Below are 115,343 nucleotides of genomic sequence, written 5' to 3'. Positions count from 1 at the left end.
CTTCGTCAGGAAGGACTGCGGCGCCGATTATTGTTTCGATCAGCGAGGACAGTGGCCGTTTTACTCTCACAGCGCGCGATCTCACTGGCAAGGTGCAGGGTAGTACGACAGAGGATAGCTATGGTCTGTACGATCGCGCGATGGCCGAATATCCCGGCTGCGCAAGCGCCGGATATGAATTGCTGCGCCTGGGTCGCGTACTTGGACCCGATGCACTCGCGGCCAGCGATCAGTATCGCGGGCATGTTCCGCACATGCGCAAGGTGCGGATTAACGGCAAGGATGTGTTTATCGATTTGAACGTGCCGGGGGTGAAGGTTTGCAGCGACGCTGACTTTCCGGACTGGCAGGGCTGGACATTTATCGATGACGATACGGACGGCAATAGCCGATGCGATTCCGGAAAATTGATCGAGTTGATCCTTTCACAGATGCCGCAGCAAGCGGCGCCGACCGCGACGCCTCAAAGCGCGGATGCCGTAGCGCGTCAGCGTCTGCAACAGGCGGTGCTGGGGACGCATAGCGAAGCTGTTCGTGAGCGTTTGAAGCGCTGCGTTGTAAAGATGCCCACCGAATGGGCCCGTGATGATTTCGATCAGCGCTGGGGTTGGGTAATGAACAACCCGGAGGATTTGCCCGCTAATGTGCTGTTAGCAATGTGCATGAGTCCCGATGCATACGCAAGATTCAAACGTCATCACGCGGCACTGGCGTTCTGGGAGGATGCGCGGGCGGCTGGCTTGCAGCTTGACAAGGTGCACTATCACGTTCATCCGCGAGTTTTTGTGGAGACGTTCAGGAAGTGTCGGTGGTTAAGTGAAGGGGAGCTAACGCAGATGTTGCCGATGCATACACTACGAAAAACGGGAGTTAATACTTTTGTCCATGAAATTGTTAGTCTCAATCAGTTCCGTCTCGATACTATTCGCGCCAATAGAACTGAACTGAACAAAGCGCTGAGGAAATATGGAATTTCTTCCAGTCCGTTAAGAATGGCCGCATTCTTCGGCAACGCTGCGCAGGAGACGCAATGGTTCCAGAAGTTGCGTGAGAACGATACCGCGAGATATTACTGGCCGTGGGACGGGCGTGGTTTTTTACAACTCACTAATCCGGAAAATTACATTAAATACTGGAGGTTTCGGGGGAGAGTTATTTCTGATGACTTTAAGAATCAAATGCGCGATGCCACCAAAGCGGCAAAGATCAGTCAATCTAATTTAGGTATGCAAGACGTTCACTATCCTGGTCTGACGGAACAGATGCGCAAGTGGCGAGAGGATGTATCAGACAATAAAATTGATGCTGCAGATAGCGCTTGCGCATATTGGGCTTGGTCTGGCACGGCAACGTTTGCCGATCAAACTCCCAGCTTTGTACGACACATGCTGACCGCAGGCGGTCAGCCACGCAACTACTACAGCAGCGAATGCTTTGGTCAAGTAGCGGCGACGGTCAACTTTGGAAGTCCTACAACCAATCCGGCTTCCATCTCGCTCGTTTATGGAATTCTTGCGCGTTATCAAAGTTATGTGAACGCGCTGTTTGTATTGGACGACTATCGTCTATTTCCAAATACGCAAGGGTTGGGAGAGGTTCCCGATGATTTTGAGAGGAGAACGCTATGATAAGTAGGTTTTTTATCGTAAGTATATTTACTATTGTGACCACGATTTTGTGGGCGAAGACCCCGGAAAATATTAAAGCAATCGAGAAAGAAATTACGGTTGCTGGATGTCGTTTCAAGATGATTGATCGATACAATGGAACTTTGACGGTGTATGAGGAGCAAAATAATGCCAATTATCATGCTGTTGTAAACCCCACCGCACGGCGGACATTCGATACTTGGATACAGTTTAGTTGTGAGAGCGCCGCAGACGCCAAGACTATTTCCCTGCTCAGTGGTATGAGGATGACGCCTAAGGGCTGGGCCATCGATCCGCAATCTGGATATCCTGCTATCAAAGGCGCACACACGAAATTCCATGCGTTGCACGGCAAAGGTTGGCATGGTGGCGGTGTTTCAATGGATGATACAGACGGCGACGAAACTCGACGTGTCCGGGGATACGGCTTTTGCATCATTCATGAGCAGGTGGCACTATGCGGGACTGTACGGCACGTTGGGTATCTGCAGCATCTGAATGAATCGGTTCTGCCCCAGGTAATAAAAATGCTCAATTCGATCGAGTTTGTCGATGATCCGAGCGCGACACCAGCACGGCCTGTTTCGTCGCCTTGACGTTGAACCGTCAGTCCAGCTATGCACGTTATCGATGTTATGTGAACGCGCTATTTGCGCTCGACGAATACCGTTTAATTCCTAAATCTCAAGGACAAGACGAGATTCCTGACGATTTCAAAAAAAAGGGCGCTATGATCAAGCAGATTCTGTCTGGTTGTGCAATTTGCATTCTAGCAATGATTTCGTGGGCGAATTCATCTGTAAAGAATGAAGCGGTGAAACGAGAAGTCTCCTTTGAGGCATGCCATTTCAGAATGAACGATCCATATGGTGGAACGCTAACGGCGATGGATGGTGATAAGGTTGCCAATTACTATGCGACCATCAACCCGAAAGCTTCGCATTTGTTTGATACGTGGATACAGTTCAGTTGTCGAAGCGCAACAGACACTAAGGCATTTTCCGAACTTGCGGGGATAAGGATGACGTCAAGAGGATGGGCAATTGATCCACAGTCTGGCTACCCCGATATCAAGGGGACGCACACAACATTCCATTCGCTGCACGGTAAAGGGTGGAATGGTGGGGGAGTTACCATGGATGATACGAACGGTGATGAAGTGCGACGAATCCGTACTTATGGATTTTGTATCTCTCATGAGCAGATTGCACTGTGCGGGATGGTGCAGCACGTCGGCTATCTGCAGCATCTGAACGAATCGGTTTTGCCCCAGGTAATAAAAATGCTCAATTCGATCGAGTTCGTTGATGATCCGAGTATGGAATCAGCAAATTCTCTATCGTCGCTTTGATGCTCAATCATCAGCCCTGTTTCAGCGGGTCTCTTCATTTGCACGCAATCAAAGTTATGTGAGTGTCCCGTTCGCTCTGGATGAATATTGTCTATTTCCGGATACGCAAAAGCAGGGCGAAATTCCTGACGATTTTGAAAAGAGGACGCTGTGATCAAGAAAATTCTGGCTGGGATGGCTGCTTTTGGCATATCAACGGTTTTGTGTGCAAAATCTCCTGAAAATATTAAATATTTTACAAAGGAAGCAAAATTTTCAGAGTGCCATTTCAAAATTACTGATCCCTACAGCGGAACTTTGACGGTTTATGAAGATCAAGGTACCGCCTATTATAATGTCGATATTAATAAGAAAGTACGGCGACCTTTTGAGACGCGAATGCAGTTTAGTTGTGAAAGCGCGACGGACGAAAAGACCATTTCTCAGCTTGCTGGAATGAAGAAAACAAATAGAGGTTGGGCCATTGATCAACAATCTGGCTACACCAAAATCAAGGGCGCGCACACGACATTCTATTCCCTAAAAGGAAAAGGTTGGAGAGGCGGTGGTGTTTCGATGGATGATATAAATGGTGACGAGGGGCAGCGAAATCGTGTATATACATTTTGCATTATTCATCAACAGGTCGCGCTTTGCGGAGCCGTGTCGCGTGTAGCCTATCTAAAGCATTTGAATGAATCTGTTCTTCCGCAAGTGATAAAAATTCTTAATTCCATCGAATTTATTGACGATCTGAGTGTGACAACGGTAAGCCCTGTTGCATCACTGTAATGTATAACCGTCCTCCCCGTCTCTGCGGAGAAGACAGTAGAACATTGTCAAAGTTATGTGGACGCGCTGCCCGTATCAGATGACTATCGTCTATTTTCCCATGCGCAGAGCAGGGAGAAATTCCTGATGATTTCGAGAAGAGGGCGCTATGATCAAGCAGATTTTGGTTGGTTGTGCAATTTGCAATCTGGCGATGCCTTCGTGGGCTAATTCAATTGTTCATACTGAAACAGTAAAGAGGGAAGTGTCCGTCAAAGCATGCCATTTCAGAATGAGTGATCCATATGGCGGGACGTTGACGGAAAACGCGGATGAAAAACTTGCCAACTACAATGCGATCATTAACCCGAAAGCACGGCGTCCCTTCGAAACGTGGATATCGTTCAGTTGTTGGGGTGCCACCGACACTAGCGTGATTTCTCGGCTCGCCGGTATGAGGATGACAGATAAGGGCTGGGCCATTGATCCACAATCGGGCTACATGTCTTTCAAGAAAGCGCACACGACGTTCCATTCGCTGCACGGCGAAGATTGGATGGGGGGTGGTGTTTCGATGGATGATATAAACGGCGACGAAGTGCGGCGAACCCGTGCTTATACCTTTTGCATCATTCACGATCAGATTTCTCTGTGCGGGGCGGTGCGCTATGTTGCTTATCTGCAGCATTTGAATGAATCGGTCTTGCCGCAGGTAATAAAAATGCTCAATTCGATCGAGTTTGTCGATGATCCGAGTGCGGCATCAGCACATTCTGTATCGTCGCCTTGATCTTCGGTCGTCAGTCCGGCTTCGGCAGGGCTCCTCATGCGTTCAGTTAGACCCACCTGATTCACACGAATCGCACGATTGTCTATCGCCCAGATTCCAGCGCTATCATACGAATCCACACGGAGGCCCCAATGAACGCCAAATGCCAATGCGGTCAACTCTCTGCTGCCTTAACAGGTGCGAGCACAACGGTTATCGCTTGCCATTGCAGCGCTTGCCAGCGGCGTACCGGATCGCCGTTTGGCGTATTGGCCTATTACCCGAGCGAGTCCGTCGAGATCACCGGCACCGCAACGCGCTATGAGCGGTCAACGCTCACCGGCGGAATATTCGAAACGTTTTTCTGCCCTGTCTGCGGATCGACCGTTTATGCACGCGCGTGGAAAAATCCCGCATTGATTGGGATCGCGGTTGGGGCAATCTGCGATCCTTCCTACCCGGCGCCCATGTGGTCGGTTTGGGAAGAAGGCAAGCACGATTGGGTTGAAATTCCCGCGCCAGGCGGGCACTTTCCACAGGGCCGCACCTAACCCGCTCCCGGCGAACCGGGAGGGCATTTAGAAATTAAAATCGTCGTATCAATAAACCGGAAGCGAGCGAAGCGGATATCTATTGATCCGGCGTTGCCGAACTAACGTCGACTGTGGGCGCTATGGCAACCGTACTCTGCACCGGAGCAACAGGACTGTCCTGACTTTGATGAGTCGCTGTGCCGGGGCTAACAGCGTGTTGAATGGCCGGCGTGGCCACATACGGGACGAAAGCGGCAACGGCCACCATGATCACGAAGGCAAACATGAGTTTCACCTGTCGGTCGGATTGAGGGGCCTCCCCGGGCGCAGTGACATGTCGTTTATTCGCTCCATATTTGGCCTGATCGTCAGTATTCTCGACGATTGCGGTATGGAATTAAATTGAGTTTTATTTGAAAGTAAAGTATAGCGAGCAAGATAATTAAAACAAGATTAAATATTCGGACAATGCTCATATGTTTTTAATTTAATAATCAGTCATTTCTGTATTTGTCGGAGTAAAGAAACTTCGCGAGCGCACGGTATCCGTGTTTCTGGTCGGTTATGCTGATCGCTCCCTAAAGTGACCAGCGACCCACGACCCACCCTCGCTCAGCCCATGCGCAAGCCCGCCCATCCCGACGCACTCGCCTCGCATATCCACGCGCGCTCGCTGCGCTACTTCGATGCCATCCGTCGATATCGTTCGATTCGCGAAGCCGCGCGGCAACTCCATGTCGCTTCTTCCGCGGTCAATCGCCAGCTGTTGAAGCTCGAAGCCGAAGTCGGCACGCCGCTGTTCGAGCGCTTGCCGGGCGGCCTTGCGCTCACCGCCGCCGGCGAAGCGTTCGCGCGTCACGTCATTACCGTGCTGCAGGACGCGCGCCGCTTCGACAGCGAGATGGACGCCTTGCGCGGCATCCGGCGCGGCGAAATCTCGGTCGTGACCGTCGAAGGCCTGAACACCAGTCTGCTGCCCGACGTGGTGGAGCGCATGCTCACGCGCTATCCGGGCATCCGCTTTCACGTGCACACGGCCGGTTCGGCGGCCATCCGGCGCATGATTCTCGATGGCGATGCCGATCTGGGCCTGGCGTTCTCGCTGCCGCACACCGGCGACCTGCAGCAACTCGCCGTCGGCCGCTTCCAGTTGGGCGCGATCGTCGCGCCCGGTCACGCGCTTGCCGCCGAATCGAGCGTGACGTTCGCGCAATGCGCGCGCTTTCCGCTGCTGCTCGGCAACGCGCGGCTGTCGATCGGCGGGCTGCTCGAACCGCTGATCCGCCGCTACGCCAAGCCGCTCGACACCGTGCTCGAAAGCGATTCGATCGAGTTGATGCGGCGCCTCGCCGCGCGCGGGCACGGCGTGGGTTTCCAGACACGCTTGGGCCTCGAAAACGATTTCGCCGATGGCTTGCTGCTGCACATTCCGCTGCGCTCGCCGCGTCCGCTGGTCTCCGAACTCGGCGCCTACGCGCGCGCCGGCCGCACCATGACACCGGCGCTGGACGCATTCGTGCGCCTGCTCGCCGAAGCGATCGCACAACGCGAGCAGGACGAGCCCATCGTTTAACGTCTTGAAGTCGATCACAGACGCGGCTGTTTCCAGCCGCCACCTGCGCACGCACGGGCCGATGCCGAAACGGCATCACCATGCGCGCTTTTCTGTGCTTTTTTGAGCACCCCGGCGCCGCTAGACTTGGCTGAAATCCTTCTGCAAGGAATGCGCATGTCAGCCAGCTTGCCCAACCACGCGTCCTTCGATGCGCTCGATGTCCCCACGGCCACGCTGCCCGTCATCGACATCGGCGGGCTGTTTTCGGCGCACGCTGAAGATCGCGCGCGCGTTGGCGCGGCGCTGCACGCGGCCTGTGCCGACAAAGGCTTCTTCTACATCGCGAATCATGGCGTGCCGCCAACGCTGATCGAGGCCGCGCGCCGCGAGTCCGAACGCTTCTTCGCGCTCGGCGATGCCGAGAAACGCCGCATCGACAAGGCGCTTTCGCCATGCAATCGCGGCTACGAGCCGCTGCGCGCTCAGGTGCTGGAAGCGGGCACGCCGCCGGACCTGAAAGAAGGCTTCTATATCGGCAACGAACTGGCCGCCGATCATCCGCTTGTGCTCGCGCGCGCCTTCAATTGCGGGCCGAACCAGTGGCCCACGCATTCGGCGGCGTTTCGCCCCGCGATGCAGGCGTATTTCGACGCGCTCTACGCGCTTTCGAAGCGTCTCACGCGCGGCCTTGCGCTGGCGCTCGATCTTGCCGAAGACTATTTCGACGGCTTTTGCGCCGACGCCATGGCCACGTTGCGTCTGCTGCACTATCCGCCGCAACCGGCCGGCGCGTTGCCGGGCCAGAAAGGCTGCGGCGCGCACACCGATTTCGGCTGTCTCACGCTGCTCTGGCAGGACGGGCACGGCGGCCTGCAAGTCGAAGACGGCGAGACCTGGATTCACGTGCCGCCGCTGCCGGGCACGTTCGTCGTCAATCTCGGCGATCTGATCGCGCGCTGGACCAACGACCGCTACCGCTCGACGCTGCATCGCGTCGTCAATATCTCGGGGCAGGAGCGCTATTCGATGCCGTTTTTCTTCACCGGTCGCCCGGACTATCTCGTCACCTGCATCACGGCGACGCCGGGCGAGGCGGGCAAGTACGCGCCGATCACCGTCGGCGATCATCTGCAGGCCTGCTACCGGAGGACCTACGGATGACGCGCGCGGCCGGCATGCTGCTGATCCACGGCGCGTGGCAGGGCGCGTGGGCGTGGGACGCGTGGCTCGCGCCGATGCGTGCGCGCGGCTGGCATCCGCACGCCATCGATCTGCCCGGCAACGGCGCCGATCTTGCACAAGACGGTGCACACGCCGCCGCGCCTGGCGATATCACGCTCGACACTTATGTCGATGCCGTGCGCGCGGAACTCGATGCGTTCGACGGCCCGTGCGTGATCGTCGCGCATAGCGGCGCGGGCGTGATCGCCTCGCAGGTCGCGGAAATCATGCCCGGGCGCGTGGCGGCCATTGTCTACGTGGCCGGCATGATGCTGCCTTCCGGCATGGGCTACGGCGATCTTGTCGAAGCCGCGCGCGCGGAGGTCGAGAACGCGAGCGGTATCGCGCCGTATCTCGTCTGGAGCGACGACGCCCGCGTGTCGAGCGTGCCCGCCGAGGCCGCGCTCGACATCTTCCTGCACGATTGCCCGCCCGAAGCCGCCCGCCGCGCCGCCAGTCTGCTGACGCCGCAGGCCGAAGGCGGTCGCGCGCTCGTCGCGACCTTGAGCGCGGCGCGTTTTGGCAGCGTGCCGCGCGTCTATGTGGAGGCGCGGCGCGACCGCTCGGTGCTGCTGCCCTTGCAGCGGCGCATGCAGGCGCTCGTGCCCGGCGCCCTGGTGCGCTCGATCGACTGCGGGCACGTTCCGCAACTGGCCCAGCCTGAAGCACTCGCGCAGATCGTCTGCGAAGCGCTCGACGGGCTGGGCATCACGCATGACAAGTTCTCTGCTGCACGATCCGGTCTCTAACCTCGCGCCCTGAATGGAACGCTCACATGACGACGCCCGCTATTTCCGCCGCTTCCCGTTTTAGCGCAATGCCTACGTTTGCCCGCTTCGTTCGACGCGCCTCGATTGCGTCGATGGTTGCTGTCGCGCTGGCGGGCGCGATCGACGCACACGCCGCGCAAACCGCCCAGGCCGCAGCCACCGCGCCGCTTGACGTCTCCATCGTCTATCTCGGCAATCCCGGCGACGCGGGCTGGACGTACGCGCACGAACGCGGCATTAGCGCCGCGCAGAAGGTGCTGGGCGACGAAATGAAGCTCAAGCGCATCGAGAACGTGCCTGAAAACGCCGATGCCGAACGCGTGTTCCGCGACCGCGCCGCGAAGGGCGACAAGGTGGTGATCGGCACGTCGTTCGGCTATATGGACGCGATGATGAAGGTCGCGCGCGATTACCCGGACACCGTGTTCCTGCATTGCTCGGGCTACAAGAGCGCGCGCAATTTCGGCAACTTCAACGGCAAGGTCTACGAGTCTGCGTATCTGGCCGGCGTGGTCGCGGGCTATACGTCGAAGACGCATGTGCTGGGCTTTGTCGGTTCGGTGCCGATCCCGGAAGTGATCCGCAATATCGATGCGTTTGCGCTCGGCGCGCGTTCGGTCGCGCCGCAGACGGTCGTGAAGGTCGTGTGGGTCAGCAGCTGGTTCGATCCGGGCAAGGAGCGCCAGGCCGCGGAAACGCTGATCGGCCTGAACGCCGACGTGCTGATGCAGAACACCGATTCCACCGCGACGATGAGCGTGGCCGAAGCGCATCATGTGCACGCGTTCGGCTGGGATTCGGATATGAGCCAGTGGGGGCCGCACGCGCATCTGGGCTCGGTGGCGTATGACTGGAGCAAGTATTACGTGAAGGCGATCGAAGCGGTGCGCCAGGGCACGTGGACGAATCAGCCCGTGTATTGGGGCGTGAAAGAAGGCATCACCGATCTCGTGCACGTCAACACGCAGGCCGTGCCGCCCGAAGCAATGCGCGCGCTGGCGCAACGTCGCGCGGCGCTGGTCGCGGGGACGCTCGATCCGTTCGCGGGGCCGATCAAGGATCAGAAGGGGCAGACGCGCGTGGCGGCGGGCACGACGCTTTCGGCGAATGACGCCAACCGGCTCGACTGGTTTGTCGACGGCGTGCAGGGCAGCCTCGCGCAATGAGGTTGCGCGCGCAACGAGGAGAGTGACAGATGCAGACGAATGAAGACGCGTCGCGCGACGTGCAGGTCTGGAACGACTGGCATCCCGTGGCGGCGCTCGACGGCGCGCGTGCGGGGCGCACGCGCCTGCTCGGTGTAGATCTGGATTTCGATCTGGATGCCGACCCGCGTGACGGTATCGTGCGCGCAGTGCGTGTTACGCGCCGCGATACCGGCGCGCGCTGTCACGCCCACGCGCAGCATGGCGTGCTGTGGGCGTGCCTGGGCGAGCCGCGTGCGGCGATTGTGGAGATTCCCGAAACGGCCGAACCGGATCGCCGTCTGCTGCATGCGGGCGCGTTTCGCGTGCATGTGAGCGGGCTGCGCGCGGTCGAGAATTTTCTCGACATGGGGCATTTTCCGTTCGTGCACACGGGTTATCTGGGCGTCGAACCGCATACCGAAGTCGCGCCGTATCGCATCGAGCACGACGAGGCGAACGACGAACTCTACGCGCGCGATTGCCGTTTCTATCAGCCGCGCGCGGCGATGACGGCGGATGCGGGGCTCGACGTGCAGTACGTGTATCGCGTGGCGCGGCCTTTTATCGCCGTGCTTTACAAGACCTGCCCGCCGCAGCCGTCGCGCTTCGATGTGATCGCGCTGTTCGTGCAGCCGCTCGATGAAGCGTGGTGTGTCGCGCACACGGTCATGAGCTATCTCGACGATGCGAGCCGCGACGAAGAATTGCGCGGCTTTCAGCAAACCATCTTCGCGCAGGACATCAAGATTCTCGTGAACCAGGTGCCCAAACGTCTGCCGCTCGACGCGGGCAGCGAGCATCCGGTGCTGGCCGATGCGATGTCGGTGGCGTACCGGCGCTGGCTGCGTGCGCGCGGCGTGATCTATGGAACGACATCGGCACAAGGAGCGCAACATGAATGAGGCGAAGCAGGAGCCGTTGCGCTGGTATGCGCTGTGTACGGCGGGCGCGCTCGATAACGCGGCGATTCATCGGACCGAACTGGCAGGCGTCGGGCTCGTGGTCTGGCGTGCCGACGATGGGCGCGTCAACGTCTGGGAAGACCGTTGCCCGCATCGCGGCGTGCGTTTGTCGCTCGGCCATCATCGCGGCGACACGCTGCAATGCCAGTATCACGGCTGGCAGTTCGCAAGCGGCGAGGGCGCGTGCCGCATGGTGCCCGCGCATCCGCAGGCGAGCGCGCCGCCGATCCGCGTGAGCACCTGGCCGGCGATCGAGCGCCACGGCTTCGTGTGGACTTGCCGGACTGCGCACGGCGAAACACCGGCGTTGCCGGAAATCGATTCATTCGAAGGCGTCACGGCAAACGCATGCGCGCCGCTGCGCAGCACGACCATCGACGCCGATCTCGCCAGCGTGCAGCGTGCGTTGCTGGCCTACGTATTGCCGAACGCCGATGCCGCCGAATGCGCAGCCTTCGAAGGCGAGTGCGAGACCTTGACGGTCGAATCGCTCGATGGCGCGGCAGCGTCGGCGATCTTCGTGCTGCAGCCTGTGCATGCGGGCAAGACGCGCGTGCACGGCATCGTGCCCGGCGACTTCGACGCGGCGCAACGGCTGGCGCTGCAACGCGCGCATCAGACACGGCTCAACGCGCTGCGCGATGCGCTGGAAGCGATGGCGGTAGTGGCGACCGAAACATCGGCAGAAAGTGAGGCCGTATTCAGATTTGCCGAAGCGCCTGCATCAGCGCGCATCGCGCCAATCGCACAACCTCTCGTGCGTATGGATATCGCGCCGCGCACACCTGTGCAAAGCGCGCCGCAGACGACACAACCAGGCGACGACGAAGAGCGCGCCTTCACCGTGCATCTCGCCCGTAGCGGCGGCAGCGTCGAGGTGCCCGCGCACACGAGCCTGCTCGACGCGCTGCGCGCACAGGGCGTCGATGTGCCGACCTCCTGCGAGCAAGGCGTTTGCGGCACCTGCCTGACGCCCGTGCTCGACGGCGAGCCGCTGCATCGCGACGCATGGCTCGACAATCGCGAACGCGCCGCCAACGACTGCATGCTGGTGTGCGTTTCGCGCGCACGCACGCCCACGCTGACGCTCGACCTGTGAGGCCGCCCATGCTCAAACTCTACGATGACGAACTGTGCGGCGACAGCTACAAGGCGCGCCTGCTGATGGGCCTGCTCGGGCTGGAAGCCGAACGCATACGCGTCGAGCGTTATCCGTCGCGCCAGCACGATACGCCTGCGTTTCGCGCACTCAGCCCGCTCGGCGCGCTGCCCGTGTTGCAGGACGACACGACCACGCTCGCCGATGCGCACGCGATCCTCGTGTGGCTCGCCCAGCGCTACGACGCAGGCGGCACATGGTTGCCTGCGAACGACGCTCGCATCAGCGCGCAAGTGCAGCGTTGGCTGGGCGTGGCGACGTCGCTGTCGCAAAGCGTGTTCGCGCGCCGCGAGCAGGTGCTGCACGACATCGGCGCGCCGTTGCCGCCAGCGGATCGCGAAGCGCGGCCCTTGCTGCGTCTGCTCGACGAAACCTGCTGGTTCAACGAGGCGATGGGCACGCCGTTCCTGTGCGCCACCCGCATGCCGACTATCGCCGATATCGCCTGCTTTGTGCCGGTCGCGTTGCTCGACGAAGCGCAGATCGATACGATCGACTATCCGTCGCTGGCCACATGGTGCGCGCGCATCAAACGTCTGCAAGGCTTTGTGACGATGGCGGGCGTTTATGCGGCGTATTCGTGATTCGAGGTGAGCGCTTCAGGTCAGCACCGCCGTATCGCGCCGCGTGGCGGAAGAAGGCATCAGCACGGCGGCCAATGCAACGGCAATCAGGCAACCGAGCACCACTTCCTCGATGCGCAGAACCGCGAGCGCGACGATGGCGAACCCAAGCTCGCCATACACCAGACCCACGAGCAGCGTGATAAAGAAAACGCCGCGCGCGTAGGCGTGCAGGATGAAGTAGGCCCAGCCGAACACGGACAGGACCATCAGCGCCACCAGCATGCCCGGCGTGCCTTTGAAGAGCGACACCAGCAGCACGCTGGCGGCCGCGCCCAGCATCGTGCCCACCAGCCGCTTGCCGACGCGCGCCAGCGTGCCTTCGCGCGAATGCGTGCCGAGGAACACGACGAACGTGCTGATGACCGCCCACATCGAACGCTCGGTGGACATTTCGTCGCCGGCCAGCAGCGCCAATAGCGCCGCGATCGTAGCCAGCGCGGCAGGCCGCCACGCAAGATGATGGCGATGCCGCGCAAGCATTGCGAGATCGGTTTGCAGAAGGGCGCGTATCGAAACCGGTGCCGATAGAGGTTGTGCTGCGCCCTTCGGCGGCAACAACACGCGCCCGACGCAGACAATCACGGGCAGCGCGAGCAGAGAGAGCGCAAGCATCGCATCGAGCGCATGCGGCGCAGGATGAAGATAAAGCCCCAGATAGAACGCCACGAGCGCGAGCAGGGCGCAACCGGTGGCGCGCGGTCCCAGCGCATGGCAGAGCATGCCGAGGAACACCATCGACAATAACAACGCGCCGCTCAGGAAGGGATGGGACGCGCTAAGCGCGGAAAGCGTAAAGCACGCGCAGGTGCAGACAAACAGCAGCGCCAGCGACACCAGCCAGTCCGACATGCGCCGCTCCCGCAGGAAAAGCGGCGCGATCATCGCGAACAAGGTGGCGAGCGCGGCCAGTGTGATGGCCGAATCTCGCGCCATCAGCCACGTCATGCACAAGGTTGCCGTCAACAGGCAAGCGAGCGTCGAGCGCGTCGCCATATGAAGACGCGAGAATTCCGGGTCGCTTGTTCGCGCCCATTCGCGTACGCGCGCATACACGGCAATCATGTTCGATGATCTCCGGTGTTACCGGCGATGCAGCTTGTGACTGCAAACCGGTGTGCCGCCAGGATGGCCGGCGTTGAGAGAGCGCCCGGTCCCGTTACGCGGTTTCGCGGGGATCTCCCACGAAAGCCGGCAGGACGGACAGTGGCCCGCTGCGGCGGCTCGATCGAAGGGTAGCGATGCGAAGCCGCCGGTTCAGCGGATTGGCGCATGATAACCGGCCAAAATTCGCGCGAGGCGACTGGCGACTGCGCGCCCGATGCACGCTGGGTATGCATATCACCGTCCTGCGGTCAAGGATGCCTTCGGCGAATCGCCAACAGTCGGCATGCCGTTCATCGCCGGAAAAACAACGCGAAATGGCCATACGCGCCCATACACGCGCGCTGCGCCGCTGCGAGCGCGTCAGTTTCGATTTCTTGAATTGAGAATTTCAGCCCCTGATTTCTAGCGACTTTTGATTAAACCTAGACTGCCCTCTCTGCTTCGGCGTGAACGGCCGGCAGAACCGTGCAAGGCCGCGACGACGGCGCAGCGGTGAAACGCTCTAATTAATCCAGAACGTATCTGAAGGGTATCGATGAAGATCAAAAAGACCGCAATGTCGGTAGCGGCCATGACGCCGCTTTTCCTCCTCTCCGTCGCCGCACACGCGCAAAGCAGCGTCACGCTGTATGGCTTGATCGATGAAGGCCTGAATTTCACCAGCAATGCCGGCGGCCATTCGGCGTGGACGATGGCCAGCGGCGACACGGCGGGCAGCCGTTGGGGCCTCAAGGGCAGCGAAGATCTGGGTGGCGGCTACAAGGCGATCTTCAAACTGGAAAACGGCTTCAATATCAACACCGGCAAGCTCGGCCAGGACTCCAGCATGTTCGGGCGCCAGGCATATGTGGGTCTGTCGTCGGACCGCTACGGCACGATCACGCTGGGCCGCCAGTACGACACGAGCGTCGACGATTACGGCTTCGCGAGCCTGACCGCAGCCGGCAACTGGGCCGGCGATATCGCCACGCACCCGTTCGACAGCGATAACGCGGACTGGGATTTCCGCGTCAACAACGCGATCAAATACGTCACGCCGACGTATCGCGGCCTCACCGGCGAAGCCATGTACGGCTTCAGCAACGAGGCGGGCGGCTTCGCCAACAACCGCATGTGGGGCGCGACGCTGAACTACCAGAACGGCAACTTCGCGGCGGCGGCTTCGTACCTGAAGATGAACAACCCGGGCCTGACGACGAGCGGCGCGATCACCTCCGGCGATCTGTTCGACGGCGCTTCGCAGCAGACCATCGGTCTTTCCGCGAGCTATCGCTTCCCGAAGGTGGCGGTGGCCGCCGCGTGGTCGCATGTCGATGTCTACGATCCGACCAGCAACGTGTGGCTCGAAAACACCAGCCTCGCGAACGGCGCAAGCTGGAACTCGTGGAAGTTCGACAACTTCGAAGTGAACGCGCAGTACTTCTTCACGCCGACGCTCTGGCTGGGATCGACCTACACCTTCACGATGGCGCACCTTTCGTCGACGGCGGGCAGCTACGTGCCCAAGTGGCACCAGATCAGCATGATGCTCGACTACGATCTGAGCAAGCGCACTTCGCTCTATGTTCAGGGCGCATGGCAGCATGTCGTCAGCGCGCACACGGGCACGGACTTCGACGAAGCGCAGATCGTCGATGCTTCGGCAGGGGCGTCGTCGGGCGTGAACCAGATGGTGTATCGCGTCGGCATCATGCATCGCTTCTGATGGCGTAACGCTAGGCTTCAGGCAAAAAAAGGCCCTGGCGGGTTCCAGCGCCAGGGCCATCCAACGAGGCATGTGCCTCGGCCATCACACCTGGGGGTGTGAAACTGTGAAAGCGATCATGCGGCGTTAACCCACGACGGACCAGCCGCCGCCCAGCGCCTTGTAGAGCGCAACCAGCTGCTGGCGCAGCGCCATATCGGCCTGGACCAGATGGTCTTCGCCCGTGAGCAGCGCACTCTGCGCGCTATCCACTTCCAGATAACTCGAACTGCCTTGCTGATAACGCTGCGTGGCAGCGGCGAGCGCCGTGCGATCGTGATCGACCGCCTGCGCGAGGTCGCTGCGACGGCGCTGCGTATTGCCGTAAGCGGTCATCGCGTTATCGACATCGCGCCATGCCTGCAACACCGTCTTCTGATACGCGATAGCGGCCTCGCGCTGCTGCGCGCGGCGCAGCTTCAGCATGCCGCGCAGGCGGCCGCCCTCGAAGATGGGGATATCGATGGAAGGCCCGATCGAAAACGCGCGGCTCGGCAGGCCGAACAGATTGCCGAACTGCAGACCCTCGGTGCCGACGCTGCCGGTCAGGCTCACATCCGGATAAAACGACGCCACGGCCACGCCGGTCTGCGCAGTGGCTTCGTGCAGACGCGCTTCGGCTTCGCGGATGTCCGGGCGACGGCGCAGCAGTGCGGAAGGCAAGCCTGCGGGCACGCTCGGCGGCAAGAGCGGCAGATTCTTGACGGGCGCAAGCTCGCCTTGCAGTGCGCGAGGTGGTTGCGCGAGCAACAAACCGATTGCGTTGATGCTCTGCTGCTGCGTGGTCTGCAGATCGGGCAGCAGCGCGGCGATCGATTCGCGCGTCGCTTTCGCGCGCGCCACGTCGAGCGTATTGCCGATGCCGTTGGCGTACTGGTTTTCGACCAGCGTGAGCGAATGCGTGGCCGTGTCGAGATTGCGCTGCACGATCGCTGCGCGCGCCTGAGCGCCGCGCAACGTCATGTAGTCGTCGGCGAGTTCGGCGAGCGCATCGAGCGCCACGCCCCGGCGCGCTTCGTCGGCGGCGGCGCTGCCCGCATCGGCGGCTTCGACGGCGCGGCGCACGCGGCCGAACAGATCGAGTTCCCACGAAGCGGAAAGGCCCGCGCTCCAGTCGTTGTATTCGAGCGGCGCGCCAGGCGGATGCGAAACCAGCGTCGAAGTGCCGGTCGCGCTCACGCGTTCATGCGCTTGCGAAACCGACGCGCCCACATTCGGCATGCCCGCCGACGCGGTGACGCGCCGCGCGGCCTGCGCTTCGATCACGCGCTCGCTGGCGCTGGCCAGATCGAGATTCTGACGCACGAGACGCTGCACGAGGCTGTCGAGTTCGGGGTCCTGGAAGTGCGTCCACCAGGTTTCGTCGATGGCGGCGGTGGTCACATCGCTCGTACCGTCGCCGGGCGTGACGTGCCAGACCGAAGGCGCGGGCGGCGTGGGGCGCTCGAACTGCGGGCCGACCGTGCAGCCCGCGAGCAACGCGCCAACCACGCCGATCAAGCCGATCAAGCCGGCGATCGAAATGCGTTTGCTGCCGCTTCGTTCAGGATTGCGAATGACCATGTTCATGCTCCATCCGCGGCGCGGTGGTACGTGTCGTGGACGTTGCCCACGACATTGGCGTCGTTCGTTTCGACGGTCGTTTCCACCGACATACCCAGACGCAGCAGCGCGGCCTTGGGCTGATCCGCCGCGAACACGATTTTCACGGGCAGACGCTGCACGATCTTCGTGAAGTTGCCGGTGGCGTTGTCCGGCGCGATGGGCGCGAACACGGCGCCCGTTGATGGCGGCACGCTATCGACCACGCCATTCAGGTCGATATCGTAAGCATCGACGTGTACGCGCACGTGCTGGCCGGGCTGCATATGCTTGAGCGCGACTTCGCGATATTGCGCTTCCACGTACATGCCCTTCGCGGGCACGAGCGCCATCAGCGCCGATCCGGGGCTCACGTAGTTGCCGGGTTCGGCGGCGCGCTCGCCCACCACGCCGTCCATCGGCGCGACGATGCGCGTGTAGCTCAGGTTCAGTTGCGCCTGCGCGAGCGCGGCTTCATCGGCGTGCACGGTGGCGATCGCCGCTTCGTGCTGCGCCTTGAGCAGATCCAGTTGATGCTGCGCGGCGCTCACGGCCGCACGCGCCTGCGTGAGTTGCGCGCTTTGTTCGCGCAGGGTGGCATCGGCGGCTTCGGTGTCCTGCTTCGAACCCGAGCCGAACGCCGCGAGGTTGCGATAACGCGTGGCGTTCGATTGCGCGAGCGCGAGGCGCGCTTCGATCTGCTGGACCTGCGCGCTGTTCTGCGCGATCACATCGGGCTGGCGGGCCACGGATGCGCTTGCGTCGTCGACCTGGGCGCGATCGCGATCGAGTTGCGACTGCGCGCGGTCGACGGCAGTGCGGTAATCGTGGTCGTCGAGCGTCGCGAGCAACTGGCCCGCGTGCACGGTCTGGTTGTCTTCTACATCGACGGTGGCGATCTGGCCCGCCACGCGCGGCGCAATCGTCGTGTAGTGCGCGGTGATGCGCGCATCGTCGGTCCAGACATTGGCGCTCGGGCCATAGATCTTCCAGCCGGCGGCACCGGCAAACACCACCACGACGGCGATGCCGGCGACGAGCGGCACACGGCTCTTTTTCGGCGGCGTTGCTTTCGGCAAGGACGGGGGCGTGGCGGGCTGGGCCGCAACGGCGGCGGGTTGGGTCATATCGTTCATGGCAAATCGGTAGCGTTTAACTCTTGCGTTACTTCTTCAGAAGCGCGATGCGCGGCGGCCAGGTGCGTTCGGGCAACACCAGCAGCACGACGAAAATGAGGGTGGCGACGCCCGCGAGCAGCAGATAGTCGTCGCTCACGACCATCACGGCGCGTTGCACGTCGATGGCGTGCGCGAAGCTTGCGAGGCTGCCTGCGCTGCGTTGCGCGCCGTCGGCGAGCAAGGGCGGCAGATGCTGCGGGTCCAGCCCGCCGCTCGCCTGCAAGGTCGAATAGCGCTGCGTGCCCGCGCTTTCCAGCAGACGCGTGGCATGCAACTGGCCGCGAAAACGCGCCATCAGCGTGAGCAGGCAGGCGCCGATCACTTCGCTCAAACCGCGCGGCATGTTCACCAGCGACGAAGCAAACGGACCTTCCTGCGGCACGAGCGCATTAGTCGCCATCATCAGCAGCGAGAGGACCACGCAGGCCTGACCGAAACCGGACACGGCCTGCCAGAGATAGAACTGCTCGCGGCTCCAGCTGGAATCGAGCTGGCTCGAACCGAGGCACGCAGCGATCAGGCACAGCAGGCCGACGCCGTTGATCCAGCGCGCGTCGATCCATTCGATATCGAGCAGATTGACCACGAGCGGCAAAAAGATCAGTTGCAGCGCGGCGACTTCGGCCATCACGGTCCAGATCTGCAAGGGGCGAAAGCCCTGCACATCGGCGAGATATTCGGACGGCACGGTCGAACTCGACATCGCCACGATCACGAAGCAGAACAGCGTGAACACGCCATAGGCGAAGTTGCGGCGCTTGAGCAATTGCGGGCGGAACAGCGGAATGGTCTGGCGGCATTCGTTGATCACCAGCAGCGGCAACGCAATCGCGCTGATGAGCGCCAGCGTGCAGATGAACTTCGATTCGAACCAGTCGAGACGGCTGCCGTGCTGAAGCATCGTTGTGAGCGCACCTAATCCCACCACCACGAGCAGCGTGCCGGGCCAGTCGTACTGGCGCAGGCGTTCATAGTGCGGCGGGTCTTGCGGCATGCCGTACCAGACGCACAGCGCGGCGATCGTGCACAGCGGAATCGCCTCGAAGAACACGAACTGCCAGCCCACCACATCGGTCCACAAGGCGGACACGGCGGCGCTCAGGTTCGGGAAGAAGGTCGCGGTGAGCGCGTAGCACGCCAGCCCCCAGAGGCGGATATTCGGCGTGAGGTACTTGAGCGCCGTCGTCATCAGCAGGGGAATGGTGAGGCCGTGCGCGAAGCCTTCGACCGCGCGCAGCGCGAAGAAACACGTTTCGTTGGGCGCGAGCGGCAGGAGCGCGGTGGCCACGCAGTTCAGCGCGATGGCGAACAGCACCATGCGCTTGAGCGTGACCGCCGCCGACCAGCACGGCGACAGCGCCATGCCGATCACCATGCCCGAGAGGTACAGGCTCTCGATCCAGATCCCCGGATCGTGGCCGATGCCGAGCGCACCGCGCACATCGATCATCGCCGCCGAGCCCACCTGATCATTGAATTCGGCGGACATTGCTGCCACGATGACGCCGCCAAGCCCAATCAAGGGTTTTTTGTCCAAAATCATTTCCTTCTAACAACACGCGTTGGCGCTGCCACGCCTCGCGTCGATAATGCAGATAACCGCAATGCGGTGCAATGTATCACAATATGGTTATTGGGTGCGCTGACATCCCGGTGGAAACATGGTCAAGAAAAACGCAGCGGTAATCCCTCCCGCAGATCCCGCGAACACATCCCACGACGAGCGCGGCGACGACGCGCGCTCGGGCATTCAGGTCATCCGGCGCGCCGTGGGCGTGCTGCGCGTGCTGGCCGAACAGGGCCACAACGGCCTGAGCCTGGGCGCCATCGCCGCACGCGTGGCGTTGCCGCGCTCGACGGTGCAGCGCATCGTCGGCGCGCTCGAAGACGAAGGCATGGTCGCGCCCGCGGCTTCGGGCGGCTTCTGCCTCGGCCCGACAATGGGCGTGCTCGCGCGCGGTCTCGACGCCGATCCGGTCGAAGCGTTCCGCAGCGAAATGAGCCGCCTGCTCGCCGAACTCGACGAATCGGTGGTGCTCACCACGCTCGCCGACGGCCGCGTGATCGTGCTCGAAACGCTCAGTTCGCCGCGCCCGCTGCGCGTCGTGCTGCCGAAAGTGCTCGAAGTCGATCTGTTCACCAGCGCGCCCGGCAAGGCGATGCTCGCGATCCTGGCCGACAGCGCGCGTGACGCGCAGATCGCCGCCGCGTGTGCGTGCGGGGGATCGAATCCGGGCGTCGATCGTGCGGCGCTGGACGCGGAACTCGCGCAGGCGCGCCGCGACGGCTACGCGATCGAAGAGGACGAACCGTTCGACGGGATTTCGGCGCTGGCTATCGCGCTGGAAATGGGCGGCAAGCCGTACTCGATCGTGGTGACGCTGCCATCGGCGCGATTTGCTTCCGAGCGCGCGGCGATCGCGCTTGCGCTGGCGGACAGTGCGCGACTGCTGGCGCGGCGCATTTCGGGCGCGTCAGCCTGAGACCGGAGTGGCGGCGGCGTGCTCCGCGTGGCGCTCCCACGTGGTCTTGCTGCCGAAGGTCGTGCGGTTGTCGGTGAGCTTCAGGCGCAGCAGATGAATGCGCCAGAGCGGCGCGGGCATGCCGGTCGCAAACGGAAAGCGCGCGTGGTAGAGCTTCAGGCCCGCGCGCCGTTCGGCTTCGTCATCGACCACGCGTGCGAGGCCGTAAAACTGCATGCCGGTGATCTCGCTGAGCGTGGACGGCTGGCCCGCGATCGTGCCGGCCACATGGCAATTCGCCAGCAGTATGCGGGCGTGCTGCGTCTCCAGATGACCGAGGATCGCGAGGCTCGCCGTGGCCTTGTCGAAGGCGAAGAAGGCGTTGGCCGCCCACGGCACGTCCTGGCTGCAGACGGCGAGCGAGAGCACGTGATGCGTGTGCAGGAAATCGGCGATATCGGTGGGCAAGGTGTTCATGGATTCAATTCCCGATGCGCTTGAAAGCGCCGATTACCACTGCAATTCTTCTTCAGCCGACAGCGCCGCCACCGTTTCGCCCCAGCGCGGCTGCGCCTGCGATTCGAAGCCGAGCATGCCGACCGCGCGCGCCGCGCTGTGGGTGATGATGGCGTCGACAGTCTGCGGGCCCGCGTAGAGCGCCGGCACCGGCGGAAACACGATCGCGCCGTATTCCGTCACGGCCGCCATATTGCGGATCTGCCCCAGATGCAGCGGTGTTTCGCGCACCATCAGCACGAGACGGCGACGCTCCTTGAGCGTGACGTCGGCGGCGCGCGTGACGAGGTTCTCGGTCACGCCGTTCGCAATGCAGGCGAGCGTATTCATCGAGCAGGGCGCGACGATCATGCCGGCGGTGCGGAACGAACCGCTCGAAATCGCCGCGCCGACGGCGCCGGTGGGATAGAACACATCGGCCATATCGATTACGTCCTGGCGCGCAAGCGTGGTTTCGTGTTCGCGCGTGAGGCCAGCTGCCTTCGACATGACGAGGTGCGATTCCGCGCCCAGTTCGCGCAGAAGCTGCAACACCTTGACGCCGTACATGAATCCCGTGGCGCCGCTGATTCCGACTACGACTCGTGGCTTTTGCATGATGTGTGACTCCAGTGTGCGGTTGAATGTGCGCAGCGCGTTCCGGGCCGCAAGCGAGGCGGGAAGGCGTTCGTCGATAGGGAGAGTATGCGCGTCGGGTTGGAGAAGATCGATACACTTGAACGTGTGATTTTGATAAGTTTTTGCTTATGTGTTGGGGGTGGTTGAGCTGGTGGATGGGGGGGTGTTGGGGAGGGCGGGGAGGTTCCTTGCTTATAGTCGCCGCGCGACCGCGGCCGGTAGTGGGAACTGGTGGTCACATCAGGTGGAGAATGGGCGGATTACGCTCATACAGGTTGGCGGAAAGAAGCGGGCTGATGACTGAGATTGTGGTTGGTGGTTGTCGAGTTGTTTGCGAAATCCAGGGTATTAGGTCGTGTAAAAACGCGCATACCCCCTCTTTCTGAGGGGTAAGTCAATAGTTAAACTCAATAAATTCGTAATCGGTAATTTTTTCTAATTTTAAAAAATTGAGAAAGAAGTACTCAAAGATTTTGCGGGAATTTTATTTTTCTTAGCGTTAGAGGATGAACTAGTTGTTAGCGTGATTGAAAATTATGCAAAACGAATAGATGGGGTTGTTCATTAATGCTCGTCCCTTTAGCATCATGGCACGTCTTACATTGACAGAAAATTCTTGGGGGGAAAATGGGCGCGCAAGACCTCTCGCAGCTGTTGCAATCGACTGCGAGTCAATACAACCGACTTGTCAAGCTTGATACGAGTCTGGGTAGCGATATTCTTCTCCCTCAACGCGTTTCTGGTCACTCACGTATTGGGCGAGACTACCAGTTCACGCTGGATGTCGTATCGCTTAGCGGGGCAATTGAGCTTAAATCACTTATTGCACAGCCTGCTACGCTCTGGTTGCAGCAGTCAGAGAGTGAATCGTATCTGCCATTTAACGGATATATCCACACGGCGCGTCGGCTTGGAGCTGATGGTCAACTGACAAGCTATCAGTTGATATTATCGACTTGGATGTATTTTTTACGTTTCAGAAAAGATGCGAGGATATTTCAGGAAAAATCGACCGATTCGATAATTCAGGAAATCTTCGCAGAACATCCGCAAGCTTCGGGTGCGTTTCGATTTGAAGTTCGCAATCCGGCACCGGTTCGCTCCTTCTGTATGCAGTATGAGAGCGACTACAACTTCGTCCATCGTTTGCTTGAATCGGAGGGTTGGTTCTACACGCTTGAGCAAGCGTCTGATGGCAAGTCGCATACTTTGGTCATCACTGACGACATCTACTCACTGAAGCCATTGACCTCCCAGCAGGTCGAATTCTACCGTTCAGATATCGCCAGCGAATCCGATACGTTGGTCCAGTGGGCTGGGTCGCGTGAGCTCCAGAGCGCTACCTATTCGTTTAGTACGGTTGATTATAAGAACCCGCTTGCGCCTAAATCTCAATCTATTCCAGCAAAGGCGGGCCAGGGCGATTTGCCGAACCAGGCCGAGATATACGAATACGGTGGAGCGTACACGTATAACACCGGTAGTCGAGGCGATGACATCAGCCGGTTCCGTATGGAGGAGTTGGAGTCGCGCGCCAAGCGCTTCTATGGCACCGGCAGCGTGCGGAGGATGGATGCGGGACGCTGGTTTGAGTTGGCGAATCATCCAGATTCTGAGGCTGATTCCGAGCAAAACCGACAATTCGTCGTCATCGAAACACGGTGGTATATCGAGAACAATTTGCCTGTTGGCGATAGTCAGCCATTTCCGTTCAGTTTGCAGAATGAATTGGAGCATGTGCGTCTGGCGCATCAGGGGGCGGACGGGGCCTCTGCCGCCACAAAAGAGTCGAGCAGTGTCGGCTTCTTTCTCGTTGAAATCGAGGCTCAGCGTCGCATCGTTCCGTATCGAAGCCCTTTCGAACATCACAAGCCAGTGCTTTCCACCCAGACCGCCACAGTTGTGGGGCCGTCAGGGGAGGAGGTCTACACGGACAACCTTAACCGGGTCAAGGTCCGGATGAATTGGGACCGGTCTGATGACCAGGAAAGCTCGTCTTGCTGGATGCGGGTCATGTCTACGCATGCCGGGAGTAACTTCGGTGGCGTCTACGTACCGCGCATCGGCCAGGAGGTTGTCGTAACTTTTCTCGACGGCGATTGTGACCGACCGCTAGTGAGCGGGGCTGTATTCAATGGAAACCAGGTTCCGCAGTGGCACACGCAGGGAACGATGTCGGGTTACAAATCCAAAGAGTACAAGGGCGATGGCTTCAATCAGCTGGTCTTTGATGATACGACGGGCCAGAATCGAACTCAGCTTTTCAGTTCGACAGGGTCATCTCTCTTGCATCTCGGTTACCTGATTGACCAGCAGGACAATACGCGTGGCGCCTTTCTGGGCTCGGGCTTCAATCTGAAAACCGATAACAGTGGTGCGGTCCGTGCCGCTCAGGGGCTCTTCCTCACCACATTTGCTCGTACAGGCACTACGGCGCAGCAAATGGATGTCAAGGAAGCCTACGAGCACCTGGTCCAGTCTGGCGGAGTCATCGAAAGTCGCTCGGAAGCCGCGGCCTCTGCGCAGGCCGAAACGCTGACGGATGCTCACACGTCGCTGAACGAATTTGCTCAGGCAACCCAGACCGGAAGTGGAGCAGCGACCAGTGCTGCGGCATCCTCGGCGCTGGCTTCCTCAGCTGCGACCTCATCGGAAAGCAGCAACAGTGGGAAAGGACAGGCGAACAATTTCCAGAAACCGCTGATTCTTCTGGCGGGCTCTGAGGACATTGGTCTGGCGACTCAATCCTCGATACAACTGGCGGCTACCCAGCACATCAATCTGGTTAGCGGGGTAAACACAACGCTTGCGGCTTCCGGGTCGTTTCTGGCGAGCATCAAGCAGAAGCTGAGTATTTTTGTCGAGGGTGCCGGCATGAAACTCTTTGCCGGAAGGGGCAAGATTGAAGTGCAGGCACAGACGGATAACATCGAGTTGACTGCTGACCGGACATTCAAGGTCACCTCAACTTCAGATTCCGTGGAGATTCAGGCGCAGAAAGAAATCTGCTTGAAGGTCGGAGGCGCGACGCTACAGATGAAGGATGGCAGTCTCTACATCCACTGTCCGGGTGCCGTGGAAATCAAGGGCGCATCGCATACGCTGTCAGGTCCACAAGGAGACAGCGCTTCGTCGGCATTGCCCACGGTGGAATCGTGTGCTCAAAAATTTGGCTCGGCCGCACAGAGTGGCGCAGCCCTCGTCAGCTAAAAACATGAATCAATTTCTGATTGTTGAGACCAGCAACGGGGCTGTTGAATTGGACACGGCACCACGGATGTATCACGTGGGCGAGATTGTTCCGGATGCCATGCCGGAACTGAAAGGTGTCATGCCGTCGTTGTTTTCGATAGAGCACGCTGAAGAGCAGCTCCCGGTCATTACCTCTATTGCTGCGCGGGACGCGGAAGAAGGGCTGGCCCCTCGCATTTGCGCGTGTGTGCATACTGAGGCGGCGGGTAGCGACCTGCTGCTTCATCTGGGCAACGTTATCGCATTGCCGACTGAACCGGAGAGTTTCACCGCTTTCAGGTTTTACGACCCTCGAGTATTCCGGCACCTCGAATGGATTTTGCGGCCTGACCAACTGGCACACGTGTTTGGCCCGATTACCCACTGGGACTACTTTTCGGGGCAAGCCTGGACGAGCTTGACTCCACCGGCAGAGCAGGCGGCACGGGCTCTTCTAGTTTCGAAGGAGCAGCGAGCCATGCTCGGCCGCGTTCATCGGATTGAACAGGTGCTCAAGTCGATCAGGGACGCTGGCGAGGCACTGGAAGAGCGTGGACCTCGAAAAATTGATGCTTTGCTCATCAAGGGCGAAAACTACGGCCTATCTGGCGAAGACCTCGTGGTTTTCGCGGTTCAAGGGGCTTTGATTTCCCCCGATTTTGACCAACACCCGGCCGTAGCGGCGGCTTTGCGTCAGGATTCGGTACGGACGTACACCGAGATCACAAGCCGCTGGACTGACGAACACTGGGCTCAGATTATCCACGACCTTGCTCACGCTGCCTGAGTTGAAGAAGACCACAAAGTACAATAGGGAAACCTATGGCCACTAACATTCCTAAAGTACAAGCCGCAACGTCCAACGCCCAGGCGAATGCCTGCACGAAGTCTTGCAATATGTGCGAGAAAGACGGGCTGCTTATCCTCCCCGTGCGTTACGCAGCCGCTGCTGCGACGAACGTTCACGACCTGGGGCCGATTGCTTCGCTGTCGTTGCCTAAAGGCCAATTTGGAGCGGGAGTAACCACCGTTGCGGCGCGCAAGGCTTCCTATTTCTTGCGTTCGATACGAAAAGGGTTCATTCACGTCTACTACCAGTCACAGAACAAGTGGCAGATTTACGGCGTGACAACCGAGGGATATGTCTTCAACTATCCGCTCGATGTGGAATTGCCCGAGACGCAAGAGAAGGCGTTTAACTGTCAGCAGAGCGGGCACAAGGAACTCGCGCGGTGCATCAGCATTGACCATCCCAAAAAAGCCGGTAAGGTCTATATGGCGTTCAGCGATGTTCGCTGGACCGACCCGGTGCGCAAGCGATTCGAGGCCAATGAAAAGGGGTGCCGGGATAAGCGTATGCAGGTACTTGACGCACTTGCGTGGAGTTCCGGTAATCATGCTCAAGCTCATGCCCAGACGATTCAGCATGTTGGTGAATACGTGCTTGAGTACAAGCCCGGTATCACGGACGCCCAGCGCCCAATATCTCCTTTTCGGTTCAAGAGTCTTACCGGCGAAACGGATGGCCTCAAACAGGTCATGGACGCACATGAAAAGGGCAACGGCCTGTTCTTTGCGTTGTGGGACGCTGCGGGCGTAACACAGGAGCTCAATGCAGAGTATGTGGCCGGATTGGGCAAAACAATGCAGCCCTACGAGCGCGGCATCTGGTCGGCTAGTGCTATTGAAGGGTTAGAGAAGGTTTTCGAGGACGCCGCTGCTGAAAAGGAAGAGTCCGCTGCGACGCAGATGGAAGGCCAAGCTTACGAGAACTATGCAATCTATTCGCTCTTTGACGGTGGTAAGCGGGTTCAAGCTGAAGTAGAAGCCATTGAGAAGCAAAAAAAGGCCGAATTGCCTAAGGTAAAGGAGGATGCGTGGAAGGAATTCAAGAACTACTACAGTCCAGGAGCAATCGCTGATTTTCGCAAGAAGATGGCTGACGCAATCCAGTCAGTCGAAAAAAGTACACTCACGCCATTGTCGCTCGACCATAAAGACTGGCTGACAGGCCCGCAGCTAGGGACGGTCTTTGCATGGGACTATCACGAACTTGACCAGGTTGCTGGCATCAAATATAGCGAGCTCTTTCAGGCCTGTATTGAGAACTCTTCGGGCAGGGAAGCTGTCCTTAACGCTGTGGCAGACTGGGCCAATGGCAAGGTCACAGACCGGGACAACCTGTTGCTGCGTTCGCTCATTATTAATCATCAACCTAGCGCAGAAAAGGCTGCGGAAGCTGCAAATTTTCCGCTCGTCGAACTTCGTGAGACGCTCGCAAAACTAATTGAACTTAATCACGCGGCGGACGAAGTGCTTGAGAAGCACGGAAAGGCTTTGGTTGCTCGCGCGGCCAAGGCAGTTGCCAGTGTAGTTCACGAACTGACGGGTCCTATGGCTAGCTACATCGCGAACAAAGGTGATGTGGCAGGGGTTCGGGTTCTGGTCGCTGCGCTGAGCAGCCGCCCACAGCTTCAGGTTATCGTCAAGCCGGTTACGGGCACTGCAAACCAATGGGTCACCTATATGGCGCGGCAGATTTATGACTCGATGCCTGAGAAAAATCGCCCGAGCATGCGCGACCTTAAGTCCAACCTACGTAAGGTATTTATTAAGGACAAAGGCTCACCCCTCGAGGTGCAGCAATTCATCGTCCTTGACAAGGATGAAATGGCCAAGGTGATTGCTGCGGGCAAGGGCAAGTCAGCTGAGGCGATTTTTGCGCCGGGAACCAAGGCTATCTTGACAGAGGAGAATGTCACGGAAGCCTTTCTACCGAAGTTCAACCGGTTTTCGCAAGGTGATGTGGCCTACGGGGTTGTTGGTATGTTGTTCAATGCCGCCAACTGGATGATTGCTTCGAAGGAGCTCAAAAAGGCATCCGCGCAGAATGAGACGGAACTCTGGTGGAAATGGCTCGCATCGGTAGTTGCATTCACTTCAGGAAGCGTACAGACGACAGGATATGCTCTTAAGTCTGTCAGTAAGGTCATCGAAAGAAGCAAGGAGCTTGCAGAAGCTTGTGAACAATTTGGCGATATCTTCGAGGTAGCCGGGCGATGGGCCGGTGCGGCAGCTGGTTTAGTGGGGGCTTGGTTCGACTTCAAGCAGTCGGGTGAAATGCACGAAGCTCATCACGGCATACTGGCGGCGCTGTATACGACATCTGCGCTTGCCAACGTGGCGATGTGTATCGCTGCAGTACTTGAGGCCACATTTGTAGGGATTATTTTGCTCATCGTGGTCCTCGCCATTGGCTTGATTATCCAGTGGCAGAAGACGAGAGAATTGCAGGAGTGGCTGAGCAAGAGCTACTTCGGAACGGAGCCCCGCGAAAAGCAATACTCTCAAAGGGATGAGCGTAAGCAATATGAGCTGTTGACCTCGTAAAACGGAGCAAGTATGTATGACTATCTGACGAAAATCGATGTGAACTGTCCCATCGAGGAGTCGGAACGCAAGCGCAGGCTGAGTATTCACAAGCCCGCCGCAGAGAAAGGTGAGGATAAGCGCGTTGTCTTCAGGATGAACGACGTCTTTCTTGACGTCTGTGATGCTTCTTACCAGCAGTTGGGCTGGGGGATTATGGCGTTCCTGTTTGCCTTTCCCTTCACAATCTACGGGGCAGTGCAATGCGTGGAGTTTACTGACATGGAGGACGTGGCCTGGGCGTTCTGGGCTCTCTTTGTGGGGTTTTGCCTGCTGGGGGGCATCTGCCTGTGGGCTCTATTTCGGGATTGTTTTGGCTACCGGCACAAGACAGTGCGGTTTAACCGTAAGAATCGCATGGTCTACGCCTTCAGACACAACGGCCCAGGTGGCGTTGTGACCGTACCGTGGGACAAGGCGTTTTTCTTTCCGCATCGACAGGCTTCGTACGCAATGATGGGTGGTGCACCCACGGTCATGCGCTGCTATGTTCTGGCAGAGGATGGAAAGACCATCAAAGATACCTTCAGCTTTGGGCTTCGGGTGGTCAACGGCGGTGATGAAGGCGGAGCATGGGGGAAAGAAGTTCTCCATGCGGTTCTTGCCAATTTCGAGTTCATCCGGCAGTTCATGGAAGAGGGTCCCGCAAATCTTAGCGTTGAGCGGTACATGCCCGAAGGCCCCTCGCTTAAGGCCTCGTTCGCTATCTGGTTTGACGGCTTTCGCGAGGTTGGGCTGATTGCGCGGGCTTTGACGATTGTTGCCGCAGTCCCGATGGTCTTTATGTCGATATTCCACTACATCGCGCAGTTGACCAGCAGGGAACCCGTGTGGCCGGAAGACGTTCAGCGTGCCTCGGAAGCCCCCCAAACTTCTGTTGCGCCTGTTGCTCAGTCCTGACAGCGGACTTTCTGACTCAACCACGAGCGGGGCTGGGACGATAAGCCCAATAGGGTGCCGCAAGTGGCCCCGGTCACCGAGCAAAACGCACAGTCAGCTTCGAGAGGCAGTTTTGTAGTGTACGCCTGACCCCGAACGCCTTTGTAACGGCTTATGGCCGACCACCACCTACTGCACTTCGCATAACCGATGGCGCCATCGAAGTAGACACGATCTTCAGCGTGCGTGCGGGAGCTAACGCTTCACACGAATAAAAAAAACGACCGCTTTCAGTTCTCAAATGACTGATCGATCTGCACGGGTTCTACAAGCGCATGCAGTTCAGACAAGCACTACTCCAAAATCTGCCAGCCGTTGCGTAATGCAACTCGCATGACCTAGCCCCAGACCACGGTTGAGTCCACGACTCAATGCCGCCTCCAGCAACGAAGTTGCCCGAAAGGGCAATCGTTTTGCCCCCAATCCCTATAGTGCCCATTCTGCTTTCGGAGAAGACTGGGCGAGTTCCAATGGTTGGTAACGACCGTCATCTTATGTGGCTGAAGGACTGTGGCGCAGCGTTGCCTGACCCGCATCCGACGTCGGCTTAATGCCAGGCCGACGAATCTTTCAGGGGTATCGCATGCCACGATTGCCACGCATTACGCAGCTTGCCTCGCCTGTCATCCGGGCTCCGTTCGTCCTTGCCGCAGCGGGGTTGCTCGCGATGGCCGTGAATGGCCAGGCGCAGACCGACACCCAGTCACAGGCGCATCCGAATATCGTGCTGATCGTGGCTGACGATGTCGGATGGGGCGATCTCGGCGTATACGGTGGCGGCGAAGGGCGTGGCATTCCCACGCCCAATCTCGACCGCATGGCAGACGAAGGCATTACCTTCTTCGACTTCTACGGGCAACCCAGCTGCACGCCGGGCCGCGCGGCCATCCAGACCGGGCGTAACCCGAATCGCAGCGGTATGACGACGGTGGCGTTCCAGGGGCAGGGCGGTGGCTTGCCGCATGCCGAATGGACACTCGCTTCCGTGCTCAAGCTTGCGCACTACAACACCTACTTCACGGGCAAATGGCACCTCGGCGAAGCGGACTATTCGCTGCCCAACCAGCAGGGCTACGACGACATGAAGTACGTCGGCCTCTACCACCTGAACGCGTACACGTACTCCGATCCAAAGTGGTTCCCGGACATGGACGAGCAGACACGTGCGATGTTCGCGAAGGTGACGACCGGCATGCTCTCGGGCAGGGCTGGCGAGAAAGCGCATGAGGAATTCAAGGTGAACGGCGAGTACGTCGATACTCCTCAACAAGGCGTGGTCGGTATTCCGTTTCTCGATCGCTACATCGAGAAAGCCTCGCTCGACGATATTGACGATGCAGCCAGCAAGGGGCAGCCCTTCTTCATCAACATCAACTTCATGAAGGTCCACCAGCCCAACCTGCCGGACCCGGATTTCATCAACAAGTCCTTGTCGAAGACAAAGTACGCCGATTCGCTGATGGAACTCGATGCGCGTGTCGGCCATGTCCTCGACAAGCTGCGTGAGAAGGGTCTCGACAAGAACACCCTGGTGATCTTCACGACCGACAACGGCGCCTGGCAGGACGTCTATCCCGATGCGGGCTACACGCCATTTCGCGGCACCAAGGGCACGGACCGCGAAGGCGGGGCGCGTGTGCCGTGTATCGCCTGGTGGCCCGGCACGATCAAGCCGCGTCAGCGTAACTTCGATATTCTCGGCGGCCTCGATTTCATGGCCACTTTCGCGAAGCTGGGCGGTGTCAATCTGCCGAAAAACGACCGCGAGGGTAAGCCCATCATCTTCGACAGCTACGACATGACACCGGTGCTGTACGGCACGGGTAAGGCCGGACGCAACACGTGGTTTTACTTCACCGAAAACGAACTCACGCCGGGCGCGGTACGTGTGGGCCGTTTCAAGGCGGAATTCAACCTGCGCGGCGACGGTGGCGCGCTGACCGGCGGTCTCGCGGTGGATTCGAACCTTGGCTGGAAGGGACCGGAAAGTTATGTGGCGACCGTGCCGCAAGTGTTCGATCTCTATCAGGACCCGCAGGAGCGCTACGACATCTATATGAACAACTACACGGAGCACACCTGGACCATTCCGGCCTTTGCCGGCGCGATCAAGGATCTGATGAAGACTTATGCCCAGTATCCGCCGCGCAAGGCGCAAAGCGAAGCGTACTCGGGGCCGATCACGCTCAGTCAGTATGAGAAGTTCCAGTACGTCCGCGATCAACTCGGCAAGCAGGGTTTCAATATTCCGATGCCAAGCGGTAATTGAGTTACGCACAGGCATCCAGCGTGTGATGGACAAGTGGCGCTGGCCGTCGAGACGGCTGGCGCCAGTTCTTCGTGCACACCTGTGCAGCGTTATTGACCAAGGAAACGAATCACCATGCAGACCGTCGAGCCTCTTCGATCCTCGCGCAATCCGTTGCGTTACCTGGCGGCTGCCATCGTGCTATGCGCGAGTGTTGCGCTGGCTGGCTGTGCCGGCCACGCGCCGCAACGAGACGGGCAGAGCGCCGCCGCGCCGCTGGCAACGCCCGGCACGCAGATGGCCGATGCATTGCCGTCATGGCAGGATAGCGCGGCGCGTGCGGCCATTCTGAAGTTCGTGGGCGATGTGACCCGCGACGGCTCGCCCAGCTACGTGCGCCCGGAAGCGCGCATAGCGGTCTTCGACAACGACGGTACGTTATGGAGCGAGCGGCCCATGCCGTTCCAGCTTCTTTTCATGATCGACAGGCTCAAGGCAGCCGCGCCGCAACATCCCGAGTGGCAGCGCAATCCGGTATTCAAGGCGCTGATGGCGCACGACGCGGTGACACTCGCCAAAAATGAGAACGCGCTGCTTCAACTCCTCGAAGTCGCCAATAGCGGCATGACGACTGATCAATACGATCAAATGATTCGTGACTGGCTCGCAAGTGCTCGCCATCCGACGCTCGATCGGCCCTACACGTCGCTCGTGTATCAGCCGCAGCTCGAACTGCTCGCACTGTTGCGCGCCAACGGATTCCAGATCTGGATCGTGTCGGGTGGCACGGCTGAATTCATGCGCGTATGGGTCAACGAGGCGTACGGCATTCCGCCCGAGCGCGTCGTCGGCACGCAGGAAAAGCTCAAGTACGGCATGCGCGATGGGAAACCGGTGCTGGTGCGCGAGCCGGGCATCGAATTCAACGATGACGGGCCAGGCAAACCGGTTGGCATTGTCCGCGCAATCGGCCAGCGCCCGATACTGGCGTTCGGCAACTCGGACGGCGATCGCGAAATGCTCGAATACACCACGGCAGGCACGGGCCCATCGCTCGGCCTGCTGCTGCATCATGACGATGCGTCGCGCGAGTTCGCTTACGATCGCCACGCCGGATCGGCGAGTCTGGACAAGGCGTGGGACGAAGCGGCGGGTCGTGGATGGATCGTCGTGAGCATGAAGCAGGACTGGAAGACGGTGTTTCCTGCGAAGCCGGGTTCCGGTACGCAATAGCGCATGGCGTACGCGCGCGCGATCTCATTTGCACCGATCGCGATACCATGATCGACGGCTTTGCAAGCGACCTGTTCCCTACGCCACTAAAACGCGGTTGGAGAGACGGCATGCAAGAGACTCATGAAACGGTGGACACCGTACCCATCACGTTTTTTGCCGAGCGGCCCGCGGCTCTCGAACCCGTTGCGCCTGAGCAAAAAGGGCGCTTTCACGCGATGGCGAAGCCCATCGGTTCGACCTGCAATATCGATTGCACGTATTGCTACTACCTTCACAAAGAGCATTTGCTTGAGCAGCATCGCGGCCGCCGCATGGCGCCAACCATGCTGGAGCGCTACATTCGTCAGTACATCGAAGCGCAGAATGGCGATGAGATTATTTTCTCGTGGCAAGGTGGCGAACCCACCATGCTCGGGCTCGACTTCTTTCGCGATATCGTCGAAATCCAGCAGCGCTTCGCACCGGCAGGGCGCAAGATTTCCAATGACCTCCAGACGAACGGGACGTTGCTCGACGATGCCTGGTGCGAGTTTCTGAACGCGCACAACTTCCTCGTGGGCATCAGCATCGACGGTCCGCGCGAACTGCACGATGCTTTTCGTCTTGACCGCAAGGGGCGGCCGACTTTCGATAACGTCATGCGGGGTGTCAATCTGCTGCGCAAGCATGGTGTGAAGTTCAACACACTCACGGTCGTGAACCGCGTCAACGCGAAGCGGCCACTCGATGTTTATCGTTTCCTGCGCAACGAACTGGGTTCGACGTATATCCAGTTTATTCCCTGCGTCGAGCCGAAAGACTTTCATAGCGTGGCGCCCCAGCATTGGCCGGTAGACGCGATGCCTCTCCTTGGCAGCAGCGCAGCGAAGCCTGGAAATGCGGATTCCGTCGTGACGGACTGGTCGGTCGATCCCGATGACTGGGGATATTTCCTCTCACGGACCTTCGACGAGTGGCACAGAAAAGACGCCGGGCGCGTGCTGGTCAATCTGTTCGAAACGGCCGTGGTGCAGACAAGGGGATTGCCGGCGCAAACCTGCGTGACCGCCGAATTCTGCGGCAAGGCACTGGCGGTCGAGCATGATGGCGAAGTCTATTCCTGCGATCACTATGTCTACCCGTCGTACTCGTTAGGCAACATTCGCGAGACCCATATCGGCGCGATGGCATTTTCGAAACGACAGCAGACATTCGGTTTCGCCAAGCGCGACACGTTGCCTTCGTATTGCCGGCAGTGCAAACATCTGAAACTGTGCTGGGGCGAGTGTCCGAAGAATCGCTTCGTGCGCAGCCCCGATGGCGAGCCTGGATTGAACTATCTTTGTGCAGGCATTCGCCGGTTTCACGATCATGCTGCGCCGGCGTTGCGGCAACTCGCAAAGCGCTCCGTTTAAGTCGGGACCAGGTAGTCGTTTTGCGGATCGATCCCAGATAGCGGTCGATTGAAGGCTTTTTCGAACACCAATTGAGGGAGCCAGGCCAAAATCATGTTCGAAGTCGCGGAGGAATGGACGCGTTACGGGGTTGAATGGCTCCGACTTCTGGTTGAGGGTTTGGGCGCAACCGTCATTTTCATCGGACTTCTGGTCTCGCTGCGCGAGCTTGCCAACCATTGGCATGAAAAGCGACTGGACGATTTCAACGCGGTCCGGCTGATCTTTGCCCGTTACCTGGCCACAGCGCTGGAATTCCAGCTCGCTGCCGATATTCTTTCCACTACCGTGTCGCCAACATGGGACCAATTAGGCAAGCTTGCTGTTGTGGCGGTTATCCGCACTGCGCTCAACTATTTTCTGACGAGAGAAATTCACGAAGGGCGCGCATCCTGATAGAGCAGATAGGTGTGTGTTTAACTGCAGCGCAGTAAAGTAAGCCTTGAGGAACGTTCGCGTTCCTCGGTCTCCGAATCTGCTGCCCGCCACGTGCGGGCTTTTTTCTGCCTACGGGCCGCCGATGCCCCGCAATCGCGCATGTGCCTCTCACTACGCACGCTGTCCTGGCGGCTGATCATGGTCCCGCGCGTCAATTAGCAGGCTCGACTGGCACAAATCGTTTTGCCTGTTCTCTCGCTATTTCCTCCCGCTCCAGCGTGCTTAGCGTTCCATTTCGGCCTGTTTTGCCCCTTGGGGCAACGGGATTGCCCGATATACCTATGGCCCAATGCAGAATAATTACTAAAACTTACGCGGACGCGAAGCACGCCTGTTTTAGCGCGCCGTTAGCGATTCTCTCGCGCCGTCGTTTCCGGTTTATTCGTGTTCCTGACGATGACGGATGATGCCATGAACCATATCTACCGATTGTGCTGGAATCGATCGCTGTCTCAGTGGGTCGTCGTATCGGAGATTGCAGGCCGATGCGCAGGCAGAGGCGCGGCGCGATCGCGGGGCGGCGTGCGAACCGTTATCGCGTTGCTCGTGGCCGGAGCGCTCGCGTTGTGCACGGCTGCGGTGTATGCCGCAGGGGGACCGAGCGGCGGCCAGGTGGTTGCGGGTGTCGGCACGATCACTCAGGCCGGTTCGACAACCACGATCCAGCAGGGCAGTCCGACCCTGCAACTGAGCTGGCAGAGTTTCAATGTCGGCGCTGGGCAGACCGTGAATTTCGTGCAGCCGGGCAGCAGTTCGCTCGCGGTCAACCGCATTCTCGGCAGCACGCCGAGCGCGGTACTCGGCAAGCTCAACGCGAACGGTCAGGTCTGGCTTATCAATCCCAATGGCGTGCTATTTGGTCCGTCGGCGCGGGTGAATGTGGGTGGCATCGTTGCCTCCACACTCGATGTCGATCCCGGTACGCCCGGCAGCCATTCGCGCCGTTTCAGCGGCGACGGGCAAGGCAGCGTCGTCAATCAGGGCACGATTATCGCGGCCGATGGCGGCTATGTGGCGTTGCTCGGCAACCATGTTTCCAACGAGGGTGTTATCAGCGCGCGTCTGGGGACGATCGCGCTGGCGGGCGGTCGCGCAGCGACGCTCACGTTCGACGGTTCGCGTCTGCTGAACGTTCAGGTCGATGCGAGCACGCTCGATAACCTGGCCGAAAACCGCCAATTGCTGGTCGCCGACGGCGGCCAGGTCATCATGACCGCGGGCGCGAAAGACGCATTGCTTGCCAGCGCCGTCAATAACACCGGCAAGATTCGTGCGCAGACCGTTGAGGATCACGAAGGAAAAATCGTTCTGCTGGGCGGCATGGAAGCGGGGCAGGTGAACGTGGGCGGCACGCTGGATGCGAGCGCGCCCCATGGAGGAAACGGGGGATCGATCGAGACCTCGGCGGCCCATTTCAATATCGCGCCGGATACGCATATCACGGCCGCTGCGCCGTTCGGGCGCGCGGGCACGTGGCTCGTCGATCCGACCGATCTGACCATCGACGCCAATGCGGCCACGCAGATTTCGAACACGTTGAACGGCGGCACCAATGTGGTCGAGCAGACCACGGCGTCGGGTACCACGGGCGCGGGCGTGCAGTCGCCGGGCGCGGGCGATATCACTGTCAATTCGGCGATCACCTGGAGCAATTCCGCCGCGAGCCTCACGCTCCAGGCGCTCAACGCCATCTACGTGAATGCGCCGGTGACGGGCGCAGGCGCGGTGACGATGCAGGCGGGCACGGGCAATCTGACGATCGCCTCCGCCGGGTCGATTACGGGCGCGGCGGGCGTGGTGCTCGCGACCAACGCCAATTTCGTGAACAACGCGGGCGGCTCGGCAGTGAGCACGGGCACATCCGCGCCGTGGCTGATCTACTCCACCGATCCGCGCCAGGACACCACGGGCGGCCTCACGCCCTCGTTTATCCAGTACAACGCGCCGTATGCGACGCGACCCGCCACCGCGGGTAACGGCTTCCTCTACAGCCTGGCACCGACCATCACCTTGACCGGTCTCACCGGCAGCGTCAGCAAGGTCTACGACGGCACCACCACGGCGAATCTGACCAACGCCAATCTGCAAACCACCGGGCTCATCAACGGCGATATTGTTGCGAGCGCAACGGGCACCTATGGCTCGTCGAACGCCGGCACGAACATCACCGTCAATTCGCCGACGACCTTCGCGGGCGTGGTGGTCACCACATCGGGCGGCATTCCCGCATACGGGTACAAGGCGACCGGCACGGCTTCGGCGAACATCGGCACGATCACGCCCGCGCCGCTCACGGTCAGCATCGTCAACGATCCGACCAAGGTCTACGACGGCACGACTTCCGCGCCGCTTTCCGCGAGCAATTACAGCTTCACGGGCTTCGTGGCCGGGCAGGGCGCGAGCGTCAATCAGGCCAGCTCGGTCGCGTATTCGAGCGCCGATGCGGGCACGGGTATTCCCATCAACGCGACGTTTACTTCCACCAATTTCGTGGCCAATAGCGGCACGAGTCTGGCGAACTACACGTTGCCGACATCGGCGAGCGGCACCGGCACGATTACGCCAGCGCCGTTGCTGATCAGCGGACTCATCGCCGGCAACAAGGTGTACGACGGCACGCGCGCGGCGGCGCTCGATTCGAGCGGCGCGTCGCTCTTCGGCATCATCAGTTCGGACAGCGGGCAGGTTTCGCTCGTTTCGAGCGGCGCGACTGGCACGTTTCTGACGCCCAATGTCGGCAACAATATTTCCGTGGTGCCTTCGGGCTTCACCTTGACGGGCGCGAAGGCCGGCAACTACACGATTTCGTTGCCCGCGTATCTGAGCGCCAACATCACGCCGAAAACCGTGACGATCACCGGTGTAACGGCCAGCGACAAGGTGTACGACGCCACCACGACGGCCACGCTGAACCTGAGTAACGCCACCATCAGCGGCCTGGTGGCATCGGACAGCGGCAATGTCTCGCTGACGACGAGCGGCGCCACCGGCGCATTCAGCCAGTCCGACGTAGGCAACAACCTTGCGATTTCGGTGAACGGGATGGCGCTCGGTGGATCGGCGGCAGGCAACTACGCCGTGGCGGGCATCACGGGGCTCACGGCCAACATCACGCCCGCACCGCTCACGATCACGTTCCTCGGTTCGCCCACCAAGGTGTACGACGGTAGCGCCAACGCCACGCTGACACAATCGAATTACACGATCTCCGGTTTCGTGGGCGGCCAGAGCGCCACCATCGGCCAGACCTCGGCGACCTACGCGACGGCCAACGCGGGCACCGGCATCACGATCAGCGCGGCGCTGCGGCCGTCGGATTTCGTGCCGGCGAGCGGGACCTCGATGTCGAACTACACGTTCCCGACCATCGTCACTTCGCCGACCGGCATCATCACGCCCGCACCGGTTATCGTCGACATTATCGGCAATCCGACCAAGGTTTTCGACGGCACGGATACGGCTAGTCTTGGTGCGAGCAATTACTCCGTCGTGGGCGCGATTCCCGGCGAGTCGATCCTGCTGAGTCCCTATCCGACGACGGGCAACTACGCCACGCGCAATGTGGGCTATCAGGGCGTGAGCACGTCGCTCTCTTCGGGCAATTTCCAGGCAGGGCCGAACACGCTGCTGTCCAACTATGCATTGCCGACCACCGCGACCGGCATGGGCACGATCGTGCAGCGGCCGATCAGCGGCGGCCTGAGCGCATCGATCACGGATAACCCGTCGAAGACCTACGACGGCAATACGATCGCCACGATTCCGGCGAGCGATTTCACCTTCAGCGGTTTTGTCGGCACAGACAGCGCAACGGTCTCGCACACCATCACCGGGCAATACGCGACAAAGAATGCGGGTTCGCAGAGTGTCAGCGCGAGTCTCGCGGCCAGCGATCTCACAGCCGGAGCAGGCACGGACCTGAACAACTATTCGTTCCCGATTACGGCTTACGGCACCGGCACGATTCTTCCGGCGCAGCTCACTGTGACGATCATTGGCAATCCTACGAAAGTCTATAACGCCGACACGATCGCACGCGTGAGCGGCAGCAATTTCCAGATCAACGGTTTTGTGAGCGGAGAGGGTGCGAGCATCACGCCTTCCGCGCAATTCGCGTATGACCAGGCCAACGCGGGCAGCCGCACCGTTTCCGGCTCGCTGGTGCCGGGCAATTACACGGCCAACAGCGGCACGTTGCTGAGCAACTATCTGTTGCCGACTTCGGCCTCCGGTCCCGGCACGATCACGCCTGCGCCGCTCTACATTCTCAATGCGTACGCCACCAACAAGGTTTACGACACCACGACCGCCGATACGCTCGACGTCAGCACCGCGACGCTGGGCGGCGTCGTTTCGACGGATACGGGCAACGTCACGCTCAATACCTCGACGACCGGCGCGTTCGCGCAGTCCAACGTAGGCAATGGTATTGCGGTGACGGCCAGCGGCTTCAGCATTTCGGGCAGCGCAGCGGGCAACTACACGCTGCAACCGCTCACCGGACTCACCGCAAACATCACGCCCGCGCCATTGACGATGACCGGCGCGGTGGCGAACAACAAGGTGTACGACAGCACCACTGCCGCGACCATCAACACGGGCAGCGCGACGCTTTCAGGCGTGCTCGGCAGCGATAACGTCACGCTCGCTTCGGGCAGCGGCACGGGGCAATTCTCGACGGCCAACGCGGGCACGAACCTGCAGGTCACGGCAAGCGGCTTCACCTTGAGTGGCGCGCAGGCCGGCAACTATTCACTGCAGCAGCCGCAAGGCCTGTTCGCCAATATCACGCCCGCGCCGCTCGTCGTGACGATTACCGGCAATCCGGTCAAACAGTACGACGGCACGACGTCGGTGACGCTTGGCGCGTCGGACTTCAGCATCAGCGGCTTTGTCGGCAACCAGAGCGCCACGGTGACCCAGACCGCGTCGAGCGGCTATCTCTCGCCGAATGTCGGCACGAATGTGGGCTTGAGCGCGACGCTCGAACCCTCCGATTATTCGGCGGCGACCGGCACGAATCTGTCGAATTACAGCTTGCCGACGCAGGCCACCGGCACGCTCGGCGCAATCACGGCAAAGGTCATCAACCTGACCGGCAAGCGCGTGTACGACGCCACGACCGGCGCTGACGCAAGCCTCTTTTCGAGCGCGGGCGTGGTCAACGGCGTGAACGGCGAAACCTTGAGCCTGACCGGTTCCGGCGTGCTCACCACGAAGAACGTGGGTGTCCAGCAGCCGTTCTCGACGCTGGGCACGCTCGCGCTCGGCAACGGCAGCAACGGCGGCCTCGCGAGCAACTACACGCTGCTGGGCGGCACCGACTGGGTCACGATTACGCCGGCGCAACTCACGGTGCTCAATACCGTTGCGGCCAGCAAGGTGTACGACGGCAACACCAACGCGCAGCTATCGGGCGCGATACTCGGCGGCGTGCTGGGCTCGGACCAGGTGACGCTGGGCAACGACGCGATCGGCGAGTTCAACAACAAGAACGTGGGCACCGGCAAGCCGGTCAGCACCAGCATGACGATCTCGGGCACGGATGCGGGCAACTACACGCTCGCCCAGCCGACCGGCATTAGCGCCGATATCACGGCGGCAATCATTCGCGTGACGGCCAGCGGCATCGACAAGCAGTACGACGGCACGACGGCCGCACAGGTCAATCTGTCGAGCGCGGGCGTCGTCTCTGGCGACAGCGTCGGCTATGGCTATTCGGCGAACTTTTCGCAGGCCAATGTGGGCAGCAATCTGCCGGTGACGGTTACCGGCATCACGCTGACGGGCAGCGACGCGGGCAACTACACGCTCTTCAACACGACGGCCAACACGATTGCGAGCATCACGCCGCGCGTCATCAGCCTGCAGGGCACGCGTATCTACGATACGAGCACCGGTGCGGATGCGGGCCTGTTTTCCACGAGCGGCTCGATCGGCGGGGTCAATGGCGAGACGCTCAGCTTGAGCGGTTCCGGCGTGCTGACGACGAAAAACGTCGGCACCCAGGTGCCGTTCTCGAATCTGGGCACGCTGGCGCTCGGCGATGGCGGCAACGGCGGTCTGGCGAGCAACTACACGCTCACGGGCGGCGCGGACTGGGTCACCATCACGCCCGCCAGGCTGACCGTGACCGGCACGCAGGCGCACGACAAACAGTACGACGGCAACACCAGCGCGCAGTTGAGCGGCGCGTCGTTGCAGGGCGTGCTGGGAACGGATAGCGTGACGCTGGGCAACGATACGGTCGGCCAGTTCAACGACAAGAATGTGGGCACCGGCAAGCCGGTCACCACCAGCATGACGGTCTCGGGCACCGATTCGGGCAATTACATCCTCGTGCAGCCAACGGGTCTGACCGCAAGCATCACCGCGCTGCCCATCGTCGTGGTCAGCGCAACGGGCCACGACAAGGTGTACGACGGCAACACCACGGCCACCGTCGATCTGGGCAGCCCGAATGTCGTCGCGGGCGATAGCGTGGTGATCGGCGATACATCGGCGACCTTCGCGACGCCAAACGTCGGGACGGCCATTCCGATCACGGTGCTCGGCATCAATCTGAGCGGCGCGGATGCTGGCAATTACGTCTTGCAGAACACGACCGCATCGACGAGCGCCAACATCACGCCCGTTGTGCTGAGTCTTCAGGGTTCGCGTGTCTACGATTCGACCACGAACGCCAATGCAAGCCTCTTCGGCAGCGGCGGCGTGCTGACCGGCGTGAACGGCGAAACGCTCACGCTGTCCGGCACGGGCACGCTCGCGAGCAAGAACGTCAACACGCAACAGGCGTTCGCCTCGAATGGCCTGGCGGGCTTCACGCTCACGGGCAACGGCAGTGCACTGGCGAGCAATTACACGCTCACGGGCGGCACCGACTGGGTCGCCATCACGCCCGCCACCCTGAGCGTGAACGGCACCACGGTGAACACCAGGGTCTACGACGCGACCACCAACGCGACCTTGAGCGGCGCGACGCTCACAGGCGTGTTCACGGGCGACGCCGTGACCTTGGGCAACGACACGAGCGGCACATTCGACAACAAGAACGTGGGCAGCGGCAAGACCGTGACGGCTTCGACGATGACGCTAGGCGGCGCCGATGCGGGCAACTACGTGCTGACGCAACCCGGCGGCCTCACCGGTACGATCACGCCGCTTGCGATCACCGTGGGCGCGAGCGCGCAGGACAAGACCTATGACGGTAACGCGACGGCCACGGCGTCGGTCGGCACCACGGGTGTGCTGTCCGGCGACACGGTGAGCTTCGGCTTCGGCGGCGCGAGCTTCGACACGGCGAACGCCGGCACCGGCAAGACGGTCACCGTGAACAGCATCGCCGCGAGCGGCGCGGACGCAGGCAACTACACCTACAACACCACGGCGACCACCACGGCCAGCATTCTGCCTTTCGTGCTGAACCTCACCGGACAGCGCGATTACGACGGCACGACGGGCGCGGCCGCGAGCCTGTTCGGCAGCAACGGCGTGCTCACCGGCGCGAACGGCGAAACGCTCACACTCTCGGGCACCGGCACGCTTGCCACGAAGAATGCCGGCACGCAGCAGCCGTTCGCGGCCAACGGCCTCGCGGGCTTTACGCTGACCGGCAACAACGGTGCGCTGGCGGCCAACTACACGTTTGCGGGCGGCAGCGACTGGGTGACGATCAACCCGCTCGCGCTCACGCTCAGCGCAACGGCAGCCAGCCGCTACTACAACGGCTCGACCGGCGCTTCCGCGACGCTCACGCCCAGCGGCGTGCTGGCAGGCGACACCGTGAACTTCACGTTCACGGGCGCGAATTTCGCCACGCCCAATGCGGGCAACGGCATTCAGGTGACGGTCGCGGGCATCGCGGCAAGCGGCGCCGATGCGGGCAACTACACCTTCGCCAACACGGCGACCACCACGGCCGATATCTGGCCGTATGTGCTCACGCTGCAAGGCTCGCGCGTCTACGACGGCACGACGGGCGCGGATTCGAGCCTGTTCGCGAACGGCGGCACGATTGCGGGCGTCAACGGCGAGACTTTGAGCCTGAGCGGCGCGGGCACGCTGTCGAGCAAGAACGTCGGCAGCAAGGTGTCGTTCTCGAGTCTCGGGTCGCTGGCGCTGGGCGACGGTACGGGTCTGGCCAGCAACTACACGCTGGGGACGACCGGGGTTGGCGACTGGGTCAACATCACGCCGAAGGCGCTCACGATCACGGCCACCGGCGAGAACAAGATCTATGACGGCACGACGGCCGCGCAGTTGAGCAACTTCACGGTGACCGGCCTCGTGGCGGGCGACAACGCCTCGGTCGGCTACAACTCGGCGGACTTTGCAACGGCGAATGTCGGCACGAATATTCCGATCACCGTGGGCCTCTACGGCAATGGCACGGATATCAGCAACTATTCGTTCGGCAGCCGCGTGGTCACGACGAGTGCCGACATCACGCCGCGCGCGCTGACGATCACCGCCACGGCGCAGAACAAGTTCTACGACGGCACCACCACGGCGACTTTGAGCGGGCTTTCCGTGAGCGGCCTGGTGTCGGGCGATGCGTCCAGTTTTACGGCGTCGGGCGCGAACTTCAGCACGTCGAATGCGGGCAATAACATTCTGGTGACCGTGACGGGCATCACCGGCACGGGCAGCGCGCTGTCGAACTACACCTTCAACCAGACGGCCGTGACCACCGCGGACATCCTGCCGTACGTGCTCAACCTCACGGGCACGCGCGTCTACGACGGCACCGATCAGGCAAACGCCAGCCTCTTCGGCAACGGCGGCCAGCTTACGGGCGTGGCCGGACAGACGCTCACGCTTTCCGGCACCGGCACGCTGTCGAGCCGCAATGCCGGAACGCGGCAGCCGTTTGCGCCGGGCGGGCTGTCGGGCTATACGCTCGCTGGCAACAACGGGGCGCTATCGAGCAACTACACGCTGGCGGGTGGCATCGACTGGGTCAGCATCACGCCGCTGGCCATCACCGTGAACGCCACGGGCAGCAGCAAGGTCTACGACGGCTCGCGTACGGCTTCGGTGGGGCTGGCCGGCAGCGGCATCCTGAGCGGTGACGTCGTGAGTTTCAGCGCCGGTGCGGCGAATTTCGTGACGCCGAATGCCGGCAACGGCGTTCCGATTCTGGTGACTGGCATCACCGGCAGCGGCGCGGATGCTGGCAATTACAGCTTCAATTCGATCGCGACGACCTCCGCGAATATCACGCCGGTCGTGCTCGACCTCACCGGCAGCCGCGTGTACGACGCCACCACGGGCGCATCGGCGGGCCTGTTCGGCACGAACGGCGTGCTTCAGGGCGTGAATGGCGAAACGCTGACGCTGTCCGGCAGCGGCACGCTCTCGACGAAGAACATCGGCACCCAGCTTGCGTTCGCATCCGGCGGACTCGACGGCTATACGCTGACCGGCAACGGCGCGGCGCTCGCCGGCAATTACACGCTGGCGGGCGGCGTGGACTGGGTGACGGTGACGCCCGCGCCGCTGACGGTGGTGGGCACGCGCACGACCAACCGCACCTACAACGGCACCGTGCTCGATGCGCTTTCCGGCGCGACGCTTTCGGGCGTCCTCGGCGGCGACAGTGTGGCGCTCGGCAACGACACGGTCGGCTATTTCGATAACCCGGCCGTCGGCTTCAACAAGCGGGTGAGCACGGCCATGACCGCAGGCGGCGCGGATTCGGGCAATTACGTGCTGGTGCAGCCCACCGGACTCACCGCCGACATCATCACGCCCGTCGCGCCCGTTCCCGCGGGAGCGCTGGCGAGCGTGCAGGCGCCGCTAGGCGCGGGCGGCGTGGCAACGCCGTATGGCACGGCCTCGGATACCGCGCAGGGCGGTTACGCAGGCAATCAGAAGCAGGAAGACCACCCCAACGAGCGCAACGTGGCGCATGCGGATTTCCATCCGGGACTCGCGCTCACCGTGCTCAACGGCGGGGTCAGGCTACCCGCGCAATGACGCCGATCAGGCCACGGGTGGAGGAGAACCACAACGCTCGCGCATGCGCGCGGCTCACGACAACTTCATACCATGATCGAGACTGGCTCGAAGCGCCTGCGCAAAACACGAATCTGTCTGGCCGTCGCGTTTTGTGCGTCGACGCCTTTTGCGCACGCTCAGGTGCGCGTGCCGACGCCGCCCAATAGCGGCCAACTGCTTCAGCAGGCGCCGCAGCCCTCGCTGCAGGCGCCGCCATCGCATCTCGACCTTACGATCCAGCAGCCCAAAAGCGAGCCGCCGGACAACACGAAGACCTTCCCCGTGCGCACGATCGAGATCACGGGCAACACGGAGCTTCCCACCGATCTGCTGCACTCGGTGGTCGCGCCGAGCGAAGGCAAAAACCTCACGCTGGGCGATCTGAACGCGCTGGCCGACCGCATCAGCGACGTGTATCACCGGCATGGTTATCCGCTCGCGACCGCTTATGTGCCTGCTCAGACGATCGACAACGGCATCGTGCGTATCGATGTCGCCGAGGCCCGTTACGGCGCGGTCACGCTCAATAACCAGAGCCGCGTATCGGATCGCGTGCTGCAGAGAACGCTCGCGGCGCTGCAGGCCGGGCAGCCGGTCAGCGAGTTCGAACTCGAGCGCACGCTGCTGTTGCTGCAGGACACGCCCGGCGCGCTGGTGGATACGACAATCAAGCCGGGGCAGCAAGTGGGCACGTCCGATCTGCTCGTCGACGTGACGCCGCAGCAGCGTGTGACCGGAGATGCTGGCGTCGATAACTTCGGCGACCCGTATAGCGGGCGTGTGCGCGGCAGCGGCACCCTGAATATCAACGGCCTGTTCAATCAGGGCGATCTGCTGGACTTCAGCGCGTTGACCGCCGGTCACGGCATGACCTATGGACGCATGGACTATCGCTATCTGCTCAACGGGCAGGGGACGACGCTTGGCGCCACCGTCTCGGGCCTCAACTATCACCTCGGCAACGACCTGACGGACCTGCAATCGCACGGTTCGGCCTTCGTGGGCGGAGTCGTGCTCGCCCAGCCCTTGATCCGCAACACGCAGGGGAATCTCTATGGCCAGATCGAATACGACTTCCGCCGGCTCAACGACAATATCGACATCATCGGATTGCAAAACGATCGCCACACGAACAGCACGACGACCACTCTCGCAGGCGATCAGCTCGACTCGATGGGCGTGACCAATGCTCGCCTCGCCATGACCTATGGCGTGCTTGCGGCCAACAACTGGCAGACCGATATCGTCGACCAGCTCGGCGCGGATACAGCGGGGCACTACGTCAAGCTGTCGCTGTCACTCTCGCGGCTGCAGCAGTTCACGCGCAGCGACGCGCTGTACTTCGGCTTTTCAGGGCAGACGTCGAGCAAGAACCTCGACACCTCCGAACAGTTCTATCTTGGCGGTCCCGATAGCGTGCGCGGCTATGACGTGGGTGTGCTATCCGGCTCACGTGGCTATCTGGCCACGATCGAATATCGTCATGACGCGGCGTTTCAGTCGATTCCGGGAATCTGGCAGTTTTCTGTCTTCGTCGATACCGGCTGGGTACAGCAATACAAGAACGTATTCGTTCCCGGACCCAACACCGGCCAGTTAAGCAGCGCGGGCTTTGGCGTGCAGTGGAATGGCCCTTACAAGCTGCTGCTTAGCGCCAGCGTTGCGTTCCCGTTCGGCCGTACGCCTGACATTCTCAGCGCCAACGCCAATACGTCCGTCCACTGCTGGGCGCAGTTGCGCAAGGCGTTCTAGCGAGGCGATCGGCGAAGCGTTGCTGGCTATGTGCCACGATGGGACGTACGAACGGATTCAGCAGAAGCGGTGCTCGTCGAGCGCTCGGGCATTGGGATGCCAAAGGTGAATTGCCCCTCGGGGCAAGCTGTTGCCTCAAATCCCTATGGTGCAGTTTCGTCGCAAGCTCTAAAAGAACGGGATATTCACGCCGCAGGCCTCGGGTCTTTTCGCCTTTCGGCGTGGCGTTGCGCGAAGTCTTGTTTCTTGAGCGGAGTTGCGATGGACGAACAACGTGTCACTCAGGTTATCGACCTGCTTCGGCTTGCTGCAGAGCGGGAACGGCTCGTACCTTACAAGCGCTTTCATTTTCTGTTCGACAAGGCGTCTCCTCTTCGAACGCGCTATGACGTGCTCGAAACGGCCGTGAGACGCCTCGCGGAACCGCGCTGGGTTGATTACGGTGCGCTACTGGCATCGGAGAACGGGCTACCCGGCGACGAATTTTTCTCGCGCATCAAGGCGACGCGGCGTTCGGAGTACGACAGAATTATGGGCGTCGGGACTTGCGGCCGCTCTGTCACGAGACGGCGCACGCTCGCAGAAGCCGAACGCGCGCGCGTTTTTGCCTATGCCCAGCAAGTGAGCGTAGCGGGTGCATCGAGGTGAGTGTCTCGAGCACCATTGACCGTTCGCTGAAATATGTGGCGGCCGTCTTTTCAGTTCCGTTGCTCGCGAGACAGATGACGCCGGGTACGAATTCTCACGCTTATTCGAGATCTGAAATCTCGATGAGGAAACCGTAAGTCATTCAGCGTTCGAATCGTCTGAATACGCGCGGACCTTCTGGAAAGGAGGAAGCAATGCCGGAGTCGGAGCAGGAGTGGCGCGGCGTGGCGCTGACGAAAGACGATGAGGAGGCGTTGAATCTCTCGATTGTGCAAGACGATCTAATTTTCAGGGCACAGCGGCGACTTGGGTTGATCGTCGGGCCGAGCATGAATACGCTTCGTCGCGCCATTTTCTTTGCTGCGCTCACGTGGGCGCCGATTGCCGTCTGGGCGATCGTCACCGGACGGGCCACGCCGGGAACAGGTCAGGATTCTCTCGCTTCGCATTTTGGCCTCCATATCCGGTGCCTGGTCGCGATACCGATGATGATCCTGGCTGAAGGGATTGCGCATAGAGCGCTCCCGGAGTTTCTGCGCGGTTTTGTCGCCACCGGTATTGTGAAAGCCGACACGATGAGCGAATTTCGGGCTCGCGTTGCAGAGGTGGCGCGCTTACGCGATCGAGCACTACCATGGGTTTTCATCCTTGGAGCCGTGTTCGCATGGTCCACTGTCGGCAGCTTATTGAGTCATCCGGACGATATAGGTTGGGGAATTGAAAAGATCGAAATCAGCGCGCTTCCTTTTGGCGGCTGGTGGTTTCTCATCGTCGTTCGACCGCTATTCACGATACTGGTTCTGGCATGGCTATGGCGCGGATGCCTGATGTTTGTGCTGCTCTGGAAGATTGCCCATATGCCGCTATCGCTCGTGCCTTCTCACCCGGATCGTGTCGGCGGTTTGGGATTCGTCGAGAGATTGGCATTTGTCTTTAGTCCCGTGGTTTTTGCAGTATCAGCGGCCGGGGCAGCTGCATTTGCACATGACGTCACTTATCACGGCGTGGACCCGATGGCGATCAAGATTCCGCTTCTGGTTAGCGCGGTTCTGGCTTCGGTGATCTTTCTCATACCGTTCGTGCCACTTTTCGTTTCGCTGAGTAAATTGAAAAGCAATGCGATTCTTGAGTATGGCCGTCTTGTGGCATTTCACGACAGACTCGTGCATTTGCGATGGATCGAGGGGCGTGATATCGGCTCGCCAGAGATTCTGGATTCACCGGAACTTGGGCCCGTTGCGGATATCCACGCGATCTACGACGCTGTCGCGAACATCCGGCTTATTCCGGTGAGTAAGGTCGCAATCGCTGCTGTCGCGGTTCCGGCGACCGTACCCATGTTGTACGTTTTCGCCATGCAGATACCGCTGGCGTCGATTCTCGGTAAAGTCGTCAAGACGCTTATCTAATGGTGCTTCGGCGCTGCTTGTCGGCATGGATTGACCGGTTCGGACAGTCCGATTCGATGGCGGTAGCAGATCGCGTAATCCTGAGAGCTGCATTTAACAGCCTAATTAATCAACGTGCGGCCCCTTCGGGCACATCCTCCACACGCGCGGCGCCTACAATCGCACCGTCGCTCGCTTCGAGCAGTACGGCCAGATGCTCACCCGCGACGCTGGTCGCGTTCAACGTCTGCGCCGCGCCTGTCCACTGGCCAATCGATGTGAATTCACGGACGATGTTTGACTCGGTGAGTGTGCGCCCGGCATTTTCTCCGCGTCCGACCGGGGTGACGCGTCGCGTGTCATAACCCACCAGCACGACACGCGCACGTCCGTTGCCCGCTCCGATGGTTACCGAAACGCGTCCGCCCTCACGCTTTGCGTTCACTGCAGCGGATGATTCGACGTTGCGCGTCGCCTGATCAATGGCCGAACTGGCCGCGACGCGATTCGAGCCCACGACCTCGACCTTGCCATCGATGACCATTTCCGGCGTGTATTCAAAGTCACGAAAATGTTGCGATTACCGGGCCTGACGCGCATCCGCATCGCCGAAAGAAAAGGGGTCTTTCCAGCCGAGCTGATTCCAGTAAGTGACATGGAAGGCCAGCGGCAGAACGTCCGGGCGCGTGTCGCTCAGATCCGATAGAAAGAGATCGGCGGGCGGGCACGATGAACAGCCCTGCGATGTGAACAGCTCGACGACAACCGGCCGCGGAGCGGCGGCGAACGCTGGCGATACGAGGACGTTTGCAGCACAGAGCGCAATGAGAAAGCGGGCCAGCATGGCGTGACTCCAGAAAACGTCGGTATAGCTAATTCGCTCGCCCGATTGAAACGGTTACACCCAATGCCCCGCGTTACGCCGAAAAAAATTTCAAAACACTGTAACCCTCGCGCGCTCCACAGCGAACTAGGTTTATCCGATCGTCATGTCGACCAATCACTACCCGGGCGGCGATTGGGTTCATCGGTTCATCAGGGCTAGCACGAATGCCCGTTTCACCCACCAAGGAGATCAGCAATGAAGCGCATCATCACGACCGTACTCGCAGCGGCACTGGCAATGGGCGCATCGGCAGCGTTTGCGCAGGCAAGCGGCGCGATGTCCAACGACACGATGGGCAAGGATGCCATGTCGCACGACACGATGAGCAAGAAGAGCATGTCGCACGATTCGATGAAGAAAAGCAGCAAGATGAAGAAGCACGATGCGATGGGTATGGATCACGCGGCGTCTGGCTCGATGTCGCAATAGTCAGCGCATACGATGCGAGCGCTGATGGCGGGCAAGCTGCCATCCACCAGCGGGGCGAAAAGGGGAGAAAAGGGGCGAAAGAGGGCGAAAGCGACGGAGCCGGCAAAGCATCCGTCGCTTCCTCACGTAGGGCCAGGGACCGCAGAATTCAGCGTGGGCTTTTATTCTGCCGCCCTGGCCGACATGTATTGCTCGCGCACTGCCAGCCCACCGTAGGGCATGTGAGACGCTGTCACCGTCGCCACGTAGTCCGAATAGGCATAGTTCACCCGCGCGACCGCCACGGGTTTTTCCATCAACGACGTCAGGGTTGTGTCGCCAGACGTCGATGTTGGAAAGCCGAGCGCATGCCTGAGGTTTTCCACGGCGATCTTCCAGCTCTGCCGGGCCTCGGTTTCGGTCATGTCACGGCGGTACAGATTGATCGCCATCAGTGTGTGCGCCGGTCCAAAGCTAAACCATATTTCGCTCACGGGCGGCCCGTTCGTGCCGAGGAGTTGCGCAGGCACGCCACGGCATCGCAGGTAGCGCAGCCCACGTGAAAGTTCATCGCAATGGACGTTTTCGTGGGACATCTTGTCGGCTACCTGGGCCTCGGTACTGCGGTCAAGCAGCAATCCAAACGCCGGTCGCTCGGGTGCCGCAGTTGCACCTCGTTCACGCGAGATGGCGTTCTGCTGGATCGCGAGCACAACATGGGGATCGATGCTATTGACCGGACATGCGATACCCAGCTTCGCCAGAACCTCCCGACCCTGTGACGTGTGCATCCAGCCAATGGCTGCGACGCTCATGCAAGTCACTGCCGCGATCCCGGTAATGAGGCGCGTCGTGCGCGCAGCGCCTAGCTGGAACATGACGTTGCAACCGTCGGAGACAGATAGACCGGGCCGCCTGGCGTCGCATTGATGATGGTGCTACGCAGGTTGAACAAGATCGGCACCGCGCTGTACTGGAATTGGGTGCCCACCGCAATGCCGGCCGAATTTTTCTCGGTGAGCGCGTATGTTCCATTGGTCGTCGAGGTCAATGCGGCAAAGTCTGCGGCTGGCAGTTTGCTTTGCAGCGTCGCCACCAGATCCACCATGAACTGATCGAATACGCAGCCAGGCGCGCCGACATCGTTATGAGCGGTCGTCATGTCCTGGCACATCTCGGGTTGGGCGTCGGTATCGCCGGCCACCTTGACCGGGCCGGGATAGGTGTAAGGGCCGCCGAGCAGCGATTCGAACTGCAGCGTCAGACAGGCTTCGAGTCTGGCGGGCGTGTCATGGGCAGCACTGCTGTGAGTGGTGTTGCCGGAGACCGCCGCGAAGTAAGGGGCCTCGACAGGATCGGCCAGAAGCCCGGTGGCCGCGGCGCTGACGATACCAGACACGGCTGCTGGCGCCGCCGAATCCCCGCCAAGCGCGGACCATATCGCCTGATTTTCCGGGTGTTGGACCACTCGCGTCGCCGTCACGTCATTACCGCCGCCACAGGCACTGAGCGAGGCGAGCGTTGCCACAGCAATCGCGATGCCAATAGAACGTTTCATGAACTGTCTCCTGACAAGGCCATCGCAACGCTGTTTCCCGACGCGGGGCGATAAACACCATCAGCGGGATGGCAAACGTTTATACGTAATCCGAACTAAATCGGATGCGGCCATCGCGGGCATTTATTGTCCGTTTTTGGCCGGGGCCGTTTGCATCGTCGACGGATCGGCGGGCATGCCAGTTGTCTGATTTTTCCCTGCAAGCTGCGCTTGCTGCGTCTGGGGCAGCGGGCTCGTTGGACCGGATATCGGGTCGCCGTGCCAGGTCATGCCTGCCGTTGCTGCACTATGGGCGTTGCCTGCGGCGTATCCGGCATGAGGAAGTAAGCCGCCCGTCATGGCTACGAGGGCTGCAACCATCGTCATCAGCGTTTTCATCGACTGGCTCCTGGTGAGGCTCCACCTGAACGGTGGCGCAATACCGGAGTTACGTGGGAGACCGTTTGCCGGATGCATGTTTTTTGAGTGCCAGCGCGAAATGAGCCACTATCGAAACGGATGACGGTGAATGAATGCGGTGATGTCGTCGAGTATCGGTGCGATTGGGATAACAGGCGCGAGTGCCCGCAAGGGCGCGGCGAGCATGCCTATCGTCATTTCGTGCGATAGCGTCGCATATTCGTGCACTTCCACCAGGTCACCCTGTTCGCGTAGTTTTCTGGCCATACGCGCGGTATTCGCGGGATCGACCGAGGTGTCCCGTAAGCCAGCGGCGAGAAAGACAGGCGGCTCGCCGCCCTCGATGAAACTGATCGGCTGACTGGCGGCGCGCACTGTGAGCGGGAAAACGCGCATGAGCGTTGGGTCGGTCAGCGGCAGGAAATCATAGGGGCCAGCCAGCCCGATTGCCCCCGCTAAAGCGCGGGGTGAAACACCTGCTTGCGCGAGCCACGACCGGTCGGTGGCCAGCAGCAGGGCGATTTGCGCACCGGCGGAATGTCCCATCAAGAAAATTCGCGCGGGATCGGCGCCGTACATCGCGGCGTGATCGCTTGCCCAGCGGACAGCCTCGGCGGCGTCGTGCATAAAGCCGGGAAACACGACCTGCGGATAGACCCGGTAATCGGGAATCGCCACCACAAAACCCCGCGATGCAAGGGCTTCGCCGACGAAGCGGTAATCCTTGCGGTTGCCGCCTTGCCAGCTACCGCCATAGAAAAACACAACGATCGCGCGATGGGCGTTTTGAATTGACCCTGATCGATCCGCACGGGGTTGGTAGACGTCGATGCGCTGACGCGCGTCTTGTCCATAGGGCATGCCGATAAATCTGTTGTAGTCGGTGCGCGGCACCATGGCGTTGAGCAGCACGACCGGATGAAGCGCGGCCCACATGACCGACGATGCGGCGACGGCTGCACCGGCAGCCAGACTCGCGAGTCGAATCTTCATACCTGCAACCCCTCGCGTGAAGCTGTTGAAAGTTGTTGAAGTGGATCGTAAGGATCGTGGCTTGCGCCCTATTGGCTCAGACCAAGCAGGTTTTTCCGCAAGCGGGCGGCGCGCGTATCGGGGTCGAGCCAGATGCGAAAAAATGCCAGCGCAAAGGACGGATCGTCCACTTCGGTGGTGAGCAGGCCATTGGCGTAGAAGCGCGCGCCGCGACCAGGCAGGAAGACGCCACATAACTCGTCGCCTGGCGCGACATCCTTGAAGGCGCGCGCCATCTCCTTGCGCCATCCGACGAGTGTGGCCGCAGGCAAAGGCGACGGCGCGAGACGCTCGATCTCGCCCATTCCTGCGTCGACCAGCCTCTGCGCTGTTATCGTCCGACGATAGGTCAAAAGCAGCGCGAAGGGCTCGTCGAATGCCTGCGGCGGGTGCGCCGCCCAGAGTTGCGCGTCATAAAGACAAAAGCCGAAGATGCAGAACGGACCTTGCCCGATCAGATGCGCCTGCGGCACATCTTCGCGACAGCCTGCGCTCGCGGCGGCGGTAATGCAGGCAATCATCGCGGCGAAGGCCGCCCGGGCGAACAGGAGTCGCAGGGTGCCTGCGCGCTGGACGGCAGCGGTACGAGCAGCAAATATCGCGCCGTCCATCGTGGTGATTCGTGGCGCTGCGAGTGCTGAACGGGTTCCGGGGAACATGGCGGCTCATCTCCTCTTGGCCAGGCAGGGGTGTTCGGCTATTTACGTGCGACACGCACAGATGGATGCAGACAAATTCAGCCAGATGCCGCGGCCGTTTGAGCGCGGCCATTCTGCTGGACAAACCGAGGTAGGCTTGATGCGTTCGTCAGTGCCGTACGCCATGCACCTGCGTTTGAAGAGGAGGCTTTGCCGATGCCACCATTGCCGTCGCGGAACCGGTCATCGACGGGACTTGCCATCCGGTATTTCGTGGTGTGTCAGGGCGCATGGTTCGTGACCGTGTTGGCTGGGGCGCGCGCCAATGCCGTACCTGGGCTGATCTGCGCCGCAGCAATCGCGGGTTGGCACCTGCTGCGTGCGATGCGACCGTGGAGCGAAGCTCGGGTCGTTGTCGTAGTGACGTTGGCCGGATGGATGTGGGATAGCCTGCTGGCCAGCACGGGCTGGCTCGTGTATCCTGCCCGCCCGTCGATCCTCGTACATGCGCCTTTATGGATAGCCGCACTGTGGATGTTATTCGCCGTGCAGCTGAACATCGTCTTTATCTGGCTGCGCGAGCGCTGCTGGCTCGCCGCCTTGCTAGGCGCTGCAGGCGGCCCGCTATCGTTTCGTGCCGGGGCGGCGCTCGGCGCTGTGCACTTCGCACAACCCATGGCCGCGTTCTGTGCGCTGGCGTTGGGGTGGTCGATCATATTGCCTGCCTCGCTTTGGCTGGCAGAGCGCTGGGACGGTATGTCGGGTCCGGCCAGCCCATTGGATCGCCAGCAGTAGAACGCGGCTTATCGAGTGAGTGGTTGCAGCCGGCAACCGCTCGATGCGCTTCGATCCCAGGTCGAGCCGACTCTCGATCACTGGCGCATTTCGCGTATAGCCCGGTCAAATTCCTTTCAAATTTCCAGAGTGTCTCCACCAGATGAACTTCTTTTGCATGAAAAACTTAGCGCATAAAATCGCCAGCGCACTAACTACAAAAGAAGAGAGACATATGTTGAAGCGCCACATCTTTGCAGCCACCGCTGCGCTTATTTCAAGCACGTCGACTTTCGCTCAAAGCGCGGGCGATTTCGTCGCGAACGTCGGGTGGTTTCATCTCGCACCCCAGGTTTCGAGTCAGCCGTTTTCCATCAGCGCGCTGGGTACAACATCGACGGCGAGCGGGTCGAGTGCGGATGTTAGCGACGCGGATACCCTCGGCCTCACAGCGACTTACTTTTTCACCGATCACATTGCCGTCGAAGGTGTATTTGGCATTCCCCCGCGCATGAAGTTGACGGGCACCGGTACGCTGTCGGGGATCGGCCAATTGGGCAAGGCATATGAATGGAGCCCGACGCTACTCGCGAAATATTATTTCTTTAATGCGAAGAGTCGTTTCCGACCGTATGTAGGCGCGGGCGGCGCGTACGTCTGGTATAGCGGTGTGAAGCTGAGCGGAGCGATGTCCAGTGGCACTTTCCTCTACTCGTCCGCCTACCAGTCGGCGCTCGAAGGGCCAACGACTGCGAAGCTTAGCAGCTCATTTGCTCCAGTGATTAATGCGGGTCTCGTCTACAACATCAACGAACACTGGTCTTTGAATGCTTCGGTCTCGTACATGTGGCTCTCGACGCGCGCCACACTGACAACGCACTCGAGTGTTGGCACAGTGACCAGCCGATCGAAGATCCATGTCGATCCGTTGATCACGTACCTCTCCGTGGGCTACCACTTCTAAGCCTGATTTAGCGGCGTTTTCAATGCGCGTCTTGATGTCTTTTAATTTAAAACGTAAACGGACAATGCAACACGCGCGCTGCCTGGGCAGCGTGTGTGTTGCATTGACTGATCTACACGAATCACTCAGCGACAGGTCGTACGGCTATTTCACGCGCTGAATGATCTTTGCGATCCAGGATCAAGTCATAGACTCGATCTGGCTCTGGCGATTACGGCTCGATCGCGATGATCTGCGTCACATGCGGTTCGCCCTTGCCCGGAAGCGGTTGATAGATGTGCACGCGCACCACGCGCAGCCCGGCTTCCGGCACGACGGTTTTGGCTTGCGAGAGGAAAGAATAGTTCGTCCCTGCCACCACCTGAGTCGCGAAAGCAAACGGCGTATAGCTCACGCCCACCAGATGCCCGATCGCTTCCTGAAACACTTCTCGTGCGGAAGACGTGATTTCGAAGTTAAAAGCAGACCAGCCGCCAACCAATGACGTCGACATTATTTTTCACCTTTGCGTGTGGCTGCATTGAAATTTCCCCGTCTCTGTCGCAGCCGAATCAGGCGGGGACACCTTCATTATTTTTCGAATATCTAAAGAAGCGTTTCAAGAGAATTCATAACATCAGGACAGCTATAGAACATCGATGTTGAATTATCTTGACGACGCGTCTTGATCCAGACGCGTAGCTAAAGTACTTCCATGGAGAGGACTTTGCATCCTATTCGTATGGATAGGGGCGTGCGCGTGCAAGAACTGCCAAACGTTTTCGTCGATTTTTTGATTCGGATGGCATCGGCTTTTTCATTCGTCTCAATCTCATTCAATTCGTCGCGCGATAAGCAGCGCGGCGCGCAGAGCTAGAGTGCGTTGAAATCGCATCATTTTTTGCAGAGCCGAATATTTGGTAATGATCCGGTCTGCTGAAGCGTCGCGTCCCACGGCCGTTCATGTGGATGACGCAGAAGGTGTGTAGAGCTGGGCCATTGATCCACAAGCGGGCCTGCCCTACGGTATAGCGACCAGGCGCATGCTGGCTTTCCCTCGCGCCGATAAGATTTGCGGCATGGCATGCATTGCCATGCCGCAGCAACGATTACGTCGTTTCGCGCGCCGCGCTGCTCAATTCGACGATTTCTTCGTTGAGGAACACCGGATAGCGATCCGGCCAGGGCTGCGCTGCATGACCGCTCACGTTGATTTTCACGACTTCGAGCCACTCCTGCACGAGCACGCAGTCGGCGAAACCCGTAGCGGCAGTGGCAGGTCGCAGCGCAACGCCATCGTGTTCACGAGCGGCTTCCAGTTCCCAGCACGCATTCATCAAGCGATACACGAGCCGCTGCGTGGCGGCGGCCGTGCGGCCCAAGGTGCGTGCGAGTTGCGGTTGCCGTTGCAGGGCGGGGCCATCGGCTTCGAACACTTGTTGCAGCGTGATGGTCTGATGTTGCAGATCGCGCCGCGCTTCGATGGCATCGGGCGTGGTGGCATCGCCGTGCGAGAGGCAGCGCAGCACGCGCTGCGCGGCGGCCAGCGTGCGCGCCATTTCGCTGCGAAGCTGATGATGCGCCGAGCGGCGCACCGTGAAGAGAAACACGGCCAGCGCGACCGCACAGCCGATCGCCGTATCGAGCGCACGCGCGCTGAACAGATGCGTGATGGCGGGAAAACCGTGTCCGCCTGCAGCGATCGTCAGCGCATTCGAGGTGATGAAGATGGCCGCGATGGCGTATTGCAGCACCACCCAGATCTCGATGGCGAATTGCAGCAGCCCCACCGCTGCGGCGATCCACAAACCCTGCGGATGCAACGCGAGCACCGCCCACGCCAGCCCCAGTCCGGCGAGCGTGCCAAGCACGCGATAACACGCGCGCCGAAACGTGCCCGGCCAGCCATACGCCTGATTGAGCACGACGACCACGGCCGCCATGCCCCAATAGGCGCGGTCGAGCCCGAGCGCCACGCCGATGCCGCCCGCGATCAGCGTGGCGACGCCCACGCGCGCCGCGAGCAGCAGTGGGTTGGACCACGGCACGATATGGTCCTTCAACTCGGCCCACGCGCTGCGATGATGGCGCGGATCGCTCAGGGCGTCGGCGGGCGCGAAGGGTTGCGCCGCGTGACGCGCTTCGCCGCCCAGGTAATGCGCTTCGCTCGCGAGCCGGGCGAATTCATCGCGATGGGTTTGCTGTTGATCGTGCACGGCAGAATCGGTGAGCAGTTGCGAGAAGATCGTGTGCAGGCGGCGAGCCTGGCGCCGCAAAGCATCGAGCACCGGATCGCGGCCCGCCTGCGTGCTGTGCGGAGACTGCCACGTCGCGAGCGTAGTCCACGCATCGTCGAGCGCGCGTGCGGCCCGGTGGCGTGCCGCGATGCGTTGCGGCGCGCCGCTCGCTTCGGCGAAGGCGGCGACCGCATCGGCGGCGGTGGCGGTGGCCGCGCGTTCGGGGCCGCGGCGATCGATCAGCGCGCCCGCCATATGCGCGAGCCACGAAACGATCCCGCCGCACAGCACGTAAAGGCCGCTGCGAACCGGATCGGCGCCGCTCGCGGCCATGCCGGTGCCGCTCGCGCAGGCCAGCGCAAACATATACGCGCCAGGCGGGCCGATGCGCAGCGAATTGCAGACGAAGGTCGCCAGCGCGGCAATCAGCGCGACGACGAACACCGCCAACGCCTTGTGAGGCGCCACGCAGATGCCCAGCGACACCACCGCGGCCAGCGCCACCGCAATGACGGCGAGATGCAGCGCGCGATTGCGATAGGGACGATCGCTGCCGTACAGCGCGGTAAAGGAGCCGATGGTGGCGAGCAGGCCCGCCTGGATGTCGCCGGCGAACCAGCCGATCATCACGGGGATGCCGCAGCACAGACCGGCGCGCACGGCGAAGGGGAAGCGTCGCTTCGCGGCAGGCGAGGCGAGCAGGGAGGCAAGCGCGCAGAGCGCGCGAAAAACGGCAAACGGCTGGCGAAGCAGGGCGGCGATGCCAGACGGCGAGGGAGTATTCATAGGATCGACCTTGTTCAGTCGTGCGCCGGACACGATGATAGCGGCTCGATACAGCAGCCGCTGTTCGATGCGTCGTTCGATCGGATCGTCGCATCCGGTCGCGCCGCCGCTTGGGTGCAAAGGCGGCGGCGATGGTCAGGATACGACAGGGAGAAGCCTGGTGCGGCGGCTTAGCGCGCGTTGAAACCCGGCAGGAAGCGGTTCACATCGACGTCGAGGAACTTCGAGCGCTCGAATTCGTGCTTGAGCTTGAATGGCACGGTGCAGTCGAAGATCGTCTTGCACGAGTTGCCCACTTCGAGAATGCTCGGGCTGTACGCGGGCGTCTGCGACGGATCGAGCGGATGGCAGCGCACGCCCGGAATGAAGATCGTGCTCACGTCGCCTTGATAACGCGTCTGCATGGCCCAGAGCACATCGTCGGTATCGAAGATATCGACGTCTTCATCGACGAGCATCACGTGCTTGAGTTCCGGGAACGCCGCGAACGCGAGCAATGCCGCCTGGCGGTGACGCCCTTCGTCGACCGGCGCGCTCTTCTTGAACTGCATCACCGCCAGCAGCTTGCCGCCGCCCGAGGTGTGCGCGAACACGTTGAGCAGCTTGCCCGGCATGGCGCGCTCGACCATCTGCAGAATGCTGGCTTCGGTGGGAATGCCCGCCATGTTGACGTGCTCTTCGCCCGGGCCCATGGTGGTCTGCAGGATCGGGTTCAGGCGGTGCGTGACGGCCTTCACCTTGATGACCGGCAGTGCTTCCTTCGCTTCGCCGGTATAGCCGGGGAATTCGGGCATGGCCTTGCGCGTGTCGGTGTTCTGGTCTTCGCGAATGCGCACGTTCGGCAGCAATTCGCCTTCGATCACGATCTCAGCATGGGCGATGGCGCGCGCATCGATCGTCAGACACTTCGAGAGTTCGACCGGACGGCCGCGCAAGGCACCGGCGATCTTCAGCTCGTCGAAACCCAGCGGCGTGGTCGGCGGCTCGAAACAGGCGGCCACGTAGATCGCCGGATCGACGCCGATGCTGATCGAGATCGGCAGCGGTTTGCCTGCTGCTTCGGCCTTCATGCGAAAGGCGTCGATATGGCGGCCCGGCGTGAGCCACATCGTCAATTCGTCCTTGCTCTGCACGCACAGACGGTGGATCGTCACGTCGTGTTCGCCGGTTTCCGGATCGGCCGCATAGCACAGCCCCATCGTCAGATACGGGCCCGCATCTTCGGGCGTATTGGTGGGCGCAGGCAGCAGCGTGCGCAGATCGAAGCCGGGATCGTCGGCGCGATGCACGACTTCCTGGCACTGGGCGCGCGAGGCCTCGACGACCACCGGGTCGATCGGGCGTTGCACCGAATCCTGCAGCAGAAAGCCGAGTTTTTCGGGCGCGGCGCCCAGCAGCCGAGCGACGCGCTGGCGCGACCCGAGCATGCCGATCGCAACGCGGAACGCCGGGAAGCCCTTCACGGTGTTGAACACCATCGCCGGGCCGCCTTTCTTCGTGGGGCGCGCGGTGGTGCCACCCGCGCCTACGTAACGATAGACGCCCGACAGTTCCGCTTCGGGATCGACAGGTTCGCTGGTTTCCACGTACTCGCCTTCGTGCTGCTTGAGCAGGGCGATGGCGGAACGCAGATCGGTTACGTCGGCGGCGGTGAGAATCGGTTCGCTCATGGTCGGAATCTCCAGGTTGGCAAGGGGAATCGGACGCCGCGTCAAGCTGCTTGACTGTTGGTCTGCTGGCGATGAGGCGGCGTCGCTGCGTGAGAAAAAGTATGCAATTTGCGTGGCCAAAGATCGATATACATGGACCGGCGATATTGATAAGCTCGCGCTTATGGATTCCTTGCTCACTTCCGCTTCCCTGCGCCGCCTTCAGGTGTTCCTGGCCGTGTGCGAAACGCTGCATATGGCGCGTGCCGCCGATCAACTCGGCGTGGCGCAGCCCGCGCTCAGCCAGCAGATCAAAGGGCTCGAAGAGGCGCTGGGCGTGCGCCTCTTCAACCGCCGCAAACGCGGCATCGACCTCACCACGGCGGGCGAGGCCTTTCGGGCCGAGGCGCAAAAACTTCTCGCGCTGCATGGGCAGGCGATCGATTCGGTGCGACGTACCGCGCGCGGCGAGATGGGGCGGCTTTCGGTCGGCTATGTGCCTTCGGCGATGTTCGAGCGCAGTTTTCCGCTGCAACTGCGCGCCATGCGCGAGCAGCATCCCCACGTCGAACTGACGCTGCGCGACGACAGCCTGGGCGAGCTCTGCAAGGCGCTGGTGGCGGGCGAGATCGACGTGGCGCTGGTGCGCGCGCCGGTGCCGGAAGGGTTGCCGCTCAAACATCGCGTGCATTCGACCCAGGAACTGGTGGTGATCCTGCCGGCCGGGCATGCGCTCGCCTCGCTCGAAAAAATTCCGGTGGCGCGGCTGGTGGCGGAGCCCATGATCGGTTTTCCCGATCCTGAACACGTGGGCATCATGAATGTCGTCGCGAATCTGGCCGCGAAGGCGGGCGTGACGCTGGAGCAGAAGTGGCGTGTTGCCGATGTGGGCAGCATCCTGGGTCTGGTGGCCGCGGGGCTGGGCTATGGCATCGTGCCGCAGAATTTCGCGCAGCTTGCCGGGCCGGAAATCGTCGTGCGTCCGCTGGCGGGGCGGCCCGCGCGTGCGGAACTCTGGCTCGTCTGGCACGAGGAAAAGGAAACGCCCGCGCTCAAGCGTTTTCTGGCGATTAGCGCGCGCAAATGATGCCGCGACGCGTTTGAGGCCGCCGCTTCGGCCATTAATTCGAGATTTCAAATCCTTAAAATTCAATGGGTTAGCGAGAAAACTTTGCACATGCACAGTTTTCTCTCGAACATTCCATAGCGGAGCGATGCCGCCCGCATCATTCCGCTTGCCAGCTAATGCCGCCTTAAACGATAATGATTGTTATTTACAATCGATCCTCCAGCTAGCGCGGCATCCGCCGGACGGCCTGGTCAGGACGCTTTCATACTGATTCAGTGGTCGAACGCTACTACCGCGAACTGTTGCACTTCCTTGGCCGGCTGGTGAAAGACCGCGATACGGCGTCGGATATCGCCCAGGAAAGCTACGTTCGCGTCCTCTCGCTGCGCGATTCCGGCGCGACCATTCTCGATCCGCGCGGCTTGCTTTACCGCACGGCGCGCAATCTGGTCATCGATACGCACCGGCGTGCTACAGTCCGCGCTCAATCGGTCGTCGAAGAACTCGACGATATCGACGAGCCCGCCGCGCATGTGTCGAGCCAGCCCGAGCACGTGTGGGAATCGTCGCAGCGCACGCGTGCGCTCGTGGCCGCGATCGATGCGCTGCCGCCGCGTTGCCGCGAGGCCTTCGTGCTGCACAAGTTCGACGGCCTGAGCCATAACGACGTGGCCGCCCGCATGGGCATCTCGCGCAATATGGTCGAAAAGCACATCATTCGCGGCCTGCTCGCCTGCAAGCAAGGGCTGACGGCGTTCGACGGCGCGACCGATCAGCAGAATCAAACGCGGACCGAAGCGCAAGCCGAAGCGTGCACCGGCAGCGCCGAATAAACCACAATGCAAGTTTCCCCGATGTCAGGTTTTTGCCCTGTCGCGCGTCTTCATGGGTATACGCGCTGACGATATGACGATGGAACGACCTCAACCCGAATCCGAAGTCTCCACGACGACCGATCCCGCTGTGGAAGAGCAGGCCGCCGCGTGGCTCGCGCGTCGCCAGAGCGGCCTGAATGCGCGAGACGAAGCGGCGTTGCAGACATGGCTCGCGCACAGCGCGGCGCACCGGCGCGCGTTCGAGCAACTCGCGGAGATCTGGCAAGCACTCGATGAGATTCCGCAGCACGAGGTTGCGCGCCTGCGCGCCGAAGTCCAGCGCGATGCGAAGCCTAAGCGCGCGCGAACGGCTGCATTGGCCTCACCCGCGCGCCGTGCCTTCATGCCGCGCTTCGCGGTGGCGGGGACGGCATTCGCGGCTGTGGGTGCAGGCGTGATCGGCTGGAAATACTGGCAGAAGGTCCCCACGTTCAGCGCGGTCTACGAGACGCGCCGTGGCGAACTCCAGACCGTTGCGCTACCCGACGGCAGCACCATGGAACTGGACACCGATACGCACGCCGAAGTGCGGCTATACCGCCATCGACGTGAAGTGCGCCTGCTGCGCGGGCAGGCGATGTTCACCGTGCAATCCAATCCCGATTGCCGTTTCGATGTGCTGGCGCGCGCCGTGACCGTGACGGTGGTGGGCACGCGCTTCTCCGTGCGTTGCACGGAAACTGGTCTGGTCCACGGCAACGTGCGCGTCGAAGTCGAAGAAGGACGCGTGCGCGTGGCGTCCGCGCCGCGCATGGTCGAACTGACGGCGGGGCAAAGCGTGGCCACCGACGAAACCGGCGTGCTCGAGCAGATCGCCGCTATTTCGCGGGGCGAAGTCGCCAGTTGGCGCGAGGGCCGCGTGAGTTTCGACAACACGACGCTGTTGCGCGCGCTGCAGGAATTCGCGCGCTACGGCCCGACGAATATCGTCGTCGACGATCCAGCGGTGGCGGCGATGCGCCTCACTGGCAGCTTCGACGTCCATCAGTTGAACCGCTTCGCACACGCATTGCCGCGTGTTTTGCCGGTGCGTTTGCGTGCGCGCGGCGATCTGATCGAAATCGTGCACGCGGCTTAATGCACCCGAATACGCTTTCTAAATTTTTTTAACGGACGATGTCAGGGTTAGCAGCAGTGCTGCGTCTTCATCGGTAATGGTTCTTGATTCGTTACTTGTTGGAGATGTCGTCAATGCTGCATCCTCGCCTTTCGCTGGCCACCATGACGGCCGCCGTCATTTGTGCCGTCATGACGTTCGAAGCGCCCAGCGCGCTGGCACAAACTTCGTCGGCTGTCGTGCCCGGCGCGTCCAGAAGTTATTCGATTGCGGCTCAACCGCTGGGTAGCGCGCTCAATGAATTTGCCCGCCAGGCCAATCTGCAATTGCTCGTGAAGCCTTCGCTGGTTGCGGCCAAAACGGCTCCGGCTGTGGCCGGGCGCATGACAGCGGCACAGGCGCTCGATCGTCTGCTGCAAGGCAGCGGTCTTGCCGCCGATTTCGCAGGCGGCACGGTGACGATTGCGCCCGCACCGGCCGCGCCCGCCACGCAGGCCGATGCAACCTTGCCGGCCGTGAGCGTGACGGCCAATAGCGGCGACGTGCAGCCGCCCACGGAAAAAACGCAGTCCTACACAATTCAGTCGACCACGGCGGGCAGCAAGATTGCGCTTTCGCCGAAGGAAACGCCGCAATCGGTTTCTGTGCTGACGCGTCAGGAAATGGACGATTTCCAGCTCAATAGCGTGAACGACGCGTTGAAACACGTCACGGGCGTGACGGTCGATCAGTACGAATCGTTCGCGACCGACTACACATCGCGCGGTTTCAATATCACGAATTTCCAGTTCGACGGTGTGGGCACGCCGCTGATCTACACCTCGCAATACGGCGATATCGATATGGCCTTATACGACCACGTCGAAGTGTTGCGCGGGGCGGACGGATTGAACGCGGAAACGGGCAATCCATCGGCGACGGTCAATTTTATTCGCAAGCGTCCGACCTATGATTTTCAGGCTTCGGGCAACGTATCGTTTGGATCATGGAACACCAAACGCGTCGATGTCGATATTTCGGGGCCGCTGAATAAAGCGGGAACGGTGGCGGGGCGGCTTGTGGCCGTGCATCAGGATGGCGATTCATATACCGACCGCCTCAAGCCGAGCAAGGATATCGTCTACGGCATCGTCGAAGCCAATCTCACACCCAGCACGCTGGCGACGGTGGGCTTCAGCTACGAACACAATCGCCAGGAGGGCGCGGGCTGGGGCGGTTTGCCATTTTTCGATTCGACGGGCAAGCAGTTGAGCTACAACGTCGGCACCAGCATGGCGCCCAGTTGGGCCTTCTTCAATACCGAAGAACAGCGCGCTTTTGCGGAAGTTTCGCAACAGCTTGGCGAGCGCTGGAACTGGAAAACGACGGTCAATTACAACGATATCTATAGTTACGCGAATATTTTTTATCCGTATGGGACGCTCGAACCGGATGGCTCCGGCGTGAATTCCTATACGTCCTGGTATCAATCGTCGAATCGGCAACTGGTGCTGGATACGAGCGTGACCGGGAAACTCGATCTGTTCGGGCGCACGCACGATATTGTTTTCGGTGCGAACTTCTCGCGATCGGAATTCACGAATCCATCGGCGGAAGGCGATGGCGACGGCGTGCCCGTCAGCTACGCCGATCTGCTTGCGGGTAATTACGCCAAGCCGTCATTCGGCGAAGCGACTTCGCATGTTAACTATCTGGACGTGCGGCGCTCGCTCTACGCATCGTCGCGCTGGACCTTGACGGACCGCGCGCATCTGCTGCTGGGTATCAACTACACGCAGGCTTCGAGTAGCGGCGATTCGAACGGCACGGGATACAACCAGCAATCGGTCGGCACCGCGCCTTATATCGGTCTGACCTATGACCTGACGCGCAACATCACGGCCTATGCGAGCTATACGAAGATCTTCAATCCGCAATATGAGTTGAATCTCGGCAATCAATTGCTGGGACCGGCGCGCGGCAATAACCTGGAAGCAGGGATCAAAGGCGCGTTTCTCGACAATCGCCTGAATGTGGCGCTCAGCGTGTTTCGTGTGCGCCAAACCAATATCGCCACTTATGGCGGCGTGAATCTTTCTACCGATCAGTATTACTACAACCCAGAAAGCGCCACCTCGCAAGGCATCGAAGCCGACATTGCCGGGCAGATCACACACGATTGGAACGTTAGCGCAGGCGCGACGATTCTGCGCGTGACCGGCGACAACGGGCAATCGGCGCAATTATTCGTGCCGCGCAAATCGGTGCATTTGACCACGACGTATCGCGTTCCCTATTTCGATCACAAGCTGACGGTCGGCAGCAGCATTCGCTGGCAAAGCGCGACGAGCTATGTGGAAGAGGGCGTGGGCACGGCCACCCAGGGCGCGTATGCGGATGTCGATTTCATGGCGCGCTTCGACGTGAATAAACACTTCACCATTACCGGCACGTTGAACAATGCGCTCAACAAGAAACACTGGGCGACGATGGAATACGACACCGGCATTTACGCGGCGCCGCTCAATGGCAGCGTGAATCTGACCTGGCGTTATTGATGTGCCGGCGCTTTCGATGGGCAGTGTCGCGGCGGTGCCGCTTTCGGCAAACAACGACCTGCTCGCGCACTGGCTCGCAGGCGTGACGACGGCGCGCGGCGGCGACGCCCTGCAAGCCGTCAACGCTGCGCTCGGACCGCGTTAGCTGCGCGCAGCAGTGGCCGAGATACCGCCTTCGGCATAAACCGTGAAACGCGTTTCAACTGGATCGTGATCGGCGCTCGGCGACATAAGGAAGACATAACGCCGGGCCCGCACACACATCACGTCGACCAGTTGCACTGCGCGGCGCGGCGAAATCTGGAAACTGGCGGCGGCTACGCTCAGGTCAGCGAGCGTATCTGGCGCGTGACCAAAGCGGCTGGCGAATAGCGAAGCGCTCCGGCTTTGCTTCGTGTCGAGTGGCGTGGATTGCCAGAACGGGTCGAAGGCCGGCTTCGCGAGAACGATGCCCATTTTGCGCACAGCGTCGCTGAAATCGTCCGCGCAAAGCTGAACTTCGGTCGTGGTGTTTTGAGACTGTGCATTAGGCGATTGCAGGCAATGCAATAACCAGCCATCGGGTACGGCAAGCGCCTTTTCCCACGCAGAAAAAGACGACGCGTTCGCGAAGCGCGGCATCTTGCCCGCTTCCCAGTTCTGTACGGTTTGCCACGGCGTCCCGAGCGAAGCGGCAATCTGCGCGAAAGACAAGCCAAGGCAACGCCGGCGCGCGGCGGCATGCTCGCCAATCTGGATACGCTGTAAAGGTGTGAGCGCGAAACTATCGGGCGCGCGCTCGGCGGCGTAACGCGGGCTTTTACGCGTTTCCTTTTCGATTACCGTTTCGACGTTTTCCAGAAGATATCCGCACGAGGATTTTAAAACGTCGGCCCAGGCATTGAGTTTGTATTGCCACATTCTGTCCGATATGCCGCCATTCTCCCAACGTCTGAGTGTTTGAGGCGTGACGCCCAGCAAACGCGCCGTTTCGGTGGGCGTTTGATTCAACGCCAGGCGCTTCTCGCGCGCGCGTCTGCCAATGATGGATTTCGCGCTCGAAGGGATAAGAACAACGGAATATCCATCAATGCCACTTTCTTCCTGCATTCCTTTTCCTGAAACTTGCATCGAATGAGTTTGGGCCATTGTGGCACGCGCTAGATGGGGTACCGCTATTCAATACATCGCTGTTTTCATTACGAATTGTTTATAAATGAATGGAAATGAATCGTAAAAATGGCGATACCAGAACGAGGGTAAAGGCGAAAAATCGATCCAACGATCTGGTGGGAAACAAGAAATGAAAATGAAAGCAACGAGTCGCCGCTAGAGGCTTTGTTGTGACCATTCCACAACACTCACATGCACGTCTTACATCGATTTTTACGGCTGTTTACAAAAATCGGTAGCTAACGAATAGCTTGACATCCTGCTACGCAAGGCGCCGAGCCACGCTTCATCTTTGCGTCGCCATCGCAGCCCGCCCCAATCCTTACTGCACGTTACGGTTTCCTCTGAAAATATATTGAATGGTAAAGGGAATCATTCGCATTTACGGATATCATCGCGGCCTTTGATGCACATTGGGTCACAAGACCCGCCACCACGCTGCGGATACCAACAGATGAACCGAACCACACACTCACCCGCACAGGCGTTTCGCCTGGCACCGCTTGCCGCTGCGGCGTTTGCGCTCGCGAGCCTGTCCGTGCAGGCCTTTGCCGCCGATGCGGCAAGTGCCGCAAGTGCCGCAAGTGCCGCGAGCGACGCCAGCACCGCATCCGGCGCGCAGTCGTCGGTGCTGCCCACCGTGAGCGTGAAGGCGGCCCGTGAAACGACGCCCGGCGATCTCGCGCCGGCATACGCAGGCGGGCAGGTGGCGAGCGGTGCGTCGATCGGCGTGCTCGGCAAGCAGAAGATGCTCGACGTGCCGTTCTCGGTCACGAGCTACACGTCGAAGCTGATTCAGGACCAGCAGGCGCAGACCATTGCCGATGTCGTGGCCAACGATCCGGCCGTGCGTACCGCGCTGGGCTACGGCAACTTCTCGCAGACCTTCATCATTCGCGGCTTCCAGGTCTATTCGGACGACATCGGCCTCGATGGCTTCTACGGGCTGACGCCGCGCCAGATGGTCGATACCGGCGCGATCGAACGCGTCGATATCTTCAAGGGCGCCAGCGCGTTCGTGAACGGCGCGTCGCCGGGCGGTTCGGGCGTGGGCGGCACGATCAACGTGCAGACCAAGGTCGCCGACGACAAGCCGCTCACGCGCGTGACGGTGGAAGGCAGCGCCTCGGGCGAACTCGGCACCCATGTCGACGTGGGCCGCCGTTTTGGCGCGAACGACCAGTTCGGTATTCGCGTGAACCAGACCGTGGTGGGCGGCAGCACGGCGGTGCAGAATCAGGACAGTCACTCGCAGCAGACGGCGATTTCGCTCGACTATCGCGGCGACAAACTGCGTCTGTACGCCGATTTTCTTTATCAGAAGAACAACATTACGGGCGGCCGTGCGGGCGTATTCGTGACGGGCGACGAGATGCCCGCGACGCCTTCGGCGAGCTATAACTACGCGCAGCCGTGGACCTATTCCAAGCAGGAAGACACGGTGGGCATGCTGCGCGGCGAATACGATATCGCGCCGAACTGGACCGCGTATGCAGGCGTTGGCTCGCGCCATACGACCGAACTCGGCGAATACTCGACCATCACCTATGACGCGGGTTCGGCGCAGGCCTATCGCATGGGCGACGCGCTCAAGGAAAATGCGGTTTCGGCGCAGGTGGGCGTGCGCGGCAAGTTCGATCTCGGCCCGGTCTCGAACCAGGTCAATGCGGGCTGGCAGATCAATCGCATCGCCGAATACGCCGCGTATGACATGAGCGGCTACTTCGCGACGAGCCTGTACAACACGTCGGCGGTGGCGTTCCCTTCGGCCAACTACAGCGGCGGCAACTTCGCCGATCCTGGCCTGACGACCTCGATCCTGATGCGCAGCTTCGTGGTGTCGGACACGCTCGGCTTCTTCCACGATCGCCTGTTGTTCACGCTGGGCGCGCGCCATCAGAATATCGTCGAGAACTCCTACGCTTACGGCACGGAAGTCGAAGACAACAGCGCGGCGTATAACCAGTCGGCGACCACGCCGATTCTCGGCATCGTCTACAAACTGCAGCCGAATCTGTCGATCTACGCGAACCGCGCGGAAAGCCTCGTGGAAGGCGGCACCGCGCCGAGCGGCTCGGCGAACGTCGGTCAGGCGATCGCACCGTTCAAGGCGAAGCAGTACGAAGCGGGTATCAAGTACGACGCGAATCACTATGGCGCAGCGCTCGCGGTCTATCAGATCAAGCAGCAGGTGGCCTACACCAACAGCGTGACGAATATCTATGGCGCGGACGGCATTCAACGTCACCGTGGCGTGGAGTTCTCGATGTACGGCGAGCCGGTCAAGGGCTTGCGCCTGATTGGCGGCGCGTCGTATATCAACGCGCAATTGCTCGATACGAGCGGTGGCACGGAAGACGGCAATCGTCCGATTGGCGTGCCGACCTGGACGGTCAACGCGAACCTCGAATACGACGTCCCGCAGGTGAACGGTCTCACGCTGATGGGCCGCGCGATCTGGACCAGCTCGCAGTATCTGGATACGGCGAACACGCAGAAAGTGCCTTCGTGGACGCGCTTTGACGTGGGTGCGCGTTACAAGACGCAGATTCTGCGGCACGACACCAGCTTCAACGTGATGGTGACGAACGTGGCGAATCGCTCGTACTGGTCGTCGGCGCTCGGCGGTTATCTGACGCAGGCGGAACCGCGCACGGCATGGTTCTCGGTGACGACGGACTTCTAAGTCAGAGCAAAAAAGCCCTGCGAATATAGGCAATGCCGTTCAGTTAAGCACTGAACGGCATTGTTGTTTTGATAGCGAGAAGTTGATGTAAACAACGCGCTGAGTAGTTGATTTTTCAGTGCGATGCTTTCCAGTCACCTGAGCGTTCTGCTCGAAGTGCAACAGCCAGCCGACCTCGGCCGGCCTACCTTAAAAAAGACCTTAACTGAACGGCATTACCGGCACGGGGTGGGCTTCGCAAATTCGAAAAATATTAAATCGCCCGAATAAATGGCGATATTTAAAGAAATTTGTGGAAAGTCAAATTCAACGCGATCTGTCGAGATTGTTAGCGCAAAGGTAAAGAGGCTGCACCCGTAATTCGGAATTTTCGGATATGTCGCCCGCTTGTTTGCGATCAGTTTAACGAGTGCGGGCGGCACCTCCTGTCGCCCATACTCCAGAGGTGAACAATGCGAGACGCAGACGCGGGGCGAAACGTTGCCTGTCTGGGCGACACCACGGACCACGGCGGCGAGGTGATCGAGGCCGCGCCGGATCTTTCCCACTTGAGGCGACGCGTTGCACTGGATCGGCACCTAGTCCGATGCCCGAAGTGCGACGGAGATTTCCGCATCAAGGCCAGCGGCAGGCGCACACATCAGGGCATAGCAATCGCGTACATCGGCGATGAAACGGAGTGCGGTGCGAAGTTGATGGAGGCCGCATGACGGGTGAGCAATGGCAGATGTTAGGCATGCGCGGCCCCGCGTTGCCAGAGCGAAAAATTCTAGGTTCGCGCGGGCGGCAACTGGACGAACCTGTGCTATGTCCCCGTCGCCTGGCAGGGCATGACGGCATTGGGCAGCTATTCGAATATCGCGTCGAGGCTACCGTACGCGCCAGTCTGTTGCCTGCCATCTTTGACGAAGACGCGCGCACGAAGATTGATCTGGACAGGATTGCGGGCACCGACGTATGGCTAACGATCGATCTCGAACGCGTGGACACGTCAGACGGTTTTGGGCGTATTACGACGTCAAGCAGCGGCGCGGGCCTGCGTCACATCAATGGTGTTATCGCATCGGCGTGTGTTCTGGGCGAAGAGGGTAACGACAACGTTTACGAGTTTGTTGTGCGGCCATCGTTCTGGCTCGCAACGATAAAGGTCAATTCACGGGCCTATAGTGGGCCGATCATCGATATTCTGAATGACGTCATAAGTCCTTATGGCGCGATCGAATGGCGCATTGATTCGCTCACCAATCCACAACGCGACTACGTTCGGCAGGCGTGGGAAAGCGACTGGGATTTCTTCATCCGGCTTTGTGAGGAATGGGGCTTCGTTGTCTGGATCGAACATCACGATAAAGCCCACACGCTTGTTATTGCAGATAACGCGAGTGCTTACCGCAAGCACGAGCGGGCGTATGAAACACTGCGCTATCACGCGCGCGGCGGCCACATCAATGAAGAGCACATCAACGCGCTTACGCTATCCAGCACGGTCACGGCGGGTAGCGTTACGGTGCAGGACCATAGTTATAAAACGCCGCGTCTAGGGCCGTCGGCCATGCCGTTTCGCGAGACATATAGCCAGCCACGCGATACGGCACGCGCACGTCAGGAGGTATTTGCGCGCGCGGATTTCGCGCAGCCCAAAACGCGCCGGGGTTTGTACTATGACGAAACCAACTGGCGGGAAAGTGCGCAATATCTTGCCCGCGTAAAGCTCGAAGCGTTGCGCGCTGCGGGTCTTCGCGCAAAAGCGTGCGGGCCATTGCGCGGCGTTGAAACTGGCAAAAGGCTTGCGATCACTCACTACCCTTATCAGCCAGGCAATTGCGCCTATCTGGTCACAGAAACCGATATCGACATAAGCGCGACCGGTACAACATCTGCTTCACAACGCGAATACGCAATTGAATCGTCGTTCGTCTTGCAGCCGATGCGCGAGCCGTACCGTATGCCCCAAACCACGCCGCGCCCGCATCTGGGCGATGAATACGCGGTGATCGTCGGCCCCGAAAATGCGGAAATCTATGTTGACGAATTTAACCGCGTGCTGGTTCAGTTCGATTGGGATCGCGAGGGGAAATACGATGGCAAATCGTGCATATGGGTGCGTCTAGCCACGTCATGGCAAGGAAACGGTATGGGCACTGTCGCGCATGCGCGGTGCGGGCAACAGGTGTTAATCAGTTACGTGCATGGCGATCCAGATCGGCCCGTCGTATCTACATTCGTTGTCGATGAGAATAATCAACCGCCGTGGAAACTGCCGGAGAATCACGCGCTAACCGGGATTGTGAGCAAGAGTCTGGGCCGTGGTACATCAACGAATCATCTTGCGCTAGATGACACGCAAGACCGGATGCAGGCGCAACTAGCCAGCGATTACGGTAAATCGAGTCTTAGCCTGGGCTACAACACGCGCATTGACGGCAATAAAGGACGGCAGGACGCCAGAGGGCAGGGCGTCGAATTGCGTACTGATCTGGTGGCGGTCATACGCGCGGCTAAGGGTCTGTTGTTTTCGACGTGGGGACGCGTCGGCGCTGCGGGCAAAGCGGCGGATATGGGGGAGACGATTGGCAAATTGACGGCCGCGCGCGATGTCCACGAAAACGCGGCGCAACTCGCGCAGCGCCACGGCGCACAGGATGCGCAAGAAGGGCAGGTAGAAATCGTCGCGGCGATGAAAGATGCCAATGCACGTCTGCGCGGCAAAACCACGAACGAACGTGACGCATTCCCCGAATTTGAAAGTCCATCGATTGCGATATCGAGCGCTGACGATCTGCACACGTCGGCGGCGGGGAGCACGTACATCGCGAGTGAGCGTAATACCGCCTTGACGTCGATCGGGCATACATCAATCGTCTCGGGCAAATCGTTGCTGGCGTCGGCGCTCGAAAAGATTGCGTTCTATGCGCAGAAGGCCATAACGATCATTACGCCGGGCCCGGTGCATATCCAGTCGCGCAATGGATCGATGATGCAATCCGCGCAGGACGCATTCAGCATTACGAGCACGAACGGAATAGTGCAGATCGCGGGGAAACAAGGCGTCGATATCATGTGCGGCGGCACGCTGCTACGCATACGCCCGGAAGGTATAACGGGTTATACAGGCGGCAATTTCATGATGCATGCAGCGGACCATGCAACCGCCAAACCAGAGCCGAAGCCGGTCGATTATCCGGTTACGGCGGAGAACCCCGGCAAGCTCGCTGCGCATCATGTGTTGGTCGAAGATGGTGGGGGTTTTGCTCTACAGAATCAGCCCTACCGCGTCACTATGGATGATGGCCAGATCATTACTGGCGTCACCAATTCTCTCGGAGAATTTCAGCCAGTCACTAGCAACGCAATATCGTTCGGAAGCGTGGAACTGCTTTCACAGAGCGACCCAGATACGGTGATTGGCTTCGTTCAAACGATCGTTTATGAAAACGCCAACAAGGTACTTTCTCCGATTCGTGAACCGGCTATGCCAAAGCGCCAGGCGAAAGTTGGAGGTGAATCAATCACGACACCGAATCCCCTTTCTACGTCGCAAGGGAAACCACCAACCTATATCACTTGTGACCCTTTAAATTTTGGTTTGCGTGCCAGCAGATTTGTAAATGGGGCAAAGCAAGGTGATGTATCGACGGCTCGAGATCGTCGAATGGATATCGAATATCCTGTCGCAAAAAAATACACGGAGGATATGCGGGTAAGGTTAGGTGAAATCGATTGGAAGGGGATGATAGAAAAGTCAACTGACGAAATGGCGGATGTGATTGTGCCAGTCGTTGAATCCTCTATATACACAGCGTTAAAAGCTGGAGCATTCGGTTTCCCGGTAGTTGGAAATGACATTTTTCCGCTACCGAAAATTGTTTTTGTCGGGCCGGAGAATTTTGATAGATATGGCATGAAGGCGAATTATTCGGCATGCTTTAATTCGAATTTATGGATGATGATAATTAATAAATTCGAAGTTTTGCGAATTGCAAAATCAGATGCGCCTGCATCAAAAAATGGACCGATGAGTAATGTTGCTAACACGATCTATCATGAGGCACGCCACTGCCAACAAAAATTCTGGATGATATCTCTGTGGGCAACGAACTCAGATGATTATGCGATGTTCCCGAATCTCGAAACGCATTACCGCTCAACGGTCGCTCAGGAAGCGTTCGCAATCGCCAGAAAGACAGAGTTTCCAAATGACGACGTGGCGAAGATCGGTGTTCATAGAATGTTGGTATTCGATTATTACTGGTCGATGATGAGCGTGCCAGAATCGGCAGTCGATTTTAGGAAGGATTTGCCGATCGCAGAACGACAAGTTTGCGAATTGTTGGGAATTTCTGCGGACGTTGCCAGGAAGAGAGTAGATCAAACCATAGGATACAAGAGCCATTTACATGAGGAAGACGCATATACATGTGGGGACATTGTTGATCGCTATTGGAATCATGAGGCTTATTTGCCCAATCCAGGCGCTTGCAGATCCGAGTATGTCGACACAATCAGAGCAATCGGGGGTATCGGTGGTGCCTGAAACCATTTCGAATGCACAGAAGACAGCGCTTTTCTCAATGATTGATGAGGCGATGAACATCATGGAGGGTGACAAAAAATATTCCCAGGATGACGTGGCTTTGGGGGCTATTCATAACGTGAAATCATGGCCTAGTGACCCCGGGAAGACGTATGTTTATCGTTCGAATTCGATACCGTCGGCGGCGATCGAATTTTCTACTATGTCAGATCCGTCAAATTACTCCGATGATCGCAATTTAGTTCCAATCGTGCCAAAGGCGTTTTCTATTTACTTTCGCGATTCTGTCTCCGGCGTAGATCGAGAAGAGTTAGAGAGGCGTCTTTCCTTGGGAAATTTTTGGATAGACATCGACGGTAACAGGCATGACGGAAACAGTTTGCAACCGTCCCCGCCATCGATTCAACTACGCGTGTATAGATATCGAGTAAAGAGCGAGCGATCGAGTCCAGTCCCTGTTGATGTCGAGTTAAGTTTTTTCGATGCGAAGGAAGGGGACGAGCACACAGCGCCAGTGTTGAATTCGATCGAATTTAGGCGTGCGTATCCCTATCTGACGCCCGCAATGCGCAAACAGAAGCGCGATGAGGCAGCGGCGCGCGCGAACGCGGCATATGGGAAAAGCAGGGGGGGGGAACAATGAGACAGCTTCGCACGCTGCACGCAATACGTTTGTTAAGCCACCATTGTGCTAACCCTGCATACGAGGCTGCAAAGAGGACGAAATTTCCAGAGGACGATCGTATCCGTGTCGGTATTCACGCGATGTTGTTGTTTCACTATTACTGGCAAATGACGGCAATGATGGATAAAGTCGGATACGAATATCTGAAAGAGGATTTTCAGGCAGTCGAGGACGCAGTTTGCAAGGTTCGAAATGTAACACCTGAAGTAGCCAAGAAAATGGCGCCTCACAAACCGGGTTACTACAGTCATCTACATGAAGAAGATGCTTATGCGACAGCCGATGTTGTTTACTCGTATTGGAGCAATCCTGACAGTCTCACTGGCTTTAAACCCGGCGCTTGCACAGACAATTACGTCACAACAATCAAGGCAATTGGCGCATAGCATGGTGGATGAAAAAATGACTAGAGAGCAAACAAATGCGCTAATTTCGGTTCTAGACGACGCAATGCATGTGCTGCGAGACGACGCACCGTTGAATGGTGACGATCTGCGTATTGGAAAGGTTTTAACTGTAGATGTCGATAAAAGTTCTGATCAAATTCTATATAAATTCAAGAACGGTTCTTTGCGGAACGTAAGCATCACTCTGCTTGCCGGACCCGATCCTCTGAATTACGCGGAAAATAGAAGTGATGTTCCCATTGTTCCGGTGACGCTGAGGATTCAGATGCTTGATTCTGCATTTGGTGTTAGTCGACTTGAAATTGAACGAAAACTTGATCTGGCAAAATATTGGATCGATACCGATGGGATAAAGCACGATGGCAATGACATGGGTGCTGGTGCGCCCCCATCGCCACTTTTGCACCGATACCGGTATCGGGCAAATCCGCATGTGAATAGCCACTTTCCTGTTGATGTTGAACTCTTTTATGGAGACCCGCCGCCGGATGACTCATCTAGCGGTCAATCGCTCATCGCGATAACGCTCGAACGTGCTTATTCCTATCTGACACCCGCAATGCGCAAACAGAAACGCGAAGAGGCAGCGGCGCGCGCGAACGCGGCATATGGGAAAAGTAGGGGGGCCGAGCAATGAGACAGCTTTCGCACGTCGCACGCAATCCGTTTGACACGTCTCCAGTGCGCTTACCCATGGTAGAGCGGCGAGGCCGTCCACCACTCTATGAGTGGACGCCCGCAACGATCGCTCTCCTGGGCACGATGACCGACGCGCAGGCAGCAAAAATTATCGGCGCGTCGGTTGCGACCGTGAACGCGAAGCGGCGTCAACTTGGGATTGAATCCGCACGCGAACACGGCAAAACGCGTATTCACTGGACGCAATCAAATTTAGCCTTGCTGGGCCGGTTTTCGGATGCCGCTATTGCCGCGCGTATGGGTGTATCAATTTCAACCGTCGCGCAGAAGCGCCACAGTATCGGTGTGCCTGCACGTTCACGCATACCAGCGTTACCAGATGACGCGTGTTCGCTTCTGGGAACCTTACCAGACGGAGAAATTGCCAAGTGCTTTAACGTCTCCATAGAGCTTGTACGGCGGCGGAGGCACGAATTAGGCATCGATCGATGTCCACGCGCTCGAAAGTGGACAGAAGAAGAGATAGCCTTGTTGGGCACGATGCCGGACGCAGCGGTTGCGGCGCGCCTGGAGTTACCGCACGGTCTCATCCATAAAAAACGCAATCAACTAGGCATCAAGCGATTCGCGCGTGTATGGACGGAAAGCGAAATAGAAATGCTTGGAAAATTCTCAGATCGCGAAGTCGCGCGACGCCTGGCTATTTCGCTTGTTCTCGTAAGGAGGGAGAGGCGGGCGCACGGGATCGAGGCGAAGCGATCGACGCGCTATTTCGCGCAGCGAGCCGAACGGGTGTTTGAAAGCCGGCCATTTCGATCTGCAACGGATGGCCGCAACTGGAGAGAGGCGGCAAGCGATCTATTCGGCGCGGTTCCTGACGCTGCGATTGCTTTGATGTTCGGCGCGACTTATAACGAAGTTCGCGACGAAAGAATCCGGCGCGGTATTCCGCCTTTCCGCTCACAGCAATGGAAGCCCGAAGAGGTTGCATTGCTTGGGACCATGCCCGACCAGAAGGTCGCCGAACGCATGGGGTGTGGAAACTCTACTGTGTTTCGAATGCGCATGAAACTGGGAATTCCGAAATACGTTTATCAATGGACAGATGAGGAGCTAGCGCTTTTGGGCACTGTAGCCGACGAACAGTTAGCCAAACGCACAGGGCTCTCTATAAGGACCATCGGCACTGTCAGGCGTGAACGTGGGATTCCGTCTTTTGGAAACGTAAAGCGTCAACGTTAAATGACAACCTGGAAGACTACAGCCCCGCTTCGACGGGGCTTTTTTCGAGGACTAGCAATTGCCCATGCTCTCCTGCATTGCACTTTTTATCGTCGCGTTCACTACTTTGTCGCGCTCAACGCAGACGACGCTAGCCACGCGCAATGCTCCCAATCCCATTGCTAATAGCGGACTGGTTTATGCCGTCTTTTGAAATTGATTTTCCTACTCTAACGGTTACGCCTGCAGCATCGAGCGCGGAAAGCCTCGATGATCTGATGCGGGGCAAGGCGCGATGTTCGCAGATGTCGCCAAGGCGCGAGCATTGTATAAAGCCGGCTACAGGAGCCATCTGCATGAAGAAGATGCGTATCGATGTGAGGATCTTGTTGTTAATTACTGGCTTGATTACTCATTTCTACCTAACCCCGGTGTTTGCACAGATGAATATATCAAAACCATCAAAAGCATTGGGGGAGCCTGAAGTGAATAGACATCTTTCGGTGAGCGAGGCGAACGCATTCTTCGATATCGTAGAGGCCGCGATGAAATTACTTCGCGATGACAACGCCGATGAAGCTAACGCTGCGTTTGGTGCGCGATATGCATCTGAGGGGGAAGCCGGGGCCCCCGGATACCGATATTTATACAAATCCTTAGCTTTGCCTCAAGCAGACATCGAGTTGTATACAGGCGCTGACCCACTTGACTATTCCGATGATCGGAGTTCTGTAGCGGTAGTGCCTTTGTCATTTCGCTTACGGTTTAAAGCGTCGATATATGGGATTGACAGAAATATTTTGATGCAACGTCTTGCTCTAGAATCTTATTGGGTTGATTCCGATGACATAAGACATCATGGCAATAGTCTTCCGAGCTTTCCTCCCACTCCTCAATTGCATACCTATCGTTACCGCGCACGGGAAATATTAGAAAGTCGGTTCCCCGTGGATGTGGAACTGTATTTCATCGATCCCTTAAATGGTGATTCGAATCAAGATTCGAGATTAGATGAAGTGCTGATTTACCGTGCATATCCTTTCCTCACACCCGCAATGCGCAAACAGAAACGCGATGAGGCAGCGGCGCGCGCGAACGCGGCATATGGGAAAAGCAGGGGGGGCGAGCAATGAGACAGCTTCGCACGCCGCACGCAATACGTTTGTTAAGCCACCAGTGCGCTAACCCCGCATACGAGGCGGCAAAGAGGACGAAGTTTCCAGGAATGTCGATTATGTTCGATGCCGCTGTCCGTCCAGATATAAGGGAGGTGGCAAGGACAACGCCATTTCCTAACGACAGTCTTGTGAGAATTGGGGTCCACCATATGCTAATTTTTGAATATTGGTGGTTCATCGTTTCGGAGCGAGAGAAGCACAGTGATTACGCCCCTTACGCGCAGGTCTTTGCCGATGCGGAAAAGTTCAGTCTGAGATTTGCACATTACGTGGTGTTACTCCTGAGCAAGCACTAGTTATGGGGGAACGTGGTGAGCCCGGCTATCGAACACACTATCACGAGGAAGATGCATATGCGACTGAGGACGTTGTTTTGCAATATTGGAAAAATCCAGATCGTGCTTTTTTTCTCAATCCAGGTGTGTGCGCAAACGAATATGGAAAAGCACTCAAGCAGATTGGAGTCAGTGGAAATGGCTAACCAGAATTCGGAAGGCAAGATTAATGCAATTATGACTGTGCTTCGTAATGCGATGCTGCTGGTTCGTGATAATGCACCACTGAATCTTGAAAGTTCAGATTTCGGAAGCATCCAATCGGTAGAGAAGTCACCGTTCTCCGAATTCGGGAGCGCGTACACGTTCAGAAATAAATTAACTCCAGAGTCAGACATAAAGATTATTACGATGGACGATCCGCTTAACTACTCCGATGATCGTTCTCGCGTTGCAATTGTTCCGTCTAGTTTCGAGCTGAATTTCTATGTAGTGGTGCGGGACATAACGCCGTCGATGCTCAAGGAACAACTCGACTTGGCAGACTATTGGATTGATGCAGATGGTGAAATTCACAACTACAACGATATGGGTCCGGGCATCTCACCGATGCCGAAGCTGCACCTCTATCTCTACCGTGCGAATATGAGAACAACTAGCCAGTTTCCGGTTGATGTTGAATTATCCTACGGCGACGGCACATCAGAGGAATCATCCGGGACAAAGCCTAGCCTATGGACGGTAAATATTAGGCGGGCTTATCCCTATCTCACACCCGCAATGCGCAAACAGAAACGCGAAGAAGCAGCGGCGCGCGCGAACGCGGCATATGGGAAAAGCAAGGGGGGCGAGCAATGAGACAGCTTTCGCACGTCGCACGCGATACGTTTGTCACGTCTCCGGTGCGCTTACCCGTGGTAGAGCGGCGAGGTCGTCCACCACTCTCTGGTTGGACTAAATATATGAATCTCAATTCAAGGCTAGTGCACGCATTAGCCTTGGTAGTCATGGCGACTTTCCGGTGACAACGATCAAGCGTGCAGATACTGGAAGGACGTGACGTACTATTTCGCTTCTACGGGCTGCAAATGCAGGGCCTTCTTACATCCGCAGTAAAAAACCGTTCCCATGCGCCGTCTGCATTAGCAGCGTCTTTATCACGCTATTGGATAAACGTATCGGATTTGCTTCGTTGTCAGCCACGGCGCGCGCACGTAGATTGAGTGCTTTGGCACTCTCAAGGCAATCAGCGTGACTACCTCCGTTTCTCTGGCTGAACCTCGCGCTCAGGACGCGCAGCAGCACTTCGACATTCGCGCGCTCGACGCGCCGCTCGGTGCGGAAGTCATCGGCCTCGATCTCACGCAGCCGCTGGGCGTAGCGGATTTCGCGCGCCTGCATCGCGCTCACCTCGATCATCACGTGCTGGTCTTTCGCGACCAGCGCATCACGCCCGAGCAGCAGATCGCCTTTTCGCGGCGCTTTGGCCCGCTGCAGATTCACGTGCTGCATCAGTTCGCGCTGCCCGGTCATCCCGAAGTGCTGATCGTCTCGAACATCGTCGAGAACGGCAAACCCGTGGGACTGGGCGATGCGGGGCACTTCTGGCACTCGGACCTCTCGTACAAGGAAAAGCCGAGCCTCGGTTCGATGCTGCATGCGCAGGAACTCCCGGCGGAAGGCGGCGATACGCTGTTCGCTAACATGCATCTCGCGTGGGACACGCTGCCCGATCATCTGCGCCGCGCCGTCGAAGGCCGCAGCGCCGAACACACCTATCTCGCGCGCTATGCCGAGCTGCAGGCGCGCAGCCCGTGGCGGCCGAACCTTTCCGCCGCGCAGATTGCGCAGGTCAAGCCGGTCGAGCATCCGGTGGTGCGTACGCACCCCGAAACGGGGCGCAAAGCGCTGTTCGTCAGTGAGCATTTCACCACGCGTATCGTCGGTTTGCCCGAGGACGAAAGCCGCGCACTGCTGGAGGAACTGTTTGCGCATAGCGTGCGCGAGGACTTTCTTTATCGGCACGTCTGGCGCGAGCACGACATGGTGTTCTGGGACAACCGCTCGCTGATGCATCTGGCGGCAGGCACGCCCGACCATCTGCGCCGCAAACTCTATCGCACGACGATCGAAGGTGATGCGCCGTTCTGAGCGCACTTCCGATACGACAACTACGCAACAAAGACGGGGTTCATCCATGCAGCTTTCGTTTCCGCCCGCGCTTCGTAGCGCGCTCGCCCGCGCCATCCAGCCACTGCGCCGCGCCGCTGCGCTTTCTCTTTGCGCTGTGCTGGCCGTGACCACGCTGGCCACCACGCAACCGGCGCAGGCCGAAGGCACGATCCGTGTCGCCGAGCAGTTCGGCGTGGTTTATCTGATGCTCAATGTCGCGCGCGATCAGCATTTTATCGAGCAGGAAGGCCGCAAGGCCGGGCTCGATATCAAGGTGGACTGGGTGCGGCTCTCGGGCGGCGCGGCGGTCAACGATGCGCTGCTTTCGGGCGCGGTGGATATTGCGGGCGCGGGCGTCGGGCCGCTACTGACCGTCTGGGACCGCACGCACGGGCGCCAGAACGTCAAGGGCGTCGCTTCGCTCGGCAACCTGCCGTATTACCTCGTGAGCACCGATCCAAATGTGAAATCAATTGCCGATTTCACGGCGAAGGATCGCATTGCGGTGCCGGCCGTGGGCGTTTCCGTGCAGTCGCGCGTGCTGCAATATGCATCGGCGAAGCAATGGGGCGACAAGCAGTTCGACCGCCTCGACAAATTCACGCAGGCCATTCCGCATCCCGATGCTGCCGCCGCGCTGATCGCCAATAGCAGCGTGATTACGGCGCACTTCGGCAATCCGCCGTTCCAGCAGCAGGAACTGGCTGCCAATCCGAAAGCGCATATCGTGCTGAATTCCTATGATGTGCTGGGCGGCCCGAGTTCGGCGACCGTGCTCTACACGACGGAGAAGTTCCGCAACGACAATCCCAAGACGTACCACGCTTTCGTTGCCGCGCTCGCCGACGCGGCGCAACTGATTTCCACCGATCCCGCGAAAGCGGCCGATATTTATATCCGCGTGAACGATTCGAAGATCGACCGCAATCTGCTGCTGAAGATCCTGCGCGACCCGCAGGTGCAGTTCAAGACGGCGCCGCAGAATACGCTGGGTCTCGCACAATCGATGTATCGCACGGGCGCGATTCGCAACGAGCCCAAATCGTGGCGCGATTATTTCTTCGATGATCCGGCGACGGCGGGCGGTAGCTGAATCTGCCTGCTGGAGCGGCGTAATCGCTGTTTATACGCCGCCGTGTAATGAATATGGCGATTCATTGGTTGGGATGCACGGCGGCTGCCCGTATGTTGACGTTTTCTCTGCTGGATTTCCAATCGTGAATGCCAATACGACCCAATCTTTAGCCTACGCGCCGCTGGCGCGCCGTGCCCTGGGGACGGGCGGGCAATCCGCAAGCCTCGAACGTCAGGCGAGTGCGCCGCTGAAAGACGACGCAGATGCAGAAGCGGCGCCGGGCGAACGTCTGCTCGCCATCGACGGAGTCAGCCTCGAATACCGCAATCGCGAGCGTATCGTTCGGGCGACGCATGAAGTGAGTTTCGACGTCTATGGCGGCGACCGCTTCGTGCTGCTCGGGCCTTCCGGTTGCGGCAAATCCACTTTGCTCAAGGCGATTGGCGGCTTTATCGAGCCGGTGGCCGGCACCATCACGCTCGACGGTCAGACCGTGCGCGGCCCCGGTCCCGATCGCGTCGTGGTGTTTCAGGAATTCGACCAGTTGCCGCCGTGGAAAACCGTGGTGGAGAACATTGCGTTTCCGCTGCGGGTTGCGCGCAAGCTCTCGCGCAGCGAAGCGAAAGCGCGCGCCTTGCATTACCTCGATAAAGTGGGTCTGGCCGCTTTCGCCGATGCCTATCCGCACACGCTTTCGGGCGGCATGAAGCAGCGCGTGGCGATTGCGCGCGCGCTTGCCATGCAGCCGCGCGTGCTGCTGATGGACGAACCGTTCGCGGCACTCGACGCACTGACGCGCCGCAAGATGCAGGAGGAACTGCTGCGCCTGTGGGAAGGCGAGCGTTTCACGCTGCTGTTCGTCACGCATTCGATCGAGGAAGCGCTGGTGGTGGGCAATCGCATTCTCTTGCTTTCGCCGCATCCGGGCCGCGTGCGCGCGGAACTCAACAGCCACGCCTGGTCGCACGCCAGCACCGACGACGACGCCTTTCGCGCAAGCGTCGCCCGCATTCATCATCTGCTGTTCGAGACCGGCACGGACGTGGAGGCACACGCATGAGTACGCCTGTTGATTCATCGGCTATTTCGTCGATTAGTAGCGCGAAACGTCATGGCTTGCCACCGGTGCGCGCCGAATACGAAATCGCCCTGCAACCGGTGCCGCCAGGCGGCGATTCCATCACGCTGCCGCTTGCACGCAGACTCGCCGATGCAAGCTGGCTGCGCCGCAGCTTGATCGCGCTGCTGTTGATTGCCGCGTGGGAGATCACGGCGCGCTTCGTGAACAACGATTTACTGGTGCCCACCTTCGGCGCCACATTCGAGGCCTTCGTACAAGGCATTCTGAGCGGCGAACTGCTCGAAAAGACGGCGATTTCGCTGTCCGTGCTGCTGCGCGGTTATGCGATTGGCGTGGTGCTGGCGTTCGCGTTGACGGCACTCGCCGTGTCCACACGCATTGGCCGCGATCTGCTTTCCATGCTGACCGCGATGTTCAACCCTTTGCCGTCGATTGCACTGCTGCCGATCGCCTTGCTGTGGTTCGGGCTGGGCACCGGCAGTCTGCTGTTCGTGCTCGTGCATGCGGTGCTGTGGCCGCTTGCGCTGAACATGTACACGGGTTTTCTCGGTGTGCCGGCTACGCTCAGAATGGCGGGGCGCAACTATGGTCTCACGGGCCTGCGTCACGTCGCGCTTATTCTGGTGCCGGCGGCGCTGCCGTCGATCATCGCGGGGCTGCGGGTGGGCTGGGCTTTTGCATGGCGCACGCTGATCGCCGCGGAACTGGTGTTCGGCGCGAGCGCGGGGCAGGGCGGCCTCGGCTGGTACATCTTCCAGAATCGCAACGAGCTTTACACCGACCGCGTTTTTGCGGGGCTCGCGGCGGTGATCATCATCGGGTTGCTGGTGGAGCATCTGGTGTTCGATACGCTCGAACGGTTGACCGTGAAGCGTTGGGGCGTGCAGCAGTAAACCCATTGCCGATGCGCTCGATGCCGCTCCTCTTGTGGCTCGCTAAGCCGCACGCTGGCCAAAAGCGTGCGCTTCGATCACCCGCGCAAGCGTAGAAAAAGCCGGCTCGATATTTTCGTGCGGCACGCACGCATAGCCGGTCAGCAGACCTTTGCGCTGCTGCTTTCCCAGGTAGTACGAAGCGAGTGGCCGCACGATCACACCGGCGTCATAGGCGGCGGCCGTGATCTGGCGGTCGTCGCAATGTTCGGGCAGGCCGAGCACGAAATGCAGCCCGGCTTCGTCGCCCATCACCGGCAACGCATCGCCGAAATGCCGCGTGACCGCGTCGATCAGCAATTGGCGCCGCTCGCCATACAGCGTGCGCATGCGGCGCACGTGCGAGGTCAGATAGCCGTCCATGATGAACTCGGCGAGCACGGCCTGCTGCATCAACTGACCTTCGCGATACAACTCCGCCACGGCGGTGCGGAAGGTGGCGGCCAGCCGCTCCGGCACCACCATATAGCCGATCCGCAAGCCCGGAAACAGCATCTTGCCCAGGCTCCCCACATAGATCACGCGATCCGATTCGTCGAGCCCTTGCAGCGAGGCGAGCGGGCGGCTGCCGTAGCGGAATTCGCTGTCGTAATCGTCCTCGATGATCCAGACCTTGTGCTGGCGCGCGTATTCGAGCAAGGTGCGCCGCCGCGCCAGACTCATCACCATCCCGAGCGGATACTGGTGCGAAGGCGTGACAAGCGCCATACGCGGCGGATGGCGCAGATCGGCGTCGCCAGGATTGAGGCCTTCGGCGTCCACCGGTATCAGCGAGAGTTCGATGCCCGAAGCCTGCAACACGCTGCGCGCGCCCCAATAGCACGGTTCTTCCACCCACGCGCGGTCGCCGTGATCGGCGAGCAGGCGCACGGCCAGGTCGATCGACTGATGAATGCCGGTCGTGATGATGATCTGGTCGGGCGAGCAGCGCACCGAGCGCGCCACCCGCAGATAGTCCGACAAGGCGCGCCGCAGCGGACGATAGCCGCCGCCCGGCGCGTAGGTGAGCAGGTCGTGGCTCACGGACTTCCACAGGCGCGATTGCAGGCGGCTCCAGGTGCGCGCGGGAAACTCGGCGACATCCGGCACGCCGGGCATGAAGGCGCCCCATTGCTTCGCCGATACGCCCGCCTGGTCGATCAGACGCTGGCCGCGCACGGACATGTCGCCGCGCGGGCAGGCGGCTTTGGCTTCCTGAGCGGCGGGTTCGTCGCCCGATCCGGCGGACCCTTCGCCGTCGTCCTCCGCGCGCGCCACGGGGCGCGGGCCGACGGCGGCCGTGTCGGGCCGCGTGTCGGCTACATAGGTGCCGCTGCCGGTGGTCGAAAGCACATAGCCTTCGGCGCTCAACTGGTCGTAGACGTGCACGACCGTATTGCGCGCGATACCCAGATCGCCCGCGAGCGTGCGCGAACTGGGCAGCTTGGTGCCGGGCGCCAGTTTGCCGGTCAGAATGGCTTGCTGCATCAGGCGCAGCAACTGGCGATAGACCGGCTCCAAGCCGCTTTTATCGAGCTGCGCGGCCAGCCAGTCGGACAAAATTACCATCGCGTCGCCCCGCCAAAGTGGTTCTATCAAGAATAATGAAATGGCTCCATTGAATGGAACCGGAACCGACTATAGTAATCCGCACGTCAGGTTCGCTTCACACCTGCGACAGCATTTATTTAATCGCGCCGGATCGACAGCGCGCGGCAATACGGGAACAAGGACAGGAGACTGGGCGATGAAGCAATCGGACGTGATCGTCAGCTTTCGCGGTGTGCGCAAGACTTACGACGGCGAAACCCTGGTGGTGAAGCAACTCGATCTGGACATCTATCAGGGCGAGTTCCTGACGCTGCTCGGACCGTCCGGCTCGGGTAAGACCACTTGTCTGATGATGCTGGCGGGTTTCGAATTCCCCACCGGCGGCGAGATCCGCCTCGAAGGCAAGCTGCTCAACAACGTGCCGCCGCACAAGCGCGATATCGGCATGGTGTTCCAGAACTACGCGCTGTTCCCGCATATGACGGTCGAGCAGAACGTGGGCTATCCGCTGGGCGTGCGCAAGGTGCCGGCCGGCGAGCGCGCCGCGCGCGTCAACGATGCGCTCAAGATGGTGCGCATGGAAAGCTTCGCGAAGCGCTATCCGGCGCAGCTTTCGGGCGGCCAGCAGCAACGTATCGCGCTGGCGCGCGCGCTGGTGTTCCAGCCCAAACTCGTGCTGATGGACGAACCGCTGGGCGCGCTCGATAAACAGCTGCGCGAACATATGCAGTACGAACTGAAATCGCTGCACGAGAAGCTGGGCGTTACGTTCGTCTACGTCACGCACGATCAGGGCGAAGCGCTGACGATGTCGGACCGCGTGGCGGTGTTCGACAAGGGCATCGTGCAGCAGCTCGACAGCGTGGACCGTCTGTATGAATCGCCGTGCAATGAGTTCGTCGCGAACTTTATCGGCGACAGTAATCGCCTGCGCGGCAAGATCGCCGCGGTCGAAGGCGAGTTCTGCGAAATCCATCTGGCCGACGGCACGCGCCTCAAAGGCCGCAACGTCGCGGGCGCCCAGGCGGGCGCCGACGCCATCGCGTGTATCCGCCCCGAGCGCATGAAGCTCGCCGCCCAGGGCGCGGTGAACGGCGCCAACGCGATTGCGGGCGAGGCGCGCAGTCTGATCTATTACGGCGACCACGTGCGCATGCGCTGCGGTCTGCCCCAGCAGGACGAGTGCTTCGTGAAGGTGCCGCTCGGCACCGAGGCGCTCGCCGGTTTCGCGCCCGGCCAGCCGGTCGCGCTCGAGTTTGCGCCCGAACATCTGCGCGTGTTCGCGTGAAGACGACCGGGCCGCGCCATGCGTGCTGAAGGCCCGGCAAGACAAACCACCAAGGAGAAGGGACTCACCATGAAGAAGATCGGCAACATGCGCGTTGCGGCGGTCGCGGCCACGCTCGCACTCTCGTTCGGCGCGGCGCACGCGGCGGAACTCACGGTCGTGAACTTTGGCGGCGCGAATGGCAACGCGCAGAAGGCGGCCTTCAACGAGCCGTACCAGGCGCAGTCGGGCACGAAGATCGCCACCGTCGAATACAACGGCGAGCAGGCCAAGGTCAAGGCGATGGTCGAAGCGAAGCACGTCAACTGGGACGTGGTCGAAGTCGAAACCGGCGATATCGCGCGCGGCTGCGACGAAGGCCTGTACGAGAAGCTCGACTGGTCGAAGCTCGGCAACAAGAGCGACTTCATGAAGGCGGCGCAGCAGCCGTGCGGCGCGGGCTTCTTCGTGTGGTCCACGGCGCTGGCCTATAACGCCGACAAACTCAAGACCGCGCCCGCGAGCTGGGCCGACTTCTGGGACACCAAGAAATTCCCGGGCAAGCGCGGCATGCGCAAGGGCGCGCAGTACAACCTCGAATTCGCGCTGATGGCCGACGGCGTGGCGCCGCAGGACGTCTACAAGGTGCTCTCGACGAAGGCGGGCCAGGACCGCGCGTTCAAGAAGCTCGACGAACTCAAGCCGAATATCCAGTGGTGGGAAGCGGGCGCGCAGCCGCCGCAGTTCCTCGTCGCCGGCGACGTGGTGATGTCCACGGCGTTCAATGGCCGTATCGACGCCGCGCAGCGCGAAGGCAAGAACCTCAAGGTCGTGTGGAACGGCAGCATCTACGATCTGGACTACTGGGCAATTCCGAAGGGCACGCCGAACAAGGACGCGGCGCTCAAGTACATTGCCTACACGCTCTCGCCGAAGCCGCAGCAGGAATACGCGAAGCACATCGCCTACGGTCCGGTGAACGAAAACGCGATCAAGGCGCTCGACGCGAAGACGCTGGCCAATCTGCCGAATTCGCCCGCCAACGGCAAGAACGCGGTGCAGCAGAACCTCACGTTCTGGACCGACCACGGCGACGAACTGGAGCAGCGTTTCGCTTCGTGGGCAGCGAAGTAAGCGTGGGGATCAACGCGTCGATCAAAGCATGATCGGCGCGTGAACCGTTGACGTACCCGTTGTGCGGCGCGTGCCGCACGACGGCGGCAGTGCAGGAGACCTGATGTGACAACGATGACAAGCGCAACCCACGTAGCCGATGACGCCGGCGAATCGAGCGCGCGCCTCAAGCGCGAACTGCGCCTCGCGCAGGCGAAGAAGCGCACGATGGCGCTGCTGCTGGTCGCGCCGCTGGCGATTTTTCTGTTGCTGATTTTCGTCGTGCCGATTGCGGCGCTGCTCACCCGCGCCGTGCAGAATCCCGAAGTGGCCACCGCGCTGCCGCACACGGTTGCGGCGCTGCACGGCTGGGACCGCAAGAGCACGCCGCCCGATGCGGCTTACGTCGCGCTCGCGCAGGATTTGCAGGCTGTGCAGGACGGCGACGCCATGGGCGCGCTGGCCCGCCGCCTGAACGTGGAAATCGCCGGCTATCGTTCGCTGGTGGCGAAGACCGCCCGCGCCATGCCGCTCGCCGACGACGACGGCAAACCGCTCACGCTCACGCCCGCGCAGACGCACGCCAAGATCGTCGAACTCGACGACCGCTGGAACGACGTGACGTACTGGCAGGCCATCGCGAAGAATAGCGGCCGTTATTCGCCGTTCTATCTGCTCGCCTCGCTCGACCACAAGCAGGACGCGTTCGGCAGCATCGTGCCCGCCGACCCCGAGCAGCAGATCTACCTTTCCGTATTCGGCCGCACCTTCGTGATCAGCGTGTTCGTCACTCTGTTCGCGCTTGCGCTCGGCTATCCGCTCGCTTACTGGATCTCCACGCTGTCCGAGCGCCGCGCGAATCTCGTGATGATCCTCGTGCTGATTCCGTTCTGGACGTCGATTCTCGTGCGCGTGGCCGCGTGGATCGTGATCCTGCAAAGCGAGGGCCTCGTGAACAAGGCGCTGCTCGGCACCGGCATCATCTCCGCGCCGCTCGCGCTGCTGTTCAACCGCGTGGGCGTCTATATCTCGATGACGCACATTCTGCTGCCCTTCATGGTGCTGCCGCTCTACAGCGTGATGAAGTCGATTCCGCCGACGTACCAGCGCGCCGCGGTATCGCTCGGCAGCCATCCGTTCGCGGCCTTCTGGCGCGTGTATGTGCCGCAGACCTATCCGGGCATCGGCGCGGGCGTGCTGCTGGTGTTCATCCTTTCGATCGGTTACTACATCACGCCTGCGCTGCTCGGCGGTCCGGCCGACCAGATGGTGAGCTATTACGTGGCCTACTTCACGAACGTGTCGATCAACTGGGGCATGGCGTGCTCGCTCGGCGCGCTGCTGCTTGCGGCCACGACCGTGCTGTATTTCGTCTACGTGCGCTTCACGCGCACGAACCTGAGCCTCGGCTAACGGGGGCAACGACATGAAATTCGCGAAACCGCTTTTTGCGCCGCATACCTCGGGCATCGAACGCATCTGGTATTTCACGCTGCGCGGCCTCGCCGTGCTCACGCTGCTGTATCTGATCCTGCCCGTGCTGGCGATCGTGCCGCTGTCGTTTTCGTCGAGCACGTTCCTCGTTTATCCGATTCCGGGCTGGTCGCTGCGCTGGTACGAAAATCTCGTCATGTCCGACGAATGGCGCATGGCGGCGAAGAACAGCTTTATCGTCGGGCCGCTGGCGACGGTGGTGGCAACCGTGCTCGGCACGCTGGCGGCCATCGGGCTGAACAAGGCCGACTTCCGCGGCAAGTCGCTGCTGATGGCGATCCTCATTTCGCCGATGATCGTGCCCGTGGTGGTGGTGGGCGTGGGCATGTATCTGTTCTTCGCGCCGCTCGGACTGGCCAACACGTATATCGGCCTGATTCTCGCGCATGCTTCGCTGGGTGTGCCGTTCGTGGTGACGACGGTGTCCGCCACGCTCGCGGGCTTCAATCACAATCTCGTGCGCGCGAGCCTGTCGCTGGGCGCGAATCCGGTCACGACGTTCTTTCGCATCACGCTGCCCGTGATCGCGCCGGGCGTGATTTCCGGCGCGCTGTTCGCCTTCGCAACCTCGTTCGACGAAGTGGTGGTCACGCTGTTCCTCGCCGGCGCCGATCAAACGACGCTGCCGCGCCAGATGTTCACCGGTATCCGCGAAAACATCAGCCCGACCATTGCCGCGCTGGCGACCATCCTGATTGTGTTTTCCACCTGCCTGCTGCTTGCGCTCGAATGGCTGCGCGGCCGCAACGCCGCGCGTGCCGTCAAGGCATAAAAGCCCGTTGAGCAAGCGGTGAAATCGATGCCTGCCTGAAAATGTACAGGCAGGCATCGATCTACAATCACATCAGAACTTGTGACGAATGCCGACAATCGCCATCGACTGGCTGCTCGTGCCGCTGCGTCCATACGATCCGATCGAGGCGACCGCAGCCTGTAGCGTGCCGTCGGCCTTGCGCTGCGTGCCGCTGGCATGCTGATAACCGGCGAGCGCATAGACATCGGTGAGCTTCGACAGGTTATAGTCCGCGCCGATACTGATTTCGTTATACGTCGCGGACGTATCGCCCGAAGCCTTCACGAACTCATAGCCAATCCCGCCAAGAAACGCCGGCGTAAAGCGATACGCGAGAAACGTCTTGCCGACGTTGTAGTGCTGCTCGCCCGAAAAACTCGAAGCCGCATCGCTCTGATATTGCACGTTGCTATACGACGCGCCGATCAGCAGCGAACCCAGTGCGTATTGCGCGGCCGCTTCTGCCACGCCCATCGACTTCGCGCTCTGGTAACCCTGGTTGATCGGGCTGACGAATAGCGAATCCGCGCTACTGGCCCACGTCGATCGCTTGACGCCCGACGACGGTTCGTTGGTCAGGCGCATATACATGGCCGCCAGATTGAGCGGGCCGTTTGCATACGACACGCCGCCCGAGTAGGTGTAGCCCTGGCCGGTCTGACCCGCGAGACCGCTGAAACCGTAGACGACTTCGACCTGCAGACCCTTCCAGTTCGGGCTGAGGTACTTGATCGAATTGTTGACGCGCATGTCGTTATCGTTGTTGTCGATATCGCCCGGCGTCGTAAACATCGTGCTGAAGTAGTTGTCGCCGGTGATGGCCTGAATCATGTCGACCGACGCTTCATACTGACGGCCCGCCGTGAGCGTGCCCCAGTCCGCGCTGCTCAAACCCACAAAGGCGCGGCGGCCAAACAGGCGCGAACCCTGGCCCGCTGCGCCGGTATTGATATTGAAACCGCTTTCCAGCTGGAACACGGATTTCAGACCGCCGCCCAGATCCTCCGAACCTTTGAGGCCCCAACGGCTGCCGCTCAGGTTGCCGCTGGACATCGTCACGGCATTCTTGCTGCCGCTTGCGTGGTTGACGTACGCAATACCGGTGTCGGCAACGCCATAGAGTGTCACGCTGTTCTGCGCGTGAGCGAGGCTGGCACCTGCAAAAAGTGCGACGGATACACCGGCGCCTAACGTGTTTCGGGCGGTCTTCTTCATTTGCGTACTCCAGGCTGTAGAGTGTGGTTGGAAATTCGTAGTCCAGATTTATTGGTCAGTCATTCGAGGCAAGCAACGTCATCGCAGACTGCCATCGCCTCGTGAGGGCGATTCGATTCAGAGGCTCAATTGGAGCACGCTAAAACTGCGGATTCGTTCTGTATAAAATCGCCAGACACGCGATTACTGTGCTTTCAGGCTGCGATTCGGCATATGCTGCCGTTTTCGCCATAAGAGGGCGGGGCGCACCACCGTTTATCCGCGATGTACAAAAGTTGGGAATGCGAATAAATAAAAATCCCCAGCAGTTGCCCGCTGGGGATTGAGGTGATTCGAGGTGCGACTCAGGCGCTCAATAACCGAAATCGGCGGTATAAACGTGTTCCAGCGCCTGTCCCGCGCGGTCGGCGAGAATCGTTTTGACGACCTGCCTGGCTTTGCTTTCGCGCGACACCGCAGAAGCAATATGCGAACTCACCCACAGTCTGGGGTGTTGCCACAGCGGATCATTCGGCGCGAGCGGTTCGGTATCGAATACGTCGAGAAACGCGCTGTGCAGATGCCCGGCATCGAGGCTCGCCACTACGGCCTGAAGATCGACTTGCGGTGCGCGTCCCACGTTGATCAGCGACGCACCGCGCGGCAGCGCAGCCAGAAAACCGCTGTCGATCAAACCGCGCGTGGCGGGCGTATCGGGAAGCAGATTGACGACGATATCCGCGCCCGCAACGCAGGCGTGCAGCCCGTCGTCGCCGGCAAAGCTCTCGCACTGCGCGATCTGCTTGGGCGTGCGCGCCCAGCCTTTGACGCGAAAGCCATTGACCGCGAGCCGCTGGGCGCACGCCACGCCCAGATTGCCCAGGCCGAGAATCGCCACGGTGGTTTCGCTCGCGCGCCGGCCAACGAGGCCTTCGTCCCAGCGCCGCGCCATTTGCGCTTCGCGCAACAGCGGAAAGTCGCGCACGATGGCATAGGCGCAGGCGGTGACGAAGTCCGCCATGCGCTCGCCGGTTTCGGGCGTCACCATCCGCACGATCGGCAAATGCGCGGGCACCGAAGGATCGCGGGTAATGTGGTCCACGCCCGCGGCGCTGCTCAGGATCGCGCGCAGGGCGGGAAACTGGGCGAGGCGTCCGGGCGTCGGTTCCCAGACCATGGCGTATTCGACTTTCGCGGGATCGAGCGCCGGATCGTCCCAACCGACGATTTCCAGTTCGGGCAACAGTTCGCGGTAGAGCGACCGCCATTGCGGCAGCGCTTCCGGTCCGCCCGATTTGACGACCATTAGCATGGATAGGTCCATATGAAATGCGCCTGGGTCCGGTCGCGAAGCCGTTCTCGAACGCGCTCCCGAACCCAGGCGTGGCCTTAGCGGGCCTAAGCGGGCCTTGGCGGACTTTAGCGCGCCTTGGCCGATACCTTCGTTACCGCGTTGCGCAGGATCGTCAGTGCTTCGTCGAGGATTGCGTCGCTCACGGTCAACGGCGCCAGCAGACGCACCGTGTTGCGGTGCACGCCGCATTTAATCACGAGCAGGCCGTCTTCACGGCATTGATCGATGACGGCCTGGGCGAAATCGGCGTCGGGCTGGAACGGATCGCCGCCGCGCACGAATTCGAGCGCCGCCATCGGGCCGAGGCCGCGCACCGTGCCGATCGCGGCGTGATCGCGCGCGATCTGTTCAAGACCCGCGTGCATCTTCGCGCCGAGCGCGCGGCCCTTCGCCAGCAGCTGTTCTTCTTCGAACACGTCGAGCACCGCAAGCGCCGCCGCGCAGCCCAGCGGGTTGCCGCCATACGTGCCGCCCAGGCCGCCGGGCAGCGGCGCGTCCATGATCTCCGCACGGCCGACGATACCCGAAATCGGCAGGCCGCCCGCAAGGCTCTTGGCAACCGTGATGACATCGGGCTGGATACCGAAGTGCTGGAAACCGAACATCTCGCCGGTGCGCCCGAAGCCCGCCTGGATTTCGTCGCAGATCAGCACGATGCCGTGGCGCGTCGTCAGTTCGCGCAGCGCCTGCATGAACTCCTTGCCCGCCGGGAGGAAACCGCCGTCGCCTTGCACCGGCTCCAGAATGATCGCGGCGACGCGCTCCGGCGCGATCTGCGTGGCGAACAGATCTTCGAGCGAGCGGATCGCATCGGCGGCGCTGAAGTTGCGGTAGGCGTCGGGATAGGGCGTGTGATAGACCTCGCCCGCCATCGGACCGAAATTCTGCTTGTACGGCGCGCTCATGCCGGTGAGCGTCGAGCCCAGCAGCGTGCGGCCATGAAAGCCGCCACGGAAGGCGATCACGCCCGGCACCTTGCGCCAGGCGCGCGCGACCTTGATGGCGTTCTCGACGGCTTCCGCGCCGGTGGTCGAAAAGAACGACTTGTAGTGTTCGCCGTTGCCCACGAGCGTGTTCAGGCGTTCGGCCAGTTGCGTGTAGACCTCGTAGCCCACCACCTGGAAGGCGGCGTGCGTAACCTTCGCCATCTGCTTCTGCACGGCTTCGATCACGCGCGGATGGCTATGGCCGATGTTCTGCACGCCAATCCCGCCGACGAAATCGATAAAGCGGCGGCCTTCGACGTCCCACAGTTCCGCGCCTTGCGCCTTGTCGACGAACAGCGGATGAGCGGTGACGACGCCGCGCGGCACGTGATGCTGGCGATGTTCGATGAGGGTTGGGTTGTCGCGGGTCATGTCAGGTTCTCTCTTGAGGGTGCGTTACCGCATTCAGACGGTGTTGAGCAAAGGTGAATGAGTCATGTCAAAGGCTGGCCGCTACGCGGAATCGTCCGGGCCGGAGCGCACAGGCGGGTTCGCATTGGCGATTGCCTGCGCGAGATGCTGCGCCGTGCGGCCGGTGAGCTTGCCGATCTGCGTGCGGCAACTGAAACCGTCGGCGACCACGATGGCGTTGGCGGGGAGCGCCGCGAGCTTCGGCACCAGTTCCTTTTCGCCGACGGCTTTCGCCACTTCCGCGGTCTTGTGGTGATAGCCGAATGCGCCGGCCATACCGCAACAACCGGTATCGAGCACTTTCGCGCCGAGGTTTTTCTCCGCGCCCGCGCCGCCGCATGCTCGCTGATGGCAGTGCGTGTGCACATGCACAGGCTCTGCGCCATGGCTCGCGCCGGGCAGGTCTTTAGGCAACTTCAGCCCACGTTTCTGGGCATATTCCGCCACGGTGATGCACGCGGCGGACAGATCGCGCGCAAGTTGACCGGCTTCGGCATCGTGGCCGATCAAGGCCAGCATTTCGTCGCGGAACACGGAAAGGCAGCTAGGTTCGAGAATCAGCACGGGGACGCCGGCGGCAACCGGCGCGCGCATCATCTCGACGATGTCGAGCAGGTTCTTCTTCGCCGCGTCGAGCAGGCCGACGTCGTAGAGCGGACGCCCGCAGCAGACATGACGCGGCGTGAGGCGCGGCGTGCCGCCTGCGGCTTCGACCACGCGCAAGGCGGCGTCGAGCACGGCGGGCGAGAAGCCGTTGTTGAACGTGTCGGTCCAGACGACCACGTCCTGCGCGCCGAAGTGGCGCGGCCACGGCGCGATGAGCTTTTTCGCCGCTGGCGTGTCGCGAAAGGCCTGCCGCGCGACAGGCGGAAACGCGGCGCCCGGCGCGAGACCAAAGCGCTGCGATGCCTTCCTGACGAACGGCTGGCGCATTGCACCGTTAACGAGCCCGCTCACACGCGTGGCAACCGGCAGCCACGCGCCGATGCGGCCCACCGCCGCCTCCATCAACGGACGGCGGCGCGTCTTGTAATAGCGGTGCAGGAACTCCGCGCGATACTTCGGGATATCCACGTGCGTGGGGCAATCGTTCTTGCAGCCCTTGCATGACAGACACAGATCCATCGATTCCTTGACGGCTTCGGCGTTGGACGTTTCGTCAATCACCTCGCCGTTGAGCATCTCGAAGAAGAGGCGGGCGCGGCCGCGCGTGGAATTGCGCTCCTCGCGGGTGGCCTTGAAGCTCGGGCACATCGTCCCGCCGTCCATCGAGCGGCACTTGCCCATGCCGATACAGCGTTCGGTTTCGCGTCCGTAGCCGCGTTCTGCGGGCACATCGGCGGGCGCGTCATTGCTATCGGTTTGAGCCGCCATCGGATACGTGAACATGCCTTTCACGTTGCCCTGGCGGTACTGCGGGCCCATACGCAGGTTTTCGTCCACCGGCATGGCGTCGATCAGCTTGCCGGGGTTCATCAGCCCTTGCGGGTCCCACAGCGCCTTGAATTCGCGGAACGCCTGCATGAGGCGCGGCGTGTACATCAGGTGCAGGAATTCGCCCTTGGCCTGACCGTCGCCGTGTTCGCCGGAGAGCGAGCCCTGATACTTGACCACGAGGCGCGCGGCTTCATCGAGAAACGAGCGCCAGTCGCGCACGCCCGTGGCCGAGCGCAGATCGAAGGTAATGCGCGAATGAATGCAGCCATCGCCGAAATGGCCGTACAGATTGGTCTTGTAGCCGTAGCGCGCCACCAGCGCGGTGAATTCGCGCAGATACGCACCGAGCAGCGCGGGCTCGACGGCGGCGTCTTCCCAGCCGACCACCGGGTCGGGCGCTGAAGGATCGCGCGACAGCGAAGTCGCGGATGCGCCGGTTTCGCGTATCGTCCACAGCCGGTTCATCAAGGCCGCGTCTTCGACGAAACGCACGCTCGGGCGTTGCGGAAATTGCTGCGCGGCCTCGGCCATCGCGCGCGCCTGGGCGATGGCGGCTTCGCGCGTGCTCGCGCCGAATTCGACCAGCAGCCAGGCGTCGCCCGCCGGCAGTTCGGCGATGTCGTCGAGCTTGAGCCCCAACGCCTTGAGGCCGCCGACGATGCCCTGGTCCAGCCCTTCCATCGCAATTGCGCCCAGCGGCAGCAGATGCGGCACGCTATCGGCCGCATCGAAAATCGTCTCGAAGCCGAGCACGACCAGCACGCGCTCGGGCCGTCCTTCGACCAGCGTGACCTGCGCGCGCATCGTGGTGGCCAGCGTGCCTTCGCTGCCGACCAGCGCACGCGCGATATTGAAGCCGTTCTCCGGCAGCAGTTGATCGAGGTTGTAACCCGAGACGCGGCGCTTGAGCTTCGGAAAGCCCGCGCGGATATCGTCCGCGTAGCGTTCGGCCAGTTCGCGCAGACCCTTGACGATGCGCGCGCGCTCGCCGCCTGCGGCGAGATGGTCGGCGTAAGCGGCGTCGTCGGTCGGGCCGACCCAGAAGCGCGCGCCGGTTGCCGTCAGCACGTCGAGCCGTTCGATGTTCTCGACGGTCTTGCCCGCCATCACCGAATGCGCGCCGCACGAGTTGTTGCCGATCATGCCGCCCAGCGTGCAGCGGCTATGCGTGGCGGGATCGGGGCCAAAGGTCAGACCGTGCGTGGCCGCGGCTTTTTTCAGCTGATCGCAGATCACGCCCGGTTGCACGATGGCGTGACCGCTTGTGGCATCGATGGCTTCAATCGCGTGCAGATACTTCGAATGATCGATACAGATGGCGGCGTTGACGGCCTGACCGCACATCGACGTGCCCGCGCCGCGCGGCAGGATCGCCACGCCGAGTTTCGCGCACAGTTCGACGGTGGTTTTGAAATCGTCGATAGTGCGTGGAATCACGACGCCGATGGGCGGCTGGCGGTAATTCGATGCCTCCGACGCATACATCGCGCGCGTGGCCGGATCGAAGCGGATCTCTGCCGTGGTCTGCGTTTCGAGTTGCTGACGCAGCATCAGCATCTGGTTGAGATCCGGCGCGCCGGCGGTCTTGAGTCGTGTCATGGAGCGGTATGCGATGGGTGGCCAGTGCGGCGTTTTCCACTACGAAGCAGCGTTGCCGCGTTGCTGCAACTGAAGCAGCACGTGAAGCAGTATAGAAATGCCGCGTGTGCACAAATAATTGAAAACGCCCCTGGCCACAGCACCACATATCGAAATGGGCGGTCGAAACAGCAGAATGCACAGCGCTGGATCTGGCCGCCCGTCGTGTGCAGGCTCAGTCCAGCTGGCCCTGGCAGACGTACTTGATGTGCATGTATTCCTCGAGGCCGTGCGTCGAGCCTTCGCGGCCGTAACCGGAATCCTTCACGCCGCCGAACGGAGCGGCTTCGGCGGCGAGCGCGCCTTCGTTGACGCCGACAATGCCGCTTTCCAGCGCGTCCGCGAGACGCCAGATGCGGCGCACGTCGGTCGAGTAGAAGTAGGCGGCGAGACCGAACGGCGTGGCATTGGCCTGGGCGATCACATCGGCTTCGGTTTCGAAGCGCGTGACCGGCACGACCGGGCCGAAGGTTTCCTCGCACGAGCAATCCATCGACGGCGTGGCGTGGATCAGCACGGTCGGCGCGAAATAGTTCGCCGAGGTGCACTGTTCCGACTGCACGCGCGTACCGCCCACGACCACTTTCGCGCCGTTTTCCACGGCATTGCGCACGTGACGCTCGATCTTTTCGACCGCGCGCGCATTGATCATCGGGCCGATCTGCGAGCTGGCGCTGGTGGCCGGACCGACTACCAGTGCGCCGACCCGCGCGGCCAGCTTCTCGACGAAGGCGTCATGCACGCCCGCCTGCACGTAGACGCGGTTCGGGCACACGCAGGTCTGCCCGCCGTTGCGGAACTTCGAGATCATCAGGCCTTCGACGGCGGCGTCGAGATCGGCATCGTCGAACACGATAAACGGCGCGTTGCCGCCCAGTTCGAGCGAGAGCTTCTTGAGCGTGTCGGCGCTGCGGCGCGCGAGATGCTTGCCCACCGGCGTCGATCCCGTGAAGGTGATCTTGCGCACGCGCGCATCGTCGAGCCAGACATCGACCACGGCGGGCGTGTTCTCGCGCGAGGCGGTGACGATGTTCAGCACGCCCGCGGGCACGCCGGCTTGTTCGGCGAGCTTGACCAGCGCGAGCGACGTGAGCGGCGTGTCTTCGGCGGGCTTGCACACGACCGTGCAACCGGCGGCCAGCGCCGGGGCGATCTTGCGCGCGATCATCGCGGCCGGGAAATTCCACGGCGTGACGGCGGCGATCACGCCCACCGGTTCGCGCAGCGCATACATGCGGCGGCCCGGCACCGGCGCCGGAATGATCTCGCCGTTCGTGCGGGTGGCTTCTTCGGCGAACCATTCGACGTAGCTGGCGGCGTACAGCACTTCGCCCTTGCCTTCGGCGAGCGGCTTGCCCTGTTCGCGCGAGATCAGTTTGCCGAGGTCTTCGGTATGCGCAACGATCAGATCGTTCCAGCGCTTGATGATGGCGGCGCGCTGCTTGGCCGGCACCTTGCGCCAGGACGCGAACGCTTTCTGTGCGGCATCGACGGCGCGTTTTGCGTCTTCAGCGCCGCTGTTGGGCACCTGCGTGAACACGGCGTCGGTGGCCGGATCGCTGACCGGGAAGGTGGTGCCGTCGGCGGCGTCCACCCACGCGCCATCGATATAGTTGCGGCCCGGCAGCAGGGAGTCGTTGCTGATGCTCAGAGACATGGTGCTTTCCTTGATCTCGTGAAGAGTGAGGGGTTTCAGTCGCGTGTCGATGCGCTTGAGCGATCACGCGGCGATTTCGGTTTTCGGCAACTGGACTTCGTCGATCCAGCCGCGTCGCAGTTCGGGCACGGAGCGCGAAAGCAGTTCGTAGTACGGATGATGCGGGCCGCGCTCGTAGTCTTCGCGCGCGACCTGGGTGACCTTGCGGCCGTGCTGCATGACGACGATTTCATCGCAGATCGCGCGCACCGTATGCAGGTCGTGGCTGATGAAGAGATACGACACGCCCAGATCCTTGCGCAGATCGGCCATCAGATCGAGCACGGCCGCGCCCACCACGGTGTCGAGCGCCGACGTGACTTCGTCGCACAGCAGCAGATCGGGCTCGGCGGCCAGCGCGCGGGCGAGGTTGACACGCTGCTTCTGGCCGCCCGAGAGCGCGGCCGGCGCACGCTCCATCAGCGTGCGGGGCAGGCGCACCATGTCGAGCAGTTGCGCGATGCGCGTGCGCAGCGGCTTGCCCTGCAGGCCGTGATAGAACTGCAGCGGCCGGGCGAGAATGCGCTCGATGGTATGCGCGGGGTTCAGCGCGGTGTCGGCGATCTGGAACACGATCTGGATGCGGCGCAGCTCGTCGCGGCTGCGCTTGTCGAGTTGCGGCGACATGGGCTTGCCGTCGAACGCAATGCGCCCTTCGAACGGCGCGATCAGACCAGCCACGGCGCGCGCGAGCGTGGTCTTGCCCGAACCCGATTCGCCGATCACGCCGATCGCCTGACCACGGTAGAGCTTGAGATCGACTTTATCGAGGATGCGGTTTTGCGGGCGGCCCTGCGCGTCGAGCGGGCCGTAGCCCGCGCACAGCGCGTCGATCTGCAGCAAAGGTTGCGGGGCCATACGCGTGCCGTCGGGGTCCGCGCGCAGCAGCGGGGCGTCGGCGCGCGCAGGCGTCTGAACGCGGGTGTCGTCATCGCAAGTCGCCGCGTGACGCTCCTTCGGGCGCGCGGCGGCCAGCAGGCTGCGCGTGTAGTCGTCTTCGGGCGCGTGCAGGATCTGGTCCGACTCGCCGTATTCGCGCATCTTGCCGTGGCGCAGCACGAGGATGTGATCGGCGACCTGCGCGACCACGGCCAGATCGTGGCTGACATACACGGCGCTGGTCTTGCGCTGCTGCACCACGCGGCGGAAGGCGCGCAGCACTTCGACCTGCGTGGTCACGTCGAGCGCCGTGGTGGGTTCGTCGAGGATCACGAGATCGGGGTCGGTGATCAGCGCCATCGCGGCCATCAGCCGTTGCAATTGCCCGCCCGACACCTGATGCGGATAACGCGCGCCGATGGTTTCCGGGTTCGGCAAGGCGAGTTCGCGGAACAGTTCGACGGCGCGCTTTTCGGCTTCCGCGCGCGGCATCGTGCCGTGAATGCGGGCCGGTTCGACCACCTGATCCATGATCGTGCGCGACGGATTGAACGACGCCGACGCGCTCTGCGCGATATACGTGACCACGCGACCGCGCAGCGCGCGCTGCGCGGCGGCATCGAGCGCGACGACATTACGCCCGCCGACATCGACGATACTGTCCGGCGCAATCGCGCAACCGTCGCGCGCGTAGCCCATCAGGGCGAGCGCCGTGGTGGTCTTGCCGGAGCCGGATTCACCGATCAGCGCGAGCACCTGGCCCGGCGCGATATCGAAGGCGAGACGATCCACCAGCACCGCTTCGCCCGCCATGATGGTCAGGTCTTTGACATGAATTGCCGCGCCCATTTAGCGTGCCTCCTCGTCGGCTGCGTTCGCGATCTGCGCGCGCCGCGTAGCGTTGAATTTTTCGTTGAGCCGGGCCTGACGGCGGGCATCGCGGCTCGCCTTGCGCGCGCCGCCCGGCAGGTTGTCGATCACCAGATTCACGGCGATCGTCAGGCTGGCGATGGCCAGCGCCGGTGCGATCACGGCGAGCGCGCCTTCGGCGAGACCGTCGAGGTTTTCGCGCACGAGCGAGCCCCAGTCGGCGTCCGGCGGCTGGATGCCGAGACCCAGGAAGCTCAGGCTCGCGAGCAGCAGCACGACGTAGACGAAACGCAGCCCCAGATCGGCGAGCATCGGGCTCAGGATATTGGGCAGGATTTCCTGCAGCATGATGTAGGCCGTGCCTTCGCCGCGCGTGCGGGCAACCGCGATGTAATCCATCGCGTGGATGTTGACGGCGAGCGAGCGGGCGATGCGGTAGGCGCCGGGCAGATAGATGATCGCCGCCGTCGCGGTCAGCATGACGGTGGAGGAGCCGAACGCCGCCACCATGATGAGCGCGAACATCTTGCTCGGAATTGCCGTGAGCGTATCGAGCGTGCGGCTCATGGCGGCGTCGAGCTTCGGACCGCCGACGATCGCCAGCAGCGCCAGCGCAGTACCGATGCCGCTGGCCAGCAGCGTTGCGATCAGCGCGAGTCCCACGGTGTAGCGCGCGCCCATCATCACGCGGTCGAGCATGTCGCGGCCGAGGTAATCGGTGCCGAGCAGATGCTGGGCGCTCGCGCCCGCGAAAATCTGCACGTTGTCGGGCGACGCGCTGCTGCCGTCACCGGCCAGCGGCCCGGCGATGGCGGCGGCGATCCACACCAGCACGATCGCTAGACCGATCCAGCCGGGCACGCCCAGGCCGCCCAGCGTGCGGCGCAGGTGAATGAAGCGCGGGTGCGCGCTCAGGTCGGCCACGGCGTCGGCCGAAGGTGGCGCGAGTTTGCCCTCAGAGGTCGATTGGGTCATCTTCTTGAACTCCACAAGCGAAAGGGTGATGACGCGTTAGCGATGGCGCAGGCGCGGATTGCCGAGAATCCCGCAGACATCCGCGAGCGTGACGAGCACGAGATAGGCGAAGCAGAAAATCATCGCGCAGGCCTGCACGACCGGCATGTCGCGCTGGCTGACGCTATCGACCATCAGCTTGGCGATGCCCGGATAGTTGAAGACCGTCTCGATGATGATCACGCCGCCCAGCAGATACGAAAGGCTCAGCGCCACCGCATTGGCGATCGGGCCGATCGCGTTGGGCAGCGCATGGAACATCACCATGCGGAACGACGTCGCGCCCTTGAGCCGCACCATTTCGATGTACGGCGCCTTCAACTGGTCGATCAGCGCGGCGCGCGTCATGCGCACCATCTGCGCGACGATCACGCAGCACAGACACATCACCGGCATGGCGAGCGCGCGCAGCACGCGGCCGAACGGCGCGCCATCGTCGAGGTAGGCGAGCGCGGGCAGCCATTGCAGCTTGACTGCGAACAGCAGCACGGCGAGCGAGGCGACCAGGAATTCCGGCACCGACACCACTGCCAGCACGCCGACGCTAACCGTGCGGTCGAACGCGCGCCCGCGCAGCACGGCGCACAGAATGCCGAGCGCCAGCGCGATCGGCACGGAAACCAGCGTGGTGATGCCCGCGAGCAGCAGCGAATGCGACAGGCGGTCGCCAACGAGGCTCGACACGCTCAGATGCGTGAGCATCGATTCGCCCGCGTGGCCCGTGAGCATGCCGGTGAGCCAGTGCCAGTAGCGCACCGGCGCGGGCACGTCGAGACCCATCTGCGCGCGCAATGCCGCCACCGCTTCGGGCGTGGCGTCCTGGCCGAGCTGCGATTGCGCGGCGTCGCCGGGCAGTACCGCGGTGATCGCGAACACGATGGCGGAGATCGCGAGTAGCGATAGAACGGCAGCGCCCACGCGGCGCGCCAGCAGGCGAACAATCACAGTGTTCATGTCGGACACCCCTCAAATGGACCGCTCGCCGCGCATCCCTGCGATGCACGGCGCTTTTTGTTTCGCTGTTTGCCTCGACGCGCGATCAGGCCGACAGCCATACGTGCTCGCCGAACGAATAACCCATCATGCCGCCCAGCGGAATCGGCGAAAGGCCTTGCAGTTTCTTGCTGTGACCGTCGATGGTCGCGAGGAACAGCGGAATGCCGATGCCGGAGTCGCTGCGGATCATCGTCTGCATATCGGCGTAAATCTGCTTGCGTTTGGCCACGTCCATTTCGGCGCGCGCCGTGAGCAGCAACTGGTCGAACTTCGGATTCTTCCAGCGCGATTCGTTCCAGGGCGCATCCGACTTGAAGAACTGCGTGAACAGCGTGTCGGCGTTCGGGCGCGGATTGACCGTGCCGAAACCCACCGGCGCGCTCAGCCAGTAGTTCGACCAGAAGCCGTCGGCGGGCATGCGCTTGACGTCCAGATTCAGGCCCACCTTGCGCGCCGTCTGTTGCAGGATCAGCGCCATGTCGACCGAATACATCGCGGCGGGCGAGGCGACCACGGGAATCGGCGTGCTGCCCAGATTGGCCTTGGCGAGGTAGAACTTCGCCTTGTCCAGATCCATCTGCGTTTGCGGCAGGCCCGGCGTGTAGAAGCGGTTGGTCGGATCGATCGGCTGATCGTTGCCGGTGACCGCATAGCCGAGCGCGATCGACTGCTTCATCAGGTTACGGTCGAGCAGCAGCTTCATGGCCTGCACGAAGTTCGGGTTGGCGCCGGGGCCGCTGTCGCGATGCATGATCAGATCGGTGTACTGACCCGACTGCGTGACGAACACGCTGGCATTCGACGAACCTTTCACGCGCGCCACCGAGCGCGGGTTGATCGACGCGACCAGATCCATGTCGCCGGAGAGCAGCGCATTGACGCGCGCGCTTTCGTCGCCGATCCCCACGAATTCGATTTCGTCGAGATAGGGCAGGCCCGGTTTCCAGTAATTCGGATTGCGAACCATGATCGAGCGTACGCCCGGCTGGAAGGTTTGCAGCTTGAACGGACCCGTGCCGATGCCTTTCGAAAAATCGGTCGTGCCGTCCTTGACGATATGGAAATAGAACGTGCCGAGAATCACCGGCAGATCCGCATTGGGCGCGGAGAGCGTCACCGTGACTTCGTTCGGGCCGCTGGCCTTCACGCTGTCGATCTGGTCGACCAGCGTCTTTGCTTTCGAGGCGACGGCCGGGTCTTTGTGGCGCATGATCGAGAACACCACGTCGGCGGGCGAGAGCGCCTTGCCGTCGTGGAAGGTCACGCCCTTGCGCAGCGCGAACACCCAGACGCGCGCATCGGTGGTGGTGAACGATTCGGCCAGCGCCGGACGCGGCGCGAGCGTGGCGTCGAGTTCGACCAGATTGTTGTAGAGCATCGTGCCGCGGCAATAGTCGGTCTTGTTCGACTGTTTGGCCGGGTCCAGCGTGTCGTTCGCCGAGCCGTTGTCACCCGCGACGCGAATCTTGCCGCCCTTGCGCGGCGTCTGTGCATATGCAGTGCCCGCCACGCCGGCGAGCGTGCCGGCCATCGCGAGTTGCATGCCGCCTGCCGCGAGCATGCGCAGCACGTCGCGACGGGTTGCGCCGTGTTGGAGAGCGCCGATCAGACGATCCGATTCCGGTGCGCCAACGAGAGTTTCGAGTTTTTTACGTTCAGACATGGCTACACGTTCCTGGAGGCAAAATCATGGTTGAAAACGGAATGCGCTTGCGCGGGGCGTCAGGCAATGGCGTCTTTCATCTTGTAGTAGAGGCCGATCAAAGGCAGGAACCACGGCGGCCCGAAATGGCCCGGCACCGCCGGCCAGTCGCGCCCTGACCACGGATTGGCCGCGCGCTCGCCGAGCATCGTGCGGGCGATGCAGCGGCCCGTATGCGTGGACATCTGCGTGCCGTGGCCGCTGAAACCCAGCGCATAGAAGAGGCCGTCGCGCTCGCCCGCATGGGGCAGGCGGTCCTGCGTCATATCGACGATGCCACCCCAGCAATGCGTGAGCGGCACGTCGGCGAGTTGCGGGAAAGTGGCCAGCAGGCCTTCGCGCAGGATCTTTCCGCTGGTGGCATCCGATTGCGGATTGGACACCGCGAAACGCGCGCGGCCGCCGAAGATCAGCCGATGATCGGGCGACACGCGGAAGTAGTGATGCAGATTCGAGGTCGTGACATAGGTGCGGCGCTCGCGCAGCAGCGCGCGTGCGCGGGCTTCGCCCAGCGGCGCGCTCGCCACGATAAAACTGCCAATTGGCACCACGCGGCGGCGAATCCAGCCGAAGCTGCCGTAGTTGCCGTGGCGCGTCGCGCCGGTGGCGAGCAGCACCTTGCCGGCCTGCACGGTGCCGCGCGCGGTCTGCACGCGATAGCCGTGCGCCGTGTTCGCGATGCGCTCCAGACGCAGGGCGGCCGTGCGCGTATGAATCTGCGCACCCGCACGTCGTGCGGCTTCGGCGAGACCCTTGCCGAAGCGGCCCATATGCATCTGGGCGCTCTTTTTATAGAGCAGGCCGCCGTGGTAGCTGTCGCTATCGACTTCGGCGCGCACGGTATGGCGATCGAGCAGTTCGATGTCGGTGTCTACGCCGTCGGCGATCAGGCGTTCGTAGCTGCGCGCGAGCGCGTCGTAGTGGGCCGGTCGCGAGGCCAGTTTGAGCTTGCCGTGACGCATGAAATCGCAGTCGATCGCTTCTTCGCGCACGATGCGCTCGACGGTATCGACGGCCGCGTCGTAAAGCTGATAGAACGCGCGCGCTTTTTCAGCACCGATTTGCGCGGCCAGCGCCGCGTAATCGACTGCGAGACCGTTGTTCACATGGCCGCCGTTGCGGCCGGACGCTTCGGCGACCACGGTATCGTTGGCTTCGAGCACCACCACGCGCGCGCCGGCGTGAGCCAGCGTCAGCGCTGCGGAGAGCCCGCAGAAGCCGGCTCCGATCACCACCACGTCTGCGCTGGACGGCAGCGGCGCGGCGGTGTGCTCCGTTAGCTCGACACCTTCCTTCCAATACGAATCGAGTTTCATCGACTGATGCGATCTCCAGGTTCAACCAGGGTGAGGCGGTAATGACCGCCCGGGTGAAGAGCAGTGATGAAATTGAATCACGCCAAAACGGAGGCTTCGCATCGTATTGGCCGGGTCACACAGCGGGAACTACGGTTTATGGGGGGCTCGACAGCATTGTTTGCCGTGCAGCGGAAATGATGTGCTGGATGCTGTTTGATTGAGCAACGGCGCAAAAAAATACGCGGAGATGCTATTGAGGTTTGTGCTGATGGACGTTGTTTTCGGGTGAAAAACATGTGGCGTTTTTCCTATCGCGCGCAAATTCCGGCGGGCGATCATGGGGCTGATAAAACCATTCGACCTTCATGAACGATTCAAACAGACATGAGCGGGTAGACGCGGCGCGCTTTTCGCTGCGCGATCTGTGCGAGGCGGACTTGCCCGCCGCGCAGCGCTTTTCCGAAGAAGCGGGTTGGCCGCATCGGCTGAGCGACTGGCAGTCGCTGAGTGCGCTCGGCACGGGCCGGGTCGTGATGTGCGACGGCCAGATCGCTTCGCTCGGGCAGATTTTCGTGTGGGACGAGCACGCGGCTTCGATCAGCCTGCTGGTTTCGGATGCGGCGCATCGCGCGGGCGAAGCCGAAGCCGTGCTGCTGCGCGATCTCATCGAACGTGCGGGCGCGCGCAGCGTCACCGTGCATGCGTTTGGCCACTGGCGGCAGGCGGTCGAACGCTTTGGCTTTCGCGAGAGCGGCGCGGTGCTGCAGTATCAGGGCCGCCCGCGTTCGGCGCCGCTGATCGCCATTCCGGCGGGCACGCGTCTGCGCCCGGCAAGCCGCGCGGACGAAGCCGCGTTATGCGAACTCGACGCCCGCGCCAACGGCATGCGGCGCGACCGGCTGATCGCCGCGTGGCTCGATCAGCACGTCCAGGCCATCGTGCTGGACAGCGAAGCCTCGGAAGACGGCATACTGGGCTTCGCATTTCTGCGCCGCTTCGGGCGCGGTACCTTGATCGGCCCGGTGGTGGCGTCCGAGCCGCAACTGGCGCAGGCCTTGATCGCGCATCTCTGCGGCATGGCCGCCGGCAAGTTCCTGCGTCTGGACGCGGTCGAACAATACGCGGTGCCGATCGGTGCGTGGTTCGAAAGCCTTGGGTTGACCTGCGTGAATCGTGTCCCCAAAATGACACTCGGCGACGCTACGCCAGGCGCCGCCGACCTGCATACCTTTGCCGTTGCTGCTCAGGCTCTGGGTTAGACGACCCGTATCGGAACATTGGGGAAGCGCAGTATGAGTACAAATATGCAGCTGGATCGACTGGATCTGCGGATTCTGAGCCAGCTTCAAAAGAACGGACGGATGACCAATGTGGATCTCGCCGAAGCGGTTGGGCTCTCGGCGAGTCCGTGCCTGAACCGCGTCAAGCGTCTGGAGCAGGCAGGCTTCATTAGCGGCTACAGCGCGCAGATCTGTATGGAGAAGATCGGTGACATCCTGACGGTGTTCACGGAAGTGACTTTATCCGACCATCATCGCGAGGATTTCATCCGCTTCGAAAAAGCGGTGAAGGAACTGGACGAAGTGATCGAATGCCATCTGGTGAGCGGCGGCTACGATTATCTGCTGAAGGTCGTGGCGCGCGGCGTCAACCATTATCAGGAACTGATGGAAGGGCTGCTGGAGCGCAATGTGGGGATCGAGAAATACTTCAGCTATATCGTGATCAAATCGCCTTTCATCAAGACGCATTACCCGATCGAGAAAGTGTTTGGCGGCAAGGTCTGACCGCTTTCCTCTGAGTTTTTAATCGACGATGCGCTTTCATGGCGAGAGCGCATCGTTCGATTGATGTTACGGCATCCGAATCAATCTCAGGCGGCGGCCATTACCACATAGACCTTGCGCAGCGGCGTCTTGATATCCCAGACGCCCGTGGTATTGGCCGGGAAAAACAGCGTGTCGCCGGCCTTGATGGACTGCGCTTCGCCACCGGTCGGCGTGAACGTGCATTCGCCGGAGAGAATGTGCATGACTTCGGCATTGGCCAGGTGACGCGCGAAGCGTCCCACTGACACTTCCCACAGCCCCGAGCGATTGCCGCCCGACCCTTCGAGCGGCACTTCCAGCGTCTGCGTCACGCAGACCGGTTCGGTGATCGGTGCGCCTACCGGGCCCGAAGGCTTGAGGTCCTGGCATTGCGCGCTTTGCGAAAGAATGGTGATCGGCATGATGTGTCCGGGCGTTGCGCTTATTGACCGGCTTCCACAGCGTCGGCGAGTTGCGCGAGCGTGTGGAAGTGGTAGTCGGGAACCGTGTGAGCGGACTCGATCGTGCCGCCGGAGCTGGGCATGCCATGACGGCGCTCGATCCAGCAACTCGTAATGCCGAGTTCCCGTGCGATGCCGATGTCGTGATACTGGCTCTGCGCAACGTGCAGATTGTCTTCCTGACGCAAACCCCAGGCCTGTTCGAAACGGCCGCGGGCGTAGGCGAAATAGCGTGCATCCGGCTTTTCGCACAGCGCGTCGTCGCAGGCGAGCAGCATATCGAACGGCTCGCCCAGGGTCTTCGAGAAATGCGCGAGCGCCCACGTCTGTGCATTGGTCATCGTCACCAGTTTGAAGTGCTTGCGCAGGCGCTTGAGCGCTTCCACGGAGTCCGGGAACGCGGGCCATTCGGACACCGAATCACGAAAGCCTTTGGCGACTTCGTCGCTGTCGGGCAGACCCAGGCGCGGCGCGATCAGCTTCCAGCACAGTTCGAGATCGTCGGGATACCAGATCGTATCGGCACGCTTGCGCGCCTGGCGATAGGCGCCAAGGAAATCCTCGTCCGAGACTTTGGCGTCGCCCGCTACCTTGTGCAGATAGTTCAGCATGCCGCGCTCGAAATCGATCAGGGTACCGACGACGTCGAACGTCAAGACTTTGAAGCGTTTCAGACTCATGGGGTGCTCGCGGATGAAAGGGAAGAGAAGAGAGCCGACGTGTCGCCGGTTTGCTGTTGCTGAAACTGTTTAGGGCTCATGCCGCAGCTCGCTTTCATGCTGCGCGACAGATGACTCTGATCGTAGAAGCCCGACGCCTGCGCTGCGTCCACGGGCGTGCAGCCCTGGCGCAGCAGGTTTTGCGCATGTCCGACCCGAACCCGCGTCACATAGCGATGCGGCGATTCGCCGGTCAGTCCTTTGAAGAGAACGGTGAAGCGCCACATGCTCAGGCAGGCGCGCGCGGCCAGCGCCGCGACGCTCAGATCGCTGGCGGGGCTGGCGTGAATCTGCGCGATCGCGAGTTCGACGCCTGCACGCGTGCGCAGGCCGTTCAGCGCACGGATGCCGCCGCTGGGCGCGCAAGGCGCGTGGACGGCCGCTGCGTTCGTTGCGTGGGCAAGGTCGGACATGAATTTCATAGTGGAGAGCTTACGATTGCTCCGGCCACCGAAAAAACTCATTTGCCCGCGTCAGGCAGTATCAAATCGCGATCACGGAGGGTGGCTCCGTAGAAAATGCGGGGGTACTGGATGGCTTGTGCGTTGGCCAGGGAATACGCGGCGAAGAATGTGGCGAATAAGGCGGCGAAGAACGCAGGCCGTTATTCGCCCTGTGTGAATCGTCGATTCATTCGCCAGAAGAAAGCGCCGCCGCCAGCCCGAGCGACGGATACGCGCTATCCACTGCGGCCAGATCGGCGCGCATCTCCGCGACCAGCCAGTCGCGCACTTCGGCGACGATCGGCCTGAGCGGGCGTCCCGGCGCCCACGACAGACAGCACAGACGGTTCGTCACCAGCAGTTCGTCCACGGCGGGCACCAGCGCCCGCTGCGCGAGCCAGTGCATGACGACGTTGACCCAGCCGAGCGCGAGGCCCTGGCCGAGCAGCGCGGCCTGCACGACGATCGCGTAATCGTTGAAACTCAGCACGCCAGCCGCGCGCCGCGTCTCGTTCGCGAACGCAGCAAAGCGCGCGTGCCAGCCGCGCTCCTCGTCGTCCATGACGATGACGGTGTCGCCGTGCGCCAGCCAGTCCTCGCCCAGCGCGAGTTCCTGATAACGCTGATTGCACACCGGCAGCAGCACCTCAGGCATAACCCTGATGCTGTTTTCCCCCATCTCCGCTTCGTGCAGAAAACGCATGCCCAGATCGACATCGCCGAGCGGTCCGCCGATCCGGCCCGAAATCAACTGAAAGCGCAGATCCACCGAAGGAAACGCCTCGTTCAGACGGCTCATGCGCGGCATCAGCCAGTGCGTGGTGAAGGCGGTGGACACCGAGAGCGTAACCGGCTCGACGCCCGTGGCGCGGGCCTCGATCTCCAGAATCGCTTCCTCGATACCGTTCAGTCCCTCTGAAATCTTGCGGTACAGAATGCGGCCGTTCTCGGTCAATTCGATGCCGCCATGCACGCGCTCGAACAGGCGCACGCCAATATGGTCTTCCATGCGCGCCAGCATGCGGCTCACGGCCGGCTGGCTGACATAAAGCTCCTGCGCGGCGCGCGTGAAGTTACCGCAGCGCGCGGCCGCCTCGAAGACGAACAGCGCGTTGGCGCTCGGGAGTTTTCGGCGAAGGTTTGGCATGACCTGATGTTATGCCTGATCCAACAATTCGGGAATTGCCGTCAAAAAAATCGCCGCCTATTCTTGGTTCAACACTGACTGAAAGGCGGAGCGCGACGATGGACGCACGAGTAAAGGCAGGCGTATCGATTCGATCGGCGGTCAAACGTTATGGCCAGGTCGTTGCGCTCGACGATGTGTCGCTCGAGGTCGCGCAAGGGGAATTCGTTTCGCTGCTCGGCCCGTCGGGTTCGGGCAAGACCACGCTGCTCGGGATTCTCGGCGGTTTCGTGCAGCCGTCCAGCGGCAGCGTCTGGGTTGGCGAGCGCGACATTACATTTGCGCCGCCGCACAAGCGCGAAATTGGCATCGTGTTCCAGAACTACGCGTTGTTTCCGCACATGACGGTGGGCGAGAACGTGGCGTTCCCGCTGCGCGCCCGCCGCGAGCCGAAATCGGGCTGGGCCCGCAAGGTGGCCGATGCGCTTTCGATGGTCGAGCTGCGCGGCTACGAAAGCCGGCGTATCAGCGAGCTTTCGGGCGGCCAGCGCCAGCGCGTCGCGCTGGCCCGCGCGATGGTGTTCGAACCGCAACTGATCCTGATGGACGAACCGCTGTCCGCGCTCGACAAGCAATTGCGCGAGACGATGCAGATCGAACTGCGCCGCCTGCATCGCCGGCTTGGCGCGACGATCGTCTACGTGACGCACGACCAGCGCGAGGCGCTGACCATGAGCGATCGCGTGGCAGTCCTGAAGAACGGCAAGCTGGTGCAGATCGATACGCCCGAGCGTTTGTACGACCGGCCCTGCAATGCGTTCGTGGCGAGCTTTATCGGCGAGGCGACCTTGCTGCCGGTCACGCGCGCGGGCGACGACGCGGTGCGGCTGGGCGACGCCGTGCTGCGTTCCGCCGAACCGCTGCCGAACGCCGACAAGCTGCTGCTCGCGGTGCAGACCGAAAAGCTGGTGATCGACAGCGGCGATGCGCCGCCCGACGCCAACCGCCTGTCGGCCCGCGTGACCGAAGTGCTGTATCAGGGCGAGAGCCTGCGCGTGTTCGCGAAGCTCGCGGACGGCACCGCGCTCAGCCTGCGCCAGCCCGGCAATCACGATGCGCGGCATCGCATTCCGGCGCCCGGTTCCCCCGTTTCCGTTGCACTCAGTCCGCGCGACACGATCGTGGTACCCGCGTGAGCGCGCGCGGGTGCCGCGCATGCCGTCTTTTCAGCCAACCGTAACGCAATCAAGGACCTCTCCATGAAGCTCACCGATTTCAAGGTGCTGACGTTCGACGTCGTCGGCACGCTGATCAACTTCGAACAAGGCGTGCTGACCTCGGTTCGCCGCCTCGGCGGTCCGGCCGCGAAGGATCTGACCGACGAGCAGATTTTCGAGCCTTATCTGCGCGGCCGCGCGAAATTCTATGGCCGCTCCAGCCACGAGATGGCCAATGTGTGGCTGTCGCTGGCCGCCGAACTCGACCTGCCCGCCGATGCGACCACGGCCGCCGCCTTTCAGCGCGACGTGCTCGACTGGCCGGCATTCGAGGATTCGGTGGCGGCGCTCAAGCGGCTGCGCAAGCACTTCCGGCTGGTTGCGATGACGAACGCCGACCGCGTCGCGCTTTCCGCGTACGCCCACACGCTGGGCGACCCGTTCGACGATACGGTCTGCTGCGACGAAACCGGCGTGGCGAAGCCCGATCCGCAATTCTTCGCCTATAACCGTGGCCGTCAGGCGGCGTTCGGCTACAAGTTCGGCGAGATCCTGCACACGGCGCAGAGCCAGTATCACGACATCGGCATCGCGACGGAGCTGGGCTATTCGACCTGCTGGATCGAGCGCCGGCGCGGCCAGGCGGGTTTCGGCGGCACGCCGGTGCCCGAAAAAGTGACGACGCCGACCTTCTGCTTCCCGACGCTCGCGGCACTCGCCGATGCCGTCGAAGCCGAACTCTGCGCGGCCTGACGATGCTCGCGCCGCCGGTTTCGACCTCGCCGCAGCCGGAATCGCTCTGGCGGCATCTGGCTGGCCAGACCGCCTCGCTGGACGCGACGGTTGGCGCGGGGCCGCTCACGCGCGATCTGCAGGTCGAGGTCGCCGTGATCGGCGCCGGTTACTCCGGCCTGTGCGCCGCCCACGCGTTGCAGCAGCGCGGCGTGTCGTGCGCGGTGCTCGACGCGAATCCGGTCGGGTGGGGCGCGAGCGGGCGCAACGGCGGCGTGGTGTCGTCGAAGTTTCGCCCGTCGTTTTCGGCGATCGCGAGCGCGCATGGGATCGACGTGGCGAGGCGCATGCACCGTCTCGCGCACGAGGGCGTTCGCACGGTCGAGGCGCTGGTCGACGAATGCGGGATTGCGCGCGCGCAGTTCGAACGCACCGGCAGCCTGCGCTGCGCGCATACCGCGCGTGCGCTCGCGTCGATTGTCGCGGAAGCCGAATGGGTGCGCGCGCAACTTGGCGACCGCTCGATGACGGTGCTGTCGCGCGACGAAGTCAGCGCCGAAACCGGCTCGACCGGTTTTGTCGGCGGCGTGCTCAGCGCCGACGCCGGCACGATCCTGCCGCTCGAATACGTGCTGGGCATTGCGCGTGCGGTCGCGTCACGCGGCGTGCCGATCCACACCTCCACGCCCGTGCTCGCAATCGATCGCACGCCGGGCGTTGGCGGCGCTAGTGGCGTTACGCTGCGCACGCCAGGTGCGAACGTGCGCGCGCGCCAGGTGATCGTCGCGACAAACGCCTATTCGGACCTCACGCCCGCAACCGATGCCATGCGCCGCGAGCTGGTGCCGTTTCGCAGCGCGATGATCGCAACCGAACGCCTGCCCGCCGCGCTGGACGCGAAGCTGATGACGCAGCGGCGCAGCTACACCGAAACGCGCCGCATGATGAAGTGGTTCCGCCGCGCGGACGGCCGCATGCTGTTCGGTGGGCGCGATGCTTTCGGCAAGGAAGGGCAGGACACCGGCTTCGAGGCGCTGCGCCGGGCGATGGTCGGGCTGTTCCCGGATCTCGCCGATATTCGCGTCGAGTTTCGATGGTCCGGCTATGTCGGCATGACTTTCAATGCGCTGCCGCATGTGGGCCGCGCGAACGACGCGACGGTGTTCTGCGTCGGCTATAACGGCGCGGGCGTGGCCATGGCGAGCCTGATCGGCAAGCATGCGGCCGCGCTCGCTCTTGGCGACACGCCCGATCTTGCGCTGCTCGCGCAGGACGGTCTGCGCCCCGTGCCGTTTCACTCGCTGCGCGCGCCAGGTGTCAGAATCGTGGCCGCGTGGTATCAGTTCCTCGATGCCATGGGGGCATGATGACTACTGCCAGAGCACTTGTTACAGAGGCCGGAACCGCACCGATGCAACCCGACGAGACCGCCGCCGCGCGGCACCATCAACGCCGCGAAAACCGCACGATGCTGCTGCTGATGGCGCCCGCGCTGGCCGTGATCGTGGTCCTGCTGGTCGTGCCGCTGGCCTGGCTGTCGTGGCAGTCGGTGCGGCAGGACGGCGGCTTCACGCTCGCGAACTACTATCGCGTGTTCAGCGGCACCTATCTCGACACCTTCCTGCTCACCTTCAAGCTGAGCCTGATCGTGACCGGCGCGACGCTCCTGCTCGGCTATCCGGTGGCCTTTCTCGCGGCTTCCGTGCGGCCCAGATTCACCGCGCTGATTCTCGGCATGGTGATTCTGCCGTTCTGGACCAGCGTGCTGGTGCGTACCTATGCCTGGCTCGTGTTGCTGCAGCGCACCGGCGTCGTGAACAAGCTGCTGCTGGCTTCGGGCCTGGTCGATCGCCCCGTGCAGCTTGCCTACAACGAGTTCGGAACCATCGTGGCGATGGTGCATATCCTGCTGCCGTTCATGGTGCTGCCGCTCTATTCGGCGATGCAGAAAATCCCGACCAATCTCTCGCAGGCCGCCGCGAGTCTCGGCGCGACGCCGCTGCACGCGTTCCTGCGCGTGTTCCTGCCGCTTTCGCTGGGCGGCGTGGTGGCGGGCGTGACGCTCGTGTTCGTGCTGTGCCTGGGCTTCTACATCACGCCCGAACTGATGGGCGGCGGCAAATCGATCATGGTGTCGATGGTGGTCAGCCGCAACGTCGAAATCTACAACAGCTGGGGCGCGGCGAGTTCCGTGTGCGTGGTGCTGCTGCTGTGCGTATTCGCGATCTTCTATCTGGCGAGCCGCGTGATTCCGCTCGACAAGACCCTGGGGGCGAAATGAGACCGAACCCGTTCGTGCGCGGCGCGCTGATCGCGCTGGTGGTGCTGATTCTCGCGTTCCTGATGATTCCGGTGCTGATCGTCGTGCCGCTGTCGTTCTCGGATACGCGCTTCATGACCTTCCCGCCGCCCGCGCTGTCGCTGCGCTGGTACGAGTCGTTCTTCGGCAATCCCGAATGGCTGGCGGCGGCGCGCATCACGCTGATCGCTTCGCTGTCCGCGGCCTGTATCGCCACGCCGGTGGGCGTGGCGGCGGCCTACGCCATCGAGCACGGCGAACATCCGCTGATCCGTCCGCTCAAGACCGTGCTGATGCTGCCGATGATCGTGCCGATCATCATCGTCGCGGTGGGCGTGTTCTTCGTCTATTCGAAGTTCGGCTATGTGAATACGCTGGGCGGGCTGATTGTCGCCGATGCGATGCTCGGGCTGCCCTACGTGCTGATTTCGGTCGGCGCCGATCTGCGCTCGTTCGATCATGCCCAGGAAATGGCGGCGCGCAGCCTCGGCATGAACCGGCTGCGCAGCTTTCTGACCGTGACGCTGCCGCAGATCCGTTCGAGCGTGATCTCGGGCGCGGTGTTCGTGTTCATTCAGGCGCTCGACGAAACGGTGGTGGCGCTGTTCGTTTCCGGCGGCGACAACCAGACGCTCACGCGCCGGATGTTCGTCACGCTGCGCGACGAAATCGATCCGACCATCGCCGCGATCAGCACGATGCTGACTGCGCTGACGCTTGCGCTCGTGCTGCTCGTGGTGGTCAGCCGGCGCAGCGGCCAGGGTAATGTGCAGCCGGCGCGCGCCTGAGTCTGAGCCTCTTTCCCGTGACTGGAATCCTCCATGACAGAGCATGCCCTGAAGTTCTATATCGATGGCGCGTGGGTCGCGCCCGCCGGCAACGCGCGCCTGCCGGTCATCGATCCTTGCACCGAACAGCCGTTCGCCGAAATCGCCATCGGTGACGCGCGCGATGTCGATCGCGCGGTGGACGCGGCCAAACGCGCCTTCGAATCGTTTTCGCAGACCACCCCGGCCGAACGCGTGGCCCTCGTGCGCCGCATTCTGGACATGTACCTGGTGCGCTACGACGACATCGCCGCGGCCATCTCGCGCGAGATCGGCGCGCCGCAGGCGCTTGCGCACGAATGGCAGGCCGGTATCGGCCGCCGCCATCTGGAAGAACTGCTGAAGACCTGCGAGCACTTCGTCTGGGAGCGCAACAAGGGCAGCACGCGCGTGCGTTACGAGCCGGTTGGCGTCGTCGCGCTGATTACGCCCTGGAACTGGCCGATCAACCAGATCGTCTGCAAGGTCGCGCCTGCGCTGGTCGCGGGTTGCACGATGGTGCTCAAGCCGAGCGAGATCTCGCCGCTGAACGCGGTGCTGTTCGCCGAAGTGCTCGATGCCGCGGGCGTGCCGCCTGGCGTGTTCAATCTCGTGCAGGGCGACGGGCCTTCGGTGGGCGCGCCGCTGGCGGCGCATCCGGATATCGACATGGTGTCGTTCACGGGCTCGACGCGCGCC

90 protein-coding genes and 1 pseudogene (2 of these 91 running past the window's edge) are annotated in these 115,343 nt (G+C 61.1%); 60 read left to right on the top strand and 31 right to left on the bottom strand.

Translation table 11 applies throughout. The annotated features are described in order from the left end of the window. From G3N59_RS08210 to G3N59_RS08150, 13 genes are all read left to right on the top strand, one after another. Positions 1-1,628, top strand: partial view of a M23 family metallopeptidase gene (locus G3N59_RS08210; RefSeq protein WP_205982063.1) — the 3' portion only. 1,000 nt of this gene lie to the left of the window's left edge; only the last 1,628 of its 2,628 coding nucleotides appear in the window; the start codon falls outside the window, past its left edge; its stop codon occupies positions 1,626-1,628. Then, positions 1,625-2,245: a hypothetical protein gene (locus tag G3N59_RS08205; protein WP_205982062.1), complete on the top strand. Its 621-nt coding sequence runs from the start codon at positions 1,625-1,627 to the stop codon at positions 2,243-2,245. The genes G3N59_RS08210 and G3N59_RS08205 overlap by 4 nt, the downstream gene beginning before the upstream one ends. A 41-nt stretch (positions 2,246-2,286) precedes the next feature. Beyond that, complete coding sequence (locus G3N59_RS08200; protein ID WP_205982061.1) at positions 2,287-3,000, top strand: hypothetical protein; 714 nt, start codon at positions 2,287-2,289, stop codon at positions 2,998-3,000. A 150-nt stretch (positions 3,001-3,150) separates the two neighbouring features. Next, a complete protein-coding gene (locus G3N59_RS08195; RefSeq protein ID WP_205982060.1) occupies positions 3,151-3,771 on the top strand; it encodes a hypothetical protein in 621 nt (206 codons plus the stop codon). A 148-nt stretch (positions 3,772-3,919) separates the two neighbouring features. Continuing rightward, positions 3,920-4,540 (top strand): hypothetical protein, encoded by a 621-nt coding sequence (locus tag G3N59_RS08190; protein ID WP_205982059.1) that lies wholly within the window; start codon positions 3,920-3,922, stop codon positions 4,538-4,540. Positions 4,541-4,671: 131 nt separating this feature from the next. Next, entirely contained in the window at positions 4,672-5,070 is a 399-nt protein-coding gene (locus G3N59_RS08185) for a GFA family protein (protein WP_205982058.1), read from the top strand. 601 nt (positions 5,071-5,671) lie between these two features. Continuing rightward, entirely contained in the window at positions 5,672-6,625 is a 954-nt protein-coding gene (locus tag G3N59_RS08180; protein ID WP_205982057.1) for a LysR family transcriptional regulator, read from the top strand. A gap of 156 nt (positions 6,626-6,781) precedes the next feature. Further along, on the top strand, positions 6,782-7,768 hold the full coding sequence (locus tag G3N59_RS08175; protein ID WP_205982056.1) for an isopenicillin N synthase family oxygenase: 987 nt from the start codon (positions 6,782-6,784) through the stop codon (positions 7,766-7,768). Then, positions 7,765-8,577, top strand: coding sequence for an alpha/beta hydrolase (locus G3N59_RS08170; protein WP_205982055.1), 813 nt, complete (start codon positions 7,765-7,767; stop codon positions 8,575-8,577). The genes G3N59_RS08175 and G3N59_RS08170 overlap by 4 nt, the downstream gene beginning before the upstream one ends. Before the next feature lie 113 nt (positions 8,578-8,690). Then, positions 8,691-9,764, top strand: coding sequence for a BMP family ABC transporter substrate-binding protein (locus tag G3N59_RS08165; RefSeq protein WP_241023291.1), 1,074 nt, complete (start codon positions 8,691-8,693; stop codon positions 9,762-9,764). A 29-nt stretch (positions 9,765-9,793) separates the two neighbouring features. Continuing rightward, a complete protein-coding gene (locus G3N59_RS08160) occupies positions 9,794-10,687 on the top strand; it encodes an aromatic ring-hydroxylating dioxygenase subunit alpha (protein ID WP_205982054.1) in 894 nt (297 codons plus the stop codon). Beyond that, a complete protein-coding gene (locus tag G3N59_RS08155) occupies positions 10,680-11,846 on the top strand; it encodes a Rieske 2Fe-2S domain-containing protein (RefSeq protein ID WP_205982053.1) in 1,167 nt (388 codons plus the stop codon). The genes G3N59_RS08160 and G3N59_RS08155 overlap by 8 nt, the downstream gene beginning before the upstream one ends. A gap of 8 nt (positions 11,847-11,854) precedes the next feature. Further along, on the top strand, positions 11,855-12,490 hold the full coding sequence (locus tag G3N59_RS08150; protein ID WP_205982052.1) for a glutathione S-transferase family protein: 636 nt from the start codon (positions 11,855-11,857) through the stop codon (positions 12,488-12,490). Between the two features lie 15 nt (positions 12,491-12,505). Here G3N59_RS08150 and G3N59_RS08145 read toward each other — a convergent pair whose 3' ends face one another. Then, entirely contained in the window at positions 12,506-13,594 is a 1,089-nt protein-coding gene (locus G3N59_RS08145) for an FUSC family protein (protein WP_205982051.1), read from the bottom strand. 598 nt (positions 13,595-14,192) lie between these two features. On the opposite strand from G3N59_RS08145, the gene G3N59_RS08140 reads away from it, so the two are divergent. Next, positions 14,193-15,341, top strand: coding sequence for a porin (locus G3N59_RS08140; RefSeq protein WP_241023290.1), 1,149 nt, complete (start codon positions 14,193-14,195; stop codon positions 15,339-15,341). Positions 15,342-15,467: 126 nt separating this feature from the next. Here G3N59_RS08140 and G3N59_RS08135 read toward each other — a convergent pair whose 3' ends face one another. The 3 genes from G3N59_RS08135 to G3N59_RS08125 are packed head-to-tail and all read right to left on the bottom strand — an operon-like array spanning position 15,468 to position 19,628. Next, entirely contained in the window at positions 15,468-16,949 is a 1,482-nt protein-coding gene (locus G3N59_RS08135; protein WP_205982049.1) for an efflux transporter outer membrane subunit, read from the bottom strand. Continuing rightward, positions 16,946-18,097 (bottom strand): HlyD family secretion protein, encoded by a 1,152-nt coding sequence (locus G3N59_RS08130; protein ID WP_205982048.1) that lies wholly within the window; start codon positions 18,095-18,097, stop codon positions 16,946-16,948. The genes G3N59_RS08135 and G3N59_RS08130 overlap by 4 nt, the downstream gene beginning before the upstream one ends. 28 nt (positions 18,098-18,125) lie before the next feature. Then, on the bottom strand, positions 18,126-19,628 hold the full coding sequence (locus G3N59_RS08125; RefSeq protein ID WP_205982047.1) for an MFS transporter: 1,503 nt from the start codon (positions 19,626-19,628) through the stop codon (positions 18,126-18,128). Positions 19,629-19,800: 172 nt separating this feature from the next. On the opposite strand from G3N59_RS08125, the gene G3N59_RS08120 reads away from it, so the two are divergent. Next, on the top strand, positions 19,801-20,622 hold the full coding sequence (locus G3N59_RS08120; protein ID WP_205982046.1) for an IclR family transcriptional regulator C-terminal domain-containing protein: 822 nt from the start codon (positions 19,801-19,803) through the stop codon (positions 20,620-20,622). On the opposite strand, the gene G3N59_RS08115 is transcribed toward G3N59_RS08120, so the two are convergent. Both G3N59_RS08115 and G3N59_RS08110 read right to left on the bottom strand, forming a co-directional pair. Beyond that, entirely contained in the window at positions 20,614-21,078 is a 465-nt protein-coding gene (locus tag G3N59_RS08115; RefSeq protein WP_205982045.1) for a pyridoxamine 5'-phosphate oxidase family protein, read from the bottom strand. The two genes, G3N59_RS08120 and G3N59_RS08115, sit on opposite strands and share 9 nt — an antisense overlap. Before the next feature lie 33 nt (positions 21,079-21,111). Continuing rightward, entirely contained in the window at positions 21,112-21,714 is a 603-nt protein-coding gene (locus tag G3N59_RS08110) for a UbiX family flavin prenyltransferase (RefSeq protein ID WP_205982044.1), read from the bottom strand. 648 nt (positions 21,715-22,362) lie between these two features. Between G3N59_RS08110 and G3N59_RS08105 the strand changes: the two genes are divergently transcribed. From G3N59_RS08105 to G3N59_RS08050, 12 genes are all read left to right on the top strand, one after another. Further along, on the top strand, positions 22,363-24,945 hold the full coding sequence (locus G3N59_RS08105; protein ID WP_205982043.1) for a type VI secretion system Vgr family protein: 2,583 nt from the start codon (positions 22,363-22,365) through the stop codon (positions 24,943-24,945). A gap of 4 nt (positions 24,946-24,949) precedes the next feature. Then, entirely contained in the window at positions 24,950-25,753 is an 804-nt protein-coding gene (locus G3N59_RS08100) for a DUF4123 domain-containing protein (RefSeq protein ID WP_205982042.1), read from the top strand. A gap of 35 nt (positions 25,754-25,788) precedes the next feature. Beyond that, a complete protein-coding gene (locus G3N59_RS08095) occupies positions 25,789-28,356 on the top strand; it encodes a T6SS effector BTH_I2691 family protein (RefSeq protein ID WP_205982041.1) in 2,568 nt (855 codons plus the stop codon). Positions 28,357-28,368: 12 nt separating this feature from the next. Beyond that, the gene (locus G3N59_RS08090; RefSeq protein WP_205982040.1) at positions 28,369-29,295 is read left to right on the top strand and encodes a DUF6708 domain-containing protein; all 927 of its coding nucleotides are present in this window, start codon (positions 28,369-28,371) and stop codon (positions 29,293-29,295) included. A 622-nt stretch (positions 29,296-29,917) separates the two neighbouring features. Then, positions 29,918-31,603, top strand: a complete 1,686-nt coding sequence (locus G3N59_RS08085; protein WP_205982039.1) for an arylsulfatase — start codon at positions 29,918-29,920, stop codon at positions 31,601-31,603. A gap of 114 nt (positions 31,604-31,717) precedes the next feature. Beyond that, entirely contained in the window at positions 31,718-32,815 is a 1,098-nt protein-coding gene (locus G3N59_RS08080) for an HAD family hydrolase (RefSeq protein WP_205982038.1), read from the top strand. Next, entirely contained in the window at positions 32,743-34,212 is a 1,470-nt protein-coding gene (locus tag G3N59_RS08075; protein ID WP_241023263.1) for an anaerobic sulfatase maturase, read from the top strand. The genes G3N59_RS08080 and G3N59_RS08075 overlap by 73 nt, the downstream gene beginning before the upstream one ends. Positions 34,213-34,305: 93 nt before the next feature. After that, the gene (locus tag G3N59_RS08070) at positions 34,306-34,647 is read left to right on the top strand and encodes a DUF1622 domain-containing protein (RefSeq protein ID WP_205982037.1); all 342 of its coding nucleotides are present in this window, start codon (positions 34,306-34,308) and stop codon (positions 34,645-34,647) included. A 438-nt stretch (positions 34,648-35,085) separates the two neighbouring features. Continuing rightward, entirely contained in the window at positions 35,086-44,667 is a 9,582-nt protein-coding gene (locus tag G3N59_RS08065; protein WP_346777860.1) for a YDG domain-containing protein, read from the top strand. Between the two features lie 72 nt (positions 44,668-44,739). Next, positions 44,740-46,440 (top strand): ShlB/FhaC/HecB family hemolysin secretion/activation protein, encoded by a 1,701-nt coding sequence (locus G3N59_RS08060; protein WP_205982035.1) that lies wholly within the window; start codon positions 44,740-44,742, stop codon positions 46,438-46,440. 261 nt (positions 46,441-46,701) lie between these two features. Beyond that, positions 46,702-47,088 carry a hypothetical protein gene (locus G3N59_RS08055; RefSeq protein ID WP_205982034.1) on the top strand — a complete coding sequence of 129 codons (387 nt, stop codon included), beginning with the start codon at positions 46,702-46,704 and terminating at the stop codon, positions 47,086-47,088. 194 nt (positions 47,089-47,282) lie between these two features. Further along, positions 47,283-48,497, top strand: a complete 1,215-nt coding sequence (locus G3N59_RS08050; protein ID WP_205982033.1) for a hypothetical protein — start codon at positions 47,283-47,285, stop codon at positions 48,495-48,497. A 109-nt stretch (positions 48,498-48,606) separates the two neighbouring features. Here G3N59_RS08050 and G3N59_RS08045 read toward each other — a convergent pair. Continuing rightward, positions 48,607-49,320 (bottom strand): annotated as a pseudogene (locus G3N59_RS08045) (DUF1223 domain-containing protein). A 237-nt stretch (positions 49,321-49,557) separates the two neighbouring features. On the opposite strand from G3N59_RS08045, the gene G3N59_RS08040 reads away from it, so the two are divergent. Further along, positions 49,558-49,791, top strand: a complete 234-nt coding sequence (locus G3N59_RS08040) for a pentapeptide MXKDX repeat protein (protein WP_205982032.1) — start codon at positions 49,558-49,560, stop codon at positions 49,789-49,791. 161 nt (positions 49,792-49,952) lie between these two features. On the opposite strand, the gene G3N59_RS08035 is transcribed toward G3N59_RS08040, so the two are convergent. From G3N59_RS08035 to G3N59_RS08015, 5 genes are all read right to left on the bottom strand, one after another. Beyond that, complete coding sequence (locus tag G3N59_RS08035) at positions 49,953-50,585, bottom strand: hypothetical protein (RefSeq protein ID WP_205982031.1); 633 nt, start codon at positions 50,583-50,585, stop codon at positions 49,953-49,955. Positions 50,586-50,635: 50 nt separating this feature from the next. Further along, the gene (locus tag G3N59_RS08030; protein WP_205982030.1) at positions 50,636-51,328 is read right to left on the bottom strand and encodes a hypothetical protein; all 693 of its coding nucleotides are present in this window, start codon (positions 51,326-51,328) and stop codon (positions 50,636-50,638) included. 123 nt (positions 51,329-51,451) lie between these two features. Continuing rightward, entirely contained in the window at positions 51,452-51,706 is a 255-nt protein-coding gene (locus tag G3N59_RS08025) for a hypothetical protein (RefSeq protein WP_205982029.1), read from the bottom strand. Between the two features lie 108 nt (positions 51,707-51,814). After that, the gene (locus G3N59_RS08020) at positions 51,815-52,720 is read right to left on the bottom strand and encodes an alpha/beta hydrolase (protein WP_205982028.1); all 906 of its coding nucleotides are present in this window, start codon (positions 52,718-52,720) and stop codon (positions 51,815-51,817) included. A gap of 68 nt (positions 52,721-52,788) precedes the next feature. Further along, complete coding sequence (locus tag G3N59_RS08015; protein WP_205982257.1) at positions 52,789-53,280, bottom strand: chalcone isomerase family protein; 492 nt, start codon at positions 53,278-53,280, stop codon at positions 52,789-52,791. A 333-nt stretch (positions 53,281-53,613) separates the two neighbouring features. Between G3N59_RS08015 and G3N59_RS08010 the strand changes: the two genes are divergently transcribed. Further along, positions 53,614-54,192 carry a DUF2878 domain-containing protein gene (locus G3N59_RS08010; RefSeq protein WP_205982027.1) on the top strand — a complete coding sequence of 193 codons (579 nt, stop codon included), beginning with the start codon at positions 53,614-53,616 and terminating at the stop codon, positions 54,190-54,192. A 214-nt stretch (positions 54,193-54,406) separates the two neighbouring features. Further along, positions 54,407-55,135 carry an OmpW family outer membrane protein gene (locus G3N59_RS08005; RefSeq protein ID WP_205982256.1) on the top strand — a complete coding sequence of 243 codons (729 nt, stop codon included), beginning with the start codon at positions 54,407-54,409 and terminating at the stop codon, positions 55,133-55,135. Positions 55,136-55,346: 211 nt separating this feature from the next. Here G3N59_RS08005 and G3N59_RS08000 read toward each other — a convergent pair whose 3' ends face one another. The 3 genes from G3N59_RS08000 to G3N59_RS07990 form a co-directional block, all read right to left on the bottom strand. Further along, positions 55,347-55,628, bottom strand: coding sequence for a hypothetical protein (locus G3N59_RS08000; protein ID WP_205982026.1), 282 nt, complete (start codon positions 55,626-55,628; stop codon positions 55,347-55,349). Between the two features lie 595 nt (positions 55,629-56,223). After that, complete coding sequence (locus G3N59_RS07995) at positions 56,224-58,137, bottom strand: FUSC family protein (protein ID WP_205982025.1); 1,914 nt, start codon at positions 58,135-58,137, stop codon at positions 56,224-56,226. A 170-nt stretch (positions 58,138-58,307) separates the two neighbouring features. Further along, positions 58,308-59,807 (bottom strand): UbiD family decarboxylase, encoded by a 1,500-nt coding sequence (locus G3N59_RS07990; protein ID WP_205982024.1) that lies wholly within the window; start codon positions 59,805-59,807, stop codon positions 58,308-58,310. Positions 59,808-59,970: 163 nt separating this feature from the next. Here G3N59_RS07990 and G3N59_RS07985 point away from each other — a divergent pair, with 163 nt between their 5' ends. From G3N59_RS07985 to G3N59_RS37265, 5 genes are all read left to right on the top strand, one after another. Beyond that, positions 59,971-60,873, top strand: coding sequence for a LysR substrate-binding domain-containing protein (locus G3N59_RS07985; RefSeq protein ID WP_205982023.1), 903 nt, complete (start codon positions 59,971-59,973; stop codon positions 60,871-60,873). 257 nt (positions 60,874-61,130) lie between these two features. Continuing rightward, complete coding sequence (locus G3N59_RS07980; protein ID WP_205982022.1) at positions 61,131-61,688, top strand: sigma-70 family RNA polymerase sigma factor; 558 nt, start codon at positions 61,131-61,133, stop codon at positions 61,686-61,688. Positions 61,689-61,767: 79 nt separating this feature from the next. Next, positions 61,768-62,808, top strand: a complete 1,041-nt coding sequence (locus tag G3N59_RS07975) for a FecR domain-containing protein (RefSeq protein ID WP_205982021.1) — start codon at positions 61,768-61,770, stop codon at positions 62,806-62,808. Between the two features lie 113 nt (positions 62,809-62,921). Next, a complete protein-coding gene (locus G3N59_RS07970) occupies positions 62,922-65,324 on the top strand; it encodes a TonB-dependent siderophore receptor (RefSeq protein ID WP_205982020.1) in 2,403 nt (800 codons plus the stop codon). 16 nt (positions 65,325-65,340) lie between these two features. Then, entirely contained in the window at positions 65,341-65,469 is a 129-nt protein-coding gene (locus tag G3N59_RS37265) for a hypothetical protein (protein ID WP_277397899.1), read from the top strand. Here G3N59_RS37265 and G3N59_RS07965 read toward each other — a convergent pair. Further along, on the bottom strand, positions 65,466-66,224 hold the full coding sequence (locus G3N59_RS07965; RefSeq protein ID WP_241023262.1) for a hypothetical protein: 759 nt from the start codon (positions 66,222-66,224) through the stop codon (positions 65,466-65,468). The genes G3N59_RS37265 and G3N59_RS07965 overlap by 4 nt on opposite strands. 706 nt (positions 66,225-66,930) lie before the next feature. Here G3N59_RS07965 and G3N59_RS07960 point away from each other — a divergent pair. The 13 genes from G3N59_RS07960 to G3N59_RS07900 all read left to right on the top strand — a co-directional run bounded on the left by G3N59_RS07960 (position 66,931) and on the right by G3N59_RS07900 (position 83,322). After that, entirely contained in the window at positions 66,931-69,162 is a 2,232-nt protein-coding gene (locus G3N59_RS07960) for a TonB-dependent siderophore receptor (protein WP_205982018.1), read from the top strand. 452 nt (positions 69,163-69,614) lie between these two features. Beyond that, entirely contained in the window at positions 69,615-69,872 is a 258-nt protein-coding gene (locus G3N59_RS07955; protein WP_205982017.1) for a PAAR domain-containing protein, read from the top strand. Further along, a complete protein-coding gene (tssI, locus tag G3N59_RS07950; RefSeq protein ID WP_205982016.1) occupies positions 69,869-73,696 on the top strand; it encodes a type VI secretion system tip protein TssI/VgrG in 3,828 nt (1,275 codons plus the stop codon). Before G3N59_RS07955 ends, tssI begins: the two co-directional genes overlap by 4 nt. Continuing rightward, positions 73,653-74,339 (top strand): hypothetical protein, encoded by a 687-nt coding sequence (locus G3N59_RS07945; RefSeq protein WP_205982015.1) that lies wholly within the window; start codon positions 73,653-73,655, stop codon positions 74,337-74,339. Before tssI ends, G3N59_RS07945 begins: the two co-directional genes overlap by 44 nt. Then, positions 74,336-74,767 (top strand): hypothetical protein, encoded by a 432-nt coding sequence (locus G3N59_RS07940; RefSeq protein ID WP_205982014.1) that lies wholly within the window; start codon positions 74,336-74,338, stop codon positions 74,765-74,767. The genes G3N59_RS07945 and G3N59_RS07940 overlap by 4 nt, the downstream gene beginning before the upstream one ends. Before the next feature lies 1 nt (position 74,768). Next, on the top strand, positions 74,769-75,425 hold the full coding sequence (locus G3N59_RS07935; protein WP_205982013.1) for a hypothetical protein: 657 nt from the start codon (positions 74,769-74,771) through the stop codon (positions 75,423-75,425). A gap of 125 nt (positions 75,426-75,550) precedes the next feature. After that, positions 75,551-76,669 (top strand): hypothetical protein, encoded by a 1,119-nt coding sequence (locus G3N59_RS07930; RefSeq protein ID WP_205982012.1) that lies wholly within the window; start codon positions 75,551-75,553, stop codon positions 76,667-76,669. A 335-nt stretch (positions 76,670-77,004) separates the two neighbouring features. Beyond that, positions 77,005-77,781, top strand: coding sequence for a hypothetical protein (locus G3N59_RS07925; protein ID WP_205982011.1), 777 nt, complete (start codon positions 77,005-77,007; stop codon positions 77,779-77,781). 518 nt (positions 77,782-78,299) lie between these two features. Further along, a complete protein-coding gene (locus G3N59_RS07920) occupies positions 78,300-78,959 on the top strand; it encodes a hypothetical protein (RefSeq protein WP_205982010.1) in 660 nt (219 codons plus the stop codon). A 393-nt stretch (positions 78,960-79,352) separates the two neighbouring features. Continuing rightward, a complete protein-coding gene (locus G3N59_RS07915) occupies positions 79,353-80,252 on the top strand; it encodes a TauD/TfdA family dioxygenase (RefSeq protein WP_346777859.1) in 900 nt (299 codons plus the stop codon). A gap of 46 nt (positions 80,253-80,298) precedes the next feature. Then, complete coding sequence (locus G3N59_RS07910; RefSeq protein WP_205982009.1) at positions 80,299-81,366, top strand: ABC transporter substrate-binding protein; 1,068 nt, start codon at positions 80,299-80,301, stop codon at positions 81,364-81,366. A 64-nt stretch (positions 81,367-81,430) separates the two neighbouring features. Continuing rightward, positions 81,431-82,408, top strand: coding sequence for an ABC transporter ATP-binding protein (locus tag G3N59_RS07905; protein WP_241023261.1), 978 nt, complete (start codon positions 81,431-81,433; stop codon positions 82,406-82,408). Further along, a complete protein-coding gene (locus tag G3N59_RS07900; RefSeq protein WP_205982008.1) occupies positions 82,405-83,322 on the top strand; it encodes an ABC transporter permease in 918 nt (305 codons plus the stop codon). The genes G3N59_RS07905 and G3N59_RS07900 overlap by 4 nt, the downstream gene beginning before the upstream one ends. A gap of 42 nt (positions 83,323-83,364) precedes the next feature. Here the strand turns inward: G3N59_RS07900 and G3N59_RS07895 are convergent, their stop codons facing one another. Further along, positions 83,365-84,909, bottom strand: a complete 1,545-nt coding sequence (locus G3N59_RS07895; RefSeq protein ID WP_205982007.1) for a PLP-dependent aminotransferase family protein — start codon at positions 84,907-84,909, stop codon at positions 83,365-83,367. Positions 84,910-85,087: 178 nt separating this feature from the next. On the opposite strand from G3N59_RS07895, the gene G3N59_RS07890 reads away from it, so the two are divergent. The 4 genes from G3N59_RS07890 to G3N59_RS07875 all read left to right on the top strand — a co-directional run bounded on the left by G3N59_RS07890 (position 85,088) and on the right by G3N59_RS07875 (position 89,537). After that, on the top strand, positions 85,088-86,179 hold the full coding sequence (locus G3N59_RS07890; RefSeq protein ID WP_205982006.1) for an ABC transporter ATP-binding protein: 1,092 nt from the start codon (positions 85,088-85,090) through the stop codon (positions 86,177-86,179). Between the two features lie 87 nt (positions 86,180-86,266). Next, complete coding sequence (locus G3N59_RS07885; RefSeq protein ID WP_241023287.1) at positions 86,267-87,292, top strand: ABC transporter substrate-binding protein; 1,026 nt, start codon at positions 86,267-86,269, stop codon at positions 87,290-87,292. 114 nt (positions 87,293-87,406) lie between these two features. After that, the gene (locus G3N59_RS07880) at positions 87,407-88,684 is read left to right on the top strand and encodes an ABC transporter permease (protein WP_205982253.1); all 1,278 of its coding nucleotides are present in this window, start codon (positions 87,407-87,409) and stop codon (positions 88,682-88,684) included. Between the two features lie 13 nt (positions 88,685-88,697). After that, positions 88,698-89,537, top strand: coding sequence for an ABC transporter permease (locus G3N59_RS07875; RefSeq protein WP_199124206.1), 840 nt, complete (start codon positions 88,698-88,700; stop codon positions 89,535-89,537). A gap of 72 nt (positions 89,538-89,609) precedes the next feature. On the opposite strand, the gene G3N59_RS07870 is transcribed toward G3N59_RS07875, so the two are convergent. The 10 genes from G3N59_RS07870 to G3N59_RS07825 all read right to left on the bottom strand — a co-directional run bounded on the left by G3N59_RS07870 (position 89,610) and on the right by G3N59_RS07825 (position 105,051). After that, complete coding sequence (locus tag G3N59_RS07870; protein WP_205982004.1) at positions 89,610-90,773, bottom strand: porin; 1,164 nt, start codon at positions 90,771-90,773, stop codon at positions 89,610-89,612. Between the two features lie 352 nt (positions 90,774-91,125). Beyond that, positions 91,126-92,064: a glyoxylate/hydroxypyruvate reductase A gene (locus G3N59_RS07865; RefSeq protein ID WP_205982003.1), complete on the bottom strand. Its 939-nt coding sequence runs from the start codon at positions 92,062-92,064 to the stop codon at positions 91,126-91,128. 107 nt (positions 92,065-92,171) lie between these two features. Beyond that, the gene (gabT, locus tag G3N59_RS07860; RefSeq protein WP_205982002.1) at positions 92,172-93,464 is read right to left on the bottom strand and encodes a 4-aminobutyrate--2-oxoglutarate transaminase; all 1,293 of its coding nucleotides are present in this window, start codon (positions 93,462-93,464) and stop codon (positions 92,172-92,174) included. Positions 93,465-93,545: 81 nt separating this feature from the next. Continuing rightward, positions 93,546-96,539, bottom strand: coding sequence for an FAD-binding and (Fe-S)-binding domain-containing protein (locus G3N59_RS07855; protein WP_205982001.1), 2,994 nt, complete (start codon positions 96,537-96,539; stop codon positions 93,546-93,548). A 214-nt stretch (positions 96,540-96,753) separates the two neighbouring features. Beyond that, positions 96,754-98,235, bottom strand: coding sequence for an NAD-dependent succinate-semialdehyde dehydrogenase (locus tag G3N59_RS07850; RefSeq protein ID WP_205982000.1), 1,482 nt, complete (start codon positions 98,233-98,235; stop codon positions 96,754-96,756). Between the two features lie 63 nt (positions 98,236-98,298). After that, on the bottom strand, positions 98,299-100,002 hold the full coding sequence (locus G3N59_RS07845) for an ABC transporter ATP-binding protein (RefSeq protein WP_205981999.1): 1,704 nt from the start codon (positions 100,000-100,002) through the stop codon (positions 98,299-98,301). Beyond that, positions 100,003-100,998 carry an ABC transporter permease gene (locus tag G3N59_RS07840; protein WP_205981998.1) on the bottom strand — a complete coding sequence of 332 codons (996 nt, stop codon included), beginning with the start codon at positions 100,996-100,998 and terminating at the stop codon, positions 100,003-100,005. It abuts the gene before it with no gap. 36 nt (positions 100,999-101,034) lie between these two features. Continuing rightward, on the bottom strand, positions 101,035-101,991 hold the full coding sequence (locus G3N59_RS07835) for an ABC transporter permease (protein WP_205981997.1): 957 nt from the start codon (positions 101,989-101,991) through the stop codon (positions 101,035-101,037). Positions 101,992-102,076: 85 nt separating this feature from the next. Then, positions 102,077-103,696, bottom strand: a complete 1,620-nt coding sequence (locus G3N59_RS07830) for an ABC transporter substrate-binding protein (RefSeq protein WP_205981996.1) — start codon at positions 103,694-103,696, stop codon at positions 102,077-102,079. 59 nt (positions 103,697-103,755) lie between these two features. After that, positions 103,756-105,051 carry an FAD-binding oxidoreductase gene (locus tag G3N59_RS07825; protein ID WP_205981995.1) on the bottom strand — a complete coding sequence of 432 codons (1,296 nt, stop codon included), beginning with the start codon at positions 105,049-105,051 and terminating at the stop codon, positions 103,756-103,758. A gap of 347 nt (positions 105,052-105,398) precedes the next feature. On the opposite strand from G3N59_RS07825, the gene G3N59_RS07820 reads away from it, so the two are divergent. Continuing rightward, positions 105,399-106,292: an N-acetyltransferase gene (locus tag G3N59_RS07820; protein ID WP_205981994.1), complete on the top strand. Its 894-nt coding sequence runs from the start codon at positions 105,399-105,401 to the stop codon at positions 106,290-106,292. 33 nt (positions 106,293-106,325) lie between these two features. Continuing rightward, entirely contained in the window at positions 106,326-106,820 is a 495-nt protein-coding gene (locus G3N59_RS07815; RefSeq protein WP_205981993.1) for an Lrp/AsnC family transcriptional regulator, read from the top strand. 86 nt (positions 106,821-106,906) lie between these two features. Here G3N59_RS07815 and G3N59_RS07810 read toward each other — a convergent pair whose 3' ends face one another. The 4 genes from G3N59_RS07810 to G3N59_RS07795 form a co-directional block, all read right to left on the bottom strand. Then, complete coding sequence (locus tag G3N59_RS07810; protein WP_205981992.1) at positions 106,907-107,263, bottom strand: cupin domain-containing protein; 357 nt, start codon at positions 107,261-107,263, stop codon at positions 106,907-106,909. A 20-nt stretch (positions 107,264-107,283) separates the two neighbouring features. Next, positions 107,284-107,982 carry an HAD-IA family hydrolase gene (locus tag G3N59_RS07805; RefSeq protein WP_205981991.1) on the bottom strand — a complete coding sequence of 233 codons (699 nt, stop codon included), beginning with the start codon at positions 107,980-107,982 and terminating at the stop codon, positions 107,284-107,286. Further along, positions 107,979-108,434 (bottom strand): AraC family transcriptional regulator, encoded by a 456-nt coding sequence (locus G3N59_RS07800; RefSeq protein WP_205981990.1) that lies wholly within the window; start codon positions 108,432-108,434, stop codon positions 107,979-107,981. Before G3N59_RS07800 ends, G3N59_RS07805 begins: the two co-directional genes overlap by 4 nt. A 217-nt stretch (positions 108,435-108,651) precedes the next feature. Next, positions 108,652-109,611 (bottom strand): LysR family transcriptional regulator, encoded by a 960-nt coding sequence (locus tag G3N59_RS07795; RefSeq protein WP_205981989.1) that lies wholly within the window; start codon positions 109,609-109,611, stop codon positions 108,652-108,654. 98 nt (positions 109,612-109,709) lie between these two features. On the opposite strand from G3N59_RS07795, the gene G3N59_RS07790 reads away from it, so the two are divergent. From G3N59_RS07790 to G3N59_RS07765, 6 genes are all read left to right on the top strand, one after another. Continuing rightward, the gene (locus G3N59_RS07790; protein ID WP_205981988.1) at positions 109,710-110,786 is read left to right on the top strand and encodes an ABC transporter ATP-binding protein; all 1,077 of its coding nucleotides are present in this window, start codon (positions 109,710-109,712) and stop codon (positions 110,784-110,786) included. A gap of 63 nt (positions 110,787-110,849) precedes the next feature. Beyond that, positions 110,850-111,560, top strand: coding sequence for an HAD-IA family hydrolase (locus G3N59_RS07785; RefSeq protein ID WP_205981987.1), 711 nt, complete (start codon positions 110,850-110,852; stop codon positions 111,558-111,560). Positions 111,561-111,562: 2 nt separating this feature from the next. Further along, positions 111,563-112,906: an FAD-dependent oxidoreductase gene (locus G3N59_RS07780; protein ID WP_205981986.1), complete on the top strand. Its 1,344-nt coding sequence runs from the start codon at positions 111,563-111,565 to the stop codon at positions 112,904-112,906. 44 nt (positions 112,907-112,950) lie between these two features. Further along, positions 112,951-113,820, top strand: coding sequence for an ABC transporter permease (locus G3N59_RS07775; protein ID WP_241023260.1), 870 nt, complete (start codon positions 112,951-112,953; stop codon positions 113,818-113,820). Further along, positions 113,817-114,626 (top strand): ABC transporter permease, encoded by an 810-nt coding sequence (locus G3N59_RS07770; protein ID WP_205981984.1) that lies wholly within the window; start codon positions 113,817-113,819, stop codon positions 114,624-114,626. Before G3N59_RS07775 ends, G3N59_RS07770 begins: the two co-directional genes overlap by 4 nt. A gap of 33 nt (positions 114,627-114,659) precedes the next feature. Beyond that, positions 114,660-115,343, top strand: the start of a protein-coding gene (locus G3N59_RS07765; RefSeq protein ID WP_205981983.1) for an aldehyde dehydrogenase family protein. The gene runs 747 nt beyond the window's last position; only the first 684 of its 1,431 coding nucleotides appear in the window; its start codon is at positions 114,660-114,662; the stop codon falls past the right edge of the window.

Source organism: Paraburkholderia sp. Ac-20340 (assembly GCF_017104965.1).
Classification (GTDB): domain Bacteria; phylum Pseudomonadota; class Gammaproteobacteria; order Burkholderiales; family Burkholderiaceae; genus Paraburkholderia.
Note: the sequence above shows the minus strand (reverse complement) of the source record. Positions and strands in the feature narration are given on the sequence as shown.

What these genes read in the sequence shown, in the direction of transcription:
- G3N59_RS08205 (WP_205982062.1), top strand. Translation starts at nt 1,625, where the DNA reads ATGATAAGTAGGTTTTTTATCGTAAGTATATTTACTATTGTGACCACG.
- G3N59_RS08190 (WP_205982059.1), top strand. Translation starts at nt 3,920, where the DNA reads ATGATCAAGCAGATTTTGGTTGGTTGTGCAATTTGCAATCTGGCGATG.
- G3N59_RS08185 (WP_205982058.1), top strand. Translation starts at nt 4,672, where the DNA reads ATGAACGCCAAATGCCAATGCGGTCAACTCTCTGCTGCCTTAACAGGT.
- G3N59_RS08180 (WP_205982057.1), top strand. Translation starts at nt 5,672, where the DNA reads ATGCGCAAGCCCGCCCATCCCGACGCACTCGCCTCGCATATCCACGCG.
- G3N59_RS08175 (WP_205982056.1), top strand. Translation starts at nt 6,782, where the DNA reads ATGTCAGCCAGCTTGCCCAACCACGCGTCCTTCGATGCGCTCGATGTC.
- G3N59_RS08170 (WP_205982055.1), top strand. Translation starts at nt 7,765, where the DNA reads ATGACGCGCGCGGCCGGCATGCTGCTGATCCACGGCGCGTGGCAGGGC.
- G3N59_RS08165 (WP_241023291.1), top strand. Translation starts at nt 8,691, where the DNA reads ATGGTTGCTGTCGCGCTGGCGGGCGCGATCGACGCACACGCCGCGCAA.
- G3N59_RS08160 (WP_205982054.1), top strand. Translation starts at nt 9,794, where the DNA reads ATGCAGACGAATGAAGACGCGTCGCGCGACGTGCAGGTCTGGAACGAC.
- G3N59_RS08155 (WP_205982053.1), top strand. Translation starts at nt 10,680, where the DNA reads ATGAATGAGGCGAAGCAGGAGCCGTTGCGCTGGTATGCGCTGTGTACG.
- G3N59_RS08150 (WP_205982052.1), top strand. Translation starts at nt 11,855, where the DNA reads ATGCTCAAACTCTACGATGACGAACTGTGCGGCGACAGCTACAAGGCG.
- G3N59_RS08145 (WP_205982051.1), bottom strand. Translation starts at nt 13,594, where the DNA reads ATGATTGCCGTGTATGCGCGCGTACGCGAATGGGCGCGAACAAGCGAC.
- G3N59_RS08140 (WP_241023290.1), top strand. Translation starts at nt 14,193, where the DNA reads ATGTCGGTAGCGGCCATGACGCCGCTTTTCCTCCTCTCCGTCGCCGCA.
- G3N59_RS08135 (WP_205982049.1), bottom strand. Translation starts at nt 16,949, where the DNA reads ATGAACATGGTCATTCGCAATCCTGAACGAAGCGGCAGCAAACGCATT.
- G3N59_RS08130 (WP_205982048.1), bottom strand. Translation starts at nt 18,097, where the DNA reads ATGAACGATATGACCCAACCCGCCGCCGTTGCGGCCCAGCCCGCCACG.
- G3N59_RS08125 (WP_205982047.1), bottom strand. Translation starts at nt 19,628, where the DNA reads ATGTCCGCCGAATTCAATGATCAGGTGGGCTCGGCGGCGATGATCGAT.
- G3N59_RS08120 (WP_205982046.1), top strand. Translation starts at nt 19,801, where the DNA reads ATGGTCAAGAAAAACGCAGCGGTAATCCCTCCCGCAGATCCCGCGAAC.
- G3N59_RS08115 (WP_205982045.1), bottom strand. Translation starts at nt 21,078, where the DNA reads ATGAACACCTTGCCCACCGATATCGCCGATTTCCTGCACACGCATCAC.
- G3N59_RS08110 (WP_205982044.1), bottom strand. Translation starts at nt 21,714, where the DNA reads ATGCAAAAGCCACGAGTCGTAGTCGGAATCAGCGGCGCCACGGGATTC.
- G3N59_RS08105 (WP_205982043.1), top strand. Translation starts at nt 22,363, where the DNA reads ATGGGCGCGCAAGACCTCTCGCAGCTGTTGCAATCGACTGCGAGTCAA.
- G3N59_RS08100 (WP_205982042.1), top strand. Translation starts at nt 24,950, where the DNA reads ATGAATCAATTTCTGATTGTTGAGACCAGCAACGGGGCTGTTGAATTG.
- G3N59_RS08095 (WP_205982041.1), top strand. Translation starts at nt 25,789, where the DNA reads ATGGCCACTAACATTCCTAAAGTACAAGCCGCAACGTCCAACGCCCAG.
- G3N59_RS08090 (WP_205982040.1), top strand. Translation starts at nt 28,369, where the DNA reads ATGTATGACTATCTGACGAAAATCGATGTGAACTGTCCCATCGAGGAG.
- G3N59_RS08085 (WP_205982039.1), top strand. Translation starts at nt 29,918, where the DNA reads ATGCCACGATTGCCACGCATTACGCAGCTTGCCTCGCCTGTCATCCGG.
- G3N59_RS08080 (WP_205982038.1), top strand. Translation starts at nt 31,718, where the DNA reads ATGCAGACCGTCGAGCCTCTTCGATCCTCGCGCAATCCGTTGCGTTAC.
- G3N59_RS08075 (WP_241023263.1), top strand. Translation starts at nt 32,743, where the DNA reads ATGGATCGTCGTGAGCATGAAGCAGGACTGGAAGACGGTGTTTCCTGC.
- G3N59_RS08070 (WP_205982037.1), top strand. Translation starts at nt 34,306, where the DNA reads ATGTTCGAAGTCGCGGAGGAATGGACGCGTTACGGGGTTGAATGGCTC.
- G3N59_RS08065 (WP_346777860.1), top strand. Translation starts at nt 35,086, where the DNA reads ATGACGGATGATGCCATGAACCATATCTACCGATTGTGCTGGAATCGA.
- G3N59_RS08060 (WP_205982035.1), top strand. Translation starts at nt 44,740, where the DNA reads ATGATCGAGACTGGCTCGAAGCGCCTGCGCAAAACACGAATCTGTCTG.
- G3N59_RS08055 (WP_205982034.1), top strand. Translation starts at nt 46,702, where the DNA reads ATGGACGAACAACGTGTCACTCAGGTTATCGACCTGCTTCGGCTTGCT.
- G3N59_RS08050 (WP_205982033.1), top strand. Translation starts at nt 47,283, where the DNA reads ATGCCGGAGTCGGAGCAGGAGTGGCGCGGCGTGGCGCTGACGAAAGAC.
- G3N59_RS08040 (WP_205982032.1), top strand. Translation starts at nt 49,558, where the DNA reads ATGAAGCGCATCATCACGACCGTACTCGCAGCGGCACTGGCAATGGGC.
- G3N59_RS08035 (WP_205982031.1), bottom strand. Translation starts at nt 50,585, where the DNA reads ATGAGCGTCGCAGCCATTGGCTGGATGCACACGTCACAGGGTCGGGAG.
- G3N59_RS08030 (WP_205982030.1), bottom strand. Translation starts at nt 51,328, where the DNA reads ATGAAACGTTCTATTGGCATCGCGATTGCTGTGGCAACGCTCGCCTCG.
- G3N59_RS08025 (WP_205982029.1), bottom strand. Translation starts at nt 51,706, where the DNA reads ATGAAAACGCTGATGACGATGGTTGCAGCCCTCGTAGCCATGACGGGC.
- G3N59_RS08020 (WP_205982028.1), bottom strand. Translation starts at nt 52,720, where the DNA reads ATGAAGATTCGACTCGCGAGTCTGGCTGCCGGTGCAGCCGTCGCCGCA.
- G3N59_RS08015 (WP_205982257.1), bottom strand. Translation starts at nt 53,280, where the DNA reads ATGATTGCCTGCATTACCGCCGCCGCGAGCGCAGGCTGTCGCGAAGAT.
- G3N59_RS08010 (WP_205982027.1), top strand. Translation starts at nt 53,614, where the DNA reads ATGCCACCATTGCCGTCGCGGAACCGGTCATCGACGGGACTTGCCATC.
- G3N59_RS08005 (WP_205982256.1), top strand. Translation starts at nt 54,407, where the DNA reads ATGTTGAAGCGCCACATCTTTGCAGCCACCGCTGCGCTTATTTCAAGC.
- G3N59_RS08000 (WP_205982026.1), bottom strand. Translation starts at nt 55,628, where the DNA reads ATGTCGACGTCATTGGTTGGCGGCTGGTCTGCTTTTAACTTCGAAATC.
- G3N59_RS07995 (WP_205982025.1), bottom strand. Translation starts at nt 58,137, where the DNA reads ATGAATACTCCCTCGCCGTCTGGCATCGCCGCCCTGCTTCGCCAGCCG.
- G3N59_RS07990 (WP_205982024.1), bottom strand. Translation starts at nt 59,807, where the DNA reads ATGAGCGAACCGATTCTCACCGCCGCCGACGTAACCGATCTGCGTTCC.
- G3N59_RS07985 (WP_205982023.1), top strand. Translation starts at nt 59,971, where the DNA reads ATGGATTCCTTGCTCACTTCCGCTTCCCTGCGCCGCCTTCAGGTGTTC.
- G3N59_RS07975 (WP_205982021.1), top strand. Translation starts at nt 61,768, where the DNA reads ATGGAACGACCTCAACCCGAATCCGAAGTCTCCACGACGACCGATCCC.
- G3N59_RS07970 (WP_205982020.1), top strand. Translation starts at nt 62,922, where the DNA reads ATGCTGCATCCTCGCCTTTCGCTGGCCACCATGACGGCCGCCGTCATT.
- G3N59_RS37265 (WP_277397899.1), top strand. Translation starts at nt 65,341, where the DNA reads ATGGGCAGTGTCGCGGCGGTGCCGCTTTCGGCAAACAACGACCTGCTC.
- G3N59_RS07965 (WP_241023262.1), bottom strand. Translation starts at nt 66,224, where the DNA reads ATGTGGCAATACAAACTCAATGCCTGGGCCGACGTTTTAAAATCCTCG.
- G3N59_RS07960 (WP_205982018.1), top strand. Translation starts at nt 66,931, where the DNA reads ATGAACCGAACCACACACTCACCCGCACAGGCGTTTCGCCTGGCACCG.
- G3N59_RS07955 (WP_205982017.1), top strand. Translation starts at nt 69,615, where the DNA reads ATGCGAGACGCAGACGCGGGGCGAAACGTTGCCTGTCTGGGCGACACC.
- tssI (WP_205982016.1), top strand. Translation starts at nt 69,869, where the DNA reads ATGACGGGTGAGCAATGGCAGATGTTAGGCATGCGCGGCCCCGCGTTG.
- G3N59_RS07945 (WP_205982015.1), top strand. Translation starts at nt 73,653, where the DNA reads ATGTCGACACAATCAGAGCAATCGGGGGTATCGGTGGTGCCTGAAACC.
- G3N59_RS07940 (WP_205982014.1), top strand. Translation starts at nt 74,336, where the DNA reads ATGAGACAGCTTCGCACGCTGCACGCAATACGTTTGTTAAGCCACCAT.
- G3N59_RS07935 (WP_205982013.1), top strand. Translation starts at nt 74,769, where the DNA reads ATGGTGGATGAAAAAATGACTAGAGAGCAAACAAATGCGCTAATTTCG.
- G3N59_RS07930 (WP_205982012.1), top strand. Translation starts at nt 75,551, where the DNA reads ATGACCGACGCGCAGGCAGCAAAAATTATCGGCGCGTCGGTTGCGACC.
- G3N59_RS07925 (WP_205982011.1), top strand. Translation starts at nt 77,005, where the DNA reads ATGAAGAAGATGCGTATCGATGTGAGGATCTTGTTGTTAATTACTGGC.
- G3N59_RS07920 (WP_205982010.1), top strand. Translation starts at nt 78,300, where the DNA reads ATGGCTAACCAGAATTCGGAAGGCAAGATTAATGCAATTATGACTGTG.
- G3N59_RS07910 (WP_205982009.1), top strand. Translation starts at nt 80,299, where the DNA reads ATGCAGCTTTCGTTTCCGCCCGCGCTTCGTAGCGCGCTCGCCCGCGCC.
- G3N59_RS07900 (WP_205982008.1), top strand. Translation starts at nt 82,405, where the DNA reads ATGAGTACGCCTGTTGATTCATCGGCTATTTCGTCGATTAGTAGCGCG.
- G3N59_RS07895 (WP_205982007.1), bottom strand. Translation starts at nt 84,909, where the DNA reads ATGGTAATTTTGTCCGACTGGCTGGCCGCGCAGCTCGATAAAAGCGGC.
- G3N59_RS07890 (WP_205982006.1), top strand. Translation starts at nt 85,088, where the DNA reads ATGAAGCAATCGGACGTGATCGTCAGCTTTCGCGGTGTGCGCAAGACT.
- G3N59_RS07885 (WP_241023287.1), top strand. Translation starts at nt 86,267, where the DNA reads ATGCGCGTTGCGGCGGTCGCGGCCACGCTCGCACTCTCGTTCGGCGCG.
- G3N59_RS07880 (WP_205982253.1), top strand. Translation starts at nt 87,407, where the DNA reads ATGACAAGCGCAACCCACGTAGCCGATGACGCCGGCGAATCGAGCGCG.
- G3N59_RS07875 (WP_199124206.1), top strand. Translation starts at nt 88,698, where the DNA reads ATGAAATTCGCGAAACCGCTTTTTGCGCCGCATACCTCGGGCATCGAA.
- G3N59_RS07870 (WP_205982004.1), bottom strand. Translation starts at nt 90,773, where the DNA reads ATGAAGAAGACCGCCCGAAACACGTTAGGCGCCGGTGTATCCGTCGCA.
- G3N59_RS07865 (WP_205982003.1), bottom strand. Translation starts at nt 92,064, where the DNA reads ATGCTAATGGTCGTCAAATCGGGCGGACCGGAAGCGCTGCCGCAATGG.
- gabT (WP_205982002.1), bottom strand. Translation starts at nt 93,464, where the DNA reads ATGACCCGCGACAACCCAACCCTCATCGAACATCGCCAGCATCACGTG.
- G3N59_RS07855 (WP_205982001.1), bottom strand. Translation starts at nt 96,539, where the DNA reads ATGACACGACTCAAGACCGCCGGCGCGCCGGATCTCAACCAGATGCTG.
- G3N59_RS07850 (WP_205982000.1), bottom strand. Translation starts at nt 98,235, where the DNA reads ATGTCTCTGAGCATCAGCAACGACTCCCTGCTGCCGGGCCGCAACTAT.
- G3N59_RS07845 (WP_205981999.1), bottom strand. Translation starts at nt 100,002, where the DNA reads ATGGGCGCGGCAATTCATGTCAAAGACCTGACCATCATGGCGGGCGAA.
- G3N59_RS07840 (WP_205981998.1), bottom strand. Translation starts at nt 100,998, where the DNA reads ATGACCCAATCGACCTCTGAGGGCAAACTCGCGCCACCTTCGGCCGAC.
- G3N59_RS07835 (WP_205981997.1), bottom strand. Translation starts at nt 101,991, where the DNA reads ATGAACACTGTGATTGTTCGCCTGCTGGCGCGCCGCGTGGGCGCTGCC.
- G3N59_RS07830 (WP_205981996.1), bottom strand. Translation starts at nt 103,696, where the DNA reads ATGTCTGAACGTAAAAAACTCGAAACTCTCGTTGGCGCACCGGAATCG.
- G3N59_RS07825 (WP_205981995.1), bottom strand. Translation starts at nt 105,051, where the DNA reads ATGAAACTCGATTCGTATTGGAAGGAAGGTGTCGAGCTAACGGAGCAC.
- G3N59_RS07820 (WP_205981994.1), top strand. Translation starts at nt 105,399, where the DNA reads ATGAACGATTCAAACAGACATGAGCGGGTAGACGCGGCGCGCTTTTCG.
- G3N59_RS07815 (WP_205981993.1), top strand. Translation starts at nt 106,326, where the DNA reads ATGAGTACAAATATGCAGCTGGATCGACTGGATCTGCGGATTCTGAGC.
- G3N59_RS07810 (WP_205981992.1), bottom strand. Translation starts at nt 107,263, where the DNA reads ATGCCGATCACCATTCTTTCGCAAAGCGCGCAATGCCAGGACCTCAAG.
- G3N59_RS07805 (WP_205981991.1), bottom strand. Translation starts at nt 107,982, where the DNA reads ATGAGTCTGAAACGCTTCAAAGTCTTGACGTTCGACGTCGTCGGTACC.
- G3N59_RS07800 (WP_205981990.1), bottom strand. Translation starts at nt 108,434, where the DNA reads ATGTCCGACCTTGCCCACGCAACGAACGCAGCGGCCGTCCACGCGCCT.
- G3N59_RS07795 (WP_205981989.1), bottom strand. Translation starts at nt 109,611, where the DNA reads ATGCCAAACCTTCGCCGAAAACTCCCGAGCGCCAACGCGCTGTTCGTC.
- G3N59_RS07790 (WP_205981988.1), top strand. Translation starts at nt 109,710, where the DNA reads ATGGACGCACGAGTAAAGGCAGGCGTATCGATTCGATCGGCGGTCAAA.
- G3N59_RS07785 (WP_205981987.1), top strand. Translation starts at nt 110,850, where the DNA reads ATGAAGCTCACCGATTTCAAGGTGCTGACGTTCGACGTCGTCGGCACG.
- G3N59_RS07780 (WP_205981986.1), top strand. Translation starts at nt 111,563, where the DNA reads ATGCTCGCGCCGCCGGTTTCGACCTCGCCGCAGCCGGAATCGCTCTGG.
- G3N59_RS07775 (WP_241023260.1), top strand. Translation starts at nt 112,951, where the DNA reads ATGCAACCCGACGAGACCGCCGCCGCGCGGCACCATCAACGCCGCGAA.
- G3N59_RS07770 (WP_205981984.1), top strand. Translation starts at nt 113,817, where the DNA reads ATGAGACCGAACCCGTTCGTGCGCGGCGCGCTGATCGCGCTGGTGGTG.